This window comes from Winogradskyella algicola (genome assembly GCF_005869935.1).
Lineage (GTDB): Bacteria > Bacteroidota > Bacteroidia > Flavobacteriales > Flavobacteriaceae > Winogradskyella > Winogradskyella algicola.
Window position 1 is genome coordinate 173,015 of record NZ_SZQF01000004.1, and the last position, 104,776, is coordinate 277,790.

Below are 104,776 nucleotides of genomic sequence, written 5' to 3' on the forward strand. Positions count from 1 at the left end.
TTCCAGTTGGCTAATTCTATATCACCAACTCTAATACCATTTCTACCGGTTTTGTCCATGTAAGTTGGACCAATACCTTTGAGTGTAGAACCTATTTTTGCTTTTCCTTTTGAAGCTTCGCTCGCAGCATCCAGTAAGCGATGCGTAGGTAAAATGATATGTGCCTTACGCGAGATGCAGAGGGATTTTTTATAATCAACATTTTGTTCGTCTAATTTGTCTAATTCCTTTTTAAAAATCACAGGATCTATAACTACACCATTACCAACAAGGTTTACAGTGTTGTCATGAAAAATACCAGAAGGTATAGTGTGTAATACGTGCTTTCTGCCATTAAAAACTAAGGTGTGACCAGCGTTTGGTCCACCTTGAAAGCGTGCAATAATATCGTATTTAGAGGTAAATACATCGACAATTTTTCCTTTGCCTTCATCTCCCCATTGTAATCCAAGTAGTAAGTCTACTGCCATTTTAAAAAATTAGTTAGTCGTCTTTTTTACGGTTGCCGTAAAAATATAGTGAGTGATTAGTTATTTCGATATCAAAAACCTCTTCGATGGTTTTTTTAATAGATTGAATACGAGGATCGCAGAATTCTATAACTTCACCTGTATCAGTTAGAATTACATGGTCATGCTGCTTATCAAAATAAGATTTTTCATAATGCGCTTGGTTTTGACCAAATTGATGTTTTCTAACAAGGTTGCATTCTAAAAGTAATTCTATGGTGTTGTAAAGCGTTGCTCTACTCACACGATAGTTTTTATTCTTCATTTTGATGTATAAAGATTCTATATCAAAATGTTCCTCACTATCGTAGATTTCCTGAAGTATAGCATAACGTTCAGGTGTTTTTCTATGACCTTTATCTTCAAGGAATTGTGTAAAAACACGTTTTACAATTTCCTGATTACTTTCTTCTGTTGTTGCATTCATAATTAAGGTGCAAATTTACGTAAAAATATAGGATAAGAATGATTTAATTTATGATTAAAGTTGAAAGAAATGAACAAGTTTTCAATACTTTTTAATCCATTAAAATTAAACCCTTACTACTTTATCAATACCATTGATTTTTTTAAGCTTATCAATAAGGTTTTTAAGCATGGTTTGGTTTTTTACCTCAACGGTTATATCTCCATTGAAAATCCCATCATCACTAGAAAAACTTATACTTTTCATGTTTACATGAAGGTTTTCAGAAATAAGTTTTGTGATATCGTTTACCAAACCAAGATTGTCTATACCAGATAACTTAATATGCGACGTATAGGTTTGCTGAGAGGAATCTATCCACTTGGCAGACATAATTCGGTAAGCATAGTTAGACTGTAAACTCACTGCATTTGGGCAGTTCTTTTTATGAACTTTAATACCATCATTAATAGTCACAAAACCGAACACTTTATCACCAGGAATAGGGTTACAACAATTAGCAAGTGTATAATTGAGACGCTCTTCTTCCTTACCAAAAACGAGCATGTCATACTTAGAGGTAATCTCTTCTTTATCTATATCTTTATTAGGTACGTCTGGCTTACGGATTTTACTCTTTATATAACTCATAAAGGCGTTGCTCCGTGATGAAGCAAAAGCTTTGAGTTTGGTATTATCTATTGTACCAATACCAACACGATAAAATAAATCTAAAGAGGTTTTTAGCTTAAAGTAGTTCACCAACTCATTCACGCTTTTTTCATTGAGTGTAATTTTGAGCTGCTTTAACTTACGTCTAAGAATTTCCTTGCCTTCTTCCGCAATTTCTTTGGTGTGTGCGTTTAATGCCGATTTAATTTTACTGCGTGCTCTGGCAGTGGTTGCGTAATCTAACCAGTTAGCGTTTGGTTTGGCATTGTCTGAGGTTAATATTTCTACACGGTCTCCGCTTTGTAGCTCATGGCTAAGCGGTACCAACTTACCGTTGACTTTAGCACCACGAGTTTTCATGCCAACTTCTGTATGTATGCTAAATGCAAAGTCTAGAGGAGTAGCACCTTTAGGTAACGATTTTAAGTCACCTTTGGGTGAAAACACAAAGATTTCCTTTGAATATAAATTGAGTTTAAACTGCTCTACGAAATCAACAGCATTAGCTTCGTTATTTTCTAAAGCTTCTTGAAGTCTGTTGATCCATAGATCTAAATTATCCTCTTTGTCGTTGGCATTTTTGTATTTGTAATGTGCAGCATAGCCTTTTTCGGCAATCTCGTTCATGCGTTCGCTACGAATTTGTACTTCTACCCAACGGCTTTTAGGTCCTACAACAGTAATATGAAGCGCTTCGTAACCTGTAGATTTTGGAGACGAAATCCAATCACGCAAACGAATTGGGTTTGGTGTAAAGTGGTCTGTTACGATAGAATAAATTTTCCATGCCAGAAACTTTTCGTTTTCAAAGTCTGATTTGTAGATAATTCTAACAGCAAACTTGTCGTACACTTCGTCAAATGAAACACCTTGTTTTACCATTTTTCGGCGTATGCTAAAAATGGATTTTGGTCGTCCTTTAATTTCGTAATTAAGCCCTTCTTTATTTAACGATTTTTCAATGACTTTAGAGAAGGCTTTAATATAAGCATCTTGTTCTTCCTTGCTTTCTTGCATTTTCTCTAAAATGTCATTGTAAACTTCAGGCTCTGTGTATTTTAAACCTAAATCTTCAAGTTCTGTCTTAATATTATAAAGCCCGATTCTATGTGCTAATGGAGCATAAATGTATAAAGTTTCTGATGCTATTTTTACTTGCTTGTCCGCACGCATAGAATCCATAGTTTGCATGTTGTGCAAACGGTCTGCTATTTTTATGATGATAACACGTACATCTTCATTAAGTGTTAACAGCATCTTACGGAAGTTCTCAGCTTGTAGCGACACATCCATTTCCCTATTAAGAACCGATATTTTGGTGAGACCGTCCACAATACGCGCAACAGTTTCACCAAAAAGGCGCTCCATGTCTGCAATGGTATAATTAGGATTGTCTTCAACAACATCATGAAGTAATGCAGCAGCAATAGAAGTGGCGTCTAAACCGATCTCTTGAGCCACAATTTTTGCCACGGCAATCGGGTGAAAAATGTAAGCCTCACCAGATTTGCGTCGTTGGTCTTTGTGCGCATCTAAGGCTACCTCAAAAGCATGGCGAATTAATTTTTTATCGTCTTTGCTTAAGGTTTGGTAGCTTACTCTTAGTAACTCTTTGTAAGCTTGTGCAATGGCTGCATTTTCTTGTTCGATGTCTACTTCCGTCATAACAACTAAAGTAAACAAAGTCTATGAGATAGGCAATGGGATTTTTGAAGGAAATTTTTGTTGGTTTTGTTTATATTGAAAAAGCAGTGTAAATTTTATTTAGCGTGTTTTGACTCATTTTATTTAAACAATTCTTATTTATAATAAACTGAAAATCCTCACAGTAATTATTGCATGTTTTTTTTCTTCCATATATATGTTTTTTGTAGCTATTAATAACAGTTTCAGTTCTTCTTCCTATCCGACTATAAATATAGATACCCAATACATTATAAAATTCTGACTGATTTAATTTCTTTTCAATTTTTTGTATTGAAGTTTTAGAATTATCAACATAAAAGAACAAAGAATCTATGGCAATACAAATTATGCCATAATTTTTACTTGGTATTTGTTTTGCTTTATCAACTAATTTATTATTGATGATCCTATCAATTTCATTAAAATCAATCGCTATTGGTTGTATATCAAACAAAGGATAATTTCTTTCTGTTGACCACTCTCTAAGTGTATCTTCTTTAGATATGTGTGAAATAGCAATATCTACCTCTTTATTTGAGTAGTATTCAATTAACTCATTTCTAGAAACTTTTTCTTTTATAGATTTTAAATCTTCTATTATTTCATTTAATCGTTTTTCATTAAATGGATTTAAGATTTTTCCTGAAAAATATGTCTTTATAGGCGCTTTAGAAAGCTCTCTGAATATACTGTGGTAGTTCTTAGAATGGGATAATCTTAATTGGCTATTGTTTAGTTTTGTTATTTCTATATAGAACTTTTGATGATTTTCAATATCAATTACTCTAATATCTGGATTCTTTTTGCCATTTTTATTATAAGGTTCAAAAAGAAAATCAAAGTTATTTGGTATAAATTTACTAGCTATTTCAATGAAAGGTAGACCTTCAGTTTCAAAACTATTTACACCTAAAACTTTATTTTTAAGTTCACCATAGTTACAATCTTTATCTTTGAAATGCTTTAAAGTTTTAGAGAACCAAATTATCCATAAGAATGATTCTTTTATTCGATTCGCCAAATAGTTTTTGAAAGGATGGATTTTCTTAGTTTCGTGTCTTAAGAAACTTTTACCTAATTCATGTTTTAAAAAATTAAAAGCATTATACAATTCGATTTTAAAGTCTTCATCATATTCATCAGTTCTGATAGAGAATTCAATGTGCTTATTCCAATTTTGGTAATCATCAGGCGTTTTAAATATTTCAAATTGTATTTTTGACATCATTTTCTCAAATTCCTAACTCTTTGTAACAACGTCGGATGCGAATAATGCGCAAACACATACGCTTTGTGAGGTGTGAGGTTGCTCAAACTGTTTTTTGACAGTTTTTTTAATGATGTAATTAATGGCTCAGCCTTGTATGTGTTTTTGGCATAATCATCAGCTTGGTATTCAAAAACTCTTGAGACGTAATTCATTATTAAACCTGTAAGTTCTGAAATAGGTGAGTAAAGCAACCCAAAAGCAATTAGTCCGACATGAAAACTAGGTGTTTCGACTCCTATCGCATTAGACAATAATGGATTTGAAATAAAAACCGATAAAATAAAGAGTGTTAATCCCGTTAATGCTATAGAAGTAACCAGATTAAAAATAATGTGCTTGCATTTGTAATGCCCAACTTCATGCGCTAAAACCGCAACGATTTCTTCATCCTCTAAATCATTAACCAAAGTATCGTAAAGCGTAACGCGTTTTTCGCTTCCAAAACCTGAGAAATAGGCATTCGCTTTAGTGCTACGTTTAGAACCGTCAATGATGAAAATTTTATTAAGGTTAAAGCCTACAGAAGCTGCATAATCCGAAATCTTATTGCGTAATTCCCCTTCTTCTAAAGGTGTTTGTTTGTTGAACATGGGCACGATTAATCGTGAGTAAAACATATTCATAAATACAGTAAATACCGTTACAATTCCCCAAGCATATAACCAAAACTGACTTCCAGTAATCTGATAAAACCAAATAATTAAAGCTATAATAACACCACCTAATATGGCCATCATGAGCAAACCTTTTAGCTTATCTAGAATAAAAGTCTTTTTTGAGGTTTTGTTAAAGCCAAATTTTTCTTCAATCACAAAGGTTTTATAGTATGCAAATGGTGTGGTAATAATATCACTGGCAATCATAATAATACCGAAGAAAATTAAACCAATAATTATTGGATTGTCAGAATAACTCCTTGCTATATTATCTACATATTCAAAACCATCCAAAAACAGAAAACCTAAAGTCAATACAAGTGAAAATAAGGAAGACCAAATGCCAAATCTGTAATTAGTGGCTTTGTAGGCTTGCGATTTTTTGTACTCGTCTTCATCGTAAACATCATTTAATTCTATTGGAATAGCGTCATTAAAATGTTTGGCATTTAATGCGTCTAGAATTTTATCCTTTATAAAATTGATAAGGATAATGGCTATGATGATGTAGAAAAGGGTTTGTGCTGTCATATTACTCAATTAGTGATTAATAATGAATAATTAATAATTTGGCTATTCTTTTGAAGATTGAATAATCTTAAATAATATTTTAAGAATGCTTGAGAGTTCATTTTCGAGAGAATTAAACTACATCAGTAGTTATATAGTTTGTGTCTCTAAGTATTCTTAGCCAATAATGTGTTTCTCTTGCTTCTTTGTATGAAATAGACATTTTTGCTCTAAAGTCTTTTTTAGATATTCCTCCAATAGCTTCTTCAACATTGGCACCAATTGAAGTTCCAGATTTTAAGATTTGTCTTGATAAAACATATTCGTTTTTTGATACAAGAGCCTTGCTGAGATTTACGATTGATATGGCAAAATTATAGGTCTTCGTAGCGATTATGTTCTCTTTCATTATTCATTGCAAATTATTCATTACTCATTAATTCGCCTTTGGCGAACTGCTTCAAAAATAAGAATTCCTGCGGCAACAGATACATTCATAGAATCGATAACACCTTGCATTGGTATACTAATGTTTTGTGTTGCGGCATCTCGCCATTCTTGGGTTAGTCCTGTGGCTTCTGTACCAACCACAATAGCTGTTGGTAATGTGTAATTTTGTGTATGATAAGGCTTTGATTCTTGTAGAATAGCAGAAAAAATATTGAAATTATAATGCTTTAAAAAATCTATAGCTTCGGTAGTGCTTGTCATGGCAATTTGGGTTGTAAAAACACAGCCAACACTAGAGCGAATTATGTTAGGATTGTACAAGTCTGACTTTGGATTGGCAATAATCACAGCGTCTACATTAGCAGCATCAGCGGTTCTTAACAATGCGCCAACATTGCCTGGTTTTTCTGGTGCTTCAGCAACTAAAATCAGAGGGTTTTTATTGGTTAGTTTTAAGTCATCAAGCAAATGTGTTTTGCTATTTACTACTGCAATAACACCTTCTGTTGTGTCTCGATGTGCCAATTTTTGAAAAACTTCTTTCGAAATTTCAATGATTTCAATACCATAACGACTCATTGATTCGGCTTCACTTTCTGAAAATAAATCAGGAAAAAATAAAAGTGTTTCAATCTTATAACCGCCTTTAATAGCAAGTGATAGTTCTCGTTTACCTTCAATTAAAAACTGACCTGTTTTTTTTCGTTGTCTAGACTTGTCTTTTAATTGAACCAAGTCTTTAATTAATGGGTTTTGTGTGCTTGAAATTTGTTTAATCATAATAAAAACAAAGGTACTGTAATTTTAGTGTTATTTTTTCGTCAAAGCTTGAAACAAATAAATCTAACCATGAAAAAAACAATTTACCTTTTACTTTTAACTGTCTTATTTTTAGCTTGTAAAAACGAAAAACAAACAGAATCTACAGTTGTCAATGAAGTGTCAAAAGAAGATATTACCACTAGTATTTATCCAGAATCAATTACCAAAGTGTTTAATGCCCATGGTGGAATAGATACTTGGAATACCATGAAGTCGCTTTCCTTTACAATGGAAAAACCAAACGGAAAAGAAGTGACCACCTTAAATTTAAAAACCAGAGCTGAAGTTATTGAAACACCAGATTATAAACTGGGTTACGATGGTACAACGCAATGGGTTTTAGAAAAAGATAATAAACCGTACAAGGGCAATGCTAAGTTTTACAAAGGTCTAATGTTTTATTTTTACGCCATGCCTTTTGTTTTAGGTGACGATGGCATCATGTATGAAGACATTGAACCTTTAACTTTTGAGGGCAAAACCTATCCAGGAATTTTAATTTCTTACGAATCTGGAGTTGGTGAGTCTCCAGACGACCAATACAAAATTTACTACGATGAAGCTACAGGAGAAATGGCATGGTTAGGATATACAGTAACTTTTGGTAAGGATGAAAAGAGTAAAGATTTTCACTTTATTCGCTACAACAATTGGCAAACCATTAATGGTTTAAAATTGCCTAAGTCAGTAGATTGGTATAAGTATGAAAACAGTCTGCCAACAGAAAAAAGAAATACAGTAGAATTTATTGATGTTTTGCTATCTGAAGAAGCACCAGATAGCACAATGTTTAAAATGCCAGAAGGAGCAACTGTCGTAAAATGATAAAAATTTGTCAATCTGAACTTGTTTCAGATTCTCATTTTTGTTCTTGATTCTGAAACCATTTCAGAATGACAGCAAATAAAAAAAGCGAGCTATTGAGCTCGCTTTTTATGTTTTTAGTTTTCCTGATTCTTATACTTTTCAGAATAACGCTTCCAAAGCTTTGTTTGATGCGTTTCTAAACTAACGTTTCTACCATCAATAAAGGCATGAGTCAATTTGTTAGTTCTCATATCTAATGCATCTCCTTCGCTAATAAATAGTGTTGCGCTTTTGCCAACTTCTAAACTACCATACATATCGTCTATACCCATAATTTTTGCAGGATTCAATGTTATTAATTGAAGCGCTTGCTCTTTCGTTAATTCGTGAGCTACTGTAGTGCCTGCATAAAACGGTAAATTTCTAGAGTTCATACGTTCCATTTGTCCGCTAGTTTCTAGAGAGACCAATACACCTGCATCCACTAATGCTTTAGCTTGTTTAAAGGTGTAATCATAATCATGGTCTTCTAATTCTGGTAATGAATGTACACGTTGCAACATCACAGATACATTATTTTGTTTTAACAGATTGGCAACATCGCTAGCTTGGTAGCCACCAACAATAGTTAGCTTTTCTATACCTTGATTTTTTGCAAAGTTTACAGCGTCCGTAATACTTTTAGCATCATCTGCATTAATATATAAATGTTTAGAACCATCAAACAGACCAGACATCGCCTCGTATGGCAAGTGTTTGTCTTTTTTACTGCCTGTATTGTAAGCTTTAGCTTCAGCAAAATAGTCTGATAATTCTTTTACCTGAGTACTATAGTTTTTGTTTGGTTTTAATCCAGGATCTTCACCTAGCCACCAACGACCACGACTAAAACTACTAGGCCAATTAATGTGTATACCATCGTCAGTCTTAATAGATGCATCTTCCCAGTTCCAAGCATCATATTGTACAATAGATGATGTTCCTGTAATACGTCCTCCACGAGGTACTACTTGTCCAAGTAAAACGCCATTAGGTCGCATGGATTCAACAACTTTAGACTCTGCGTTATAAGCAATAATACTACGAACATTAGGGTTAAAAGTACCCATTTCCGAAAGATCGTTAGAGGCTTTTACGGCATCAACTTCAACCAAACCTAAGGTTCCGTTAGAAACTATAAATCCAGGATATACGTGTTTGCCTTTGGCGTCAATGATATCCATAGCTTGTCTTGTAAGTGGAGTAGAAGCTTCAGGACCAATTGTTGTTATTTTACCATTGCTCACTACAATGATACTGTTTTCAATAACATCTCCGTTGCCAATATGAGCTGTTGCACCAACAATAGCAAAATCCTTGGTTTGCTTTGGTGCAGGTGTTTGCTGTGCAAAATTGAAAGTAACATACAGCATTAAAAGAATAATATTTATAGATTTTAATGTTTTCATTTTAATAAGTTTTAATGGTGATGTGTTGTATGCTCTCCATCCATAGAATCGCAATGCAATAATTCCTTTTCTTTCTTTTGGATAGGCTGTGTTTTCAACCCTTTATTTTTCTCTTGAAGCATGATGTTAATCAGCTCGCTTTTTTCTTTTTTAATGGCTGCTCGCATTTGTTTGTCGCGCTCCAAATCAAAGTAAGTGACACCTTCAATGATTGTTTTTTCAGCTTTTGCATACACTGAAAGTGGATGGTCAGACCATAAAACAACATCAGCATCTTTACCAACTTTAAGACTACCAACTCTGTCATCTAAATGAAGCAATTTCGCCGGATTTAAAGTCACAAATTTTAATGCATCTTCTTCACTAACATTACCATATTTTACAGATTTTGCAGCTTCCTGGTTTAATCGACGTGCCATCTCTGCATCATCACTATTAATTGCAGTAATAACACCTGCATTGTGCATTATGGATGCGTTGTAAGGTATGGCGTCATTTACTTCGTATTTATAAGCCCACCAATCGCTAAAGGTTGAGCCACCAACACCATGATCTTTCATTTTATCAGCAACTTTGTAACCTTCAAGTATGTGTGTAAAGGTGTTAATGTTGAAGTTGAATTGCTCTGCAACTTTCATCAACATATTTATTTCACTTTGCACATAAGAGTGGCAAGAAATGAAACGTTCTTTATTTAAAATTTCAGCTAAAACTTCCATCTCATAATCCTTACGATAAGGTTTACCGCTTTTTTTGGCATCGTCATAAGCTTTTGCTCTTGTAAAATAATCTACAAACACTTGCTCAACTCCCATACGCGATTGCGGGAAACGCTCATTTCTACTTGATCTTGATTGTTTTACGTTTTCACCCAAAGCGAATTTTATAAATTTTGGAGAGTTGTCATAAATCAGGTCTTCTGCAGATTCTCCCCATTTTAATTTAATAATTGCCGAACGACCACCAATTGGATTTGCAGATCCATGTAAAATCTGAATCGATGTGACTCCACCAGCAAGGTTTCGATAAATGTTGATGTCTTCGTCGTCTATAACATCTTCTATAGTAACTTCGGCAGAAGAATTTTGTCCTCCTTCGTTAATAGAAGCAGCTGCAATATGTGAATGCTCGTCAATGATTCCAGCAGTGATGTGTTTTCCTGTAGCATCAATTTCGGTAGCATTTTTGTCTGAAAGGTTTTTACCGATTTTTGAAATCTTACCGTTTTTAATAAGTAAATCGGTATTTTCTAAAACACCATCTTTTTCGTTGGTCCAAACCGTAGCATTTTTAAATAATAAGGTTTCAGATTTTGGTTGTTCTGTAAATCCGAATGCCAGATTAGGATAGGTGATAGGACTCATGCTTTCGTTTGAAGCTTCTGAGTCTTTCTTATCCTTTTTCTTAGAGTCGTCTTGCTCGTTTGAACTTGCTTTACTCGCAAAGAATGACAATTCATTACCATTTGGTAAAATGGCTTTACCATTAAGACTGTTGCTATTTGCAGCATTGGCTACTACTCTAATAAATTCACTTTTTGTACTATCTGCAGTTTTAAAGGTTAGGTTAACCCAATCATTTGCGTAGTTTAATTTAGAGCCTAATTGATGGTCTCCACTTTCAAGTTTTGCACTAGGTTTTGATGTACTCTCAGAAATGGATAGTTTGTAATCTTCGCCTGCTAATTTAAATGTGTAATCACCATCAATATCTTTGGTATTCATATCTTCAATTACATGCGCTTCACCTTGAACCCAGTTTTCGAAAAGTTTTGTGTTCTTTTCAAAAATATCTCCAGAAGTAATTAAAAAGTTGGCATAGCTACCAGCTTTTAAAGTACCTAAAACATCTGATTTTCCTAATAACGAAGCAGGAACTGTAGTTAACGCTTCAAGTGCTTTTTGTTTAGAAAGTCCGCTTTCAATGGCTTTTAGTAAATTAGTTTTAAATGATTTTTTAGACTTTAAACCATGTGTTGTTAAGGCGAAATTAATACCATTTTCAGCTAATAATCTTGGGTTATGTGGCTCTTGATTCCATGCACGCATATCGCTTAATGATAATGTTGAAGCTAAATGCGCGTTTTCTACATCGTAAGCCAATTTAAAGTCAATCGGTAGAATAATTGTAGCATTAGTTTGCTTTACTTCGTTAATGCGTTCGTATTCGTCACCACCACCAACAATGGTATATTGCACGTTAGATTCATCACCAACTTTATCAGCTCTTAAAAGGTTAGCTCTACTGCCAGCTTCAAAAATTTGTAAAAGCGATGTGTTTTTGTTTAAGGCTTCTAATGATAAATCTTTAGTATCTACATTGCCACTTGCATACCATTTGGCATCGTTGTACATCTGCCTCAATAATGCCATACTTCCCATAATTGATGAAGGGTAAGATTGACGTGATTTTACACTTTTACGAAACGAAAAATGCTGTGTGGTTTCGCCATCGACAACACGTAGTGAGTTATCTGCATCATTATTTAAGGCAATAAGCGCACCAGTTCCTCTTACAATACCATCTGGCATATGCGTATTAACCACACCAAAACCAAGTTGGTGCAGTTCTGATGCTGATTTAGAATCGTACTTAAAACTTGACATAACGTCTTGTTCAGGCATCACGTGGTCATTCCAATAAAAGCCACTTCTACTGGCACCATATCTTGGGCCATTGCCACCACGTTCTGGGGTTTTTACACCAAACGTTGTATAGACATCTATAAAAGAAGGGTAAATTGTTTTTCCTGAAACATCAATGGTTGTAGTGTTTTTCGGAATGTTTACTGAAGTGCCTACGTTTACAACTTTACCGTCTTTAATTAATAAAGTGGCATTGTTTAAGACCTCTGTAGGCGAAACGTAGATTGTAGCGTTTGTAAGTGCGGTGTAATTAGTGTTTTTAGATTTTACACCAGTATTACTTGGAAAGTAATCTTGCGCAAATAGCGAAAAACTGCACATAAGGATGAGCAGCCGTAAAAAAACTTTTGTCATAAAATGGTTAGTTAATTAGATTTTGAAAGATACTAATTAAAGACAATTTTGAAATTGAATTTAGTTTTTTTAACGTTTATAGTGACTGGTTTTCGAAGTAGTTAACCAGTAAAGCCACAACGTAACTGTAGCTTTTCATGCCGTCGGCTTGATTATTTGCTTTTAAGAAATTGTCGAAGGTTTTTTCAAAAACAGGTTCAATTGGGTTTTCGTAAGATCTCCAAAAGTCTTGAACTTCTTGGTAATTCATTAAAATGCCTTTATTTACTGTAGCAAGAATCTCGTAGTATAAATCTTTATCGCGTTTAAAAATTTCTACCAAACAGTAACGCAATCCAAAGGTGTAACCAGAATATTTAAAATGAAGATCTTTGTTATGGATAGCGGCCAAACAACCAATAAAATTAGCTTCATTTTCTGCCGCATAGCCCAATTGATGTGCAACTTCATGGCACGATGTGGTTGGAAATTTGTAGGTTGGAATTAATCCATCAACTTGTGCTTCATTAGTAAAAGGATTCAAATACCCTGAAAATCCCATGTAAGTTAATGGTGTGCTGTAAATTGATTTTTTAATACTTACAGGATTATAATCTAAATGCGGATAGGTTTCAGACAATGTTTTGTAACTGTCTTTTACCATATCAAAAACCTCAGATTTGGTAAAAGGCATGTCCACTTTTGTTGAATCGTTTAGGGCTAATTGATTATGAATTTCATTTGATTTTTCAATCAATCGTTTTGTGAAATTGACTAATTGATCTGTGGTGTATTCAGCTTCAAGGTGTAATGACTTATAGAGAGGAAGTCTATAGTAATTAAAAGCCCATAACATATGAAACGCAAAATAAGCCAAGGATAAGGTTGCTAAAATGTCTAATAACCAGTTTTTGGTGTCCTTATAAATGCGTTTTCGGTTAATGATAATCCAGCGAATTATATAAATACAAGCTAAAGTATAAAACACATCACCTACTGAAAATGGCAACCAACCAAAAGCATAACGCATTAATTTAGAGATAAAAACATAAACACCATTACTATAAAATTGCTCAACAAATTCGGGGAATTGCTTTAAGATTTGAATAGCAACTATCTGAACAATCAAGAAAAGTGCAATGATGAGTTTTTTGTTTTTCAGCATGAATCAAAAGTAAGAAATAGTTTTAGTTTGGTTACTTTTGTAAACAGTAAAAATAATGAATATGAGTCAAGATATAAGAAGCCTTGAACCAAAGGCACTATGGAACAAATTTGCAGATCTTAATGCAGTACCTCGTCCTTCAAAAAAGGAAGAACGTGTTATAAAGTTCATGAAGGATTTTGGTGAAAACTTAGGGTTAGAAACTATAGAAGATGAGGTTGGTAACGTCATCATCAGAAAGCCTGCAACAGCAGGAATGGAAGACCGAAAAGCTATAGTTATGCAATCGCATTTAGATATGGTGCATCAAAAAAATAACGATACGGTTTTTGATTTTGATACACAAGGTATCGATATGTACATAGATGGAGATTGGGTAAAGGCAAAAGGGACAACGCTTGGTGCAGATAACGGTCTTGGTGTTGCTACAATTATGGCCATTTTAGAAAGTGATAGTATTGCGCATCCTGCTTTAGAGGCTTTGTTTACCATAGATGAAGAAACTGGTATGACTGGAGCCATGGGACTTAAAGGCGGTTTGCTTAATGGTGAAATACTATTGAATTTAGATACCGAAGAAGATGATGAAATTGGTGTTGGTTGTGCAGGTGGAGTAGATGTTACTGCTACTCGAACATACAATGAAGAGGAAACACCAGAGTTTAAAATTGGTTACACCATTGAAGTGAAAGGTTTGCAAGGAGGTCACTCAGGTATGCAAATCCATGAAGGTTTAGGTAATGCAAACAAGTTAATGAACCGATTATTATTTGATAGTTTTGAAAACTATGGTTTACGTATTTCTGAAATTGATGGAGGTAGTTTACGTAATGCTATCCCAAGAGAAAGTAAAGCAGTTGTTGCTATTGATGCTGTTAACGAAGCAACTTTTGAAACTGAAATGAAAACTTTGGCAGGTACCATTAAGCATGAATATAAAACCATGGAACCAGACTTAGAAATAAAAATTTCTAAATCTGAAACACCAGAAAAAATCATGGATTTAGGTGTGCAAGAAGGATTAACAAGAGCTTTATATGCTGCTTTAAATGGTGTTTATAGAATGAGTCCGGACATTAAAGATTTGGTAGAAACTTCTAATAATATTGCCAGAGTTATTGTAAAAGATGGAGCAGTGAAAATTGGATGTTTGACGCGTAGTTCTGTAGAAAGTTCTAAATGGGATTTAGCTAATACACTTCGCGCAACTTTTGAGTTAACAGGTTGTGAGGTTGAATTCTCAGGAAGTTATCCAGGTTGGGCACCAAATATGGATTCTGCTATTTTAAAAGTAATGGTGCCAATTTACGAACGTCTTAATAATGGTGAAAAACCTCATGTAGCAGCTTGTCATGCAGGTTTGGAATGTGGTATTCTTGGACAAAATTATCCAGAAATGGACATGATTAGTTTTGGGCCAAATATTAAAGGTGCTCACTCACCAGATGAACGTGCTCAGATTTCATCAGCACAGAAGTACTGGGAATTTGTTTTAGAGATTTTGAAAAATATTCCTAAGAAAGATTAAAATGTATTTGTCATGCTGAACTGTCACACTGAGCTTGTCGAAGTGTTGTTTCAGCATCTCATCATGGCTTATAAAAACAAAAAGGCAACTACACTTCGACTACGCTCAGTGACCAGTTGCCTTTTTTTATCTCTTATTATGGTTTACTTATTCAGCAATACTTGCAATCTCTATATCAAAAACTAAGTTTGTTTTTGGTGGAATTAAAGGCGCTCTACCAGTATCTCCATAACCTAAATAGTAAGGTATAAATACTCTTGCTTTATCACCAACTTTCATGTTTAGCATGGCTTCCCTAAAACCAGCAACTAAACTTGCAGTTTCATTATAAGGCATTGTAAAAGGTTTATACTGTCCTGCTTGCGCTTGTCTCTCGTCTAACTTACCATTTTTCTTAGCAACTTCTTCCCAAGTGGTCCAGAATAACTCTCCGTTTTCAAAATAACCAGCACAATCAATATTTACACGATCTGTAGACTTTGGTTGCACACCATCACTTTCGTGTGTGAAAATCATAGCCATTCCAGTAGGAGAATCTATACGACGACCATCCATAGATTCATTTTTCTTAAGCCATTCTTCTTTAGCTTTTTGAGCTAGTTCTTCAGCTTTTTTCTTGGCTTCAGCTTCTTGTTGTTTTCTTTTTTCTAACATTTTTGGCATTTCTTCTTCAAACACTTTTGGAGCATCAAAAAATTTAGCCTCTTTTCCTTTTCTTATGATGTTAAGCTTAGTAATAACAACATCTTCAACAGGCTTGTGATTTCTAGCTTGAGGATTAATCACCTTTACATTAGAAATGGAGTCATGTACATCCATGCCTTCAATAACCTGTCCGAAAACAGCATGTCTGTTATCTAAACTTGGCCATTCTTTTTCCATAATAAAGAACTGACTTCCGTTGGCATCTCTACCAGGATTTGCCATTGATAAAACACCAGGCTTATCGTGCTTTAAATCTGGATGAAATTCATCCGGAAATTTATAACCAGGATCTCCCATTCCTGAAGCAGTAGGATCTCCACCTTGAATCATAAAATTGTTTACCACTCTGTGAAAAGTAATACTATCATAATAGCGTTTTCCTTTATATTCTTCTTTTACCATGGGATGATTACCTTCGGCTAAAGCGACAAAATTTGCTACTGTCACAGGTACTTTATCATAATGTAGTTTGGCAATCATTGTACCTTTATTGGTAACAAATTCAGCATAAAGTCCATCTTCTAAATTTGGATATTTCTCTTGGCAAGAGATATTTGCCAATACAACTAATATTATAAACGTTGTAAGTGCTTTTTTAATCATTTTCTTGGGTTATAGTTTTTAAAGTTACTTCGCAAATTAATGGAACATTTGTTCCTATTCTATTTTCATCACCATAGTAGCCGTATGCTTTTTGTGATGGAAAGATAAACGTTATTTCATCTCCTGCAGTCATAAGTTTTAAACCTTCACGCAAACCAGTAAAAAGCTCTTGCTTATCCATTACATACGTTCTTTCTGCAGTTGTGTAGATTTCATTTCCGCTAAGGTCAGACACATTGTATTCAAAATTAATAATGTCGCCAAAATCTGGTTGAATAGTATCTTTTTCAGCTTTGGTATTGTAGTAGTACCAAAACCCACTTTCTGAGGCGATATAGTCTTTATCTGGATTATTTTTTATAATTGTTTGAATAATCTCTTGCTCTTTTTCGTTTAGTTTTTTGTTGCGCTCTGCCGATTCTTTAAGGAAAGAACCAGACTGTACCGTTTCTGGCATTCTGGCTTCGGGCGATTTACAACCCACCAAAATAAAAGCCGCAATTAGTATGTAGAGTAGGTGTTTCATTACTGGGACAATTCATTTTTATATTGTGGTAATATACTAATAAATTTCTCAATCGTAGTTTCTAAGCTGTCTTCACTGCGTCCTCCAGCAGCATTAGTATGGCCTCCGCCATTAAAATGTGCTCTCGAAAATTCATTTACAGAAAACGTTCCTTTACTGCGTAAAGATATTTTTACGATACCTTCTTGCTGATTTTCAATGAAGATTGCTGCAAATATGATATCCTTTAAAGATAATCCATAGTTAACAAAACCTTCGGTGTCGCCTTTTTTAAAGTTGAATTCATCCAATTCAGCTTGAGATAAAGTGATATACGCTGTGCGTAATTCTGGTATGACCTTTAAATTTTGTAAGGCTCTACCTAAAAGTTGCAAACGACTATAACTATTAGTATCGTAGATGTTATTGTGAATATCTGAATTCTTAGCACCACGCTTCATTAAGTCGCCGATAACTTCATGTGTTCTACTTGTGGTTGACGGAAAACGAAATGAGCCAGTATCTGTCATAATGCCTGTGTATAAACAGGTTGCAATGGCACTATTTATTTTGTCTAAATCGCCTAACATTTCAATAAAGTTGTAAACCATTTCGCAGGTAGAAGACATACTCACATCGGAGTAGGTGTACTTTGCATAGTCATCGGGTTGCTGATGGTGATCTATCATAATTTTGGTAGCCGATGACTGTTCTAAAGGTAATGCCATATCACCAGCACGATGAAAAGCATTAAAGTCTAAAGTGAAAATAAGCTGCGCTTTGTTGATTAATGCTTCGCATTGTTCTTGCTGAGACTCAAAGATTAAAATGCTGTCATTTTCTGGTAACCACTTTAAAAAATCTGGATAATCGTTAGGAGCAACAACGGTTACTTGATGATTATAGGCTTTTAAGTAATGATACAAGCCTAAGGTAGAACCCATAGCATCACCATCTGGATTTTTATGTGGCACAATCACAATGTCTTGTGGTGTACTAAGTAGTGTTTTTAGTTCTGCAATTTGTGTTTTAATCATAGGAAGCGAATTTACAATTTTTAGTGTTTTTGAAAACGTTTTTAATATGAAATTAAGAATCGTTCTTATTCCGCACTGTCCGACCGAGTGCATTCGAAGTGTGATGCAGAATCTAATAATAGTTTGTAGAATAGATTCCTGCCTACGCAGGAATGATTGGCTACGTCAGCTCGAGTGATTTTATGGTTAATTGGTTCTCGATACTATTTGCTCGCTCACTCACAAATCACTCGAACTGACGATTGAGGTTTGATTCTAAAGCGTTGCGTCACTTCGAGTGATTCTGAGGTACGAAGAATTTTATCGAGAAGTATTATGAGCTAGAACTTTATCGAGAAGTTTTGTTATCTAAAAGGTTCTCGATACAAATTTTATTCCTATCGTCATAAAATTCACTCGAACTGACAAAAGACTTTGTTAATTAATCATTAAACATTAGCCATTAATTATTGGCAAGGCTTGATAAATTAAAGAAATGCATTACTTTTGCACCCAATTAAAAAATTACAAATGGCAACTAACAGAACATTTACAATGTTAAAGCCAGATGCTGTTGAAAAAGGACACATTGGCGCAATATTAGAAAAAATTACAGCTTCAGGATTTAGAATCGTAGCAATGAAGTTAACTCAAATGACAAAGGCAGATGCCGAGGAATTCTACGGAATCCATAAGGAGCGTCCATTTTTTGGTGAATTGGTTGAGTACATGACGCGTGGCCCAATCGTAGCAGCTATTTTAGAAAAAGACAACGCTGTTGAAGATTTTAGAACTTTAATTGGTGCTACAAATCCTGCGGATGCTGCAGAAGGTACTATCCGTAAAATGTATGCTGATTCTATAAGTGAAAACGCGGTACATGGTAGTGATAGTGATGATAACGCTGCTATTGAAGGTGCGTTTCACTTCTCTGGTAGAGAGATGTTTTAAGACAAAACACTTTATATAAAATTGAAAAGACCGTCTGTAAGGATGGTCTTTTTTTTGGATTATAAAGAGAACAGTCTTGATGTAAGTTTCCCCATTTTCCCTATGATTCTGTCATAGTCGTAAGAGCTGTATCCCAGAACTTGGTTTGCGATGAGGAGTAACATTTTTTTATCGCTGAAAGTTTAATGACTATGACATAAATTAAACATATACTATTTATTCATCTATAATGGAATGGTAACCATAATTTTCTTATTGGGCTATGAATATTTATTTGTGTGCAAGTAAATTATTAATTCTTAACAGTTATTTTTTGACAAATTTTTTCTATCATCATAAGTAAAACTTTATGACTAATCATTCACTTAAAAAAAAGATGTTTATAAAACTACAATTCATCATCAAAAACATACAATTCGGTAATTCGTATTTTTAAAAACAAGTGTTATTAAGGATATTTGTTTCAACATTTTGGCATTACATCAAGTTCTGCTATAGATATTTAAAACATTATGAATACAATAGTAAAATTCGCAGTTATTATCATCATCAGCATCATATCTGCTCATATAAATGCACAAGAGGTTTTTAGCTTAACAGTACAAGTTGAAGACGTAGCCAATAATGACGGAAAAATGTTTATTGCAGTCTATGATTCAGAAACTGATTTTTTAGACAAATCCTACAAAGGTGTAATAAGTAGCATTACTAATAAAAGCTGTACTGTAACCTTTAAGGAGATACCAGAAGGCACTTATGCGGTTTCTATTTTTCATGATGAAAACGATAACGGAAAGTTAGATAGTAATTTTGTAGGTATTCCTAAAGAAGATTATGGTTGCTCTAACAATGCTAAGGGCTTTATGGGTCCACCGAAATGGAAAGATGCTAAATTTGATTTAAAAACAAATAAAACAATAACCATAAGACTTTAATTATGAGAAAGGTAGTATTTATTGCAATAGTAGTCTTTACTGGGCTAACGCAAGCACAAACCAATTTTGAAAAAGGAATGACTAAAGCCTTTGAACTTTGGGAGTCTGATAAATTGGATGAAGCCGAAAATATGTTTGAAAGAATAGCCAAAGCTGAAGAAGACGAGTGGTTGCCCAACTATTATATCGCCCAGATAAACAGCTTAAAAAGTTGGGACGAAAAGGACGAAACCATACTAAAAGCACAATTAGGAAAAGCACAAGATCATTTAGACATTGCAATGTCCAAGACGGAGAGCAATGCAGAATTGTTGGTAATGCAAGCTCAGGTATATACAAATTGGGTCGCCTACGACGGTGCAACTTACGGAATGAAGTATGCTGGTAAGGTTGCCGAACTATATGCCAAAGCTGTAAAATTAGACCCAACAAATCCTAGAGCTGCCTTTTGTAAAGCAGATTGGGGAATGGGAAGCGCTAAATACTTTGGCCAGGATACAGAACCATTCTGCGGCGAAATTGAAGCGTCAATAAAACTATTTGATACCTTTAAGCCAGAGAGCGATTTTCATCCTAATTGGGGAAAAGAACGAGCTAAAGAAGTATTAACAGTGTGTAAAGAATAAATTATTTCAGATTTTATGTCAAAGTCAGTAAAAAGTTTTTTAACCACCTTTATTATAGGATGTGTAGTATTCCTTATAGGCACTTACATGTCCAATGGTTTTGATTTTAAAAGTGTTAATCAGTTTTTAATCTACTTTGGCATATATCAGCTCTATACTTTTGTCATTACTTATGTCAATACTGTGGTTTTCGTATACCTTAAGAAGCGTAGTTATAAAACCTATGATATTGTTAAACGTTTTTTGGTTGGTATATTTTGTAGTACAGTGGTAACACTCATAACCATTTTTATTCTTAGAGTATTTGTTGAGGTTGTAATATTTGGAGATTCTTTAGATCATTTTATAGAAACTGAAACTTGGTATGGGTATTCATTTGGGTTGTGGATTACACTATCTATCGTAACGGTGTTTTACATTATATACTTCTACAACCGTTTTCAAAAGAATAAAATAAAAGAGCAAAAAGTAATCGCTGGTGCTGCCAGTGCCAAGTTCGACGCTTTAAAGAATCAGTTAGATCCGCATTTTCTGTTTAACAGTCTCAATGTATTGACCAGTTTAATTGAAGAAAATCCGGATAGCGCACAGAAGTTTACAACAGCATTATCTAAAGTATATCGTTATGTTCTTGAGCAAAAAAATAAAGAGCTAGTCACAGTTGACGAAGAATTGAATTTTGCCAGAACGTACATGTCGCTTTTAAAAATGCGATTTGAAGACAGCATTATTTTTGAAATACCAGACAAGGCTTCAAACCCTGAAAGTAAGGTAGTGCCTTTGTCCTTGCAACTGTTATTAGAAAATGCGGTAAAACATAATATGGTAACCTCGAGTAAACCATTGCATATTAAAATATACGAAGATGGGAATCATTTAGTAGTGATGAATAATCTTCAACCAAAGCAAATTGTAAAGAAGAGTAGTGGAGTTGGTTTAGAAAACATAAAGCAGCGCTATCAGCTTCTTACAGAACGAAAAGTTTACATCAATCAAAGAGAGAAGGATTTTGTAGTTGCAATTCCAATGCTCACAAAACAAGTATCAATCATGAGAACAGCACAAAAATCAAAAGAGCGTCTTAACGAGGATTATGTTAGGGCTCGCAAGCGTGTAGATGAGTTAAAAGCTTTCTATTATAGCTTAATATCGTATGTATTTATTATACCGTTTTTAATCTTTATATGGTATAGATATTCGCAACACACCATACAGTGGTTTTGGTTTCCAATATTTGGATGGGGAATTAGTTTAGTGTTCCAAGCCTATCGCGTATATGTAGATAATGGCGCATTAGGTGCTAAGTGGGAACAGCGCAAAATCGAGAAATACATGCGTGAGGAGGACGATAAAAATCGTTGGAATTAAAAAATAAAAAGTCATGAAAGATCAGAATTTAAATTACATAAAAGCAAAGCGCAGAGTTGAGAAAGAGAAAGGGTTTTACACACACCTTGTTATATACTTTTTGGTAAATACAGTACTTACTGTAGTCAAAGTTTGGGGAGATTTTAATAGCTGGGACAGCTTTGTTAATGAGTTTTTAACCATTAACGTTTTGAGTTCCTGGACTATTTGGGGAGTATTTCTAATTCTACATTTTCTGTCAATTAAGTTTGGTGCTAAATGGGAAGAACGAAAGATAGAAGAATACATGAAAAAAGAATTGTCTGATGACTCATATTAATAAACTAAGAACATGGAAAAATATAGTTTAGAACCTTATAAAGATAAAGACGAAATTTCAGATTTCAGAAAGGAAGAAGCTTATTTAAGAGCTAAAAAAAAGGTAGATGCCTTAATTGGGTTTTACTGGCATTTGGCAGTTTACATTGTCGTTAATCTATTTTTAATATTGCTCATAGGACTTTATTCAGACCAAGGTTTCAGAGGTTTTGGTCCATATGCCACTGCAGTTTTTTGGGGAATAGGATTAATATTTCATTTTATAGGAGTTTTTGGACCCGATTTCTTTTTTGGTAAGGACTGGGAAAAGCGTAAGCTTAAAGAGTTTATGGACAAGGAAGAACGCAATTGGGAGTGATTTTTAGTTAGCTGTTGTATCAGTAGCAGTAAACAGTCTATAGCTAATTGTACTAAAAACTAATTTAGAAGAAAAAATACAAGATGAAGGTAATTATTATAGAAGACGAAAAACCATCAGCAAGACGACTACAGCGTATGCTAAAATCCTTGGATATTGAAGCAGAAACGATGCTGCATTCGGTTGAAGAATCTTTAGAATGGTTTCAAAACAACGAGCATCCAGACTTAATCTTTTTAGATATACAATTGAGCGACGGTTTGTCTTTTGAGATTTTTGAAACCTTGGATATTAATTCTGTTGTAATTTTTACCACGGCTTATGATGAATATGCGCTGCAGGCTTTTAAACTTAATAGTATAGATTACCTTTTAAAACCAATTGATGATGATGATTTAAGAGTTGCGGTAAATAAATTTAAAGGAAGAACACCTCAAAAGCAATCTGTTACGTTAGACTTTAACGATATTAAAAAATTATTAGTAAATCCTATTGAACGTGAGTATAAGAAGCGTTTTTCGGTAAAAGTTGGGCAACATTTAAAGCTTATTAATATTGAAGATATAGAATGCATCTATAGTGAAAATAAAGGGACTTATGCTTATACGAATGAAGGCAGGAATTACCTTTTAGACTTAACTTTAGATCAACTTGAAGATGAGTTGGAGCCACATGTGTTCTTTAGGGTAAGCCGAAAATTTTATGTGAACATTAATGCCATAAAAGATATCATTAGCTATACCAACTCTAGATTGCAAATTAAGCTCAGTCACTTCAATGAGCAAGAAATTATTGTAGCAAGAGAGCGCGTAAAGGATTTTAAAAATTGGCTAGAGTAGAGGTTAGTTTTCCTCTTCAATTCTATTATCATCAAAAGCAGAAGGCAATAATTTTGGAATAATTTTCACAAAAAGCGGTAATAAAATAGCACCACCAGGTAGCATAAAAATAGCCAAACTTGGTATAGATTTAAAAATATCTAGCAGCTGTTGTTGTATCTTTTTTTGCTCTTCGTCATTGAGTGTTCTGTAAGTTGAAGCGGTTAGTAGTTTCATTGCCTCTTTACTCTCAGACAATTCTTTTAAAAGACGCTTTTTGTTGCGGTTTACGAGCTTAGATACCAGTTTGCTACTGTTATCATAAAAACTTTGAGCCAAGTTTTTTGAGCTTAAAAATGCAACTTCTTCTTTATGCTTATCATAAAATGAATTTATAGATTCAATAGATTTATCAATGACCTTTTGTTCCAAGTTGAGATCATCTTTCATTTTATTAAGAAAATCCTGTTCAGCAGAATCTATAACCTTATCACTCCACGAAGCCATACAGACAAGATCGACAAGGTATTGCTTTTCTAAAGGGTGATTTATTAATTTAATTACATCATCATAGGTGTTAATGTCTGTGTCTTTTTGTCGCATAGAGCTTTCAAAAAGCTTCATTAAATTTTCATCGTAATCAGACTTGTTAGATTTAGTGTCCATTACAGAGATGACTACAGACTCCAATGCCGATTCTAAATTGTTAACGTAATTTTCAATGTCTTTTCCCTTTTTACCGTTTAAAAACTGAATGTAGCCTAATACATCTATAAATAGCAAGGCATTTACTAAAAAGTAATTGAAACTTTTAGAAATAAAATTATCATCGATGTGAATACGCTTATGAATCATTTTTTCTAGCAATCTATCGCTAGACGATTCACCAAATAGCTCTTCAAAGAAAGAACGTTCGTTTTCACCTACAGTTTTATAATAGTTAACAAGCTTATCTATAAATGTATCGTTAGAATACCCTTCACTTAAATGAATATGATAAAAACATAGAAGCAGATTTATTTTACTTCGCTCTTCTTCGGTAAAATCAAAAGACTGATCTATAAATTTTAAAGTAGAAATATTACTGCCATAAATAAAACCAGTTTGTCTCAGCTTATTATAAAAATCTAAGGTATCAATATCAGCCAGATTATTATCTGATAGGTCCTTAAGTAGTTTTTTTATCCAGCCTTTTGCTGATGGGTTCATGGCAATATTATTAGGATATAAAGATACTTTTTATCTCCAAAAAACAACCACATTTCAAACTTTTTGAAAAAAATATAAAACCGCCTTGTTCATTTTTCCGTAGGTAGAATAGAGACACAATAATTAACAAAATCTCAAATTATGAAAAACACAAAATTTTTAATGGCAGCAGCAATTGTAGCAATTGCAACTTTTGTTGCTATTGCAGCGGATCATATAGATGCTCCTGCTGTACAAGGTGGTACTAGTGATATCACAGATTTTTACGCCTTTCAAGGCGAGAACACATCAAATATTGCATTTGTCGCAAATGTGCAAGGGCTTTTAGGTTCTGGTAGCGATACTCAAAATGCAGCTTTTGATGAAAATGTATTAATTGAATTTAATATCGATAATACAGGAGACAATGTAGAAGATTTGGTAATCCAGGCTATTGCCAGAGATGGTAAAATGTACGTTTTTGGACCAACTGCACCTTCTCAAACTGGATTGAACAGTACAATTGCAACTAATGCAACCAATCAGCTTGTTGTAGACATTACACCTTACGGACAATCGGCTAATGTAGAAAGCTCTGGTGGTATGATGGCCTTTGCAGGCCCAAGAGATGATCCATTTTTTATGGACTTTGCCCAGTACGGACAAATCATAGCAGGTAACGCTACAAGTTTTAATAATCCTGGTGCAGACACCTTTGCAGGTACTAATGTGCTTTCTGTAGTGGTTGAGGTACCTAAATCTATGATAGGTGGTACAGGTACTATCAATACTTGGGTAGAATCTAAAAGAAGACAATAACAAATTTAAAATTTAAGATGATGAAAAATAATATAAAACTATATGCTATTGCAATGCTAATGTCTTTAGTGGCATTTAATTGTAATAATGATGATGACAGTATTTCTCAGCCAATGGGACCTGATTTCTCAGGAACATACGCGCAGCAAGACCAAATGGGAAGACCTGCTGTAAACACAGTATTTGTGTCTTCTGGTATGAAAGACGCTTTTAACACAACAGTACCTTCAAATCAAAACGCATCGTTTCAGGCTATGTTTCAAAATAATTTAGAAGCATTGAGTCCGGCTTATGCAAATCCTGGCGACACTAATGCTCTAGGTTTAGATGCAGGAGCCTTCACAGGCTTATTGGCAACAGATGTACTTAATGTTTCTTTAGATGGTACAACAACATTTTTTGATGGTACAAATGTCTTAACAGGAAGAGCCTTGGCAGATGATGTTATAACTGTTGAATTACTTCTAATTTTTGGGGGAGAGGACTTCTCTGAAAACCCAGGATTATCTAATGACAATGTAGATGCCAATGATAAAGCGTTTTTAACGTCTTTCCCTTACTTGGCCTCACCTTGGTAAGATACTGAACCTAATTCCTGAAGTAGGTCTACGGATCTGTTTCAGGAATATTTTTAACAACAAAAACTCGCAAACCATGATACTCAAAAAAACCTTTCCCTTTATTATAATATTACTGATGTTTAGCTGTAATAACACAGTAACCAATAGTAACGATTACTCAGAATACCTTTCTAAAAAAGCAGATAAATCATTGCTTGTTGCAAACGCTCAGCAATGGACAGATAAGCTTGAAGAAAACCCAAATCAATATCCATATTTAGGAAAACGCGCTTCAGCTTACACGGCAATTTTTGACGCTACTGGAGATGTAGGTTATCTAATTAAAGCAGAAGAAGACCTAAAGCAAGCTGTTGAAATTACTAAAGGAAAAACCACATCATACTTAAAAAGTTTAGCCTCAAACTATATTTCTCAGCATCGGTTTAAAGAAGCATTAAGCCTACTTAAACAAGCTGAAGAAAATGGTGATAAATTAAAAGGGACACAAAAAATGCTCTTTGATGTTCATTTAGAATTAGGAAATTATTTAACTGCTGAATCTTACCTGAAGGAAATTAAAAATACCTCAGATTTTGATTATCTCATTCGCTTGGCAAAATGGGAAGACCATAGAGGAAATCTAGAAGGCGCTATAGTTAATATGGAAAAAGCAAAAGCTATAGCTGAGGCATCTAACTTAAAAGGTCTTAAGCAGTGGTCTTATACCAATCTTGCAGACTTTTACGGTCATGCAGGCGAAATAGAAAAGTCGTATAATCTTTATTTAAAAACTTTGGCGTTAGACCCTACAGATGCTTATGCAAAAAAAGGCATTGCATGGATTACTTTTTCCTATGAAAGTAACCCTATAATGGCACAAAATATAATCGACTCAGTAAAGACCTATTATACTTCCCCTGATTATGAGTTGTTAATTGCAGAAATAGCCGATTATAATGAAGACGAATCGACCAAATATGCTGCTATTAGTCGCTATAATGATATGGTTAGAAACAAAAATTATGGTGACATGTATAATACCTACAATGTAATAGTGTATACAGATGAGATGTTACTGCCAGAAAAAGCCATAGAAATAGCAGAACTTGAGGTAGAAAACAGACCTACACCACAATCTTATGACTTATTGGCCTGGAGTTATTTTAAAAAAGGAAATATAGAAAAGGCAAATGCAATCATAGAAAAGCATGTAGAAGGACATACTTTTGAGCCAGCAGTTTTGTACCACATAGCCGAGATCTATAAAGCAATGGGCAAAACAGATCAAGTTTCAGAATTAAAAAATGAGTTGGTCGCTAGTCTCTATGAACTCGGGCCTACAATGGAATCTAAAATCAATCAACTATAATCATGAGAAACATAAGACTATTACTTATCCTATTAATTTGTGTTGCATACAACATGCATGCGCAAAATATTAAAGGAGTCGTTCTTAATGAATTAAATCAACCACTTGAAGCAGCTTATGTCTATAACTTAAATTCAGAATCTCATGCACATACCTCAGAAAATGGTGTGTTTTTTATAAGCCAAACTAAAGTAGGAGATTCATTAAAGATTGGACTTTTGGGTTATAAAACAGCTATTGTGCAAGTATCAAATACAAACGGTTTAAATATTGTTTTAGAAGAAAAAGTATTTCAATTGGACGAAATGGTAATTAGAGAAGAACTTAACCCTGTGAGTACCATTTCTAGATTAGATTTAAATGTCACACCAGTAAATTCTTCACAAGAAGTACTAAGGAAAGTGCCAGGTTTGTTTATTGGTCAGCATGCTGGTGGAGGTAAAGCAGAGCAAATTTTTCTTAGAGGGTTTGATGTAGACCACGGCACAGATGTAACGATTGGTGTAGATGGAATGCCAGTAAATATGGTGTCTCACGCACATGGTCAAGGCTATAGTGATTTGCACTTTGTAATACCTGAAACTGTAAATAAAATAGATTTTGGTAAAGGCGCTTACTACGCTTCAGAAGGTGATTTTAACACTGCTGGTTATGTAAACTTTAAAACCAAAGATTACATAGACGAAAGCAGTGTGTCGTTATCTCTTGGACAATTTAATACACTAAGGACAGTAGGTTTATTTGATTTGTTAGAGAATACTAAAAATCAAAATGCCTATTTGGCAATGGAGTATATAGCCACAGATGGACCTTTCGATTCTCCTCAAAATTTTAATCGATTGAACTTATTTGGAAAATATGTCATGTACTCTCCAGAGAATGATAAGTTAACACTTACTGCGTCACATTTTACAAGTCGTTGGGATGCCTCTGGGCAAATACCACAGCGCGAAGTTGATAACGGAAACATTACAAGATTTGGCGCAATTGACGATACTGAAGGAGGTGAAACCTCTCGAACCAATTTAAATGTTACGTATGATAAATACATTACAGACAAAACAACATTAAAGGCTAACGCTTACTACTCTCAATATGCTTTTGAATTGTATTCTAACTTTACATTCTTTTTAGAAGATCCTGTAAATGGTGACCAAATAAAGCAGAAAGAAGATAGACAGATTTTTGGTGCAAATGCAGCGATAAATTATTCAACCTTTTTAGGAAGTACGGAGTTAAATCTAACATCTGGTTTTGGCTTACGACATGATATTATTGATGATGTAGAATTATCGAGAACGTTAAACCGAACCACAACTCTAGAAAATATACAATTAGGCGATATTAATCAAACTAATATTGATGCCTTTGTAAAAGCAGATTTTGAGTTTGGTAAATTCAGAGTAGCACCAGCTTTGCGTTTAGATTATTTCAAGTTTATGTATAACGATGCATTACAGACCAATTATGAAACACAATCTGAAACGAAGACCATTTTAAGTCCAAAGTTAAATTTCTATTACAATGCTAAAGATAATCTGCAATTATATTTAAAGTCTGGTTTAGGGTTTCATTCTAATGATGCGAGAGTTGTTGTAGCTAATGAAGGAAGAGATATTTTACCACGTTCTTACGGAACGGATTTGGGTACTATTTGGAAACCGTTTCCAAAACTTGTAGTTAACTCGGCATTATGGTATTTATTCTTAGAACAAGAATTTGTTTATGTAGGTGATGCAGGTATTGTAGAGCCAAGCGGTAAAACAAGACGTTACGGAATAGATTTAGGATTGAGATATCAGATTAACGATTGGTTGTTTTTAGATTCTGATGCAACGTATACACATGCTAGAAGCATAGATGAGCCAGAAGGCGAGGATTATATACCATTAGCACCAGATTTTACATTCACAGGTGGTTTATCCATAGATAATTTAGATGGGTTTTCTGGCGGATTGCGATTTAGATATTTAAATGACAGGCCAGCTAATGAAGACAACTCAATTATAGCAGAGGGCTATTCTGTTTTTGATTTTAATCTGAACTATAGAATGAAGAATGTGACACTGGGTGTCATGGTAGAAAACTTATTTGACGTAGACTGGAATGAAACTCAGTTTGCTACAGAATCTCGTTTACAAAACGAAGCAGAGTCTGTTGAAGAAATTCATTTTACACCAGGAACACCATTTTTTATTAGAGGAATTGTAACCTACAATTTTTAGGGGTCAACACTTAGTTTGTGGGGAAGCAAATTAAGGTTGATTGATTGGTTGCTAGCAAGAAAGATTAACTGCTGATTACAGTTAATCGGTATCATAAGAAATTTTGATACTTTTTGAGTTTTTTTGTTAGTTGGAACACCTGCACGAAAGTGTGGGTGTTTTTTTATAATAATTTAAATTTTGTTTTTATTTAACGGCTAAAGCAGCAAATTGTTTTCCAAATACGGCTGTGATTCCAGCAGCTAATCCACCAACAATTCCTGTCACTAGCATTAAAACATAAGGATTACCACCAAGAGGTAATAACACAGCGATACGTTTTGCTAAAGTGTAATCATTACTGCTACTTAGAATAAAGCTGTAAACTGCCCAAAACACAAGAATTGCTAAAAAGGGTACAAAAAATACAGAAGCTTTTTTTAATGGAATAAATAAAGAAGTTATCAAAGCGGCTGTCATTACGGACCACCACGGTAAAACAAACGATAGTATAAATGCTAAGAATATTGTTGCGAAAAAGTTAATGATATTGTTCTTCATTAGTTTTCAGGTGTTAAGGTTTGTGTACTCATTATAGCATCTGTAGCCTGGTTAGATTGCAAAAAGTTAAGTTGATGGTATTTTCCTGCAGCCCAATCGTCTATAAAATTATCGTAGTATTTGCTACCAGGATTACCAGATTGTCCACCAGGATATATGCCTATGGCATTAGGTGGTGAACTCATCTCAACAATCATTCGCCATGAAGGCCCATGATTTTCTGAAGTGGCATTAACTATATTGCGATCTCCACCAATAGGAATATCAAATCTTGAAAATGCAGGTAAGGCTTGTAGTAAGTGACCTGCATAAGTAGCTTTATATTTTAACCAAGTGTAATCACCTTTCTCTTTTTTAATTTCAATTAAACGCTCAGAAGCTTCTTTAAAGGCAATTAAAAATAAATCTTTAGCAGTTTCAACTTTATCTTCAGTTTCAACAATATCCATAAATTTGTGGTCGCTATGATTCTTCAATAGATATATGGTTTGATAGGTAAACGGTGAATCTAATTCTAACTCCTCAGAGTCAAGTTCATCCCAAACCAAATTATAGAGTTTTCCATACCATTGTCTAAAAATACTAGGGCCAACTTCGTTTATATCGTTGTTAAATTTCCATGTCTTTATTTCGTTGTAAATTACTTTTTCTTCCTTGGAAAGAGTGGAAGCGTCCATGTGTTCTAACATGTATGGTACAATTTCGGCAGCTTTAAGATTGTAGTTGTTGTTATGTAAATTTTTAAAATCTTCAACACTGAATTTCTCTTTTGAATTGAAGTAATCATTAATAACTCTGTTTCTATACGTTTCGTAGCCATCATTAAAAACATAATAAGGGTAGTTTTCATCTACAGGATGCTGATTGGCAGAACTCACAAAACCACGCTCAGGATTTTTAGTATGCGCATTAAATTGTTGAGGTATATAGCTTTGCCAATCATTTTCAGGATTACTACCATCCATTAAAAATTTTCCTTGACCTTCCCATTTATTCGGGAATTTTCCTTGTATCCATAAGGCAATATCTCCTTCGGTGGAAGCAAAAACAAAGTTTTGAGCAGGAGCATTCCAGTATTGTAAAGCCTGCACATAGTCATCATAGTTCTTTGCTTTATTGAGCTCTAAGAATGTTTTTTGGTTGTTTCCTCCTCCGTGTCCAATCCACTTCATGGCATAGCCAGCCAATTCCATATCAGACTTAAAGTTTTTGTCATATACCACAGGACCATGGTGCGTATAGAGTACCGTGTCTTTGTAGTTTTCTTTTCCTCTTATTTTAATGTCTTCAACACGTATGGAAACATCTTTCCATTGGCCATCATACTTATATTTCGTACGGTCTTCATTAAATTCAACTTTGTACCAATCAATAACATCTCTGGTTGCATTGGTTTCTCCCCAAGCTATGTGTTGATTGAACCCAGAAATAACACTCAGTGCACCTGGAATAGTAGCTCCAAACGCATTATGATTTGGTGTGCTTAGCTGCATAACAAACCATATAGAAGGTAGGTTAAGACCTAAATGCGGATCATTTGCCAGTATAGGATTTCCGGTTGCTGATTTAGCTCCTGATACAGCCCAGTTATTACTACCATTATCTGGATTTGGTTTTGAGATTGTTTCTGTGATAGTATCTAATACAGCCTTACTATTTGGCAAAGGTGTTTGCGGTACATTTATAAAACTCCAATCGGTTTCTTTTGGTATTACAGGATCTGTAATGTCGAAGAAATCAGGAAACAATAAATCAAAATTATCTTTACCGAGTAATCGTAATGCATTGGTGTATTCTAAATCATCATCATTACCGGCTAGCATTTTGGTCATGTACATTAATAATAATGCTGTTTTTTTTGGTGTCCAAGCTTCGGGCTTATAGTCTAGTAGTTTGTATTCAACAGGATAATCTTCAGGTTTTAATTGACTGATATAGGCATTAACTCCATCTGCATAATCTCTAATATATCCCAAGGTTTCTTTATCATATTTTTCCATGTAAGCTATAGCTTGGTCTGCTCCATAGCCCATGCCTCTGCGACGTTCTGTACGGTCATAATCTAGTGCTTTTTCTCCAATAATTTCAGATAAACGTCCAGAGGCAGCAAAGGTCTGAAACTCGAGTTGCCATAAACGATGTTTGGCGGTTAAGTACCCTTGCGCTTTGTAGAGATCACTTTCATTTTGAGCAAAAACATGTGGAATGAGTTGTTCATCATAGTGAACGGTAACTTTGTCTTTTAATCCAGGAATTCTAACATTTCCAGAAATAGATTCGGTTGATTCATTTTGCCAAATACCAGAATATGGATTTAAAAATTTACCAATTGGTGGAATGGAGCCTAGTTTGGTGTTTAGGGTAAAAAAAAGTCCTATCGTTAATACGAAAGAGACAATGAGCTTAGCATATTTCATTAGGTAGCACTATTTGAGGCCTAAAAATACCAAATATTATTCTAAGCTTATAAAATCTACAAGAAGTTTAAAACTCTCCTTTTTCTTATTTCCGATTAAAAAGGCTATTTCTTCCATTTTATTTCCTTCAAAATTAGGAATGTCTAATCGATAACCTCTAAAAGAGGCATACATGTCTTTAAATGGAATTTTTATAGTTTGCCAATCACCCGATGTTGCGAATTTATAAATGTATGAGTGACGATTATTACGGCTATTTTTTACTCTAAACTGATAGGTTTTGCCGTCACCTTTTAGACGTATACTAAATGTTGAAAAGTTTGATGAGTCTAGTGTTTCAAAATAATGGCGGACAGACGAAAAACCACCATTGTTCTCTAAGGAGATTTGTCCGTAAAATTCTCCGTGGCCGTCTTCATTAATTTTTAGGTGACCATCAGACTGGCCTCCCATAACAACATCATCCAAAATTTCCCAACTATCTAGTTTGCTTTCAAAATTAAATTGATATAAAGTCATAGATTGTTGTAATGAGATAAATAATAACAAGGCATATAGTCTTAACATCTTTTTTAAATAAAGTTACAAAATGCTAGACGGATCTTTTCTGGTTTTCTAAAAATCTTAACGCTTTTGCTTAGCGTAACACTAATTTTTTTACAATCTCTTTACCGATTGACTCGTTTAACATTTTTACGATTTTTTCATTGCCATAACTCAGTTCTTCACGCAATACGCTAGAGCTCAGTTGTACATAAAGCGTTTCGTGTTTAAGTTCTATTGCTGTTGTATAATTGTTAACGCCATTTCCCATGAGATTAGCCCAAGCTTCTCGAACATTTACTTTGTCTAAACCGGCTTCTAGATTATTGGTTTGTACAAATTCTTTTAAAATTTCTTCTATTGGACGGTTATCATTGTTTCGTTTTGCCATTTTCTATCACCACTATTAATCAATATCCAATTGTATTGGAATGTAACGCTTGTATAAATATACATCCTTATTTTCATTCCTTACTTTTAAATGCTTTTCTGAGGCTTCTAAAACGGTTTCCTTCCACTCAGCATAAGAGGTTTTATAGTACATGATGAGTTTGTTGTTTTCAATTTTTAAGGTAATCGCTTCAGCATCGTCAGAGGTAAAATAGGTGTCGTTGATACCAGGTTTTAATTTTTTTCTGAATCCTTGCAGACTATCATTAATACTAATATAATCTATAGTTTCGTTGAATTGATATTGCTTAACGGAACCATCAGCTAAAGTGACTTCTTCAATCTCCCAATAACCATTAAGGTGTGTTATGAGTGTTTCAGGGTTTTTAGAACAGCTAAATATTAGAATTAGCAGGATAATGCCACACTTTTTCATAATTTAAAAATTTTGTAAGATTGATGAATCTGCTTGACTACATTTTCTGTTCGCTCGGCATGGGTATCACTAATAAAAATCTGACCAAAATGATCGTTATCTACTAAACTAATGATTTGTGCTACTCTGTTTTCATCTAACTTATCAAAAATGTCATCGAGTAGTAAAATAGGCGAGACACCACTTTGTTGCTTTATAAAATCGAATTGCGCTAATTTTAAAGCAATTAAAAAGGATTTTTGCTGTCCTTGACTGCCAAATTTCTTTATGGGAAAATCATCAATTGTAAACACTAAATCATCCTTGTGCGTCCCTACGCTTGTGTATTGTAAAGCCTTATCTTTGTTAATGTTGGTTTTTAAAAGTTCTATTAATTCACCATCAAACAAATCGCTTTTGTATTTTAAATTTATAGCTTCTTTGCTTTGGCTTATGGCTTCGTAACGATCCTTAAAAATTGGGATAAATACATTTAAGAATTCTTCTCGTTTTTTGAAAATTTCTGCACTGTAGGTGTTTAGTTGTTCGTTATATATAGCAAGTGTGTCTGCATTAAAGGTGTTGTTGAGCGCAAAATATTTTAAAAGTGCATTACGTTGCGAAAGTACTTTGTTGTAAGCTATAAGTGCAGATAAATATACTTTATCACTTTGCGAAATCACACTATCTATAAACTTACGTCTTGTGTCACTGCCTTCAATGATTAGGTCTCTATCAGCTGGAGATATAATCACCAGTGGAATAAAACCGATGTGGTCACTAAATTTTTCATAAGCTTTACCATTGCGTTTTATGATTTTTTTTTGACCTCTTTTAAGCGAAACAATAATTTTTTCACTGCGCTCATTTTTGGTGAAATTACCATCAACCACAAAAAATTCGGTGCCATGTTTTATGTTTTGCACAGCAACAGGATTAAAATAGCTTTTACCAAAAGCCAAATGATAAATAGCGTCTAAAGCGTTTGTTTTACCAATGCCATTAGCACCAACAAAGCAATTTATTTTACCGTCAAAATCAAAAATCTGACTTTCAAAATTTTTGTAATTAACTAAAGATAATGCGTTTAGAACCATAAAAAACAGATGTTCTTTGCTTGAATTTAGAGGTGTTTTATGTAATTAATAGTCTTGCAAATTATTGAAAAATAACGAATAATTAGGCTTTTAAATCCCAATAAAAATTATATTTTTGCGCACGCAATAATAGACAAGATATGGCAACGTATAAGAAAAGAGGCTATAAACCAAAAACTAAAAAAGAAAAGGAAGTAGTAGTTGAAGAAAATTCAACAACAGCAGAAGTATTTAATACTTTAGATGAAGGAGCTTCAAAAACAGAAGAATGGTTTGTTAAAAACCAAAATTACATCGTTGGTGTAATTGCAGCTGTAGCACTTATAGTTTTAGGTTATTTAGGATACAACAAATTCATTGCAGAACCTCAGGAAAAAGAGGCAATGAATGAAATGTACACTGCAAAAAAATACTTTGAAGATGCGGCTAATGGTATTTCTTCAGATTCACTTTACCTTATGGCTATCGAAGGAGGCGAAGGTAAGTTTGGTATGAAGGATATTGCCAAAGAATACAGCAGCACACCAGCAGGAAACCTAGCTAACTATTACGCTGGTATGGCGTATTTAAACCTGAAGGATTATCAAAATGCAATTACTTATCTAAGTGATTTTTCTAGTGAAGATAAGATGTTAGGACCAATCTCTAAAGGTGGAATTGGTGATGCCTTTGTTCAGTTAGAGCAATTACCAGAAGCTTTAGAATATTACGAAAAAGCATTTAAGGCTAATGTTAATGATTTTACAACACCTATGTACCTTCTAAAAGCAGCAAGAGTTGCAATGGATTTAGGTGAAAACCAAAAAGCATTAGATTATCTAAAGCGTATTAAAACTGAATTTGACAGTTCTACAGAAGCAGGTCAAGTTGATGTATTGATAGGAAAAGTAGAAGCAAGCTTATAAAACATGGCTACTGCAAATCATAATTTATCGAATTACGATAAAGCAACAATCCCAAACGCGAAAGACTTTCGGTTTGGGATTGTTGTTTCAGAATGGAACGATACTATTACAGAAGGCCTCTGGCAAGGTGCTTTTGATGCATTACTAGATTGTGGTGCACAAAAAGAAAACATTGTACGCTGGAATGTGCCAGGAACTTTTGAACTTACCTATGGAGCTGCCAGAATGTCTAAAAGCATTTATGCCGAATCTGGCATGTTAGACGCTATTATTGTTATAGGTTGTGTTATACAGGGCGAAACTAAACATTTCGATTTTGTATGTGAAGGCGTTACACAAGGTATTAAGGATCTCAATCTAAAAGGCGATATACCTGTTATTTTCTGTGTGTTAACAGATAATAACATGCAACAATCTATTGATCGTTCTGGTGGAAAACATGGTAACAAAGGCACCGAAGCTGCGATTACTGCAATTAAAATGGCACAGCTCAGAAAAGAGACCAAGTAGTGTTAAGTAGGCAGTAAGTAATACCTAGGAAATAGTACCTATTCTTATTTTATCACTTATTGCTTTACACTTAGTACTAGTTAACTAAATAATGGCATCCTTTTTGTTGATAATTTTAAGGAATCCTTAGGCATTTTTTCCTAGTATTTTAAGTACTTTTGAGACAATCAAGGTTTTAATTTATAAGACAACTTGTTTAATCAAAGAAAAAATAAACGGTTTAATTATAAGCCACGTTTTCAGGATTCTGAAGCCGATAGCCATCGGAAAGAGTCGAAAGACGACTTGGAGCGTAAGTGGCATGAAATAAAAGGCAATACTAAGCGAAAATCAAATAAATTATTTTCCTTACCGTCTTTAATTATAATGCTTATAGCGCTTTTTGTTTTAATGTATGTCTTAGAAGGATATATTAAGTAAGGATATCATGGGATTAATGAAATTGAAGAAAAACCGAAAGTACAGTTATAAACCACGTTACTATAAAGGTGATGGAAATCCCTATGAATTAAAGCACAAGTTTGATGAGTATCGTAAAACGGTAAATCCACCAAAAGGTATCAAAGGAAAATGGAATGCTGCAATAGACGAATATCAGAATGACAGAGACGAAAGCGTAAATAAACGTGTCTTTATTATTGCAGGTATCTTAATCCTTTTATTCTTATTAATAATTGGTTTCGATTTGTCTATTTTCTTCCCTCAAAGCTAATGACAGATATCATTCAACTTTTACCAGACCATGTTGCCAACCAAATTGCAGCTGGTGAAGTGGTGCAACGACCTGCTTCTGTAGTTAAGGAACTTTTAGAGAACGCCATAGATGCTGGTGCAGATGAAATAAAACTCATTATCAAAGATGCTGGTAAAACACTTGTACAAGTAATAGATAACGGCAAAGGTATGAGTGTTACAGATGCACGTTTAAGTTTTGAGCGTCATGCCACTTCAAAAATAAAATCTGCTGAAGATTTATTTCAGCTTAATACCAAAGGATTTAGAGGTGAAGCTCTAGCTAGTATTGCGGCTATTGCGCATGTAGAGTTAAAAACCAAACGTCCAAAGGATGAGTTGGGTACTGCTATAGAAATCGAAGGTAGTCTTGTGAAATCTCAAGAGGTTGCTGTAACACCTACAGGTACATCTGTTGCTGTTAAGAATCTATTTTTTAATATACCAGCTAGACGCAATTTTTTAAAGTCCGATACTGTAGAATTACGACACATTACAGATGAGTTTCATCGTGTGGCATTAGCACATCCAAATATTGCTTTTGCATTTTATCATAATGGAAGTGAACTTTTTAATCTTCCTAATGAAAACTACAGACAACGTGTTGTTCATATTTTTGGTACTAAAACCAATGAAAAATTAGTGCCTGTTGAAGAAGAAACTGAAGTTTTAAAAATTTCAGGATTTGTAGGCAAGCCAGAATATTCAAAAAAAACACGCTCAGAGCAATTCTTTTTTGTAAACCAGAGATTTATCAAAAGTCCGTATCTAAATCATGCCATAAGCGCAGCATTTGAAGGTTTATTAAAAGATGGATATCATGCCAGTTATTTTTTAAACCTTACGGTAGATCCAAAAACAATAGACATTAATATTCATCCGACAAAAACAGAAATTAAGTTTGATGATGAGCATACACTTTACGCCATTTTAAGATCAGCAGTAAAGCACAGTTTAGGACAATTTAATATAGCTCCAGTTCTAGATTTTGAACAGCAAAGTAATTTTGATACACCTTACAGTTACAAAGATAAAGCTGGTAAAGCACCAACAATAGAGGTAGACCGAAGTTTTAATCCTTTTGCTGATGAGGGAAGTACTTCTGGTAGCTCTTCTTCTAAATCTACTTCAACGAGAACAAGTTTTAAATCAGCTCCAACGGCTAATTGGGAAAGTTTATATGTCGGTTTGGAGTCTAAGGGTAATAGAAGACAAGGCGATGATGTGGAAGTAAGTTTTGAAAAAGACTTTAAAACCGAAACATTTTTTAGTGATGCTTCTGTAGAAACGAGTAAAACTACATTTCAGCTTCAGCAAAAATATATCGTAAGTACATTAAAGTCTGGTATGTTGATTATAGACCAGAGTAGGGCTCACCAACGTATTTTGTATGAAGGGTTTCTTAAACACATTACTATTAAAGAAGCTACGAGTCAACAATTGTTGTTTCCTCTACAACTAAGTTTTACACCTAATGAAATTAATATCATAGTAGGTTTAAAAGAAGATTTGGAACACACAGGTTTTGTGTTTTCTGACGTTAAAGACGAAACAATAACTATAACTGGTGTTCCTGTTGGAGTGCCAGAAAGTGAAGTGTCTATAATATTAGAGCAACTTATTAGTGACGTTGAGAATGATGTGCCAGATGCGAGTTTTAGCGCTGCAGATTTATTGGCAAAATCTATGGCAAAAAGCCTTGCCATTAAGAATGGACAAGCCCTAAATAATACAGAGCAAGAGCATCTTGTAAATTCTCTTTTTGCATGTAAGGAACCTAATGTATCACCAACCAACAGACCAACGTTTATAACAATGTCTACAGAAGACATTGAAAAGAAATTTATGTAGTATGAGACAAGGAATAACAGATGCTGTAAAGCATTTATTGATTATTAATGTATTAATGTTTATTGGCACATTAGCTATTGGTAATGGTCAATCTTTTTATCAATGGTTTGCTCTATACTTTCCTAAAAACCCAATGTTTCAACCGTGGCAGGTTTTAACGCATATGTTTATGCATGGTAATGTAACACATATCCTATTTAACATGTTTGCCCTTTGGATGTTTGGTACTACTGTAGAACAAGTATTCGGTATGCGAAAGTTTGTTGTTTTTTATTTATTATGCGGCTTTGGTGCAGCAATTATTCAGGTTGCATTCTTGTACTTTCAATTTAATACTGGTTTAGAGACATTAATAGAATCTGGTTTCTCCCAAACAGATATTGTAAGTGTGTTGAGTGATGGTCAGTACGATAAAAGATGGGTTCCGGTGCTAGGTGATAAATTTGACGGATTTGCAAGTGCATTTAATGCAACAATGGTGGGAGCCTCAGGTGCAATTATGGGTATTCTTGTTGCCTTTGGGATGTTATTCCCAGAGTCTAAATTGATGTTGATTTTCTTACCAATACCGATTAAGGCTAAATATTTTATACCTGCTATCATTGCTTTAGATTTATTTTCAGGATTAACAGGTCAATCTATTTTCAGTCCAAGTAATACAGCATATATGGCTCATGTTGGTGGTGCACTAACTGGTTTTTTGCTTATGTATTTCTGGAAAAAAAATGAACGTGATAAATACCGTTGGAATTAAAAATGACTACGTTAGAAAATTTAAAATATCGCTACAATAATCTTGATGTTTTTGGTAAAATCATTACCATAAATGTCTTGGTATTTATTGTAGATATTGTGCTTACAAGTCTTTTTAGGCTCAATATCATAAAATATTTTGTATTACCCTCTGGTTTTGGTGATTTCGTTTTGCAACCATGGTCTATCATTTCATATGGGTTTTTGCATAGTGGCTTTTTCCACTTGCTCTTTAATATGTTGTTTTTATTCTACTTATCAAGAGCAGCATCAAACTTGTTTAGAACTAAAATGGTTTTAAATATCTATCTGCTCGGAATCATATCAGGCGGTTTAGCTTACCTGGCTGTTGCTAATATCATTCCAACCAATTTCTTTGGTGCTAAAAATGGTATTATGGTTGGTGCATCCGCAGGTGTAAGTGCTTTGCTAATGTTCATAGCTATCTATATGCCAAATTCGCAGATTAGGTTATTTAATGCTTTTAATGTCAAATGGATGCATATTGCACTCTTTTTTGTTGCGATGGACGTTTTTAGATTACTGTTAGGTATTAACCAAGGTGGTTATGTAGCTCACATAGGTGGCTATATTTTAGGGTATTATTATGCTACGCAATTGGTGAAAGGAAAAGATATAGGTCAAGGCTTTGAGCGCATGATGGATGCTGTTGCTGGCTGGTTTAAGCCTAAGTCTAACTTAAAAACTGTACACAGAAGAACGTCTAAGGCTTCGTCCAAGAAATCATCAAAATCAAAGGCATCAGATAAAAGCAATAAACAAAAAAAGATAGATGCCATTTTAGATAAAATAAGTAAGAGTGGTTACGATAGCTTATCGTCTGATGAAAAAGCGTTTTTGTTTGATGCTAGTAAAGAAGATTGATAAATATGAAAAAGTTAAGCTTTTTTAATAAGATCATATTTTTCGTCAATTCATTGGCTGCTTTTCTATTACTTATTTCTTATTTATTGCCTTATGTACCACCGAAGAGTTTTGCTACTTTATCGGTTTTAAGCTTGGGAGTTCCTTTATTAATTCTACTGAATATCTTATTCTTTATTTATTGGTTACTTCAAGTTAAGAAGCAAATGTTGCTATCGCTCGTTGTACTTCTTTTGGGATGGAGCTACTTGAGTTCTTTATATAAATTTTCATCTTCAAAAAAGATTGATGAAACTGGTAATATTTCTGTGATGTCTTTTAATGTAAGGTTGTTTAACAAGTATAATTGGAAACCTAATGTTACTACAAGAGAAGATATTGTGAATTTCTTTTATAACGAGTCACCAGACATCATTTGTATACAAGAATATACTAGAGGCACACCAATAAACTTAAAAGGTTACAATAATTATAATGCACGTTATACCAAAGATGCTAAAGGAGGTCACACCATTTTTTCTAAATTCCCAATAATTAATTCAGGATCTTTAGAATTTACTAATACTGGTAACAACGCTGTTTTTGCAGATATTGTAAAGGAAAAAGACACAATTAGAGTTTATAATATCCACCTTCAATCTGCAAAAATTAATACTGAGATTGATTATATTAACAGTCAGTATTCAAGAGATGTGTTTGTAGAACGTGTTAAATCAGCATTTATAGAACAACAGTCTCAGGTTGAACTATTTTTAGAGCACAAGTCTAAGTGTCCTTACAAGATTATTGTTGCAGGAGATTTTAATAATACAGCATATTCGTATAGTTATAAAGAAATATTGGGTGATGATTTAAAGGACGCTTTCGAAAAGGCTGGAAATGGTTTTGGGAAATCGTTTCAGTTCAAGTTTTTCCCGCTGAGAATAGACTTCATACTCGCAGATAAGCGTTTTAAGGTTAATGGTTTTAAGACTTATAATGATATCAATCTCTCGGACCATTATCCTATAAAAGCTACTCTCAACTTAAATAAGTAAACAATCTACGCTATCTGAGGTGATATGTGCCAAGAGACCAATGGCAAAAACACGAGTTGTTTTTGGTAGAAGTAACAAGAAGTATACAACAATAGCATAATAACTATGAAGCGGATGATAGTTGATGCTACATCTATTTGAATCGAAAATTGGATTGGCGAGCAAATGATCTAAATCTATCACAAAAGCAGCAAGCATAATTAAGTATATTTTTAGCCATTGCTTTCTGTAGAATATTAATGCAATTGCTAGAGGTAGAGCAAAATGCAAACCATAATGAATGGTAAATTTTAGCATAAGTCTATATTTTGGCGAGTAAGATATAACTCTGTGTTAGGACCTTCATTAAAGAGTAAATCTAAAATACTTAGATTAGGAATAAACCCATGCTTTTCTGTAAAAACCTGAGTATAGTGTTCCAGGTTATTGGCTTTGTAATTGCGTTTTACCAGAGGTCTGAAGTCATTTTTATTTATAGAATCTTTTTCAAAAACTACACTTTTAGCTACGCTTAATTCTAACTGAAGACTACCTGTGAGAATTTCAAAACATTTTAGGTTTAAATCCAATATGTAATCGTATTTAGTTTCAAAAAGCGGTATTAAATCATCAATATAAAATTCGAAAAAAGGCGACATGCTATAAGCAGACTGTAAAGATTTAAGATGTAATGATTGCCAATTATCTTCATTAGCAATTTTTACGTCTCTATAAAGTTGCCTGTTTTTTTGGGAATACTTAACAGGAACCGTAAGTGCCAGTTTGCCATTAGCAGCATAGATTTCTGTGCGATTTCTATAAGATTGTTTTTGGTAATTATCCCACAACTCCAAACAAACCGATTTAGAAGTTACCATAGCTGCAAAGTGAGCTATATTGGGAAAATAGGTTGGATGTATAAGACAATCCATTTGTGTACGGATTTAAGATGATGACGCCTTCTTTTTCTTACGCCATTTATTAAAACCATAAATACCTAAAACAACAACTAAAAATGGAATGAAATAAGAGGTGCGCTCACCAGAGCCACTAACTGTTGTAAATATTCTGTCCCAACGGAATTTCCAGTTTTTAATACCGCCATTCATTAGTCCATCTATACTCATCCAGATAAATACTGGCTTACCAAAAATATGATCATAAGGCACAAATCCCCAATATCTACTATCAATAGAATTATTTCGGTTGTCACCCATCATCCAGTAATAATCTTGTTTAAAAGTATAGGAAGTTGCTGGTTCATCATTAATATAAATCTCGTCACCTCGAGTAACCACTTTATTACCTTCATACTCTCCAATAGCACGCTTGTATAGAGCTATGTTTGTCTTATCTAATTGTACAGTTGCGCCAGCTTTAGGAATCCATAGTGGTCCAAAATGATCCGTGTTCCAGTCGTTGTGATAAGCATCCCTAGGAAAAACATCTCCAGATATCCCTTTTTCTTGGACCTCACGTTCTACGCTAGCAACATTAGGTTGTACTCTAAGCTTGTTGGCTGCTTCATCTGAAACTGCTGCTAAATAAAATGAGCCATCAGGATTGATTCTAAACCCATCATCAATATTAGCTTTATCGAGCATATTGTAAAACATACGCTCCTCACCAGCTGAACTAATTGGTTTTTTCAATGTTAACTTATACGAAAACTGTAAATGAGATCTTGGAGGTAGTACATTTTGTTTGCCATTTATAAACACATAACCATCTTTTATCTCTAGTGTATCTCCTGGAGTACCAACACAACGTTTTACCAGATTAGTCTTCTTATCGATAGGTTTGTAGTAATTACGATCTGGTGTAAATATGTTCATATTTAGTAATGTATCTGCAGGTTGGTTAAAAACTACAATATCATTACGCTCTACATTTTCAAAACCAGGAAGTCTAAAATAAGGTAGTTGTAATTTGTTTTTCCAAGACGTATTACGTTCTTCATAATTATCATCATACAGATATGATTTTACTCCCAACTTAGGAATGGTGTCGTGTACCATAGGCGCTGCAACAGTAGTCATAGGACCTCTGGCACCATAATGTATTTTACTAACGATTAAGAAATCACCAACTAATAACGATTTTTCTAACGATGAAGACGGAATAACAAACGGTTGAAAAAAGTAAGTATGTACAATGGTCGCAGCAACAATAGCAAATAGAATAGAAGTAATCCATTCACCAGTTGAGGTTTTTGGTTTGAGTGTTCTGTTTTCAATATACTTAACATCCTCAACATAATTAAGATAGTATAAATAAAATCCTAGAGTTACAATGCAAATTAAAGCATCTAATTTACTGTCTTTACCAAATGCTCTTGCAGTTTCAACCCAAGCTGCTGGAATCATAATGAGATTTACAATTGGTAAAAACATAAGAATTACCCACCACCAAGGACGCGAAATAATCTTCATTAAGATTACTGCGTTATAAACAGGCACAAATGCTTCCCAAGCTTGTCTACCAGCTTTAACATAAAGTTTCCATGTGCCTAAGCCATGAATAATTTGCAATATCAGTAAAAAAATAAACCACTCTGTCCAGGTCATGATGTTATGTTTAGTCTAGTAGGTTGAAAAATATTTTAATTTGTTTCAAATGATAGGCAAATTAACCAATGTTTAACACATCTCGCATAGTGAATATGCCTTTTTTATCTTTAATCCATTCGGCTGCAATAACTGCGCCTAAAGCAAAGCCTTGTCTACTATGCGCTGTGTGCTTAATGCTTATAGAGTCTATTTCAGAATTATAAGTTATTTCGTGTGTACCAGGAACTTCAGGAATACGTTTAGCTTTTATAGCTATTTCATTGGAAGTTGGCTTTTCTAATGTCCATTTATCATAATGTGTATTTTCAATAATCTGTTCTGCTAGGGTTATTGCAGTTCCACTTGGCGCATCTAATTTTTTAGTATGGTGAATTTCTTCAATTTCCGTTTTGTAGCCCTCAACTGTAGCCATCAGTTTGCTTAATCGTTTATTCACTTCAAAGAAGATATTTACGCCAAGACTAAAATTTGAAGCGTATAGAAATGTACCATTTTTAGATTGGCAATATTCCATAACCTCTTGATAATGCTCTAACCAACCTGTAGTGCCAGAAATAACAGGCACATTAGCATCTAAAGCCATTTTAATGTTGTTTACAGCTGCACTAGGAATACTAAAATCTATGGCGACATCTGCATTATAAAAATTGAAATTTTCAGAAGGTTTAGAGACCTTTAAAACGATAGTATGGTTACGCTCTAGAGCAATAGCTTCAATACTTTTTCCCATTCTACCATAACCGAGTAAAGCTATATTCATTTAGAATTTAAAATTAAGTGTTAAGCCTAAATCTCCTGAGTTTTCCATTTGGTTGTATTGATAGTGTGGACTAAAACTCAAGTTTTCATCTACATTAAACTGAAGCAAATGGGCATCTACATTGGCATCTATAATATTAAGTGCATACAAACCAATGGTAACTAAAAGCGAAACTTCTTTGTTTCTCCTAAATTGCTGCTGTGCTCTTATCAATCCATCGTTAGAAATAAGTGGATTGCCATTTGCATCCGAAAATTCATCATCAGTAAAACCTGCTAATCGTCTTTTGTAAGCATCACGATAGCGGTCGTACTGTTTGTCGTTTCTTAAATAAAAATAAACTCCTGTGCCTATAGCTCCCCAAACGATAGGGATTTTCCAATATTTTTTGTTATAAAACTGTCCTGCACCTGGTAAAACAGCAGAATAAAAGGCGGCTTTAGATGGCCTCAAAGGGTCTATTTCCTGTTTTTCTATAAATGCATCGTTAATAAGAACAGGCTCCTTTTCTATAGTGCTAACAATACTATCACTTTCGTTTTGGGAAAATGAAAATGATGAAGAAATTATGCATAGGATGCCAAAGAAAAGATGGTTATTTAGCACGCTGTACTAGTTTTTTAATTCTATTGAAATCTTCTTCGGAATGAAAAGGGATTGTAATCTTGCCACTACCGTTTTTTCCGAGCTTTACATCAATTTTGTGACCAAAGTAATCTGAAAAATCTTTTATGCCTTTCTTTATGTGCTTAGGAACTTCAGTAGATATTTTTTCTGGTTTAGAGGTTTCTTCTTGGTTGTTCAAATTCTTAACAAGTTGCTCGGTAGCTCTCACAGAAAGTTTATTACTGATAATTTTTTCATAAACTTCGAGCTGGTCTACAGGACTTTCAATATTTACCATAGCTCTACCGTGACCCATAGAAATAAATCCATCTCGCATTCCGGTTTGGATAATTGGGTCTAGTTTTAGCAATCGAAGATAATTGGCAATAGTTGAGCGCTTTTTACCTACGCGCTCACTCATTTGCTCTTGAGTGAGATTAATTTCATCAATTAAACGTTGGTATGATAATGCAATCTCTATTGGGTCTAAATCTTGTCTTTGGATATTTTCAACCAGAGCCATCTCTAGCGACTCTTGGTCGTTAGCAATTCTTATGTAAGCAGGTATTGTTTCTAAACCAATAAGCTTCGAGGCTCTAAAACGACGTTCACCAGAAACTAACTGATAGTTGTTAAAGGCTAATTTTCTAACTGTAATTGGTTGAATAACACCTAACTCTCTAATTGATGATGCTAATTCTCTCAGCGATTCTTCATTAAAGTTGGTTCTTGGTTGAAAAGGATTAACCTCAATACTTTCAATATCAAGTTCAACAATATTACCAACAACTTTATCTGCATTTTTATCTTCTGCAGAGTTTATATCATTTTCAGGATCTTTTAGTAAAGCAGATAGTCCACGTCCTAAAGCCTGTTTTTTCGTTGCTTTCGCCATTATAATTCATTTTTCTTTATGAGCTCTTTTGCCAAATTTAAATAATTGGCAGCGCCTCTACTGCTTACATCGTAGTTAATAATACTTTCACCATAACTAGGTGCTTCACCAAGTTTAACATTACGTTGTATGATTGTTTCAAACACCATGTCACTGAAGTGTTTTTGAACTTCTTCTACAACCTGATTTGATAGACGCAAACGCGAATCGAACATAGTTAGAAGCATACCTTCAATGTCTAACGCTTGGTTGTGTATTTTTTGTACACTTTTAATAGTATTTAACAGTTTTCCTAAACCTTCAAGTGCAAAATACTCACATTGGATTGGGATAATAACAGAATCTGAAGCTGTTAATGCATTCAAAGTTAGTAACCCTAAGGATGGTGCACAATCAATTAAAATATAGTCGTATTCAGATTTTAAATCTCTAATTGCTTGTTTAAGCATATACTCGCGCTCATCTTTGTCAACAAGTTCTATCTCAATAGCAACAAGATCTATGTGCGCAGGAATAACATCGACATTAGGCGCATTAGAAGCCATAATAGCTTCTTTAGCTGTTTTAGTGTGTTCTAAAACCTGATAAGATCCAATCTCTACGGCATCAACATCGATGCCTAAACCAGAACTGGCATTAGCTTGTGGATCTGCGTCTATAAGTAGGACTTTCTTCTCAAGTGCACCTAAAGAAGCTGCTAAATTTACAGAGGTGGTTGTTTTTCCGACACCACCTTTTTGATTAGCAATAGCAATGATTTTACCCATTAAATGATTTGGTTTGTTAAGGGCTTAAAAATACAATTTATTATGGGTTTTGAAAATTGAAGTTGTTAACAGTTTGCTTTTTATTTAAAGGTAATATTTGAAAGCTTTTTTACGTTCTACATAATATAAGCTAACATAAGGTTAAATATTCGTGAAGCTTTAATTGTCAGTTTTTTAACATGATTTTAAAATCTTAATATTTAACTTTAGCGTAACCAATAAATTAATCAAAAACATGAAAACTAATTTTCGCACTACATTAGTGCTGGCTATTGCTTTACTCTTTTCTATTGTTGTAGAAGCACAGCCTAGGCAGACAGCCTCAGTAGAAGGTATTACTGAGTACAAATTGGATAATGGACTTAAAGTCTTGTTATTTCCGGACAATTCTTCGCAAACTATTACAGTTAATATCACCTATAAAGTTGGGTCGAGACATGAAGGTTATGGAGAAAAAGGTATGGCTCATTTATTAGAGCATTTAGTATTTAAGGGTACGCCTAACCATCCTGATATTCCAAAGGAATTAACAGCTAGGGGAGCAAGACCCAATGGTACCACTTGGTACGATCGCACCAATTATTTTGAAACATTTAATGCCACAGAAGACAATTTAGACTGGGCTTTAGATCTGGAGGCTGATCGTATGGTAAACTCTTATATCGCCAAAAAAGACTTAGACTCTGAGTTTTCGGTAGTTAGAAATGAGTTTGAATCTGGGGAAAACTCACCAACAAGTGTATTGATGCAAAAGGTAATTAGCTCTGCGTTTTTATGGCATAATTACGGTCAGTCAACCATTGGTAATAAGTCTGATATTGAGCGTGTGCCAATTGAAAACCTAAAAGCATTCTATAAAAAGTATTACCGACCAGATAATGCTGTGTTAATGGTAACAGGTAAATTTGATAAGGATAAAACACTTGCTTTAATTGAAAAGAAGTTTGGTGGAATAAAAAATCCCGATATTCCTTTAAGAGACGTTCCAACCATAGAACCTCCGCAAGATGGTGAAAAGCGCGTAGAATTAAGTAGAGTAGGAGACTTGCAGTTGGTTTCTGCGTTGTATCATACACCAGCAGGTTCACATGTAGATTATGCACCATTAGCGCTTGTAGAAAATATTCTAACCGATCAACCTTCTGGACGTTTATACAAAGCGTTGGTAGAGAGTAATAAGGCATCTTCAATATGGAGTTTTTCGCCATTTACCAAGGAACCTGGTTTTATGTACTTTAATGTTGATGTGCCTTCTGATAAGTCTTTAGCTGAGGCTGAGTCTACATTATTAGAGATTTTTGATGGACTACGCGAGAATCCAATTACAGAGGAAGAATTAAAGCGTGCTAAAGCCAACTTAGGTAAGCAAATGGACCAAATGATGCGTAACTCTTCATTTTTAGGAACCTATACAAGCGAATTTATTGGTGCAGGAGACTGGAGGTTAATGTTTATTCATAGAGATCGTGTAGAGGCTGCAACACTAGAGCAAGTCAACGAAGTGTTAAGTAATTATTTTATAAAAACAAATAGAACAGTCGGCAATTTTGTGCCAACAAAACAACCAATGCGTATCGAAGTCCCTCACACAGAAGGTCTGGAGGAATTGGTGTCTAGTTATAAAGGTAAGGAGGCCATGAGTGTCGGTGAGGCTTTTGATGTGTCTTACGCAAACATTCAAGACCGCTTAGAAACGGGTACCATTGGAAAAACTGGTATTGAATACGGCTTCATTAAAAAGGATAATAGAGGTGAAACTGTGAATGTCAATTTTACCTTTAGAAATGGTAGCGTTAATGATTTAATGAACAAAGGAAGCGTTGCAAATTATACAGCAAGAATGCTCAATAAAGGGACTAAAACAAAATCTAGACAAGATATTGAAGATAAGCTAAGTGAGCTTAAATCTAGCGTATATTTTAGTGGAAGTAACGGCAGAACTTACGCTTATGTAACCTCTACAAAAGAGCATTTAATGGAAACTCTAGATTTAATGACTGAGATGTTAAAATCGCCATCATTTAGTCAAGAGGAATTAGATAAACTTAAGACTCAGGATATCGCTAACATTGAACGTAACAAAACCGAACCACAATATTTGGTGCAAAAACGTTTGGGTGAAATTAATCAGACGTATCCTAAAGGACATCCGTTGTACAACATGTCTATGGAAGAAGAACTAGCAGCGATCAATGACGTGACGGTTGAAGCAATGCAAGCGTATTATGATGATTTCTACGGAATTTCGAACAACGCGACATTAGTAGCTATTGGTAATATTGATGAAGAAGCTCTAAAAGGATATTTTGAAACTGCGTACGCTGATTTTAAATCAGATTTGCCGTATTCTGAAATTAAAGATCCTTACAGAGCCAATAATCCAGCAAACGAACAAATAAAAACTCCAGACAAAAAGAATGCCTTCACGTTAGGGTTCTTAAACTTTGAGTGTAGCCAGTATGATGACGATTATGCAGCTTTACAAGTGGCTGGATCTGTGTTTGGTGGTGGTTTCTTAAACTCTCGTATAGCAACGAGATTACGTCAGCAAGATGGTGTAAGCTATGGTGCAGGAGGTGGAGTTAATGTAGATGGAGATAAAGATGATAAAAATTCTGGAATGTACATTTATGCGATTTATGCTCCAGAAAATGAAGCTAAAGTTCAAAAAGGATTTGAAGAAGAAATAGCGCGTTTTATTAAAGACGGAATTACCCAACAAGAACTTGACGATGCGGTTGCAGGTTGGGTACAAGCGCAAAGTGTCTCTAGAGCAAAAGATAATGAATTAGCAAGTACAATTAATAACAACTTGTACTATGAAAGAGATATGATGTTTCAGAAAAACGTTGAGGAAAAGGTGAAAAGTTTAACCGTTGAAGATGTTAATAAGGCGATTAAAACCTATTTTAAAGACATGAAAGACTGGACTGTTGTAAATGGAGGTGATTTTAAAGAATATGAAATTAAGAAAGATGATAAAGTTGATGATTAATCTATAAAATCATAATAAAAGAAAAGCCCTTCATTTGAAGGGCTTTTTATTAAGAAATACGAATTATTTTGTTATGGTAATAAAACAATTTGTTCTTTATCACTGGCAATTAGGATTGTCGTCACAATCAGGATCATCACAATCAACTAATCCATCACCATCATTATCAACACCGTCAATGCAACGCTCTATCAAACAGTCAGGAAAATCTTCACAGTCAAGGTCAGAACAATCTATAAAGCCGTCACCATCGTTGTCTATTCCATCATTGCAGATCTCTTCACAGTTAGCGTTATCATTACAATCAGGATCTTCACAATCAGTTAAACCATCTCCATCATTATCAGTGCTATCATTACAAATTTCTACTTCTTGTAAATCGTTAGATTCGTTAGCATTATCGTTGTTACAAGAGAGTAATACAGTGATGAAAATGAATATGTGAAATCTTTTGAGTGTAAACTTTAACATGGCAATTTTTTGTCTAAGTTAGTGACTGAAACCTTTCATATATGTTAATAATTCTGTAAAAGAAATAATTAATCAATCAAAATTTCCAAAATCTGAATCGCAGCATCACTAATTTTAGTACCAGGCCCAAAGACAGCAACTGCACCAGCATCAAATAAATATTGGTAATCTTGTTTTGGGATAACACCACCTACAATAACCATAATATCTTCTCTGCCATAGTTTTTAAGCTCTTCAATAACTTGTGGTACAAGAGTTTTGTGTCCAGCAGCTAATGAGGACACACCTAAAATATGCACATCATTTTCTACAGCTTGCTTAGCAGCTTCTTTTGGTGTTTGAAATAAGGGGCCAATATCCACATCAAAACCAACATCGGCATAACCTGTAGCTACAACTTTGGCACCTCTATCATGACCATCTTGTCCCATTTTTGCAATCATTATTCGTGGTCTACGACCATCCTGTTCTGCAAATTGGTCTGCTAGTTCTCTGGCTTTTTTAAAGCTTTCGTCGTCTTTTATTTCTTTGCTATACACTCCGCTAAATGATTTTATTTGTGCTTTGTAACGTCCAAATTCAGCCTCTAATGCGTCACTAATTTCACCTAGAGTGGCGCGCTCTCTTGCAGCATCTACTGCTAAAGCTAATAAATTTTCTTCACCAGATTTAGCAGCAGCTGTTAACTTAGATAAAGCATTAGTAACTGCTTTGGTATCTCTGGTGCTTTTTATATGATTAAGGCGCTCTATTTGTTGGGTTCTAACCGTTTGGTTGTCTACTTCTAAAATATGAAGCGGATCTTCTTCTTTCAGTTGGTATTTGTTCACACCAACAATAATATCTTGTCCAGAGTCGATACGTGCTTGCTTGCGAGCGGCAGCTTCTTCAATACGTAGTTTCGGAATTCCGGCTTCGATGGCTTTTGTCATGCCGCCTAATTCTTCAACTTCTTCAATAAGTTGCCAGGCTTTTTCAGCAATCTCGTTGGTTAAACTTTCAACATAATAGCTACCAGCCCAAGGATCTACTGTTTTGGTAATATGTGTTTCTTCTTGAAGGTATATTTGTGTATTACGTGCAATACGTGCCGAAAAATCTGTTGGTAAGGCAATAGCTTCATCTAGTGCATTGGTATGTAAGCTTTGCGTGCCACCAAAGGCAGCAGCAGCAGCTTCTATACAAGTTCTTGCAACATTGTTAAAAGGATCTTGTTCAGTTAAACTCCAACCAGAGGTTTGGCTATGCGTTCTTAAAGCCAAAGATTTTGGATTTTTAGGGTTGAATTGCTTTACAAGTTTAGCCCAAAGCATACGTGCAGCTCTCATTTTGGCAATCTCCATAAAGTGATTCATGCCAATTGCCCAAAAGAACGATAAACGTGGAGCAAACGTATCAATATCCATACCTGCACCTAAGCCTTTTCTTATGTATTCTAAACCATCTGCTAAAGTATACGCTAACTCAATATCGCAGGTTGCACCGGCTTCTTGCATGTGGTAACCCGAAATACTAATACTGTTAAAACGTGGCATATTCTGACTAGTGTATTCAAAAATATCTGAAATGATTTTCATCGATGGAGTAGGTGGATAAATGTATGTGTTACGCACCATAAACTCTTTTAGAATATCATTTTGAATGGTTCCTGCCAGTTGTTCTGGTTTTACACCTTGCTCTTCTGCCGCCACAATATAAAATGCCATAATTGGTAAAACAGCACCATTCATGGTCATAGAAACCGACATTTTATCTAACGGAATTTGATCGAAGAGAATTTTCATGTCTTCAACCGAATCTATGGCAACACCAGCTTTACCAACGTCACCAACAACTCGCTCGTGGTCTGAGTCGTAACCTCTATGCGTAGCTAAATCAAACGCTACTGAAAGTCCTTTTTGTCCTGCAGCCAAATTACGTCTGTAGAAGGCGTTACTTTCTTCTGCTGTAGAAAAACCTGCATACTGTCTAATCGTCCAAGGTCTACGTACATACATGGTAGAGTATGGACCACGAAGGTTAGGAGCAATACCTGCTACGAAATCTAAATGCTCCAAATCTTTTAGATCTTCTTTTGAATAGTTAGATTTAACTTTAATGTCTTCAGCTGTTGTGAAACGGCCTTTGGCTTTTGGCTCTTGGCTCTCGGTTTTTAGCTTTATATGTTGAAGGTTTTTGCGAGTCATCTTAAGTTGATTTTATTTGAGTATCGTTTGAAATCTTAATCTTTCAATTCTTACTCAGCTTTTAATCGTTTTAATTCTAAGGTTTCAGACAATCTTTTTTCAATTATTGGTTCGATGAGAGTTTTTCGTTTTTCAATCTTTAAAAAAGGACTTACTTCTAAATCATTTTTCATTTTATCAGCAGGATTTGGATGCTTATTTGTTCCTAAAAGAATTAGTTTTTCTGCATCAAAATCGGCTTGCTCTTTGCCAGCACTTTCTTTTATTTTTCGTTGGATTGTGCCTTCTTTTAATTGACTTAAGAATCCTCCGTTAGCTTCAATATCTTTAAAAAGAGCTAAAGCTTTTTCTGCTAATTGTTGGGTTAAACTTTCAATATAGTAAGCGCCATCAGCAGGATTATTTACCTTATCAAAATAGCTTTCATTTTTAAGTACTAAAAGTTGGTTACGCGCTATGCGATCACCGAATTCATTTGGGTGATGATACAAACTATCGTATGGTAAATTGGCAACAACATTTGCGCCTCCTAATACAGCACTCATACACTCTGTAGTTGTGCGAAGCATGTTTACATTGTAATCGTAAATGGTTTTGTTGCGTTTGCTCGGTGTTGCAATTATTTTACAGTTGGTGTTAAAACCGTATTCTGTTGCAAGTGTAGCCCACAATTGTCTAAGCGCTCTAAGTTTGGCAATCTCAAAGAAGTAATTTGAGCCAACTGCTGTGTTGAAAGTTACCTCTATTGATGCTTTTATTTCATCTAATAAATTATCGAAATGATTTAAATATTCGTTGGCATGTGCCAAGCTATAAGCCAATTGCTGCACAATATTGGCGCCTGCATTTTGGTAAAGACTAGCATCTACAGAAAATTGATAAGATGACTTTACAATAGCATCAAATTTTTCGTGATCGTCTTTTAAGTTTGTATACCAATTACCAGTTTTCGCCAAATGACCTATTATGTCCGTATCAAAATGTAATCTTAAGCCAGTAGATGATACGGCAGCATTTTGTTCTATAAATTCTGAAGAAAGAAACTGCATTTTAAAACGTATGCTTGTTTCTTCCAAATCTATTTGATTAAGAAGTTCATCAAGATTAAGCGCTTCATTTTTAATAACAAATGTTATATGTTCAGCGCCTCTGGAAATAGCATCTGTAGCTTTTGTATTAGCTTCTTTAGCATCTTCTACCTCAATAACTTGTGAAATTTTCCATTGCGTGGCTTTACTTGCTGAGGTTTTTGGTAAATTTTCAAATTCATCAGAATGATAAAAAGGTTTAACGTCTATGCCTTCATTGGTATGCCAAATTAAGGTGTCGTTGTAATCTGCTCCTTTAAGGTCTACTTGTATTTTTTGTTTCCAGGCTTTTGAGGAAACAGCTTCAAAATCTTTAAATAAGGATTTACTCATTGTTATCTTGTTTAGCTATGCTGTCTTGGTACTCAATAATAAAAATATCTTCATTATCTTTTTTCATGTAATAATTTTCGCGTGCAGCACGTTCAATTCCTTCTTCGGTACTCAGCTCTTTAATAGCTTTATTGTCTTTCGCAATTTCGTTTTTATAGTGCTCTTTTTGGTACTCTAGTTCTTCAATTTCAGAATTTAATTCATGATGAAAAAACCATGAGTGGGCATCAAAAAACAACATCCAAACAATAAATACAACCAATACTAGAACATAAATATTCTTGAATGGTTTTAGATATTTATTATTTAAGAATTTCATTATAATCTTTCGTTTATAATTGTTTTAACGATATCTACAGCTACTGTGTTGTATTTATTGTTTGGGATTATAATATCCGCATACTCCTTCATTGGCTCTATGAACTGTTGATGCATTGGTTTTAAAGTGTTTTGATAACGATTTAAAACTTCATCTATGTCTCTTCCACGTTCTGTAATATCTCTTTTTAAACGTCGGATTAGTCTTTCGTCAGAGTCTGCATGTACAAATATTTTGATATCAAATAATTCTCTTATTTCTGGATGAGACAGAATGAGAATCCCTTCAACAATCATTACCTTTCTTGGTTGTGTCACAATAATATCTCCTGTTCGATTGTGCTTAACGAATGAGTATACAGGTTGATTTACGGATTTACCTTCTTTAAGTTCTTTAAGGTGCTTTTCTAGTAGTTCAAAATCAATAGAACGAGGATGATCAAAATTGATTTTTACACGTTCTTCAAAACTTAAATGAGATGTGTCTTTATAGTAAGAATCTTGGGATATTACGCCAACTTCTCCTTCAGGTAGTTCTTTTAGAATTGTATTAACAACAGTGGTTTTTCCACATCCTGTTCCACCGCCAATTCCGATTATAAGCATTGTAAATGATTAGATTTAGTTAGTTCTGCAAAGTTAGCTAATTAGCACTAGTTTTTGATGACTTTTGTCACATCTTCTGCGGTAATTATTTTACCATAATTATTTCCCCAACTATTGTTTATGTAATTCATAACATCCGCAACTTCTTCATTGCTTAAGCCTAAAGGTGCCATTACGCTGTTGTAGGTAATACCATTTACAACAATTTCACCAGACATACCTTTTTTTATCCCTTTTATGCTTGCTTCTTGGTTTTCTTTTAAATAATCGGATTCTGCCAATGGTGGAAAAGCTTTAGGTGCACCTTCACCGTTACTCATGTGGCAGGTTATACACAAATCGTTATAAACTAATTTGCCGCGCTCATAACTATCTTTTAATTGTGGGTCTAAGGCTGTGTTTTCTTTATTTATTGAATAATCTGCATGATTATTTTTCTTGTTATCAGAATTACAAGAAGTAACCAACAGTGCTAAAATCAACATTCTGAAATATTTTATCATTTTCTTAATAACTTTACAATTCCTAAATTTTCTACTCCAACATATATATAACCATCAGGTCCTTGTTCTATAGATCTAACTCTCCCTATACCATCTAATAAACGTTCTTCTTTAATGACTTTGCCATCTTTTAAAGTACACATATCTAAATACTGAAATTTTAATGACCCTACCAGTAAATTCTCTTTCCAATCACCATATTTGTCACTATTAATAAAAGCCATTCCACTTGGTGCTATTGAAGGATCCCAATAGTGAAGTGGTTGTTCCATGCCTTCTTTCTCGGTAATGTCTGTAAATTTTGTGCCACTGTAATTGACGCCATAACTAATTACTGGCCAACCGTAGTTTTTCCCGGCTTTTATAATATTTATTTCGTCACCACCTTTTGGGCCGTGCTCATGTGTCCATATTTTGCCTGTTTTGGGATGTATGGTCATGCCTTGTGGATTTCTGTGCCCAAATGAATAGATGGCTTTTTTAGCATTAGAATCCTCGTAAAATGGATTGCTATTTGGGATACTACCGTCAGCATTAATACGATAAATTTTACCACAATCTTTGGTTATGTCTTGTGGATTTTCGTCTCGGTTTCCTCTGTCACCAATAGAGAAATATAGATAACCATCCTTATCAAACTGAAGTCTTGAGCCAAAATGCTGCCCTCTTCTAGAATTAGGTTCAGCCTTGTATAGTACTTTCCAGTCTGTAAGTGTTTGATTTTTGAATTTTGCAGATGCTATTGTAGTGTTGCCACCATCACCTTCACCATCGGAAGAAGCATAAGAAAAATAAACTAGGCTATTATTTTTATAATCAGGATGAAGCGTCACATCCATTAATCCTCCTTGTCCTCGCACATAAATTTTAGGTAACCCAGAAATTTCAGTTTTCTTTCCATCTTTAAATTGAATTAATTGTCCGGCCTTTTCAGTAATAAGCATAGATCCATCAGGTAAAAACGTAAAACCCCAAGGGATGTTTAAATCTGAAACAACAACTTCGTGAGTGTTTTTGGTATTGGTTGGGTTTTTGTCTTGTGCGCAAGTAAGTATGCTTATTAGAATTAAACCTATTATTGGAAATCTTAATTTCATAACTCAAAAGGAATTTAATATCAATTTTTAAAGTTAGAAAAATGTTGTTGGATAATAAAGAATAAAGGCTATATTTGCAGTCCTAAAATCGATAACTAATATTCGGGGTGTAGCGTAGCCCGGTTATCGCGCCGCGTTTGGGACGCGGAGGTCGCAGGTTCGAATCCTGCCACCCCGACTTTTATAGAAAAAGCTCAGCATCTGCTGAGCTTTTTTTTCCTTGTATTAAAAGGTTATCAGTTATAAAATAGTTCCTGAAATAATTACCACACCAATTAAAACTATTAGTACAATACCAATAATTCTTGCACTAATAATTGTTTTTTTATCTTTTTGGAAAAGATAGTCTTTTCTTTCTTCATCCTCTTCTTTTATAAACTTCATTTCTAATATTTTTATGGGTTCACTAGAATATAGAGGTTTTAAGGAATTTTCGCAAGTTAAAAAAGGTTAAACCTTTATACTCTTGGTCTTCAAAAGGTAGATTTTTAATAAGATTTTGTTAAAGTATAAATAAGAAGCAGATTCAGCGCTTGTGTAAGTTTATTCGACCCGTACGTAGTTTTCTGAATAAATTCTATTGCCCTCTTCATCCAATTCAATTTGTTGAAATTTATTTGGATACAAGTCCAATTCAAAAATAAATTGCTTCTTTTCTGCTATGACTTCATCCATAACTGCAGAACCAAAGTCTAATACTTCGGTAAGTTGATTTCCATCATACTTGTATGTGCCATAACCAAACCACTCAGATGAATCAGCAGGTCTGTGTTTACACCACATTACTTTGGTATCTGTATACATTTTTAGTTGTCTAAAATCAGGGTTCATTTTAAAAGAATCAACAACGACATTATCTTTGTAATTATAAAATCCTGTAAGTTCCCATGTACCTTTTAGGTCATTAAGCTTATTGGTTTGGTTACTATTAGATGAAGTATTGGTTTCTTCTGTACTTTTAGTTTCATTTTTACACGAAAAAACTAGTAACAATAGCATACTTAGAAATAGAATTTTTGTTTTCATGACAGGTTGATTTAGCTATTAAACACTTAAAAATTAGTAAATTAATCTGAGAAATTAAAGCAATTTGAAAACTTTATGATGCTATAGTTAGTGTTAATAACTTCTATGTAAGGATTTATACAAAAATCCTACTTTTGCTTTGTAATAAAACACAAGATATGTCTGATACAATTGAAAAATTAAAATGCTTAATAATAGGTTCTGGACCTGCAGGTTATACAGCTGCTATCTATGCATCTAGAGCAAATATGGAACCAGTTTTATACCAAGGTGAGCAGCCAGGAGGTCAATTAACAACTACTAATGATGTTGAAAACTTCCCTGGATATCCTGATGGAATCACAGGACCAGAAATGATGATACAATTACAAAAACAAGCTGAACGTTTTGGTACAGATGTGCGTCATGGATGGGTGACTAAAGTAGATTTTTCTGGTGATATTCATAAAGTATGGGTTAATGATGAAAAGGAAATTCATGCAAAGACTGTGATAATATCAACTGGTGCTTCAGCAAAATATTTGGGCTTGCCTTCTGAGCAAAAATATCTTCAATTAGGTGGTGGAGTTTCGGCTTGTGCAGTTTGTGATGGTTTCTTTTATAGAAATCAAGAAGTTGTAATCGTTGGTGCAGGAGATTCTGCTTGTGAAGAAGCACACTACTTATCAAAACTTTGTAAAAAAGTAACTATGCTAGTGCGTCGTGATGAGTTTAGAGCATCTAAGATTATGGCAGAACGTGTAAAGAAAACTGAAAACATCGAAATTTTATACAATACTGAAACTGAAGAAGTATTAGGAGATGGACAAGTTGTAACTGGTGTAAGAGTTTTTAACAACCAAACTAATGAAAAGCACGATATACCAGCAACAGGATTTTTTGTAGCCATTGGTCATAAACCAAATACAGATATTTTTAAAGGTCAGATAGACTTAGATGAAACAGGTTATATTATCAATGCACAACCAGGAACAAGCAAAACTAATGTTGAAGGTGTGTTTGTAAGTGGTGATGCAGCAGACCATGTATATAGACAAGCTATTACGGCAGCTGGTACAGGTTGTATGGCAGCCTTGGATGCTGAACGTTATTTAGCAGCCAAAGAAGCTGATTTTGAAGTTGCAACTTCTACATATAATTAACCTTAGTAATATAAACATAAAAAGCCGAAGTTTTACTTCGGCTTTTTTATTAATGCTTTTTAAAACTATCGTTTTTTCTTCTGAAGTTTTGCGGTGTCTTCAAACTTTGTAATAGTAATTGCAGGACTACCAAAAAGATAAATTTCAGTATCACCAGATGCTGCAATAGTAATATTATCTATTGTGCTTATTGTTAAATCGCTGTTTCCTTCTAATGTGGTATCTACTGTTTTAACATCAAACTTTGGGCTGTTAAAATTAGTAGAATTGTCTAGTCTAATTACAGAACTATTCGCAGCACCTTCAATAACAGCATCAGATCGTTGGTACAAATCAAAATCTGCTACTTTGCTATTAATTAGGGCGTCTAGTTTGCTGTTGTCACTTAACTCAATTTTTGTTGAGTCTGCTGTAAGGTTTAAACGTGTTTTAGATTTTCCTGAACTTTTGTATGTGAAATTATTGGCATTTATGTTGAGATAAGCCCTCGAATCATCACTCGTTATTAAGCTTGCATCGCCAAGCTCCATTGAGGTTAGTGATCGTATTTCTCCATCACCTCTAATTTCAATATTTTGAAGGGCGTCACCATAATTTACAGTAATATTCAATCTTTTTTTTGATGTAATTCGCATTGTTTGTGCAAAAGACAGAACACCATCTACAACTTCAAACTGAATAACATCATGCAAGTTGTCATCTGTTTCTACATTTACTGATGGTTTGCTGTTGTATACAACTTCTATAGAAAAATCACCATTAACCACTATGGTATGAAAGTCATCAATGTACGTTTGTTTGATGGTAACATTTCTATCACCTTTAATTTTTTCTTGTGCATTAATCAGTGGTGCTGCCACCACTATTAAAACTAAAATGAGTAAAAATTTTTTCATCTATAATCTTTGTTTCGCTATTAATGAGACACAATTCAATAATAATGTCACTTTTTTAGCTGTTAAACAAAGATATACAAAAACCGCCCCAAACTCTATAAAGAATTTGAAGCGGTTTGCAATCGATTGGTTTTTAGTGATTTATGTTGGTTAAGTTAACTGAATATTGGTGTATAAATGCTAATTAATTAGCTCTTACGCTTCCAGAGGAGCTATCAGATTTTTCAATCCTTTCCGGATTGCCAGAATATCTAATGTCTCCACCGCTAGTAGCTCTCGCAGTAAGTTCTTTGGATGTGTTTACTGAAATATCAGCACCACTAGTGGCTTTTACTTTAGATGTTTCAGCCTTTAGGTTAGATGCTTTAATGTCGCTTCCGCTGGTTGCCTCTGCTATTAACAGTGTGGTTGAGCCACTTAGTTTTATGTCGCTTCCGCTTGTTGAGTGGCAATTTAAGGTCTCTGTTTTTACATCTAAGGTCATATCAGCACCACTTGTACAATTAAGTTCTAAATCTTTGGTCATAATTGTATTTGTTGAATATACATCGCTTCCACTTGTGGCTTTAATTGCTGAAATATTAGCGACGTTTAGGTTGATTTTTCTTGAAGCTGCGTTTCTGATATTTTCGGTAGTGTAAATGCGAAGCGTCCCGTTTTCAACTTCAGTCATTATTAATTCGTGAAGGTTTTCATCGGCTTCAACACTAAGTGCTACATCATTACTTTGGGTAATGTAAAGGTCTAGACCTTGGCTCACTTTAATGGACTCAAAGTCATTAGAAATAGAACGTTCTTGCGAAACAACGTTTCTGTTACCATCTACACCAGGTCCTAAATTCATTGAAAAATTACAGGATAGCATTATGATGCTTAAAATACTGGTGACTACTACTCTTACTAATGTGCTCATGATTTTTTTGATTTATTTGATTGATGTTTTTTTTTAAGATTTAATCTTCTCTATTGTCTATAGATGTATGATTATAGCTTATGACACGTTTTAGTTTCCAATTATTCTCTTCAAGAATCCATAAATGTGAAAACAATGCATAATTATCAGTATTTTCAAAATACATGTTCTCGTCTGTAGAGAAAAAGTGTTTTCCGTTTTGTAGAGCGCCATAGAGTTTACCATTGTTATACATAGGGAAAACTTCTAAACTTTCTTCTACAAGAAATCGATATACTTTTTCAGGATTATTGTCTCTACAAATTCCGTTTTTCATGGTTGATATAAACTCTTCTTTAGAATGCGTTATACCACCTTTATCGTGGTAAAACTCTAAGTCGTCATACATTAACTCTGCACTTTTTTCGAGGTCACATTTGTTAAAACCTATTTTGAAAAGAATACTGTCTTTAGCTTTTAATGTTTTAAAAAGTTCAGAGTTTGAGTCCACTTGCGCTAATGCAATACCAGACATTAATAGTCCGATACTGCATAGCAAAAGTGATTTGATTGATTGGTTCATTTTTTGATTGATGATTACAGAACAAAAGTCTGTGTTATTTTGATTGATTTAAACTTATTATTACCGAACTGTCGTTTTCTCGGTATCAATTGTCATTGACCTCTAGATCAACACCATCTTCGTCTATTTTTAGACTAACTTCAGGCTTATCTTGTTTAGACGATAATACTTCTTCTGAGGTTACATTTTCTTCGATATCCTCATCATTGATACAGTCTAAACATTCTGCATTGTCTTTGGTGATTCTGTAATACTGACCAAATTCAATATCTCTTAGAATATTTGTGCCGTATCTTGAGTAACTGTATCTCCATGATCTTGAAAAATGCTTATCAGTATAAAGAATTGTGCCTTCTGGTAAATAAATAATAACTCTAACTTCTTGTTCGCTGAACTTATTCTCAATATCTGTTTTTAAGTAGTTGTCTAAAACAAGAGTATTTCCATTTAACCTGTAGCCATAATCAATATTTTCTGCACGTTTCTTAGCTCGGTTATAATTTCTTCCTGTGGCCTCTTTTTCAATTATTATAGAAGCTACAGAGTCTGTTGTAGACTTAACAATGTATCTTATGTTAGAAGATACCAAACTACGACCATTATCATCTTCAATAATATTAAATTCGCCATTACGGTTGTATCTGTAACTGTTATAATCATCTAAACTTGAGTTGTTTAAACTGATAGTGTCTCCGGTTTTTATATTTAACTCATTTTTAGTGGTAACTTTTGCATCAAAGGCGTGCTCTGTTGCCTGTTTTACACCTGTAATAACAAGACCTATAATAGACATTAGCCACAAACCGAGTAGTGTAAATTTGGCTACATTACCAATAGACTTTAAGTTATTTACTAAAATCTTTAATCCTAAATAGAAGACAAAAAAGAATGGTATACCAATGGCAAAGAATAGAAGCATAGACATTAGCCATATTGGAATGTTAGCTGCATTTGCAACGTACAATAAATCTAAACCAGGAAGATGAACAGCATCAGTAATACCAACTGTAAATAAGGCTACAATTAACGCGATTAATGTGCTAACACCAACAATGATTAAGATAATACCAATAAACTTAGCTACAATCTTTAGGAAGAACATTAAAATACTTCCAATGGAATCAAAGAATGTTTGCGAACTCGACTTTAACCGATTGCCTTGCTTCTGAAAATCTACACTTTTTACAGTTTCTGAAATATTATCCGTAAGATCATCTAATCCTTCCTTAAATTTTTCACCTTTTTTTTTAAAATCAACATTTTTTACGGTTTCAGAGACCGAATCAATGCTGTCTTTAATTTTTTTTTCAATGTTACTGATGTTCACAGGGTCGCCGGTCATCATCAGTTTTTCCGCTGTTGTCCTGGCTTCTGGTACTAATGCCCAGAAGATAAGATAGATGAAGATGAATGTACCACCAGAACCTATAGCTAATAACAACCATATAAGTCGCATCCAGATAGATTCTATACCAAAGTAATGTCCTAGACCTGCAGCGACACCACCAATGTATGAGTTATCTGTATCTCTAAATAGTTTTTTGGTAGGACCAGAGGTATAAGATTTTTTTTGTTGAGGTTCGTCTTCAAAGATTTCATCATCAACCAAATAATCTTCTGGTTGTCCCATTATGGTTATAACTTCATCTACAAGCTTAATACCTACAACTTGTTTTTCATTTTGTATGCGCTCAGAGAAGAGCTCTGCAATACGTGCTTCGATATCTGCTATAATTTCTGAACGACCTTGAGAGTCTGTAAATGAACGTTTTATAGCCTCAAGATAGCGCGATAACTTAAGATATGCATCTTCGTCTATGTGGAAGAATATACCTGCTAAATTTATATTGACTGTTTTATTCATTTTTTTGTTGTTTTTGTACTGGTTACTAGGTTTACTGCATTTTGTAATTCACTCCAAGTCGTGTTTAATTCGTTTAGAAACAACTTACCTGTTTCTGTAAGACCATAATATTTTCTTGGTGGTCCAGATGTGGATTCTTCCCAACGGTAGTTGAGCAATCCAGCATTTTTTAATCTTGTTAATAGTGGATATATGGTTCCTTCTACAACAAGCATTTTTGCGTCTTTTAGTGTTGCCAGAATCTCTGCAACATAGGCATCTTCATCTTTTAAGATGGATAAGATGCAATACTCCAGAACACCCTTACGCATTTGTGCTTTTGTATTTTCGATCTTCATAGTAATAAGGTCTTAAATGTGATTAAACTGTTCATTTTTTGATTGATTATTGATGACCCTTCGACACTTCGACTACGCTCAATGCAGGCAAGCTCAGGGCAAGTGATTTTATTTTAAAAAATTGATTGTTAACGGATATTTATAAACCTCTCCATCTCTGGCAGATAGGCTTGCTTTAACAATAAGTGCTAATTCTATTATAAATCCAATAACAGCCAACGCTCCAAGTCCTCCACCTATATAGAGTAGTGGAGAAGGTTCTCCAACATTAATGTGAAAATCATGAAAACCATGAAAATCTATAACATCCAACCCTCTAAAAAGTTTAAAGATGAAAAACGGAACACTGATAGTACCTATAATTATGGCGTAGAGTAACACACTAATCTGAAAGTTAATGGCTTGCTTTCCGTGCTGATCTACAAACTCAGATTTATCTTTATTAGCAGCCCATAATACTATTGGACCGATAAAATTACCAAACGGAATTATAAATCTAGAAAAGGTTGAAAGATGTATAAATGTTGCTAAATTTTTATGATGATTGTCTACCATTTTTAAAAGTATATAATAGTTTCTTATACAAATATATGTCTAAAAGAAGGTATTATGTTACGCATAGTACTTAAAATTAACATTTTTTTAACATTAGTAGTGTTGAATTATTTGGGTTATTTTAGTGCAAAATCTAAATTATTTTAAATGAACATATCGCCTTCTAAGCTCAATACTTTCTTAATGTTTAAGCTACCTGCAGCGTATTTTACTGGTGTAAGAACAAAGTCTTTAGATAATACAACTTGTGTAGTTACTGTAAAGCATCGTTGGATAAATCAAAATCCTTTTAACTCTATGTTTTGGGCTGTACAAGGTATGGCTGCAGAGTTAACAACTGGTGCTTTGGTAATGAAAAAAATTAAAGAAAGTGGTAAAAAAATATCCATGTTAGTGGCTAATAATAACGCGACGTTTACAAAAAAAGCAACTGGGAGAATAACTTTTACCTGTAAGGAAGGTCATAAAATAGACGAAGCGATACGTAAAGCTATTGAAACCGGAGAAGGACAAACGGTTTGGCTAAGTGCCAATGGAGTCAATACAGATGGAGTAGAAGTGTCTTCTTTTAACTTTGAGTGGACGCTTAAAGTAAAATCTACGATTTTACTTTAAAGTAGACAATAAATAGTATAAAGTGTTTAGTAATTTTATTTTGACATAATAATTGTAACAAATCTTTTTACAAATCAACTTATAGATACATCAACCTTAAAACGAAAATATAATATGGAACAATTACCAGATTTTACAGATAGAAATGCACACGAAATAGATTATCGCATCTATGGCGAAGAAATGCAATATGTGGAAATAGAACTCGATCCACAGGAAGCGGTTATTGCAGAGTCAGGAAGTTTTATGATGATGGACGATGGTATTAAAATGGATACCATTTTTGGTGACGGCTCACAAAAAGATAAAGGATTTTTGGGTAAAATACTAGGTGCAGGAAAACGCATCCTTACAGGCGAAAGCTTGTTTATGACTGCTTTTTATAACAACCTTACAGGAAAGCGCAATGTGTCATTTGCATCACCATATCCAGGAAAAATTATACCTATAGACTTAACACAATATCGAGGGAAGTTTATTTGCCAAAAAGATGCTTTTCTATGTGCCGCTAAAGGAGTAAGTGTTGGTATTGAGTTTTCTAAAAAGCTTGGTAGAGGTTTATTTGGAGGTGAAGGTTTTATAATGCAAAAGCTTGAAGGAGATGGTTTGGCATTTGTGCATGCTGGTGGTACTATGGCAGAAAAGACTTTACAACCAGGTGAAACTTTACGCGTAGATACAGGCTGCATTGTTGGCTTTACACAAGATGTCGATTACGATATTGAGTTTGTAGGTGGTATAAAGAATTCAATTTTTGGAGGTGAAGGTTTATTCTTTGCTAAATTAACAGGACCAGGAAAAGTATACATACAATCATTACCATTTAGTAGATTAGCAGATAGAGTTATAGCATCAGCACCAAAAGCAGGTGGTAAAAGCAGAGGCGAAGGAAGCATCCTTGGTGGATTAGGTGATTTATTGGATGGTGATAATAGGTTTTAAAAACTTTAATTCTCATAAAATCAAAACTTTACAGCGTAAGAATTCCCTTTTAACAAATTAAACGTTCAACGAGTAATTTCAACTTTTAACATAATAAGCTGTTAAACTTTGGGAATATTGTTTCGGCAAATATGATTTTTTTCTATCTTAGAAATTGAATTGAAACAATAGCCTATAGAGAAAATTACTCTTTTTGTTGAACCTAAAACTTAAAATTACCCATGGCGAGAGCAATGTTTGAGTACACAAAAACTGTACTTAAAAAGGTTAGTTTTGATGCGACATTATTCTGTAAGGAAGTGGAAAAAGCAGTAAGACGTTTACTGCCTCACGAACTAGAAGAATTGCGAATATTTATTCAGTCCCTAATCAATCAAAACCCAGAATTAAATCAATGTTTAATTTATTTAAAAGCATAAAAAAAAGCGACTTACGAGTCGCTTTTTTTATTTAGACAAAGGACTTACAATTTCTACATCACTAAAGGCAATCGCTCCACGTATAATTCCTGAGATCACACTATGCATGGCATCAATGATCTGCATTTTTAGCTCGCTTTTGTGATAAATAATACTAACTTCTCTTGCTGGTGAGGGTTTTGCAAAATGTCTTAGATTGGGACTTAATTTTTCTTTTAAATCTAAGGTATGCAAATAAGGTAAAAGCGTCATTCCCATACCTTCGTTAGATAATTTTATGAGCGTTTCTATACTACCGCTTTCTAACTGAAAGTTATCATCTATTTGATCTTTAAATGTTTTACATAAATTTATAACTCCTTCTCTAAAGCAGTGGCCATCCTCTAGCAATAGCATGTCTTCAATATCTAAATCCGATACTTCTACGGTCTTTTTATCGCTTAATCTGTGATTGTCTGGTATGTAAGCTACAAAAGGCTCGTAATATAAAACACGCTCTTTTATATTGTCGCTTTCTAAAGGTGTTGCAGCAATAGCAGCATCTAAGTGGCCATCGTTAATACGCGTAAGGATTTCTTCAGTGGTAAGTTCTTCTATTTTTAATTTTACCTTAGGATATTTCTTAATGAAATTTTTAAGAAACATTGGTAAAAGTGTAGGCATTATGGTTGGTATAATACCAAGTCTAAATTCGCCACCAATAAAGCCTTTTTGCTGATCTACAATATCTTGAATACGCTCTGCTTCATTAACAATATTTCTGGCTTGAAACACTATTTTTCTACCAACTTCGGTTAGTTCGATAGGTTTTTTACCTCTATCAAAAATAACGACGTCTAATTCGTCTTCAAGTTTCTGAATTTGAGTGCTTAACGTGGGTTGCGTAACAAAGCATTTTTCTGCTGCTTTGGTAAAGTTCTTGTGCTCTGCTATAGCTAGAGCGTATTTAAGTTGTGTAATGGTCATAACTATTTGTTTAGGCTATAAAAATATAAAAACTATTTATAAAATCTATAGTAATTGTGCTTTTGTTTAGTAGTAAATTTGAATAAACATTAAAACCGTAGTAAAAATGACGTTAAATAGTATAGGTTTAGATACCGAAAAAACAAAATCATTAGCTAAAGATTTAAATCATTTGTTAGCTAATTTTCAGCTGTATTACCAAAATTTAAGAGGCATACATTGGAACATTCAAGGTAGAGCATTTTTTAATCTTCACGAAAAGTTTGAAGAGCTTTATACTGATGCAAACACTAAGGTAGATGAAATTGCGGAACGTATTTTAACCTTAGGAGAAACACCATTACATACGTTTGAAGATTACACAAAAGCAGCCAAGGTGCCAGTTGGTAAAAATGTGTCTATAGATGAGAAAGCTGTAAATCTTATCGTAGATTCTCTTACGGAATTACTAAAAATAGAACGTAGCATTCTTGATGCTGCAGGTGATGCTAATGATGAAGGAACGGTTGCTATGATGAGCGATTTCATCACAGAACAAGAGAAAACCGTTTGGATGATGAAAGCTTGGTTGGGAGAGACTGTATAGAGAACAATATGTTTATTAAAAATAGAGGCTGTCTGAAGAGTGTGAGAATCTGTCATTCTGAATTGTCCCACTGAGCGCAGTCGAAGTATATTTCAGAATCTCAATGAACTGATTTTCGAATTGTTTTAGAATCTGAAACAAGTTCAGATTTACAAAACATTAACTTTTCAGACAGCCTTTTTGTTTGATTGTTTTTGATTGATGATAAAATAGTATTCTAAAATCTAATATTTAATTCTAAATCTTCATCAGCAACAGTAAATTTAGCATCCTCGTATTGAGGAGGTCCCATTGCCATAACATTGTTAGACATTCCGAAAGATTCTTTTGGCATTCCGTTTTCGTGAAAGTCCATACGTTTGCTATTATTTTCATCATGAAAAGCAAGTATAGCATAATCACCTGGTAAAACATTTTCAAATTTTAAGGTGACTTTACCATCCTCTATAGTAGATTCACCATTTTTGATGCCTTTACCTTTCATAAAAGTTTCTGATGTGTGTAGAGCCATTAGTACTTTACCTTCGTTACTGGTAACGTTGTCAATAGTTACTGTAATTGTAATACCTTCATCTTGCGCAAAACTGAATAAAGTGCTGAAGACTAATGCGAGTGTTAAAATTAAATTTTTCATTTTAAAATAGATTTATGGTTAATGTTTTAATTGATGACTCAAATATCTAACATTACCTAAAGATAGAATAATTGTTATTACCGAACTGTAATTTTATGATGATGAATTGTTTTTATTGATTGTTTATGCGTTTAATTGTTGAGATGCTTGTTGGTTTACTCAATTTTTTAGTTTCACTAATCACTACAAAAGTCCTCTTGCTTTAATTTCTAGATACTTATTAATCGTATCAATAGTTAAATGCTCAGGTTCGGTTAAAATAGACTGAATACCATATTTCTGAAGTTCATTAACAATCAATCGCTTTTCGAAAGCAAATTTTTCTGCAATAACTTTATCGTAGGCTTGCTGTACGGTTTCGGCTGGCTCTGATATTAATGAATTTAACTCTGTGTTTTTAAAGAATATCACTACCAAAAGATGATTTTTTGCAATACCTTTTAAATAGGGTAGTTGTCTGTGTAAACTGTCTAAAGTTTCAAAATTAGTGTAGAGCAGCATTAAGCTTCGATGTGTGATGTTTCGCTTTACATCTGCGTATAATCTGCTGTAATCACTTTCAAAAAAATCAGTGCTAACGTTGTAAAGTGTCTCTAAAATAAGATTCATTTGAGACGTTCTTCGCTCTGCAACTACTATGTTTTCAACCTTTTTAGAAAAAGCTAAAATACCTGCCTTATCATGTTTTTTTAAAGCAACATTAGATATTACCAAAGCGGCATTTATGGCATAATCTAAAAGTGATAGACCTTCAAAAGGCATTTTCATCACTCTACCTTTATCGATAATAGAGTAGATTGGTTGGGATTTTTCATCCTGAAATTGATTAACCATTAATTGGTTTCGCTTTGCGGTAGCTTTCCAGTTAATCGTTCTTAAATCATCGCCAAGCACATAGTCTTTAATTTGCTCAAATTCCATGGTATGCCCAATCTTTCTAATTTTCTTTATACCATATTGGTGCAGATTGTTGCTTATAGCCAGCAAATCATACTTGCGCAATTGTATAAAGCTAGGATAAGTTGGTGCCATTGCAGCTTCGTTGTACCAAAAACGTCTGGCTATGAGGCCAAAAACCGAAGTAACATAGATATTGAGTTTACCAAAATGATATTCGCCTCGTTCAGTTGGTCTTAGTTTATATTCTAGTTCTGACGAACTAGAGGCGTTCAATTTTCTGCTAATGCTAAAGTCTCTAGCCTGAAACTGTTCGGGTATTTCATCTATTATATTGATAAAAACACTAAACGTGTAGAAATTCTGAATGATTAATCTCACAGGATTTTCATCTCCATTCGAAAATTTTTCAGGTACTATACGTTCGCCTTTTACACCATTTTTTGCAGTAAATAGTATTATGATATCCAATACTGTAAGCGTTACAAGAAGTAACAAAACAATCTTAACAATATTAAATAGTCTAGGAAAAATAAAACTAAATACAAATAGAATAATAACGCCAATACAGGCATAAAAAAATCTGTTTTGTAAGTAAAATGGTTTGAGTCGTTTTAGCACCTGGTTTTTATTTTGTTGTTTATCTTGGAATTTCTACAGCCTCAATAATCTGCTTAATAATCTGCTTTGTGGTAATGCCTTCCATCTCGCGCTCTGGTGTAACAATAACACGGTGTTGCAAAACAGGAATTGCAGCACGCTTTATGTCTTCTGGTGTTACAAAATCTCTACCATTCATTGCAGCAAAAGCTTTACTGGCTCTTAAGATGGCGATAGAAGCTCTTGGCGAGGCACCTAAGTATAAGAATTGGTTACTACGTGTGCTAACAATAATATCTGCAATGTACTTTAGTAAGTGCGATTCAATACGAATTTGTTCTACAAGGTTTTGAAATTTATTAATCTGTGCTTTAGACAAATGCGCTGTGATCTGATCTGTTTTTACGCCACCTTTTAGGTTTTGTTCTCTGGTTAAAATTTCAATTTCCTCATCTAGGTTTGGATAATCGATATCTATTTTAAACAAAAAACGGTCTAACTGTGCTTCTGGCAAACGGTACGTACCTTCTTGTTCCACAGGGTTTTGGGTAGCAAGAACAATAAACGGTAAATCCATTTTAAACTTATTGCCATCTATGGTTATTTGACGTTCTTCCATTACCTCAAACAAAGCTGCTTGTGTTTTTGCTGGTGCTCTATTAATCTCATCAATAAGAATCATGTTAGAGAAAATAGGACCTTCTTTAAACTCAAATTCCGAAGATTTCATGTTAAACACAGAAGTACCCAAAATATCACTTGGCATTAAATCTGGTGTAAATTGAATTCGACTAAAATCTATATCTAAGGACTTTGCCAATAGTTTAGCAGAAATGGTTTTAGCAACACCTGGAACACCTTCTATAAGCGAATGACCATTTGCTAAAATTGAAGCAATGAGCATATCAATCATTTCCTTCTGACCAACAATAACTTTCTCTATTTCGGTCTTAATTAAGGCAATGCCATCTTTAAGTTCGGAAAGGTCGATTCTGTTGCTAAAGCTAATGTCTTCAGTAATGTTTTCTGTTGAATTTGTTTGCGCTTCAGAAGTATTCTCTCCCGTATTTTCGCTTAGTTCGTTATTTGAATGTTCTTCCATGGTCATTTATTTATAAAAATCTTCTATTGCTTTGTTTAGTTGTAATAAATCGTCTTCTGTACAGTTAGATTTAGACTTTAAATAAGCAATTTTGTCTACTAGTTGTTTGATGTCTTTTTGATCTTTTCCAGATTTTAATGACAGATTTTTTACAAACTTATCATCTAATATTTGGGTGTCTAAATAATAGACACGTCTTATATATTCTAGAAAATAGGTAATCTTCTTTTCTATAAGATTGTTATGGTCTTTGGTTTCGTAATACAGGTTACCAATGGTTTTGGTAAAGTCTACGGTTGTATTTTTTAGAGGTTTTATCACATTAACAATGCGTTGCTTTCGTTTTGCATTAAATATTATAAAAATAAGTATTGTTATTAATACAATATACCAAGCCCAGCGCAATGCTGGTTGACTGAGGATAAAGCGCAATGGTGAGCTGCTTTCTGTAGCGTTTAATTTGTTTCGTGAGTCAAAAAATATGGTATCATCACCTAGATAAGACATTGCAGCAGCTGCATATTTTTTGTTGTCTTTTTTTAGAAGTTGGTAGTTAGTAAAAACTGCTGGTTGCAAGTGAATATAAAAATAACCCTTTCCCCAAGATGTTTTGATGAAATTAGTGTAAGACGAATCACCAAATTTTTGATAGCCTAAAACAGTTGTGTAAGCGGTATCTATTTTAGAAAAATAGATGTTACTTAATCCTTTTTCTATGGCAATACTATCGTTTGCAAATGAAGGGTTGGTGTAGGTTAAATTAGCTTTACCAGAAAAGGTATATTTATTATCGGTTTTAAATCCTAGGGTGTCTTTTAATCGATCTGGAAAATAATTAGCAGAAATGAAGATGTCATTTCCAAAAGACGCAAAATCCAGCAACTCTTGTGCTGAAGTGTTATCAAGCTCAGGACGTTCATCTATGAGCATATACGTTCCTGAGGCATAATATGTAGAGTCTTCCCAATCGTAATAATCATTAAAATATTCGTAAGGAGTTCGTTTAATGTCTTTTATTTCGCTCTTCGGAAATAATCCTTCTAATTCCTCATAAAAAATATAAGTTCCGAAAGGAATTTTATGCTTTTCGTTATAAGTTTTTTGCCAGTTAACAGGTTGTGGAGTTGAGAATTCTATGACAACAATGCCTATAAAAAGTAATACTAAAATGGCGATATATATTTTTAGAGTTCTGTTCATTAGTTTATGGCATCTAAAAATTGATTAAACGCTGTTTTTGCTTTTTTAAACTGAACCTGATCGATATCAAACTCACCATACCAAATGTAATTGTACAAATACGATGTATACGAAAACTCTTTTTTTAGTTGTTCTGAAGCAATTTCGTAATGATAATCGCTATTGGTCTTTTCTACATCATATTCTATAATGCCAGACTGAGAAAGGTTTTTCAAAAGATACAAATAGTAGTATCTTATAGCTAAACGATAATTGTTTTCGCTTTCGGCTGAAGCTATAAGTGCCTTAAAATCGGCTTCGTAGATATTACTTTCAACATCTGTAATAGGTATAATACTTTTATCTGAAGATTTACCAAAAACCCATTTCCCTTCTTTGTTTATAATGGCTTTTACAATGAAGAATACCACCAAAACAAAAATAACGACGTAGAATATTTTTAAAACAATGTCTGTAACATCTGCTGCTTTTGCATCGGTATTAATATCGAATAGATTCTTGAAAAAATCAGATAACCATTGCTTAAAACGTGTCCACCAGCCATCATTATTAGACGCGCGTTCGTAGATAAAATCGTTTCCAGAATATTTGTCTTTTAAATCTTCGTAGCTACGCTTTTCAATAGGTTCTTTATCTTCATATACACTATCTTGTACTATAGTATTCAGTATTTTGGTAGGTGGCAAAACGTATGCGCTCGATGTAATCCCGAAGCATAAAAAAATAATATATAGATACTTTAGCTTACTCACCAGATCCTATAAGGTCTATATCACTTTTAGTATTAATGTTTTCTATATCTTCTTTAAGGCTATAGAATACAATACCTTGATTAACTTGCACAATGAGATTTAAAACCAAACCCACTAAATACGATAGGACGAAAATAATTATCATCATAACAGAAGCAGATTTACTTATCTCTTGAGAAGTTGCAGCTGTACCAGAATTAATGTCGGTCATCATATCTACAATAAATACAAAATACGGTATCATTACTACAATGTTTTGTACAATGTATACCATTAGAAAAAATAAACCAACAGAGCCAATTGCAGCCCAAAATTTAGAGCTCATGACCGTCCAGGAATACCCAAAACTTTCCCAAACGCTCTTTTCGTTTTCTATGTATTCCATTAGTGTACCTTGGTAATACAAACTTATAGCACCAATTACTATAGGAAGTAGAATAATACCAATTATAGTAATTGCCAAAATAAAACTAATGACACCTGCTAAAATCAATAAAGGTATAGCTATTACAATAGCACAGATGAGATAGATAAATATATTACCAATGTTAGCTTTATACTCATTAATGATATCTGAGGCCGTAAAATTTTTACCGTCATTTTTGGCATAAAGTTTTAAATAAATAGGGACAAATGCATACGAAATTATTGCAGAAACTAAACCAATGGTTACAAAGAGTAAAACGAAGACTACAACTATACTTGCATTTTGGTTCAGATAATCTTCTATTGCATTAGGATTATTATTAGTAAGCCCACCAAAAACAACTTCTGTATAGAAGTTGCTGAAGAAATATCCCAATACCATAAGAATGAGGATAAATATGCCGTTGATGATGAAAAAATTCTTGTAGAGATGCCCTCCATTTTGTCTTAAAAATGAAAAAGTATCTTGAAAAAATTCTCCAAAACTTCTCGATTTATAAAGTTGCATGTGCCTTTTTTAATTTGTTGTTAACGATAAAAGGATAAATTAAATAGTAAAATGATATAAGACTTAATGTGCTCAATATGATACCAATACTCAACCAATTTGGAATTGTGTTAGAATAACGCGTTACGTAACCTTCTAAAAACCCAGCAGCAATTGTAAAAGGGAATGTGCTTATTAAAATCTTCACTCCGTTTTTAACTCCCATTTTAAAAGAGATTATTCTTGAGTATGTTTTAGGAAACAATATACTAGCACCAAGAATTAGACCCGCAGCACCTTCTATAACAATAGCGAAAATTTCCATAGAACCGTGAATCCAAATACCTCTAACACTTTCCCATAGCACACCTTCCTTATGAAAGAAATACTGAAACGACCCTACCATAATAAAGTTTTGAAGCATCACATATACTGTGCCCAAGCCAGCAAAAACACCATATAAAAATGCCTGTATGCCTACATAGAGGTTGTTTAGCGTAATACCTATAAAACTGCCCCAATTGCTTCCGCTTTTGTAGATAGCCACAGGATCACCAGCTTCAATATTTTCTAGGGTTTGGTTAACATAAGCATCACCTAAGATTAAACGTACAAAGGCATCGTCATAAGCCGCAGAAAGTACACCAATAGCTATAAAGCTAAAAGCAATTATAAAGGCGTATAAAATATAACGTCTGTACCCATAGACAATCAGTGGTACTTCTGTTTTCCAGAAATGCACAAATCTGTTGGTCTCTTCGCGCTTTGTTTTATATATTTTTTGAAATGCTCGTGCTGTAAGATTATTTAAATATAGAATTGTCTTACTTTTGGGATAATAGGTTTGAGCATAAGACAAATCGTTTACAAGCTGAATGTAGAGCGACGCAAGTTCATCAGGATTTTTTAGTTGCTTTCCAAAAATAGCCTTTTCGAAATTGAGCCATTTTTGTTTATTTTGCTTGATAAATGCGACTTCTCTCATAGAGAACCAAATTAACATAATTAATGGTAGAGTTACAAATAAATACTACACAAAACGTTAATATAAATTTTGTTGCCGCAAGTGTGGGAGAACGCATCTTGGCATACCTTATAGATCTTATAATTAAGCTTGCTTATGTCGTAGTGACCTACCAGATCCTCTTTAAGGCATTTGAAATAAATGAAATTCTTGTGGATATGGATATGTGGTCTATTATTGCCATTATTCTAACATTTTATTTGCCAGTAATTTTTTACTCATTAATTTTTGAAACGTTTTTAGATGGGCAAACCATTGGCAAGCGCATCATGAAGATTAAAGTGGTGAAAATTGACGGTTATCAGGCTTCTATTTATGATTATTTAGTGCGATGGTTTTTTAGAATCATAGATTTGAACATGGCTTCTGGAATCGTAGCACTAGTTACTATTGCTACTAGCAAAAAAAGTCAACGTTTGGGTGATATGACAGCTGGTACTTCGGTGATTACGCTAAAGAATAATGTAAACATTAGCCATACCATTTTAGAAGAGCTAGAAGAAGATTATGTGCCAACGTATCCTAATGTTATTAAACTTTCTGATAATGATGCACGTATCATTAAAGAGACCTATACGAGAGCTAAAGCAGCACGAGATTATGAGACTCTAATTAAGTTACGACAAAAGATTATTGAGGTAATTGAGCTCAAAGAGTACAACCAAAATGATATGCAATTTATTGATACCATTTTAAAGGATTATAACTACTACACTCAAAATATGTAAGCAGAGAACCAAGTTTGAAGAACAAACTTGTGTGAATCGCTTATACTGAGCGTAGTCGAAGTGTCGAATTATTGAAGGGTCTCGTTTGTAGGGATTTAATGTTGACAGGTGTTTTAAATAATAAGTTGAACCAATTTTAAAAAGATTCCTGTTTTCACAGGAATATGTATGTTTTTTCAAACCTTAGACATATTAGGAACCATAGCTTTTGCCATTTCCGGTGTACTGGTGGCCATGCATAAACGTATGGATCCATTTGGTGTGTTAATCATTGCCTTTGTCACTGCTGTTGGTGGCGGAACCTTGCGTGACATTATGGTAGGAGTAGAGCCAGTGTCTTGGATGCGAAACATGACCTTTGTTTACGTTATTATTGCCTCAACCGTTTTTGCCATAGTGTTTAGAAATTACCTTAAACATCTGCGACGTTCTCTCTTTTTGTTTGATACTATTGGCATTGGGCTTTACACTGTTGTTGGTATAGAAACAGGTTTAGTAGCAGGATTACACCCAATAATTTGTATTGCACTTGGTACAATGACCGCTTGTTTTGGTGGTGTTACCAGAGATATTTTGTGTAACGAAATTCCGGTGATATTTAGAAAAGAAATCTATGCCACAGCTTGTATTGTTGGTGGATTCAGTTATTTTATAATGCGCTTATTTTTAAATGACGAAAACTACCTTTTTATTATTGCAGGTTTGGTTGTAATACTCATTAGACTCATAGCAGTACGTTTTAAAGTGAGTTTGCCGAGTTTGTATAAGCCTGAAGATGTAGAGGAATAATTTCAATATCAAAGAGTAAATTTCTAGTGTTTTATTGTCTTGAGTATATATCTAATCCACCATATTTCATAGAAAGTTCAAAAGCCAATAGAACAAAATTAAAGTTTAACAAGTATTAGGTCTGAAACCTTTAAGTGTACGTGACCTATTCTGGTTTGGGATTTTATAGTCTTGCATTGGTTGATGATTATTGATAGTATTTATAAGTAGGCGAGAACGAGTAATGAGCTATACACGTTTTTGCCAACAGTTTTTATTTATTTTTTTCTCTCCGTAATTTTAAATTTTCAGATAACTTCTCTTTCAATTCATCATATTCCATTGAATTTGATGTTTTCCATTCTTCCAATACAATTTTGTCTTCTTCTGGTAATGTTGCTATTTCTATTCCTAAAACGATATATGAACCATTCTCAATTGGCAATGAGGATTTTATGAAATTATCAACTTCCTTAATAAGTTTTAAACAGTTTTGCATATTTTCAGAGTCAAATTTCAGTTGCTCGTCAGACATATGATAAGAATGAATATATGTGCTTACTTTATACTGTAAATCTTTAGATTTTTTGTAATCGTAATATTCATTTCCAAATTCAAATAATTCACAGACTGCTTGGAAAAACAACTGATATTTATGTTTTAAACTTCCTATTCGTCTATTAACTCGGTCAATTCCGTTTTTTGGTTTAGAATCTTCCACAATTTGTTCTCTTTCCTCTCTTTTTACAGAATGCAAAATCAAGTTCAAATCCAATAATTCAAGTGCGATTCTGCATTCAAGGCAAGCATAAATTAAGGAAGAAGAATTTTTATATTCTTTCGCAATTTTTAATAATTCTGTTACTTGTCGTAAGAGATAAATAGGGTTGTTAATTCTAATATCTGGTTTGTATTCCATTAGGTTAGTTCAAAATGTTTGAAACGTGTTTGTGTATGATTTCGTTGCGTGTTTCAGCAACTAATTTAGCAAATACAAACCGAATAGAAAATCCGCAAGAATTTTCGTAAGTAGGCGAGTATTAACAATGAATTATACTGTTGTTGGCTGTAGTTTTTATATTTAAAAATATTCAATATCAGTTGTTTCTTGAACCCTTTTTGCTCCATTTAAACTTTTGTCTCTTGTCACCCAATTTTGGTGTTTATCGTAGCTGTATAGGTAATTTGTAATAGATTTTATATTATTAAATTTCACATACAGTTCTGTTTGAATAGGATTTTTATGTAAATCAAGAATACACTTTTTAGATGAGAGAAGTTCATTATCTTCCGAAAAATACTTTTCTATAGTCAAAAGCTCTTTGTATTTATACTTAAACCTACCGATAAAATTCCGTGAAGATTTGTCAAAAATATAATGGTCTGTTTTTTGACATTTTGAATTGTATTTAAGTGTTTCAACATCATCATTATAATTAGCATATTGCCTAATTATGGCAGTTGTGTTACCTCTTTTATCATATTCATAGTATTCATCATAATTTTGTTTTAGATTATTGTGAAATCCAACTATTTTTTCTTCTAATATTCCTAAAGTATTATAATGATAATATTCTGTACATAAGTTTTTATCATTAGTGTCAAAAACTCTTTTTTCTTTGATTAAACCGTTATCGTAAAATTCATTCATATAATATTCTCTGGGATTGAATTCTAAAACTATAAAGCCTAATTCATTGAATTCATATTCTTGAATTATTGTGTTGTCACGTATAATTTTATAATTTTTAATTTTCCCATTTAAGTTTAATCTTTTCACATCATTTTGTTCTTTTCGTTTTGAACCAGGTTTGTATTTATTGAATAGATATTCAAGTGTTTTCTTTTGATATAAAGAGTAATACATTCTAATCAAGTTTTGTCATAAGGTTTGAGTGTCAAATTACAGCCAACAATTGGATACACATATTACATATATCCAACTTATATGTTTATAGTCAACAATTTAATAAAATAATAGTACTTTTTCTAAATAGCTATAAATAAAAAGCCATCACAATTTGTGATGGCTTTTAAACCTATATTTAAAACATCCTAATTCTTAGGAACAGGAAAGCCTCTATCGCGCATTAAGGCTTCAATTTTAGCATCGCGTCCTCTAAATAGTCGGTACGCTTCTGTAGGATCCATAGCATTGCGTGGCGCAAACAAATACTTTACTAATTTGTCAGCAACGGCTTTGTCGTAAAACCCATCTGGTGCTTCTTTAAACGCTTCAGAGGCATCACTCGTTAAAACATCTGCCCACATATAACCATAGTATGCTGTGGCATAGCCTTCGCCAGAAAATACGTGTCCAAAATGTGGAGTTCTATGACGCATTGGCAATTCTTTTGGCATACCTAACTCGTCTAAGGCTTCGCGCTCAAATTTATCTATATCTATATTAGTTGGATCTGCTAAGTGTAATTTCATATCAACTAAAGCAGAGGCTAAATATTCTGTTGTAGCAAAGCCTTGGTTAAAGGTTGCTGCTTTTTTAATTTTTTCAACCAATTCGGCTGGAATCGGTTTTCCTGTTTCGTGGTGTACCAAAAACTGATTGATAACTTTATCTGTAGATAACCAGCGCTCTAACAATTGTGATTGAAACTCGGTATAATCTCTAACACCTCCTTGTAGTGTTGGATACTTCACATCTGCCGCAAAGAAGTGTAACGCGTGCCCAAACTCATGGAAAAACGTAGTGGCATCATCCCAAGACACCAAAACCGCTTCACCAGGTGCTGGTTTTACAAAGTTAGAGTTGTTAGAGGCTAATACATTAGTTTGTCCTTCAAAAGTGGTAGAACTTCTGTAAGTTGTAGCCCAAGCACCAGAACGTTTACCTTCGCGAGCATAAGGGTCTAAGTACCAAAGCCCAATGTGTTTGCCAGAGTCTTTATCTGTGACTTCCCAAACCTTTACATCCTCATGAAACACAGGAACTGAGCCTTCTTCAACAGGTGTAAATTTATAATTAAAAATTTCTCCAGCCACAAAGAACATAGCTTCGGTTAATTTGTCTAACTGAAGGTATTGTTTTACTTCATCGCTATCTAAATCGTATTTCTTTTTACGAACTTTTTCGGCATAGTAACGGTAATCCCAAGGTTCTATCGTTATGTTATCTCCAAGCTCGTTTGCTACAGTTTGCATATCTGCAACTTCTTCTTTTACTCTTGCAGTTGCTGCAGGCCAAACTTTTAGCATTAAATCCATGGCATTTTCAGGATTTTTTGCCATTCGGTCTTGTAATCTCCACTCAGCATAATTATCGTATCCCAAAAGGCCTACACGCTCTTTACGTAGTTTTAAAATTTCTGCAATAATTTGGTTGTTGTCGTATTCATCTCCATTATCTCCTCTAGAGTAGTAGTTTTCCCAAACTTGTTTGCGCAATTCGCGCTCAGTAGAGTAGGTAAGAAATGGATCCATAGAAGAGCGTGTGTTGGTAATGGCATACATGCCTTCTTTGCCTTTGTCTGCAGCTATTTTAGCAGCCGATTTTATAAAACCATCAGACAAACCACCAAGTTGATCTTTGGTTAAATACGTGACATAGTTTTCTTCATCGTGCAGTACATTGTTAGAAAACTTAGTGTATAATGTTGAAAGTTCTTTGTTGATTTCAGCATAGCGCTTTTTCTTTTCCGCATCAAGGTTGGCACCATTCATTTCAAATTGTTTGTAGGTCAAATCTACAACACGTTGTTCTTGTGGTTCTAGAGGATTTTTTTGTGAAACTTCATAAACGGTTTTGATGCGTTGAAATAATTTTTCATTCTGAGAAATCTTAGAACGAAATTCTGAAAGTTTAGGTGCTAATTCTGCTTGTACTTCTCTAAATTCTGGTGATGACATATTGCTAGACAAAATACCATAATAGGTAAACACACGATCTAAAGTTTTGCCTGCACTTTCCATGGCGACGATGGTGTTTTCAAAAGTTGGTGCTTCTGTATTATTGGCAATGGCATCAATTTCTTCTAATTGTAATTCCATGCCTTTTTCAACAGCTTCTTTTACATCAGCTACATTCATTTTGTCAAAAGCAGGAACACCTTGGTAAGGTCCTGTCCACTCTCGTAGTAGGATATTTTCTGTCATTGATTTGTCTTCGGTTTTTTGTTCTTCTTTACAACTTGCAAATAAGATAATGCTACTTAAAACAGTAGCTTTAATTACTTTGGAAATCATTGTTTTAGTTCGTTTTTAAAATCTTTAATTTGTCATGCTGAACTTGTTTCAGCATCTAAGAGTTAGTTAAATTATTTGGCTTGATGAGATTCTGAAGCAACACTTCGACTTAGTTCAGTACAAGGTTCAGAATGACACAGTTTAAGTATACAAGATATTAATTTTAGTACAGTGGACTTCTTAATTATTCTATAATTTCTACCTTTTTAATGTAAACATTATCAACTGGCCAGTCACCATCATCAGTCTTTACAGCATTAATTCTATCCACCACATCCATACCTTTTATAACTTCTCCAAAAACCGTGTAATCACCATCGAGATGTTTGGCTTTTTCTCTGTTTACCACAATAAAAAACTGAAATGGCGAGGCGAGTTTGTATGCGTTTTCAATTTCGCTACTTGGCATTGAGATTGAACCTCGTTGATGTGTATAGCCACGTTTAGTATCTGGTGGTAAGAGGTATTTACCAATTTTGCGTCGTTTTTTGTATAAATCTAATCCGTCGCTACTTCCTCCTTGTATTATAAAATCTTTTACAACTCTGTAAAATTGTGTGCCGTCAAAGTATTTGCGTTTAGTGAGATAAATGAAGTTAGAACGATGGAACTTGGTTTTATCATAGAGCAATATGTCTATGTTTCCAAAATCAGTAGTAAGTCGTACTTTATTTTCCTTGTGTTCTTTGTCGTATTCTAAAAAGAACTCCATGGCATTGTCATCCGTAAGAATTGGAAATTCTGATGTCTTTTTTGCCTTCTTTTTTGGTGTTGGCTTCGCTTTGGTAGTTGTGGTATCTTTTACAGTGGTAGTGTTAGAATTTTTTGAAGTTTGCTTATCTTCACAGTTCGATAAAAAAAGAATAGTAAAAAACAATAATAGAAATCTCATAAATGCACTTTAATACGTTTTCTGAATCCGTAGTAAAAATAAAACATCTAGAGCTTTTTGGCGAAGAATCGCATGCTAAAATGTCTCCACCTTACCGATTAGATTTTGCTAAGCGCATGAAAGAAAAGGCTAAAACAGCTAAGACTGCTGGTGTAATGGCGTTGTTTTATCCAGACCAAAAAGCAGAGACCAATTTGGTGTTAATTCTCAGAAAAACATACAAAGGTGTACACTCTAACCAAGTTGGTTTTCCTGGTGGTAAATATGAGGAAGGAGATGATAATTTAATGGTAACAGCGCTTCGTGAAACAGAAGAAGAGGTTGGTGTACCAATGGATAAGGTAAATGTGATTAAGACTATTTCTCCATTGTACATTCCACCTAGTAATTTTATGGTACACCCATATTTGGGACTTTTAGATTCTACTCCTCAGTTTATAAAACAAGATGACGAGGTTGAGGATATTCTTGAGATTCACATACAAGAATTTTTAGACGAGCGTAACGTAATTACTACTAAAGTGCCTACATCTTTTAATGCTAAGGTGGCTGTGCCAGCCTTTAAATTAAATGGTCACATTGTTTGGGGAGCAACAGCAATGATGCTCGGTGAAATCAAAGACTTGTTAAAACAAGTTTTATAAGTTGTCTTATTTCTTACTTTTGCATAAACGAACATAACAATAGAATGCTTTAACCAAATATTTTTATTGTCAGTTCGAGTGGTTTTGTTTCCAAAATAGATTGGAAACAAATTAGTATCAAAAACTTGTTAGATAAAATTCTTTCTCTCGATACATATTTTGCTCATGTTCAATCGCAAAATACACTCGAAATGACGAATTTCATTAAAGCCTCGTTCAAAAATAAAAATTTATAATGGGATTATTCAAAAAAAATCCTTTTGGTCATATACTTTGGGTAAAAAAATGGTTAATCAGAATCCTAGGACTTCTAACACACAGACGTTTTAGAGGTTTTAACGAACTGCAGATTGAAGGTTCTGAAATCATTAAAAACTTACCAGATACTAACGTGCTATTTATTTCTAATCACCAAACATACTTTGCAGATGTTATAGCCATGTTTCATGTGTTTAATGCCAGTCTTAGTGGACGATTAGATAGCATTAAAAATGTAGGTTATTTATGGAATCCTAAGCTAAATATGTATTATGTTGCTGCTAAGGAAACTATGAAATCGGGTCTCATACCTAAGATTTTTGCATACACTGGTTCTATAAGCATTGAAAGAACATGGAGATCTAAAGGGCAAGATGTAAATCGCCAAGTAAAGATGAGCGATATCACCAATATTAAAAAAGCGCTTGATGATGGTTGGGTGGTTACGTTTCCGCAAGGGACTACAACACCTTTTAAACCCATTAGAAAGGGCACAGCTCATATTATAAAAACATACAAACCTTTAGTTGTGCCCATAGTTATTGATGGGTTTAGACGTTCTTTTGATAAAAAAGGATTACGCATTAAGAAGAAAAATATCTATCAATCTTTTGAAATAAAACAACCTCTAGAAATAGATTATGACAACGAATCTATTGCTGATATCGTAGAAAAAATTGAATATGCAATTGAGCAGCATCCTTCGTTTTTAAAGGTAATTCCGCAAGAAGAACTTGAGGAAAAAGAGCGTTTAAACAAAGAGCTTAGGGATTGGTAGATTTCTAACGCGTCTAAAACTCTAATAATCTAAACTTAAACTTCCAGCTTTTTTAACTCATTGTAGTTTCTGTTAAGGCGTTTTAATAGAATACCATAGATAAGCTTATAAAACAGCCATATAATAACTAAGAAAACGGCTGTTATCAATATTGTTATTCCTACTAAAATCGTCATTTGAGTTGTGTCGAAAGCCGCTACCTGATCATGAAAATCTGAGTTTTGATTGAATTCAAAATAAAGCGAAAGCGGTATAGAAATAAAGATCATGACAAGATTATACAATACGTAGTACTTAATAACTTTTCTTGTTCTAAGAATACTTTCCATTAATTTTTTAGCATTATCTGTAGAAGATATGGACTTATGCGATTTGTAAAGTAGATATACAAATAATGCAACCACCGCAAAACCAAAAATTGTTAGTCCTGTAAAAAGAGGGTTTTCATAGCTGGCTTCTAATTTTGCTCGCATTTTGTCTGAAAAGAAATACGGAACGTAACTAACAAGGATCCAAAAAATAAGCTCAGCAACACTAATGTAAAACAGGGTTTTTACAATAGATGATGATTTTTTGTGCAACATTGGATAAATGTCAGAATCTGAATAGTTTTTAAACTCATCACTTCCTTTGTTCCAATCCTTCTTTAATAATTCTAATTCATCCATAAGTTTACGGATTTAATATTGTTTTTAATTTCTTTTTTACACGGTTCATTTTCACTCGTGCATTTACTTCTGTGATACCTAGAGTTTGACTTATCTCTCTATAATCTTTATCTTCTAAGTATAGAAAAACTAAGGCTTTTTCAATATCATTTAGTTGTTGTACCGCATTATAAAGCAACTTTAACTGTTGCTCTTCTGTATCATCGTATTCCTCAGCTTTTATTTTAAATTGAACACTATCAAACTCTTGTGTATTAATTCTTCGTTTCGATTTTCTGTACAGTGTAATGGCTGTATTTAATCCAACACGGTACATCCAGGTACTAAATTTTGAGTCACCTCTAAACTTAGGATAGGCTTTCCAGAGTTGTATAGTTATTTCCTGAAACAAATCGTTGTGTGCATCTTGATTGTTGGTATACAAACGGCATACCTTATGTACAATGTTTTGATGCTTTTGCAACTGCTCTACAAAACTATGTTCTAGTTCTTTGTTCAATTATTTATTTGGTTAGTTAACTATATGTAGCTTTACTTTAATTAATGTTACACAAATATTAAAAAAGTATCTTTTACGCACCATTACTCGTATCTTTGTTAGTGTAATTCAACCTCTATTTTCCATGAATATTCCTGAGTCTAATTTACCAAGAGTTGTTATTGTTGGTGGTGGTTTTGCTGGCATAAATTTAGCAAAAACCTTAGCGAATAAAAATCTCCAAGTAGTACTTATAGATAAACATAACTATCATACATTTCAACCACTTTTATATCAAGTGTCTAGTTCAGGATTGGAACCAGATTCTATAGCTTATCCTTTGAGGAAAATTATAAAAAAACACAAGACCTCATTTTTTCGATTGGCCGAGGTAAGTGAAATACAACCAGAACAAAAAAGTATTAAAACAAGTATTGGCGATTTAACTTACGATTACTTAGTGTTGGCAACGGGAACAAAAACCAATTTTTTTGGTAATGCAGATATTGAGAAGAATAGTATGCCAATGAAAACAGTGCCTCAGGCATTAAATATTAGAAGCTTAATTCTTCAAAATTTTGAAAAAGCTGTTATTGCAAATACTAAAGAAGAGCGTGAAGCTTATCTCAATTTTGTAATTGTAGGTGGCGGACCAACAGGTGTAGAATTAGCTGGTGCCATTGCAGAATTAAAGAATAATGTTTTACCAAGAGACTACCAAGATCTTAATGCTAATGATATGCATATTCATTTGCTTGAAGGCTCAACAAGAGTATTACCTCCAATGAGTGAGCACGCTTCTAAGAAAGCAGAAAAGTTCTTAAAATCTTTAGGTGTAAACGTGCATTGCAATACTCAAGTTACAGATTATGATGGGTTAGAGGTATCGACAAACACAGATTTACAATTAAAATCTGAAACTTTGATATGGGCAGCTGGTGTAACTGGTGCGCCTGTAGATGGTTTAAATGCTTCTGCTTTGGTAGAACGTGCCAACAGATACAAGGTTAACGAATTTAATCAAGTTGAAGGTTATGACAATATTTTTGCTATTGGTGATATAGCACAAATGACTTCTGAAGATTACCCTAAAGGTCATCCGCAAGTAGCGCAACCAGCTATACAGCAAGGCAATTTGTTAGGAAAAAATCTATTGAGATTAATCAATAAGAAGCCAATGAAAGCCTTTGTGTACAATGATAAAGGGTCCATGGCCACAATTGGTAGAAATAAAGCTGTTGTAGATTTAAAGGCCTTTAAATTTGGTGGCTTTTTTGCATGGTTTATTTGGATGTTTGTTCATCTTATGTCTTTAGTAGGTTTTAGAAATAGAGTAATTGTATTCTTCAACTGGACGTATAACTACATTAATTTTGATAAGGCAGCAAGACTCATCATTAGACCTTTTAAGAGGTAATTTAGCGTTATTTAGCTGTAGATTAAAGTTGTCGTGCTGAATTTATTTCAGCATCTAAAACAGTCGGATTTATAATTAAATTAGAATCTGAAACAAGTTCAGATTGACAAAGTTTTAATTTTAGGTAGTTTTTTCAACTTTAAAATTCCTATCACAATAAAAAACTGAGCCAATGCATAAGTTAGCATAATACTTATGTTAGAAAAGGGTAGTGGCTCATAGAATTTGTTCAATGCTAAAATGCTATCAGAAATCATAAAGAAAATAGCACCAACAAAAACCAGGTTATAACTCATATAGTTTACAATCCCCTTTCTCATAAATGCTGTGGTTGCCATGCTCAAAATTACAACCATATAGACAATTACAGGAATAAGCATAGCTCCTAAACCATCTTTTAGTAAATAGAATAATCCTGAAGCATAGGCTAATAGCAGTATCACAAAGCCTATGATTGGCTTTTGTTTATTTCTGTGTTTTAAAAATACAAGGATATACATTACATGTGCTAATAAGAAAGCAACGAGCCCAATGGTAAAAAAGTGTGGTGACTGATCTATAAACATTAATAGAATATCACCCAAAACCGAAAATCCCAATGCCAAAAGCGTAATCCGTTTTATAGATTTTGAAATGCTTCCAGACGTTTTGATAAATAGGAACATTAAGCTGACGACTATAGCAGGTTTGGCTATATAATGTGCTATTTCTAAGGTTTCTGTACTTCCTGTTATAATTTCAAATATTACAATTACAAAGTATAGAATACTGAATTGTTTCTCAGTGTTGGTTAGTTTCATGATTTGAAATTAATTAAAAATATTCAATTCGTCCTTTAAATATTACAACTCGGTAACATAGAATTTAGTAATAGATCATAATGATTGAAGTTTGTTACATCAAAACAAGATAAATCAAATCAGTCATACTGAACTAAATTAAGCAAAAGAAAAATGAACAAGTTAATTACATTGATAGTTTTATGTCTCATTAACCTAAGCTATGCTCAAACCACAATCTCTGGAAAGGTATTGGATAACAAAAAACGACCTATTGAGGGGGCTAATATTTATCTCGATGGAACTTATGATGGAGCAACATCTAATGCAGATGGACAATTTTCATTCATAACCGAAGAAACAGGAACCCAAGCTTTGGTGATTTCTTTTTTATCGTATGAAACAAAAACCATTGTGAATGATGTTTCAAATTTTAATAATTTATCTATTGTTTTAAGAGAAGATGTAGAATCGTTAGATACGGTAGTTTTGAGTGCAGGTACTTTTGAAGCTAATGACAATAGTAAAGTCTCGGTATTAAAACCACTAGATGTGGTAACTACAGCTAGTGCTCTTGGTGATTTTGTCGGTGCATTACAAACGCTTCCTGGTACTTCTAACAATGCAGAAGATGGTCGTTTGTTTGTGCGAGGAGGTGATGCCAACGAAACCCAGATTTTTATCGATGGTATACGTGTGTTTACACCGTTTACACCTACTACCAACAATCTACCTGCTCGCGGACGCTACTCGCCATTTTTATTTGATGGCATAACCTTCTCAACGGGTGGCTATTCTGCTGAGTACGGCCAAGCTTTATCTAGTGTATTGTTATTAAATACAATAGACGAACCAGACCAAGAAAAAACAGATATTGGCATTATGAGTGTTGGAGCCACGCTAGGAAATACACAAAAATGGGAAAAGTCTTCTTTAAGCTTTAATGCATCATACATTAATCTTGCACCATATTTTGAAATCTTTGATAACAGAAACACATTTCAAAAGCCATTCCAGGCAGCTCAAGGTGAAATGGTATTTAGAAGAAAATTAAAAAATGGTCTTTTTAAATTTTATTCCGCCTTTGATACAACCGATTTTGAATTGACACAACAAGATATCAATTTTGAAGACGGCTTAAACTTTAGCTTGAACAACAGAAATTTTTACCTTAATTCCTCCTACAAAGGTGTTCTAGGAAATAGTTGGTCCATACAAACTGGATTGAGTTTTACGCATGATGATTCTAAGAATGGTATCGAAACCATTGCTATCAATAGTATTGAGAATTCAGCACATTTAAAGCTAAAATTAAAGAAGCGTTTTAGCAGTCGTTTTAAAGTGAGTTTTGGTGCCGAACAGTTCATAACAGGATATAACGAAAATTTTAAAGACGATTCCTTTAATGTGTCTTATGGTTTTGAAAATAATATAACTGCAGGCTTTGCCGAGGCTGATGTAATTTTTTCTAAAAAATTAGCATTAAAAGCTGGTATACGAGCAGATTACAGCTCAGTTTTTAATGACACTGAAGTAGGTCCGAGAGCAGCTTTGGCTTACAAAAGTTCTAAGAATGGGCAGTTTTCTTTAGCCTATGGAAATTTTTTTCAAAACCCTAACAACAACATTTTAAGATTTGAACAAGATTTAGAGGCTCAAAAAACAACACAGTATATTCTTAATTATCAATATGTAAATAATGGTAAGATTTTTAGAGCTGAAGCTTATAGAAAGGATTATGACAATTTGGTAAAGTTTGATAGTAATTTCACTAATTTAAATAATGACTTAAACAATACTATAAATACCAATTTCAACACAAGCGGTAATGGTTATGCACAAGGTGTTGATTTATTTTGGCGAGACAATACAAGCGTTAAAAATCTAGATTATTGGTTAAGTTATTCATACTTAGATACAGAACGTAACCATCAGAATTTTCCATTAGCAGCACAGCCAAATTTTGCATCAAACCATAATTTTTCAGTAGTTGGTAAGTATTGGATAGACAGTTGGAAAAGTCAACTTGGTATAGACTATACTTTTGCCTCAGGTAGACCGTACAATAACCCAAATACAGATGAGTTTCTCGCAGAGCGAACTAAGCCATTTAATAGTATAAGTTTAAATTGGGCCTATTTAATTGATCAACAAAAAATCTTGTATTTTTCGGTGAACAATGTTCTTGGCTTTAGAAATATTAACGGTTATCAATACTCTAACACACCAGATGCCAATGGTCAATTCGATAGAATGGCTTTTAGACCAGCAACCGACCAGTTCTTTTTTATAGGCTTCTTTTGGACCATTAGTGAAGATGGTACGGACAATCAATTAGATAACCTTTAAATGTTAAAATATTTAACAATTTTTTAAACATGACTTTTGTCATGAGTTTTGCGCCGAATGATGGTTAACTTTAAAGTATAAAATTAAACGTCATGGAATTAAAGAAGAACCCAAGAGCCAATGTAGGTCGAAACAGCAGTTTATATTTTGCTGTTGGCTTAAACGTAATGTTACTCCTTACATACTTAGGATTAGAACATAAGACTTACGAAACAGAGACGGTTAAGGCAGATATCTTAATGCTAACAGAACAATTGGAAGAAGATATTCCTATTACAACTATTAATATTCCACCACCACCTCCACCACCAAAAACGATAGTTTCTGAAGCTATAACTGTAGTAGAAGACGTTGTAGAAATAGAGGAAACAGTTGTTGAAAGTAGTGAGATTGGGCAAGATGATATTATCGAAGAACGTGTTGTAAGTGTAGATGAAGTAGAAGTAGAAGAAGTTGAGGAAGATATAGAAGTGCCATTTGCAGTTATAGAAAAAGTACCTCAATTCCCAGGATGTACAGGTAACAACGATGAATTAAAGGCTTGTTTCCAAGAAAAAATGCAAGAACACCTACAAAAGCATTTTAGATATCCTGATGCAGCAGCTGAGCTTGATATTCAAGGTAAAGTATTTGTATTCTTCTTAATAGACAAGCATGGTAAAGTAGCTAAGATTCAAACACGTGGACCTGATAAATTGTTAGAAACTGAAGCAGAGCGTATTATAAGCTTATTGCCAAAAATGGAACCAGGTAAACAACGTAATAAGCCAGTAGGTGTTCCTTATAGCATACCTATTAACTTTAAATTACAGAACAACTAATTATAACAAGTTGGTTTAGATAAATTTTTGATTGATTGCAGAACCTCTTCGAAAGAAGGGGTTTTGTTATTTATAGATTTGGATTTTGCAAAGAATACCAATTACAAAGTTCATTGTCATAAGTAAAAGTACCAGAAGGCTTTAAACCTATTTTCTTAAGAATAATATTAGAAACAGTATGCCTCACATAAGCAGCTGCACAAATTTCTTTGAGGTTTAGATCATTAAAACCATAATGTAAAGACGCAATTGAAGCTTCAGTTGCGTAACCATGTCCCCAAAATGCTTCTTTAAGTCTGTAGCCTAAATCATAATAATCAAATTCTTTGCGTATTTCACGTTCAAATTTTAGTCCACACCAACCTATAAATTCACCAGTATCTTTTTTTATAATCGCTAAACGACCAATTCCATAATCTTTGTACTGCTGTAAAATGCTTTTAATATAGCCACGAGACTCTTCAATTGATGTTACTGGATTGTTTCCTAAAAACTCGTGTACTTTAGGGTTAGAGTCTAACTCAAAGAAGTCTTTATCGTCATATTCTTTGATAGGTCTTAGGTAGAGACGTTCTGATTCTATTTTGATGTTCATTTCCACTTAATATTACAGCCCATACTTGGTTTTTGGTTAGGGTTTATGGTATCTTTGCTTAAAAGCGCATCCATAGCAGCTCTTAAATCTTCACCAGTAACAGGAATATCATTTCCTGGTCTAGATCCATCCAATAGCCCAGTATATACCAATTTTAAATCTTCATTAAAAAGAAAAAAATCTGGTGTGCATGCCGCATCATAAGTCTTTGCTACTTCTTGTGTTTCGTCATACAAATACGGAAAAGGATAGTGGTTTTCTTCGGCATGTGTTTTCATTTTATCAGGACCATCTTGTGGATAGTTTTCCACATCATTACTTGAGATAGCAATACAGTTAATACCTTTAGTCTTATAATCATTTGCCAATTTAACTAATTGTTCATTAACATGAATTACAAAAGGGCAGTGGTTGCAAATAAACATAACCAAAGTACCGTTTTTACCTTTAAGTTCGGTTAGTGATTTTGTTTGATTGTCTTTAGTATCTACTAAATTAAAATCTGGCGCCTTAGTGCCTAAAGGCAGCATATTTGATGGTGTTAAAGCCATTATATTTTTGTATTTTAGAAGTTTATTTAAAGTATTAAAAAAAATACTGAAATCAAAGATACGGCGTAGCCAAACAAGTTCAGCATGACAACAGATAATATAATAATATTTGAAGACTTTACAAAGGTAGATTTAAGGGTAGGAACTATTGTTGAAGTTAATGATTTTCCTAATGCTAAAAAATCAGCCTATCAACTCACTATAAATTTTGGTGACTTAGGAGTTAAAAAATCTTCTGCTCAGATTACGACACAGTACAAAAAAGAAGATTTAAAAAATCGTCAAATTGTCGCTGTCGTTAATTTCCCTAAAAAACAAATAGCCAATTTTATGAGTGAATGCCTTGTTGTTGGTGCAGTGAAAGAAAATGATGTGTTCTTATTGCATCCTGAAAATAAAGTTAAAAACGGCTCGCAGGTATCGTGATGTTTGTTTTGTTGTTTAACCGTTTAACTGTTAAATTGTTAAGATGTTTATTTGTTTAGTAAATTGTTAGGTTTTTAGTTTCACTACTCACTACATCTCATTTCTAAAGAAAATAGCGTTCATCAATAATTTATTAGTTCCATACCAAAACGCTCTAAAATTAGTGTTATCTGTAAAGGCCATGATTTTTCCTCTTCCAACTCTACCTGTTTTAAAGGGAATGGTTTGTTTTATGCTGTCTAAATTTTCTTCAGAAATATAACCGCTCATTAGTGGATTTGCGGTGTATTGAATGGGATTGTCATAACTATTCTTATTCGGTTTTATAAACAATGTTGTGTTTCTAAATAGCGCTAATTTATCATTTTTGTATCCAAAATTGACTGGGTGAGAACGGTCTAATGTTGTTTCAAAAATAGCACCACCAATAACTTGTGCTCCTCTAAAATTGCTTCGTTCTTCAAAAGATATAGTTTTTGCTTTTAGTGATTTTCTTTTCTTAAAATTAATCTTCATTAATTCTTTAGAATTTAGCCAACGCAAAGTACTTCTGTATGCTATAAGAGAACCACCATCTTGTAACCATTGCTTTAGCTTTTTAGTGTCACCATCGTCTAATGCCGAATAAGAATTTACCATAATAATGGTATTGTATCTGCTTAAATCAGCTCTGCCAAAGTTCTTTGTGTCTAGTTTTGTAGGAATGATATCGTATCTGGTATCCAACAAATGCCAAATCTCGCCAGCATCATAAGATGTGACTCCATCGCCAACTAACAACGCTATTTTAGGAAGCTCTAAAGCTCTAAAATTTCGGCTTCCGAGATCTATACCTTCATTTAGTCCTGTGGATACTGCGTCGATTATAATATGACTTTCTTGAGCAGCAGTATTTAAGAATGCATACAATGCAGAAGAATCCATATCTTGATTTTGTACAGGAATCATAATTGTACCATAATCGTAAGCCTTTCCATTAGCTTTAAAGTTTTTCATGCTTACCTTGGCACGAATTCTTTTTTTAAGAATTGAATTTAGAAGTTTTGGAGCATAATATTCATTCCAAGGAAATAGATAAGCATATTCGCTTTTTGAATTTACTCCACCTTGTAAATGTTTTAAATCATTTACAATATTGCCGGCCTTTTCCATGCTGGTTTCTGCATAATCGAGGTTAAATGCAAGAGGAAATGTCCATGCAGAAATATCATAAAACAAACTATCTTGAAACGTTGTGCGCTTTTCAAACATGGCATTTATGAGTCTTGTGTTCTTTTGGTTTTTAGGAATCACATAACTATACCCTTTTTTATAGGTTTTACCATCTAAGCCAACATCAGATTTTAAATGATGAAATTTTATTTTGTGACGTTTAAGGATTTCTGCTAAATGATAGGTTTTGGCTGCATCCTTTTCATCACCAAAGATTATGGCTTTGTTTCCTTCTTTTGAAGCTTCTCTACGTGCGTTTTTATAAAAATTATGTTGATATTCTAATAGTTCTTTTCGCATTCCATTTGCCGCTTCAAGCGTTGATAGTGCAGCTGTAAACTGGTTTTTAATAGTAAAAGGAAATGAAAGAATTCCGTTTTCACTTTCTTGAAGATGGCCCCGAGAGCTGGCTTGCTCAAATAAAATACCAATACCACCATTTATATCGGGAAACGTAGAACCTTTACCGTAATAGAAATCATCAAAACTTTCTTCAGAATAATATAAAGAGCCTATTTTATCTAACGCTTTAGCATGAAATTTGGCAATATCTTTTGTTAATTCCTGATTCATTTTTGGAGTTAAAGGATGTGTGCGTGATGGGATACCAGGTTGAAAAAAGAAACTCGCATTAGTGCCCATTTCGTGATGATCGGTTAAGATATTAGGTAACCACTCGTGAAATGTTTGTATACGTGCTCTAGACTCTGGTAACTGTACAGGTAGCCAATCTCTATTCATGTCAAACCAGTAGTGATTGGTGCGTCCACCAGGCCAGACTTCACTAAACTCTCTATCGTTAGGGTCTGCATTAAGATTTTTTCCACGATTAGTATTAGCCCAGTAGGCAAAGCGCTGTAAACCATCCGGATTTAATGAAGGGTCGAAGAGTATTACAGTGTTTTTTAGTAAATTTTCAATTTCAGAACCTTCTGCGGCTGCTAAATAATACGCTAACGCTAATGCAGCATTAGAGCCACTGGGTTCGTTACCATGTATAGAAAATCCCTGATACACTACTATGGGCATATCTTTAAAATTAGCCTTGTCTGTATCTGTAGCTTCTATATGTTGTGTTTTTATATGGTCTAACTTAGAATGATTACTTGGTGAGGTTATGGTTAGTAGAATTAATGGCCTGCCTTCAAAAGTTTGCCCTCTATCTTCTATACTTACACGATTTGAAACTTCAGCAAGTTCTCGCATATACTGCACAAGTTTATCGTGTGTAATGTGCCACTCGCCAACTTCATGTCCTACGATACTCTTGGGAGTTGGTATATTAGGATTATATATAACACCGTCTGGTAAATAATATGATAGATCTGTTTGTGGCTGTGAGAAAAGAGTAGCGGTAAATAAAAAGAAAACTAAAGCAATACGTTGCATGTACTTATTCGGTGTTGGTTAAGTTCTAAAAATAAAAAACCCTGACAAATTTTTGTCAGGGTTTTTATAATTTAACAGAAGTTGATTTTAGATGTCATCAAAACTTATGTCTGTAAAACTATCTGTACCACTTAAATCTTTTGAGGTTTTAGCTTCTTGAGCTACAAAATCGTCTTCTCGTTTAAAGTCTTTTTGGTGGCGCTCGCTTATCACTTCTTCACCTTTTTCAGAAATGATATAGTCCGTCATTTCAGCTAAAATTTCTTTAAACTCAGAAAAATCTTCCTTATAAAGGTAAATTTTATGCTTTTTATAATGATAAGAGCCGTCGTCGTTTGTAAATTTTTTACTTTCTGTAATGGTTAGGTAGTAATCTTCTGCTTTTGTTGCTCTAACGTCAAAGAAATAGGTTCGTCTTCCTGCGCGTAGTACTTTAGAATAAATTTCTTCTTTATCCGTCATTTCATAATCGCTCATAAATCAATCTTTTTTTAATTTATTCTCAAAAATCTAAAAAAAAAGTAAACTGACAAATAATTTATTGTATTTCTTTTTCGGATAGTTGTTTCAAGTAAAGTTCCTTATAATACCCTTCTACATTAATGAGGTTTTCATGGTTTCCCGTTTGCGTAATAATGCCATCTTCTAACACAATAATTTTGTCTGCGTTTTTTGCAGACGACACTCGATGACTAACTATAATAGTAGTTTTGTCTTTAGTTAGCCTAACTAAATTTTTTAGAATTTTTTCTTCAGTTTCTGTATCTACCGCGGATAAACAGTCATCAAACAGAAGTATTTCAGGCTTTTTAATAATAGCTCTTGCAATTGATACACGTTGCTTTTGCCCACCAGAAAGTGTGATGCCACGTTCGCCTAAAACTGTGTCGTAACCTTTACTAAAACCAATAATGTTTTTATGAACTTTGGCATCTTTGGCTGCTTCAATAACTTCATTATCTGTAGCATCTTCTTTACCAAACTTAATATTGTTTTTTATAGTATCTGAAAACAAAAATGCATCCTGTGGTACATATCCAATACTTTCCCTTAAACTGAATAGATTAAGCTCTGATATTTTTTTACTATCTATGAGAATGTTGCCATTATCTATGTCGTAAAGTCTACCAATAAGGTCTAAAATTGTTGATTTACCTGAGCCGGTTTTGCCTAATATTGCTAAAGTTTCTCCAGATTTTAAAGTGAAACTAACGTCTTTAAGCGCTTCAATATTAGTATCTGGATAAACGAAGGAAACATTCTTAAATTCAATATCACCTTTTATGGGTGTAAGTTTATTAACCGTATTCTGAATTTCTGGCTCGGTTTTTAGAAACTCATTAATACGTTCTTGTGAGGCTTCTGCTTGCTGCACTAAAGATGTAACCCAGCCCACAGTGGCTACAGGCCAGGTGAGCATATTTACATAAATGATGAACTCAGCAATGGTTCCGATATTTTCAATTTCACCATTCATATATTGCATTCCTCCGACATAAATAACAATGAGATTGCTAATGCCAATTAATAAAATCATTAATGGGAAGAAAAGAGCTTGTACCTTAGTTAGGTTAATTTGTTTTTGGCGGTTTTCTGCTGAAAGCCCTTCAAATTCATCGTTAGTTTTAGGTTCTATACCATAAGACTTTATTACCGAAATTCCACTAAAGGTTTCCTGCGCATAGGTAGACAATGTTGATAATGATTGTTGTACAATCGTACTGCGTTTATTGATTAATCTGCTCAATTTATAAATTGAAACAGATAAAATTGGTAATGGTAATAATGTGTATAGTGTAAGTGTTGGTGCTGTATTTACCATGTAGATAATTGCTACTGTAAATAAGGTAATTGTGTTTATGGTATACATTAGAGCAGGACCAACGTACATACGTACTTTACCAACATCTTCACTTATACGATTCATTAAATCTCCTGTACGGTTAGATTTATAAAAGTTTAAAGAAAGAATTTGATAATGCTTGTAGATCTCATTTTTTAAATCATACTCAATATATCTCGATACGTTTATTATAGTCTGACGCATTAAAAATGTAAACAAACCAGCTAAAACAGCAGCGCCAATGATTAACAAGACATTAGTAATAAGGCCTGTTTTAAAGACTTCGTAAGTAATTTTACCATTAAGTTTATCCGAGATAATATTTATGGAATCCCCTATGAAACGAGGTGTGAATAAGACAAATATCTTGGATACTATGGTAATAATCACACCTATGATTAATCGGTATCTGTATTTAAAGAAGTATTTATTTAGATGCTTTAGTGCCTTCATGTTGTATTTGGTCAGTCAAAAGTATTATGATAATCTGATTTTGACGTTAATATTTTGCTAATCCTCTAATTATAATTTATTTTTGCACGCTGTTTTTAAATTATTTTCAAACAGCCTTAAATCTTAATCAATAATGACTTCAGAATTAATAAGTTCTAAGGAACTTTCAAAAGCAGATCCTGTATTTGGTCAGGTTTCATTTGATGATCACGAGCAAATCGTTTTCTGCAACGACAAAGATACTGGTTTAAAAGCTATAATTGGCATCCATAACACTGTTTTAGGACCTGCACTAGGTGGTACCAGAATGTGGAATTATAATAATGAGTGGGAGGCACTAAATGATGTATTGCGTTTGTCTCGTGGTATGACATTTAAGTCTGCGATAACAGGATTAAATCTTGGTGGTGGTAAGGCTGTAATTATAGGTGATGCCAAAACTCAAAAAACTCCTGAGTTAATGAGACGTTTTGGTGAATTTGTACACTCTCTAAGCGGTAAATATATTACAGCAGAAGATGTAGGAATGGCTACCGAAGATATGGATACTGTAAGAGAAGTAACTCCATACGTAACAGGTATTTCTGAGAGCAAAGGTGGTGCTGGTAATCCTTCGCCAATTACAGCTTATGGTGTATTTATGGGTATGAAAGCTGCAGCAAAGTTTAAATACGGTTCAGATGTATTAGAAGATAAATCGGTTTACGTACAAGGTATTGGGCATGTTGGAGAAGCACTTGTTGAACATTTGGTGAATGAAGGTGCTAAAGTAACAATTGCTGATATTAACCAAGAACGACTTGAAGAAGTGCGTTCTAAGTACGGAGCTACAATATATGGAGGTAATGATATTTATAGTGAGCCTATGGATATTTATGCACCTTGTGCTTTGGGAGCAACTATTAATGATGATACCATAAATAGAATACAAGCAGATATTATCGCAGGTGCGGCTAACAATCAGTTAGCGGAAGAAGATAAGCATGGTAGAATTTTGCAAGAACGAGGTATTGTGTATGCTCCCGATTTCTTAATTAATGCTGGTGGGATAATAAATGTTTATGCGGAGTTAGAGAATTACGATAGACAAGAGATTATGCGTAAAACTGAAAATATTTATAATACAACGCTTGAAATTTTAGATAATGCTAAAGTAAATAATCTTACTACTAATACTGCTGCATTAAATATAGCAAGGGAACGTATAGAAACTCGTAAAAGAGAAAATTCTAAATAATTTTTTTCAGAGTTAAATAATAGTATTTTTGCAAGGTGAATCGAGAGCGATTCACCTTTTTTAATAACCTATAAAAAGCAGTTCTGTATACATGCTTAACAGAAGACATATTAGAATAAAAGTAATGCAATCATTGTACGCTTTTAAAGGTCATGAAAGTGATGACTTGGCAAAAGACGAGAAGTTTTTAATGCACAGTTTAGATAGCATGTTAGACTTGTACCTTTCTATCTTGGCTTTACTCACAGAATTGCACAAAAAGAGTAAGGATTACAATAGTAAGCTTCAGAAAAAACTATTAAGATCAGACTCAGATAGAAATCCAAACACTAAATTTCAAGACAACTTACTGTTAGGTATTATCAGTGATAATAAAATGTTGCAGGAGGTTATAACAAAACGAAAACTGAATTTTTGGGATTTAGATTTTGAGTACGTAGATATTTTATTCAAAGAGATAAAAAACAGTAAACTTTACGAAGATTATGTAAATAATTCGGAAACAGATTTAAAAACAGATAAGCAATTTATTTTAGATATCTACACAGAAATCATAGCGCCAAATGATAAGCTTTATGATTATTTTGAGGATAAAAAATTAACGTGGGTAGATGATTTTCCTGTGGTAAATACTGTACTTTTAAAAGTATTGGGCAAAATAAAGCTTACATCTCCAGAAACTAAATTATTGCCAGATTTATATAAGGACGAAGACGATAAAGAATTTGCCAAAGAATTATTCAAAAAGACAATATTGAATAACTCTAAATTTTCTGATGAAATATCTAAAAAGACTACCAATTGGGACACAGAGCGATTAGCAAGTTTAGATGGTTTATTGTTAAAAATGGCCTTGTGCGAATTTCAGAAATTTCCATCAATTCCTTATAAAGTAACTATTAATGAATATTTAGAGATAGCCAAAGAGTACTCCACACCAAAAAGTAGTTTGTTTATTAATGGCATACTAGATAAAATCGTGAAAGAATATCAGTCAAATAACTTACACGCAAAAACAGGGAGAGGACTAATGTAGTCGATTACGCTGTGTGTTTCTTTGGTACTTCTGTTAAGGACATTCTAAAAAATTTTAATTGCAGCGAATTATTGTTACCTTTGGCAACTTAGAAAATCAATAGTATTAATTAAAATATAAGTAATGAAAAAGATTATCTTAGGATTTAGTGCGTTATGCATGGTTGCTTTTACTTCTTGTAAAGACGATGCAGCTAGTAAAGTAAATTCAGAAAATGTAGCTGTTGCGGCAGAGAGAGATGCCAATGCTGGTGATTTCCCAGTGATCGAATTAGATAAAACTGTACACGATTTTGGTACAATTGAAAACGGTACTCCTGTAGAAACAATTTTTAAGTACACAAATAAAGGTAACTCTATGCTTGTAGTAAGTAATATTAAGAGTACTTGTGGTTGTACTGTACCATCTAACTATACAAAGGAAGTTGCACCAGGTGAAACAGGTCAGTTTACTGTAAAGTTTAATGGTAAAGGAAATGGTAAAGTATCTAAGTCTTTAACTATGACAACTAATACAGAAAAAGGAACTGAGGTAGTTAAAATTACAGCAATGGTTAACAATCCAGAAGCCGCTAAGAGAGCAGCGGAAAAAAAGGCAGCAGCAGCGAATGCAACACCAAAGAATCCGATGCTAAACACAAAAACATCAACAAAACCTGGCCACGAAGGTCATAACCACGACTAATTTATAATGGAAGGATTAGGTTCAGTTTTACCATTTGTAGCCATTTTCGCTGTGATGTATTTCTTTATGATTGCACCACAATTGAAGCGTCAAAAACAAGAAAAAAAGTTCGCTAGCGAAATGAAGCGTGGTGACCGTATAATTACAAAAAGCGGAATGCACGGTAAAATTGTAGAGTTAAACGATAAAGATAACAGCTGTGTTATAGAAACCTTAGCAGGTAAGATTAAGTTTGACCGTTCTGCAATTTCTATGGAAATGAGTAAAAAATTAAATACTCCAGCTAAAGCAAAGTAAGTTTGGATTATAATCATATGAATAAAGCCACTCAATTTTGAGTGGCTTTTTTAATGTATAGTTCTAACAGTTTTTGTATTTATCATACAGACCAACACCTTTAAGAATCATAGGTGTTATTTTTTTTATTCTAGATTGTTTTGTAGCTTCTCGTTTAGCCTCAATAATATGCTCACAATATTCTCTTTGTTTCCCTGGTGCTAATGATTTGAAAGCGTCTTTTAATTCTTGGTTAGTAGAGAGTATATTCTTTAATTCTATAGGGATAACAACAGCTTTAGTATTACGTTGAGGTTTTATCTCTTTACCTAAACGTTGATTTTCTATAGCCTCTTTCACATACTTTAGAACAGCACTTTTATTGATATCTGCTTTAGATTCAAAACGCATTTGCCTTAAGGCTTTCGTTTTGTTCTCTTGAGCGTTGATGAGTAACTTAGCTTCATCTTTTAAAAAGACACCTTGAAAAAACCAAATACCAAAATGGTTTTTAAAAGCACCAAGACCAACAACATTTTTTCCATCTAGAGTATAAGTAGGCGCGCTCCATTTTAGAGTTTCTTCTAATTCGGTAGAATTAATAATATCTCTAAGTATAGAGAGCTCTTCTCCAAAGTGTGCATTTACTTCTATATATTCTTCAACTGATGAGACTTTTTTCATTTTAACAAGGTTTTAAGGTTCAAATTTACATTTTTCTACAATTTGAGTTTTGTTTCATAAGTCTTTTATGAGTTACATTGCTTTTGTTGATGTGTAAATTTTGATTAAGTTTACAATAATTAGTTTGCTCTATCTACTATGTCTACTTCTTCATTATAATGTTGGTTATGGTACATTTTTAAATCAACCTATATTCTAAATTCGGTAAAATGAAGACGTCTTATTATCTCCTCTATACATTTATATTTCTGTTTGTTCATTTCAAAAAACATATAAATGTTCCAGAGTACCATCAAAGCACAGATTTTGAAATTACATCAGTTTCTAAAGCAAGTGAGTTAACAAGTTTAGGGCAATTGCGCTTATCTCTATATGAAAGTAATGCATTAGCAAATAATGAAACTGCAGCAGATGGAGTATTAATTTTTTTTGATACAGATGGAAGCAATGATGTTGATATAAATGATGCACCAGATATCACTAATCTAGATGAAAATTTTTCGATTAACAACAATGGTGTTTTGTTGAGTATAGAAACTAGAGCAGCACCAGTAGATCAAGAAGAAATTCAATTAGAGGTTAATACATACAGAAATACCAACTACACAATTGTAGCCGAAGGTATTTCTATGCAAAATGCTATAGCAACCTTATATGATAATTACGAGGATGTTTCTACTGAAATTCCACAAAACGGAATAATAAATTATGCGTATACTATAGATTTAGGTATTCCTCAATCAATTGCAGGAGATCGTTTCAAAATTATTTTTGAGGTAGAAACGTTATCAGGTTATAATATTAGTTTAGAGGATGTTTTTATGCATCCTAACCCAACTGATCTTGGCAAATTTTATGTAAATGTTCCATCGGGAGTAAACAATTTGGATATTTCAATTTATAACATATTAGGTTCCAAATTGTATTCAGGCTATGGATTTAAAGGTGGTAGAACAATAATGATTAATACTGATATATTGAGCGCAGGAACTTACTTCGTGGAGTTTAAATCTCAGGGTAAAACTATGATTAGGAAATTGATTGTCATTTGATAGAGAATTTGTCTGAATTACTAATTGCAAACTTTTATTCAAAGTTAGATTAGAATAGTCTTCTTCAGTATAGATCTTTATGAACGAGGTGAAAAAATCAGCTAATCTCTTTTGAGATATTCTAGAAATAATAATTGTATTTCTTTATTTTTATCAAATTATGCAATGCTGTTAAAAGAAAATATTAACATTTTAACGATTTATTTAACATTCCTTTAATATTGAAAACAATTTTTTACTACATTGAAGTGCTATTAATCATTAACTATCTAAACTTGTTTTCAATAATTACATTTACTCATTAGTTTAATTTCTTGTTTATAATACATTTTTGATTCTACAATACACTTGGTAATTAAAAATGTAAATCAGCATGCTTTTAACTAATAATCTCTACACAAGTTTACTTTTTTTGATTTAGGCATAGCATAAGTGATGCCCACTTTCTACAACTAACATACTACTGTCCTTATTATTAGGATGTTTTTGGTGTATATCAACTATTACTAACGTTAATTAACCATTCACTATGAGCAGTCATATTTTCAAATTCAATTCATCATAGATGGGCCAAAGGTCCCAATTTAAGATTCTAACCTAAATAGTAACTTAAAGTAAACTTTATGAAAAAAATTATTTATTTATGCGTTATCATGCTGATGTGTTGTTGGCAAAGTAATGCGCAATGTACTACAGCTGGATTTGGATTTTATGCCAATTTCACTGTAGATAATTCAGGTAACCAGCAAGAATGGGCAACTGATTTATGGACAGACGAAGCATCGACCGCATCCGGTTTTATCATCGGAGATGAGTACACGGTTGATGTTATTGCTGATGATGGCACTCCAAAATTTATTACCATTGCAGATAGTGCTGGTAATGTTGTGGCAAATGGATTATCTCCAATAACTTTTACGGCAACCGATGGTATTCACGATATTTTTCGTCATGATGATGATGGCTCCAGCGGTTGTACAGGTGCACAAGAAGCTCACACAGGCACAATTTCTAACCTCGATGGAGAACCTGAACCAGTACCAGATAACGATCTCTGTGTGGATGCTACTCCTATAACTTGTGGCAGTAGCGTCACAGGCTCAACAGCTGCTGCAACTGATACAGCAGGAAACCCTTCAAATGATGTGTTTTATTCTTTAGCTGGTACGGCAACTGGTGAGGAAATTACAGTTAGTTTGTGTGGATCTGGTTTTGATACCTTCCTTAGAGTATTAGATGCTTGTAATAGTACTGAGGTTGCAAATAATGATGATAGTGCCGCATGCGGTACATCTTCTTCTCAATTAACATTCGTCTCGGATGGGGTGTCAACATATATCATAATAGTGGAAGGTTACGTCAATCCATTTGGTGGTACTGGCGCATTTGGTGATTATTCATTAGAAGTGACTTGTGCGGCACCACCAGCATGTCCAGCACCAACAGATTTGACAGCTATACCAATAACTGATTCAAATGGTGTCTTGCTTGAATGGACACCTGGAGGTAATGAGTTTATTTTTGATGTTAGTGTTTCGCAACCTGGTGAAAATGAGCCCGATGGGTCTTTTCCTACAATCAATACCTCGGAAACAAATACAACATTTTCATCTCCTGCTCCAGGAGAAACCTTACTGTATTGGGTACGTGGTCGTTGTTCTGATGTGCCTTCTTTGGTCAGTGATTGGGTATCTGTGGAATATACGGCACCATTGCCACCACCAGCCAACGATGATTGTTCAGGAGCATTGCCATTGGATTGCGGCGTAACGGTAACGGGCAGCACAGAAGGAGCCACAGCATCAGGATTGGATGCTGAGTGTGACGGCTTTACATCTTCTGACGCTCAAGACCTGTTCTATACGTTTATAGCCGACGGAACGAGCAGCTATACGCTAAGCTTGGACGACGCTACAGGAGGCTTCACCTTCGATGGAGTCATGTTCGTTTATTCAGGCCCATGCGACGATCTTACGAGCCTAGCATGTAGCGATAGCGGCAGTCCAGAGGAAATCACCTTGGACGCCCCATCAGCAGGAACCTATACGGTAAGAATATTTGATTATTTCGGAACGGCCGACTTTACTTTAGACCTAACCTGTGTGGCACCACCAGAGTGTGTAGAGCCAACGATAGACAGTGTATCGGTAGTGGAGACCTGTAATGAGGTAGATGGCACAGGCACCTTCAACGTGGAGGTTGTGGTATCTGACGCAGGAGATGCAGGAACAGTGATCAGTGACGGCACAAATACATATCCAGTAATGGTAGGAACCATAGTAGCGGGACCATATAACAGTGGTGATACCGTGACCTTAACAGTAGACGCTACGGATGATGCCTGTGATGCGGACTTGGGAGAGTTTACCTTTACCTGTCCATTACCAGCACCAGCCAACGATCTATGTGCAGATGCGGAGATGGTAGCATGTGGTGATACCGTAATGGGAGATACCACAGCAGCCACTTCAGATTCAGAGCAGACATATTGTGGAACTCCAGCACCAAGTGCAACAAACGGAGGTGTTTGGTACACCTTTATGGGAGATGGAGGAGAAGCAACTTTCGATCTTACAGGATCGTCTTTCGACACTAAGATCTTTGTGTACACAGGAGTATGTGATGACCTAACCTGTTTAGATGGAGATGATGATGGTGGTGATAGTACAACATCGTCAATTACGGTAGAGACTATGGCAGGTACTACATATTATGTTTATGTAAGCGGCTTTGGTACAAATAGAGGCGCCTATACCATGAACGTATCATGTGTGGCACCGCCAGAGTGTGTAGAACCAACGATAGACAGCGTATCGGTAGAAGAGACCTGTAATGAGGTGGACGGTACAGGTACCTTCAACGTGGAGGTTGTTGTATCGGATGCAGGATCTTCAGGAACGGTGATCAGCGACGGTACAAACACATATCCAGTAATGGCAGGAACCGTAGTAGCGGGACCATACAACAGTGGTGATACCGTGACCTTAACAGTAGACGCTACGGATGATGCCTGTGATGCGGACCTGGGAGAGTTTACCTTTACCTGTCCAGAGCCGGCACCAGTTAACGACGACTGTTCAGGCGCATTGCCGTTGGATTGTGGCGTAACGGTAACGGGCAGTACGGAAGGAGCCACGGCATCTGGATTGGATGCTGAGTGTGACGGCTTTGCCTCTTCGGACGCCTTCGATCTGTTCTATACGTTTGTAGCGGACGGAACGAGCAGCTATACGCTAAGCTTGGACGATGCTACAGGAGGCTTTGCCTTTGATGGTGTGATGTTCGTTTATTCAGGCCCATGCGACGATCTTACGAGCCTAGCATGTAGCGATAGCGGCAGTCCAGAGGAAATCACCTTGGACGCCCCATCGGCAGGAACCTATACGGTAAGAATATTTGATTATTTCGGAACGGCCGACTTTACGTTAGACCTAACCTGTGTGGCACCACCAGAGTGTGTAGAGCCAACGATAGACAGCGTATCGGTAGTAGAGACCTGTAGTGAGGTGGACGGTACCGGGACCTTCAACGTGGAGGTTGTTGTATCGGATGCAGGATCTGCAGGAACGGTGATCAGCGACGGCACAAACACGTATCCAGTAATGGCAGGAACCGTAGTAGCGGGACCATACAACAGTGGTGATACCGTAACGTTAACAGTAGACGCTACGGATGATGCCTGTGATGCGGACCTGGGAGAGTTTACCTTTACCTGTCCAGAGCCGGCACCAGTTAACGACGACTGTTCAGGCGCATTGCCGTTGGATTGTGGCGTAACGGTAACGGGCAGTACGGAAGGAGCCACGGCATCCGGATTGGATGCTGAGTGTGACGGCTTTGCCTCTTCGGACGCCTTCGACCTGTTCTATACGTTTGTAGCGGACGGAACAAGCAGCTATACGCTAAGCTTGGACGACGCTACAGGAGGCTTTGCCTTTGATGGTGTGATGTTCGTTTATTCGGGCCCATGCGACGATCTTACGAGCCTAGCATGTAGCGATAGCGGCAGTCCAGAGGAAATCACCTTGGACGCCCCATCGGCAGGAACCTATACGGTAAGAATATTTGATTATTTCGGAACGGCCGACTTTA

103 protein-coding genes and 1 tRNA gene (1 of these 104 only partly in view) are annotated in these 104,776 nt (G+C 34.2%); 41 read left to right on the forward strand and 63 right to left on the reverse strand.

What is annotated here, in order from left to right; genetic code table 11:
• The 7 genes from FC091_RS08275 to FC091_RS08305 all read right to left on the reverse strand — a co-directional run.
• Positions 1–470, reverse strand: the start of a protein-coding gene (locus FC091_RS08275; RefSeq protein WP_138433808.1) for an adenylosuccinate synthase. 811 nt of this gene lie to the left of the window's left edge; only the first 470 of its 1,281 coding nucleotides appear in the window; it begins with the start codon at positions 468–470; its stop codon lies beyond the left edge, outside the window.
• A gap of 13 nt (positions 471–483) precedes the next feature.
• Positions 484–936: a Fur family transcriptional regulator gene (locus tag FC091_RS08280; RefSeq protein WP_138433809.1), complete on the reverse strand. Its 453-nt coding sequence runs from the start codon at positions 934–936 to the stop codon at positions 484–486.
• A 105-nt stretch (positions 937–1,041) separates the two neighbouring features.
• A complete protein-coding gene (locus tag FC091_RS08285; RefSeq protein ID WP_138433810.1) occupies positions 1,042–3,252 on the reverse strand; it encodes a RelA/SpoT family protein in 2,211 nt (736 codons plus the stop codon).
• Between the two features lie 70 nt (positions 3,253–3,322).
• Positions 3,323–4,498, reverse strand: a complete 1,176-nt coding sequence (locus tag FC091_RS08290) for a hypothetical protein (RefSeq protein ID WP_138433811.1) — start codon at positions 4,496–4,498, stop codon at positions 3,323–3,325.
• On the reverse strand, positions 4,498–5,730 hold the full coding sequence (locus tag FC091_RS08295; protein WP_138433812.1) for a M48 family metallopeptidase: 1,233 nt from the start codon (positions 5,728–5,730) through the stop codon (positions 4,498–4,500). The genes FC091_RS08290 and FC091_RS08295 overlap by 1 nt, the downstream gene beginning before the upstream one ends.
• A gap of 112 nt (positions 5,731–5,842) precedes the next feature.
• Entirely contained in the window at positions 5,843–6,118 is a 276-nt protein-coding gene (locus FC091_RS08300) for a four helix bundle protein (protein WP_246035832.1), read from the reverse strand.
• 20 nt (positions 6,119–6,138) lie between these two features.
• Positions 6,139–6,939, reverse strand: a complete 801-nt coding sequence (locus FC091_RS08305) for a TrmH family RNA methyltransferase (RefSeq protein ID WP_138433813.1) — start codon at positions 6,937–6,939, stop codon at positions 6,139–6,141.
• Between the two features lie 69 nt (positions 6,940–7,008).
• On the opposite strand from FC091_RS08305, the gene FC091_RS08310 reads away from it, so the two are divergent.
• Positions 7,009–7,806, forward strand: a complete 798-nt coding sequence (locus FC091_RS08310) for a DUF6503 family protein (RefSeq protein WP_138433814.1) — start codon at positions 7,009–7,011, stop codon at positions 7,804–7,806.
• 116 nt (positions 7,807–7,922) lie between these two features.
• Here FC091_RS08310 and FC091_RS08315 read toward each other — a convergent pair whose 3' ends face one another.
• The 3 genes from FC091_RS08315 to FC091_RS08325 form a co-directional block, all read right to left on the reverse strand.
• Positions 7,923–9,236 carry an amidohydrolase family protein gene (locus FC091_RS08315; protein WP_138433815.1) on the reverse strand — a complete coding sequence of 438 codons (1,314 nt, stop codon included), beginning with the start codon at positions 9,234–9,236 and terminating at the stop codon, positions 7,923–7,925.
• A gap of 11 nt (positions 9,237–9,247) precedes the next feature.
• Positions 9,248–12,235: an amidohydrolase family protein gene (locus FC091_RS08320; protein ID WP_246035833.1), complete on the reverse strand. Its 2,988-nt coding sequence runs from the start codon at positions 12,233–12,235 to the stop codon at positions 9,248–9,250.
• 76 nt (positions 12,236–12,311) lie between these two features.
• On the reverse strand, positions 12,312–13,379 hold the full coding sequence (locus FC091_RS08325) for a DUF3810 domain-containing protein (protein WP_138433816.1): 1,068 nt from the start codon (positions 13,377–13,379) through the stop codon (positions 12,312–12,314).
• 61 nt (positions 13,380–13,440) lie between these two features.
• Between FC091_RS08325 and FC091_RS08330 the strand changes: the two genes are divergently transcribed.
• Entirely contained in the window at positions 13,441–14,907 is a 1,467-nt protein-coding gene (locus FC091_RS08330) for an aminoacyl-histidine dipeptidase (protein WP_138433817.1), read from the forward strand.
• Between the two features lie 147 nt (positions 14,908–15,054).
• Here the strand turns inward: FC091_RS08330 and FC091_RS08335 are convergent, their stop codons facing one another.
• Genes FC091_RS08335 through FC091_RS08345 form a run of 3 tightly spaced genes read right to left on the reverse strand, consistent with a single transcriptional unit; the run spans position 15,055 to position 17,757 of the window.
• On the reverse strand, positions 15,055–16,215 hold the full coding sequence (locus FC091_RS08335; protein WP_138433818.1) for a peptidylprolyl isomerase: 1,161 nt from the start codon (positions 16,213–16,215) through the stop codon (positions 15,055–15,057).
• Entirely contained in the window at positions 16,208–16,741 is a 534-nt protein-coding gene (gldI, locus tag FC091_RS08340; RefSeq protein WP_138433819.1) for a gliding motility-associated peptidyl-prolyl isomerase GldI, read from the reverse strand. The genes FC091_RS08335 and gldI overlap by 8 nt, the downstream gene beginning before the upstream one ends.
• The gene (locus FC091_RS08345) at positions 16,741–17,757 is read right to left on the reverse strand and encodes a DHH family phosphoesterase (RefSeq protein WP_138433820.1); all 1,017 of its coding nucleotides are present in this window, start codon (positions 17,755–17,757) and stop codon (positions 16,741–16,743) included. Before FC091_RS08345 ends, gldI begins: the two co-directional genes overlap by 1 nt.
• A 510-nt stretch (positions 17,758–18,267) precedes the next feature.
• On the opposite strand from FC091_RS08345, the gene FC091_RS08350 reads away from it, so the two are divergent.
• From FC091_RS08350 to FC091_RS08380, 7 genes are all read left to right on the forward strand, one after another.
• Positions 18,268–18,687, forward strand: coding sequence for a nucleoside-diphosphate kinase (locus FC091_RS08350; protein ID WP_138433821.1), 420 nt, complete (start codon positions 18,268–18,270; stop codon positions 18,685–18,687).
• Positions 18,688–19,199: 512 nt separating this feature from the next.
• Positions 19,200–19,622 carry a DUF2141 domain-containing protein gene (locus FC091_RS08355; protein WP_138433822.1) on the forward strand — a complete coding sequence of 141 codons (423 nt, stop codon included), beginning with the start codon at positions 19,200–19,202 and terminating at the stop codon, positions 19,620–19,622.
• A gap of 2 nt (positions 19,623–19,624) precedes the next feature.
• The gene (locus tag FC091_RS08360; protein ID WP_138433823.1) at positions 19,625–20,248 is read left to right on the forward strand and encodes a hypothetical protein; all 624 of its coding nucleotides are present in this window, start codon (positions 19,625–19,627) and stop codon (positions 20,246–20,248) included.
• A gap of 15 nt (positions 20,249–20,263) precedes the next feature.
• Complete coding sequence (locus tag FC091_RS08365) at positions 20,264–21,616, forward strand: histidine kinase (protein ID WP_138433824.1); 1,353 nt, start codon at positions 20,264–20,266, stop codon at positions 21,614–21,616.
• A gap of 13 nt (positions 21,617–21,629) precedes the next feature.
• Entirely contained in the window at positions 21,630–21,935 is a 306-nt protein-coding gene (locus tag FC091_RS08370; protein WP_138433825.1) for a 2TM domain-containing protein, read from the forward strand.
• A 12-nt stretch (positions 21,936–21,947) separates the two neighbouring features.
• Positions 21,948–22,292, forward strand: coding sequence for a 2TM domain-containing protein (locus FC091_RS08375; RefSeq protein ID WP_138433826.1), 345 nt, complete (start codon positions 21,948–21,950; stop codon positions 22,290–22,292).
• A gap of 83 nt (positions 22,293–22,375) precedes the next feature.
• Complete coding sequence (locus tag FC091_RS08380; protein ID WP_138433827.1) at positions 22,376–23,131, forward strand: LytR/AlgR family response regulator transcription factor; 756 nt, start codon at positions 22,376–22,378, stop codon at positions 23,129–23,131.
• A gap of 3 nt (positions 23,132–23,134) precedes the next feature.
• Here FC091_RS08380 and FC091_RS08385 read toward each other — a convergent pair whose 3' ends face one another.
• A complete protein-coding gene (locus FC091_RS08385) occupies positions 23,135–24,319 on the reverse strand; it encodes an LETM1-related biofilm-associated protein (RefSeq protein ID WP_138433828.1) in 1,185 nt (394 codons plus the stop codon).
• Between the two features lie 141 nt (positions 24,320–24,460).
• On the opposite strand from FC091_RS08385, the gene FC091_RS08390 reads away from it, so the two are divergent.
• From FC091_RS08390 to FC091_RS08405, 4 genes are all read left to right on the forward strand, one after another.
• Positions 24,461–25,117 (forward strand): DUF4331 family protein, encoded by a 657-nt coding sequence (locus FC091_RS08390; protein ID WP_138433829.1) that lies wholly within the window; start codon positions 24,461–24,463, stop codon positions 25,115–25,117.
• Between the two features lie 17 nt (positions 25,118–25,134).
• Positions 25,135–25,695 carry a DUF4331 family protein gene (locus FC091_RS15375; RefSeq protein WP_171032493.1) on the forward strand — a complete coding sequence of 187 codons (561 nt, stop codon included), beginning with the start codon at positions 25,135–25,137 and terminating at the stop codon, positions 25,693–25,695.
• A gap of 76 nt (positions 25,696–25,771) precedes the next feature.
• The gene (locus FC091_RS08400; RefSeq protein ID WP_138433831.1) at positions 25,772–27,046 is read left to right on the forward strand and encodes a tetratricopeptide repeat protein; all 1,275 of its coding nucleotides are present in this window, start codon (positions 25,772–25,774) and stop codon (positions 27,044–27,046) included.
• Between the two features lie 2 nt (positions 27,047–27,048).
• Entirely contained in the window at positions 27,049–29,271 is a 2,223-nt protein-coding gene (locus FC091_RS08405) for a TonB-dependent receptor (RefSeq protein ID WP_171032494.1), read from the forward strand.
• 186 nt (positions 29,272–29,457) lie between these two features.
• Here FC091_RS08405 and FC091_RS08410 read toward each other — a convergent pair whose 3' ends face one another.
• The 6 genes from FC091_RS08410 to recF form a co-directional block, all read right to left on the reverse strand.
• Positions 29,458–29,811, reverse strand: coding sequence for a hypothetical protein (locus FC091_RS08410; RefSeq protein ID WP_138433832.1), 354 nt, complete (start codon positions 29,809–29,811; stop codon positions 29,458–29,460).
• Entirely contained in the window at positions 29,811–32,228 is a 2,418-nt protein-coding gene (locus FC091_RS08415) for a penicillin acylase family protein (protein WP_138433833.1), read from the reverse strand. The genes FC091_RS08410 and FC091_RS08415 overlap by 1 nt, the downstream gene beginning before the upstream one ends.
• A gap of 36 nt (positions 32,229–32,264) precedes the next feature.
• The gene (locus FC091_RS08420) at positions 32,265–32,795 is read right to left on the reverse strand and encodes a CIA30 family protein (RefSeq protein ID WP_246035834.1); all 531 of its coding nucleotides are present in this window, start codon (positions 32,793–32,795) and stop codon (positions 32,265–32,267) included.
• Between the two features lie 70 nt (positions 32,796–32,865).
• On the reverse strand, positions 32,866–33,162 hold the full coding sequence (locus tag FC091_RS08425; RefSeq protein WP_076620676.1) for a DUF721 domain-containing protein: 297 nt from the start codon (positions 33,160–33,162) through the stop codon (positions 32,866–32,868).
• A 15-nt stretch (positions 33,163–33,177) separates the two neighbouring features.
• Positions 33,178–33,597 carry a lipocalin-like domain-containing protein gene (locus FC091_RS08430; protein ID WP_138433834.1) on the reverse strand — a complete coding sequence of 140 codons (420 nt, stop codon included), beginning with the start codon at positions 33,595–33,597 and terminating at the stop codon, positions 33,178–33,180.
• The gene (gene recF / locus FC091_RS08435) at positions 33,594–34,673 is read right to left on the reverse strand and encodes a DNA replication/repair protein RecF (RefSeq protein WP_138433835.1); all 1,080 of its coding nucleotides are present in this window, start codon (positions 34,671–34,673) and stop codon (positions 33,594–33,596) included. Before recF ends, FC091_RS08430 begins: the two co-directional genes overlap by 4 nt.
• A 140-nt stretch (positions 34,674–34,813) precedes the next feature.
• On the opposite strand from recF, the gene FC091_RS08440 reads away from it, so the two are divergent.
• The 7 genes from FC091_RS08440 to FC091_RS08470 all read left to right on the forward strand — a co-directional run bounded on the left by FC091_RS08440 (position 34,814) and on the right by FC091_RS08470 (position 41,346).
• A complete protein-coding gene (locus FC091_RS08440) occupies positions 34,814–35,578 on the forward strand; it encodes a tetratricopeptide repeat protein (protein ID WP_138433836.1) in 765 nt (254 codons plus the stop codon).
• A 3-nt stretch (positions 35,579–35,581) separates the two neighbouring features.
• The gene (gene ribH / locus FC091_RS08445; protein WP_138433837.1) at positions 35,582–36,088 is read left to right on the forward strand and encodes a 6,7-dimethyl-8-ribityllumazine synthase; all 507 of its coding nucleotides are present in this window, start codon (positions 35,582–35,584) and stop codon (positions 36,086–36,088) included.
• Between the two features lie 427 nt (positions 36,089–36,515).
• Positions 36,516–36,800: a riboflavin synthase subunit beta gene (locus FC091_RS08450; RefSeq protein ID WP_138433838.1), complete on the forward strand. Its 285-nt coding sequence runs from the start codon at positions 36,516–36,518 to the stop codon at positions 36,798–36,800.
• Positions 36,800–38,671, forward strand: coding sequence for a DNA mismatch repair endonuclease MutL (gene mutL, locus FC091_RS08455; RefSeq protein ID WP_138433839.1), 1,872 nt, complete (start codon positions 36,800–36,802; stop codon positions 38,669–38,671). The genes FC091_RS08450 and mutL overlap by 1 nt, the downstream gene beginning before the upstream one ends.
• Before the next feature lies 1 nt (position 38,672).
• Positions 38,673–39,425, forward strand: a complete 753-nt coding sequence (locus tag FC091_RS08460; RefSeq protein ID WP_138433840.1) for a rhomboid family intramembrane serine protease — start codon at positions 38,673–38,675, stop codon at positions 39,423–39,425.
• Between the two features lie 2 nt (positions 39,426–39,427).
• Positions 39,428–40,309: a rhomboid family intramembrane serine protease gene (locus tag FC091_RS08465; RefSeq protein ID WP_138433841.1), complete on the forward strand. Its 882-nt coding sequence runs from the start codon at positions 39,428–39,430 to the stop codon at positions 40,307–40,309.
• 5 nt (positions 40,310–40,314) lie between these two features.
• Positions 40,315–41,346, forward strand: a complete 1,032-nt coding sequence (locus FC091_RS08470; protein WP_138433842.1) for an endonuclease/exonuclease/phosphatase family protein — start codon at positions 40,315–40,317, stop codon at positions 41,344–41,346.
• Here the strand turns inward: FC091_RS08470 and FC091_RS08475 are convergent.
• From FC091_RS08475 to FC091_RS08505, 7 genes are all read right to left on the reverse strand, one after another.
• The gene (locus FC091_RS08475) at positions 41,335–41,643 is read right to left on the reverse strand and encodes a DUF6122 family protein (protein WP_138433843.1); all 309 of its coding nucleotides are present in this window, start codon (positions 41,641–41,643) and stop codon (positions 41,335–41,337) included. The two genes, FC091_RS08470 and FC091_RS08475, sit on opposite strands and share 12 nt — an antisense overlap.
• Positions 41,637–42,257 (reverse strand): WbqC family protein, encoded by a 621-nt coding sequence (locus FC091_RS08480; protein ID WP_138433844.1) that lies wholly within the window; start codon positions 42,255–42,257, stop codon positions 41,637–41,639. Before FC091_RS08480 ends, FC091_RS08475 begins: the two co-directional genes overlap by 7 nt.
• 12 nt (positions 42,258–42,269) lie before the next feature.
• Entirely contained in the window at positions 42,270–43,892 is a 1,623-nt protein-coding gene (lepB, locus tag FC091_RS08485) for a signal peptidase I (RefSeq protein WP_138433845.1), read from the reverse strand.
• 61 nt (positions 43,893–43,953) lie between these two features.
• Positions 43,954–44,655: a 4-hydroxy-tetrahydrodipicolinate reductase gene (dapB, locus tag FC091_RS08490; RefSeq protein ID WP_138433846.1), complete on the reverse strand. Its 702-nt coding sequence runs from the start codon at positions 44,653–44,655 to the stop codon at positions 43,954–43,956.
• On the reverse strand, positions 44,656–45,261 hold the full coding sequence (locus tag FC091_RS08495) for a DUF5683 domain-containing protein (protein WP_076620702.1): 606 nt from the start codon (positions 45,259–45,261) through the stop codon (positions 44,656–44,658).
• Complete coding sequence (locus FC091_RS08500; RefSeq protein ID WP_138433847.1) at positions 45,251–46,156, reverse strand: ParB/RepB/Spo0J family partition protein; 906 nt, start codon at positions 46,154–46,156, stop codon at positions 45,251–45,253. The genes FC091_RS08495 and FC091_RS08500 overlap by 11 nt, the downstream gene beginning before the upstream one ends.
• Positions 46,156–46,923: a ParA family protein gene (locus FC091_RS08505; protein WP_138433848.1), complete on the reverse strand. Its 768-nt coding sequence runs from the start codon at positions 46,921–46,923 to the stop codon at positions 46,156–46,158. The genes FC091_RS08500 and FC091_RS08505 overlap by 1 nt, the downstream gene beginning before the upstream one ends.
• A gap of 235 nt (positions 46,924–47,158) precedes the next feature.
• Between FC091_RS08505 and FC091_RS08510 the strand changes: the two genes are divergently transcribed.
• Entirely contained in the window at positions 47,159–49,918 is a 2,760-nt protein-coding gene (locus FC091_RS08510; RefSeq protein ID WP_138433849.1) for a M16 family metallopeptidase, read from the forward strand.
• A gap of 99 nt (positions 49,919–50,017) precedes the next feature.
• On the opposite strand, the gene FC091_RS08515 is transcribed toward FC091_RS08510, so the two are convergent.
• The 7 genes from FC091_RS08515 to FC091_RS08545 all read right to left on the reverse strand — a co-directional run bounded on the left by FC091_RS08515 (position 50,018) and on the right by FC091_RS08545 (position 56,520).
• The gene (locus tag FC091_RS08515; protein ID WP_138433850.1) at positions 50,018–50,389 is read right to left on the reverse strand and encodes a S8/S53 family peptidase; all 372 of its coding nucleotides are present in this window, start codon (positions 50,387–50,389) and stop codon (positions 50,018–50,020) included.
• Positions 50,390–50,457: 68 nt separating this feature from the next.
• On the reverse strand, positions 50,458–52,575 hold the full coding sequence (gene scpA / locus FC091_RS08520; protein WP_138433851.1) for a methylmalonyl-CoA mutase: 2,118 nt from the start codon (positions 52,573–52,575) through the stop codon (positions 50,458–50,460).
• A gap of 50 nt (positions 52,576–52,625) precedes the next feature.
• The gene (locus tag FC091_RS08525) at positions 52,626–53,996 is read right to left on the reverse strand and encodes a methylmalonyl-CoA mutase subunit beta (RefSeq protein WP_138433852.1); all 1,371 of its coding nucleotides are present in this window, start codon (positions 53,994–53,996) and stop codon (positions 52,626–52,628) included.
• Complete coding sequence (locus tag FC091_RS08530; RefSeq protein WP_138433853.1) at positions 53,989–54,315, reverse strand: FtsB family cell division protein; 327 nt, start codon at positions 54,313–54,315, stop codon at positions 53,989–53,991. Before FC091_RS08530 ends, FC091_RS08525 begins: the two co-directional genes overlap by 8 nt.
• Positions 54,315–54,920, reverse strand: coding sequence for a uridine kinase (gene udk, locus FC091_RS08535; protein ID WP_138433854.1), 606 nt, complete (start codon positions 54,918–54,920; stop codon positions 54,315–54,317). Before udk ends, FC091_RS08530 begins: the two co-directional genes overlap by 1 nt.
• A gap of 47 nt (positions 54,921–54,967) precedes the next feature.
• Positions 54,968–55,405, reverse strand: coding sequence for a c-type cytochrome (locus FC091_RS08540; protein WP_138433855.1), 438 nt, complete (start codon positions 55,403–55,405; stop codon positions 54,968–54,970).
• Positions 55,406–55,419: 14 nt separating this feature from the next.
• The gene (locus FC091_RS08545) at positions 55,420–56,520 is read right to left on the reverse strand and encodes a PQQ-dependent sugar dehydrogenase (protein WP_138433856.1); all 1,101 of its coding nucleotides are present in this window, start codon (positions 56,518–56,520) and stop codon (positions 55,420–55,422) included.
• Between the two features lie 103 nt (positions 56,521–56,623).
• Between FC091_RS08545 and FC091_RS08550 the strand changes: the two genes are divergently transcribed.
• Positions 56,624–56,698: transfer RNA gene (locus FC091_RS08550), tRNA-Pro, on the forward strand.
• 62 nt (positions 56,699–56,760) lie between these two features.
• Here the strand turns inward: FC091_RS08550 and FC091_RS15215 are convergent.
• Complete coding sequence (locus FC091_RS15215; RefSeq protein WP_171032495.1) at positions 56,761–56,904, reverse strand: hypothetical protein; 144 nt, start codon at positions 56,902–56,904, stop codon at positions 56,761–56,763.
• Positions 56,905–57,063: 159 nt separating this feature from the next.
• The gene (locus tag FC091_RS08555) at positions 57,064–57,546 is read right to left on the reverse strand and encodes a hypothetical protein (RefSeq protein ID WP_138433857.1); all 483 of its coding nucleotides are present in this window, start codon (positions 57,544–57,546) and stop codon (positions 57,064–57,066) included.
• A 158-nt stretch (positions 57,547–57,704) separates the two neighbouring features.
• Between FC091_RS08555 and trxB the strand changes: the two genes are divergently transcribed.
• A complete protein-coding gene (gene trxB, locus FC091_RS08560) occupies positions 57,705–58,688 on the forward strand; it encodes a thioredoxin-disulfide reductase (protein WP_138433858.1) in 984 nt (327 codons plus the stop codon).
• A 65-nt stretch (positions 58,689–58,753) separates the two neighbouring features.
• Here trxB and FC091_RS08565 read toward each other — a convergent pair whose 3' ends face one another.
• The 6 genes from FC091_RS08565 to FC091_RS08590 form a co-directional block, all read right to left on the reverse strand.
• Positions 58,754–59,584 (reverse strand): GIN domain-containing protein, encoded by an 831-nt coding sequence (locus FC091_RS08565; RefSeq protein WP_246035835.1) that lies wholly within the window; start codon positions 59,582–59,584, stop codon positions 58,754–58,756.
• Between the two features lie 184 nt (positions 59,585–59,768).
• Positions 59,769–60,497, reverse strand: a complete 729-nt coding sequence (locus FC091_RS08570; RefSeq protein ID WP_138433859.1) for a head GIN domain-containing protein — start codon at positions 60,495–60,497, stop codon at positions 59,769–59,771.
• Between the two features lie 40 nt (positions 60,498–60,537).
• Entirely contained in the window at positions 60,538–61,059 is a 522-nt protein-coding gene (locus FC091_RS08575; RefSeq protein ID WP_138433860.1) for a nuclear transport factor 2 family protein, read from the reverse strand.
• An 85-nt stretch (positions 61,060–61,144) separates the two neighbouring features.
• Positions 61,145–62,923 (reverse strand): PspC domain-containing protein, encoded by a 1,779-nt coding sequence (locus FC091_RS08580; protein ID WP_138433861.1) that lies wholly within the window; start codon positions 62,921–62,923, stop codon positions 61,145–61,147.
• Positions 62,920–63,261: a PadR family transcriptional regulator gene (locus tag FC091_RS08585; RefSeq protein ID WP_076620721.1), complete on the reverse strand. Its 342-nt coding sequence runs from the start codon at positions 63,259–63,261 to the stop codon at positions 62,920–62,922. The genes FC091_RS08580 and FC091_RS08585 overlap by 4 nt, the downstream gene beginning before the upstream one ends.
• Positions 63,262–63,369: 108 nt before the next feature.
• Complete coding sequence (locus FC091_RS08590) at positions 63,370–63,816, reverse strand: DUF4870 domain-containing protein (RefSeq protein ID WP_076620722.1); 447 nt, start codon at positions 63,814–63,816, stop codon at positions 63,370–63,372.
• 147 nt (positions 63,817–63,963) lie between these two features.
• Here FC091_RS08590 and FC091_RS08595 point away from each other — a divergent pair, with 147 nt between their 5' ends.
• The 3 genes from FC091_RS08595 (at position 63,964) to FC091_RS08605 (ending at position 65,792) form a co-directional block, all read left to right on the forward strand.
• Positions 63,964–64,431 carry a DUF4442 domain-containing protein gene (locus FC091_RS08595; protein WP_138433862.1) on the forward strand — a complete coding sequence of 156 codons (468 nt, stop codon included), beginning with the start codon at positions 63,964–63,966 and terminating at the stop codon, positions 64,429–64,431.
• Between the two features lie 114 nt (positions 64,432–64,545).
• On the forward strand, positions 64,546–65,373 hold the full coding sequence (locus FC091_RS08600; protein ID WP_076620724.1) for a TIGR00266 family protein: 828 nt from the start codon (positions 64,546–64,548) through the stop codon (positions 65,371–65,373).
• A gap of 221 nt (positions 65,374–65,594) precedes the next feature.
• Positions 65,595–65,792: a hypothetical protein gene (locus FC091_RS08605; RefSeq protein WP_076620725.1), complete on the forward strand. Its 198-nt coding sequence runs from the start codon at positions 65,595–65,597 to the stop codon at positions 65,790–65,792.
• Between the two features lie 27 nt (positions 65,793–65,819).
• Here FC091_RS08605 and FC091_RS08610 read toward each other — a convergent pair whose 3' ends face one another.
• The gene (locus FC091_RS08610; RefSeq protein ID WP_076620726.1) at positions 65,820–66,758 is read right to left on the reverse strand and encodes a LysR substrate-binding domain-containing protein; all 939 of its coding nucleotides are present in this window, start codon (positions 66,756–66,758) and stop codon (positions 65,820–65,822) included.
• Positions 66,759–66,864: 106 nt separating this feature from the next.
• Between FC091_RS08610 and FC091_RS08615 the strand changes: the two genes are divergently transcribed.
• Positions 66,865–67,344 (forward strand): Dps family protein, encoded by a 480-nt coding sequence (locus tag FC091_RS08615; protein ID WP_138433863.1) that lies wholly within the window; start codon positions 66,865–66,867, stop codon positions 67,342–67,344.
• Between the two features lie 217 nt (positions 67,345–67,561).
• On the opposite strand, the gene FC091_RS08620 is transcribed toward FC091_RS08615, so the two are convergent.
• The 7 genes from FC091_RS08620 to FC091_RS08650 all read right to left on the reverse strand — a co-directional run bounded on the left by FC091_RS08620 (position 67,562) and on the right by FC091_RS08650 (position 74,427).
• Positions 67,562–67,978, reverse strand: coding sequence for a DUF2141 domain-containing protein (locus FC091_RS08620; protein WP_138433864.1), 417 nt, complete (start codon positions 67,976–67,978; stop codon positions 67,562–67,564).
• Between the two features lie 183 nt (positions 67,979–68,161).
• Positions 68,162–69,496, reverse strand: coding sequence for a DUF58 domain-containing protein (locus tag FC091_RS08625; protein WP_394344066.1), 1,335 nt, complete (start codon positions 69,494–69,496; stop codon positions 68,162–68,164).
• A 19-nt stretch (positions 69,497–69,515) separates the two neighbouring features.
• The gene (locus FC091_RS08630; RefSeq protein WP_171032496.1) at positions 69,516–70,577 is read right to left on the reverse strand and encodes an AAA family ATPase; all 1,062 of its coding nucleotides are present in this window, start codon (positions 70,575–70,577) and stop codon (positions 69,516–69,518) included.
• 6 nt (positions 70,578–70,583) lie between these two features.
• Positions 70,584–71,777, reverse strand: coding sequence for a DUF4350 domain-containing protein (locus tag FC091_RS08635; protein WP_138433865.1), 1,194 nt, complete (start codon positions 71,775–71,777; stop codon positions 70,584–70,586).
• Positions 71,777–72,463 carry a DUF4129 domain-containing protein gene (locus tag FC091_RS08640; RefSeq protein ID WP_138433866.1) on the reverse strand — a complete coding sequence of 229 codons (687 nt, stop codon included), beginning with the start codon at positions 72,461–72,463 and terminating at the stop codon, positions 71,777–71,779. Before FC091_RS08640 ends, FC091_RS08635 begins: the two co-directional genes overlap by 1 nt.
• A 58-nt stretch (positions 72,464–72,521) precedes the next feature.
• Positions 72,522–73,463: a hypothetical protein gene (locus FC091_RS08645; protein WP_138433867.1), complete on the reverse strand. Its 942-nt coding sequence runs from the start codon at positions 73,461–73,463 to the stop codon at positions 72,522–72,524.
• Entirely contained in the window at positions 73,450–74,427 is a 978-nt protein-coding gene (locus FC091_RS08650; RefSeq protein ID WP_138433868.1) for a stage II sporulation protein M, read from the reverse strand. The genes FC091_RS08645 and FC091_RS08650 overlap by 14 nt, the downstream gene beginning before the upstream one ends.
• Positions 74,428–74,450: 23 nt before the next feature.
• On the opposite strand from FC091_RS08650, the gene FC091_RS08655 reads away from it, so the two are divergent.
• Together FC091_RS08655 and FC091_RS08660 are read left to right on the forward strand one after the other, a co-directional pair.
• Positions 74,451–75,194 (forward strand): RDD family protein, encoded by a 744-nt coding sequence (locus tag FC091_RS08655; protein ID WP_138433869.1) that lies wholly within the window; start codon positions 74,451–74,453, stop codon positions 75,192–75,194.
• 168 nt (positions 75,195–75,362) lie between these two features.
• Positions 75,363–75,983: a trimeric intracellular cation channel family protein gene (locus tag FC091_RS08660; RefSeq protein WP_138433870.1), complete on the forward strand. Its 621-nt coding sequence runs from the start codon at positions 75,363–75,365 to the stop codon at positions 75,981–75,983.
• A gap of 253 nt (positions 75,984–76,236) precedes the next feature.
• Here FC091_RS08660 and FC091_RS08665 read toward each other — a convergent pair whose 3' ends face one another.
• From FC091_RS08665 to FC091_RS08680, 4 genes are all read right to left on the reverse strand, one after another.
• Positions 76,237–76,881: a hypothetical protein gene (locus FC091_RS08665; RefSeq protein WP_138433871.1), complete on the reverse strand. Its 645-nt coding sequence runs from the start codon at positions 76,879–76,881 to the stop codon at positions 76,237–76,239.
• A gap of 162 nt (positions 76,882–77,043) precedes the next feature.
• Positions 77,044–77,829, reverse strand: a complete 786-nt coding sequence (locus FC091_RS08670; RefSeq protein WP_138433872.1) for a hypothetical protein — start codon at positions 77,827–77,829, stop codon at positions 77,044–77,046.
• Between the two features lie 188 nt (positions 77,830–78,017).
• Positions 78,018–80,162, reverse strand: a complete 2,145-nt coding sequence (locus FC091_RS08675) for a M3 family metallopeptidase (RefSeq protein ID WP_138433873.1) — start codon at positions 80,160–80,162, stop codon at positions 78,018–78,020.
• A gap of 184 nt (positions 80,163–80,346) precedes the next feature.
• Positions 80,347–81,054, reverse strand: a complete 708-nt coding sequence (locus FC091_RS08680; protein WP_138433874.1) for a peptidylprolyl isomerase — start codon at positions 81,052–81,054, stop codon at positions 80,347–80,349.
• A gap of 2 nt (positions 81,055–81,056) precedes the next feature.
• On the opposite strand from FC091_RS08680, the gene FC091_RS08685 reads away from it, so the two are divergent.
• Positions 81,057–81,698 carry an NUDIX hydrolase gene (locus tag FC091_RS08685; protein ID WP_138433875.1) on the forward strand — a complete coding sequence of 214 codons (642 nt, stop codon included), beginning with the start codon at positions 81,057–81,059 and terminating at the stop codon, positions 81,696–81,698.
• A gap of 235 nt (positions 81,699–81,933) precedes the next feature.
• On the forward strand, positions 81,934–82,734 hold the full coding sequence (locus FC091_RS08690) for a lysophospholipid acyltransferase family protein (RefSeq protein WP_138433876.1): 801 nt from the start codon (positions 81,934–81,936) through the stop codon (positions 82,732–82,734).
• A 35-nt stretch (positions 82,735–82,769) separates the two neighbouring features.
• On the opposite strand, the gene FC091_RS08695 is transcribed toward FC091_RS08690, so the two are convergent.
• Positions 82,770–83,402, reverse strand: a complete 633-nt coding sequence (locus FC091_RS08695; RefSeq protein ID WP_138433877.1) for a hypothetical protein — start codon at positions 83,400–83,402, stop codon at positions 82,770–82,772.
• A gap of 4 nt (positions 83,403–83,406) precedes the next feature.
• Positions 83,407–83,901, reverse strand: a complete 495-nt coding sequence (locus FC091_RS08700; RefSeq protein WP_138433878.1) for an RNA polymerase sigma factor — start codon at positions 83,899–83,901, stop codon at positions 83,407–83,409.
• A gap of 124 nt (positions 83,902–84,025) precedes the next feature.
• On the opposite strand from FC091_RS08700, the gene FC091_RS08705 reads away from it, so the two are divergent.
• Positions 84,026–85,297 (forward strand): NAD(P)/FAD-dependent oxidoreductase, encoded by a 1,272-nt coding sequence (locus tag FC091_RS08705; RefSeq protein ID WP_138433879.1) that lies wholly within the window; start codon positions 84,026–84,028, stop codon positions 85,295–85,297.
• 98 nt (positions 85,298–85,395) lie between these two features.
• Here the strand turns inward: FC091_RS08705 and FC091_RS08710 are convergent, their stop codons facing one another.
• Complete coding sequence (locus FC091_RS08710) at positions 85,396–86,097, reverse strand: lysoplasmalogenase (protein ID WP_138433880.1); 702 nt, start codon at positions 86,095–86,097, stop codon at positions 85,396–85,398.
• A 153-nt stretch (positions 86,098–86,250) separates the two neighbouring features.
• Here FC091_RS08710 and FC091_RS08715 point away from each other — a divergent pair, with 153 nt between their 5' ends.
• On the forward strand, positions 86,251–88,425 hold the full coding sequence (locus tag FC091_RS08715) for a TonB-dependent receptor (protein WP_138433881.1): 2,175 nt from the start codon (positions 86,251–86,253) through the stop codon (positions 88,423–88,425).
• Between the two features lie 92 nt (positions 88,426–88,517).
• Complete coding sequence (locus FC091_RS08720) at positions 88,518–89,246, forward strand: energy transducer TonB (RefSeq protein WP_138433882.1); 729 nt, start codon at positions 88,518–88,520, stop codon at positions 89,244–89,246.
• A 70-nt stretch (positions 89,247–89,316) separates the two neighbouring features.
• On the opposite strand, the gene FC091_RS08725 is transcribed toward FC091_RS08720, so the two are convergent.
• Both FC091_RS08725 and FC091_RS08730 read right to left on the reverse strand, forming a co-directional pair.
• Complete coding sequence (locus tag FC091_RS08725; protein WP_138433883.1) at positions 89,317–89,841, reverse strand: GNAT family N-acetyltransferase; 525 nt, start codon at positions 89,839–89,841, stop codon at positions 89,317–89,319.
• Positions 89,838–90,392, reverse strand: coding sequence for a thioredoxin family protein (locus FC091_RS08730; RefSeq protein ID WP_138433884.1), 555 nt, complete (start codon positions 90,390–90,392; stop codon positions 89,838–89,840). The genes FC091_RS08725 and FC091_RS08730 overlap by 4 nt, the downstream gene beginning before the upstream one ends.
• 84 nt (positions 90,393–90,476) lie before the next feature.
• On the opposite strand from FC091_RS08730, the gene FC091_RS08735 reads away from it, so the two are divergent.
• Positions 90,477–90,818, forward strand: coding sequence for a tRNA-binding protein (locus FC091_RS08735; RefSeq protein ID WP_138433885.1), 342 nt, complete (start codon positions 90,477–90,479; stop codon positions 90,816–90,818).
• 90 nt (positions 90,819–90,908) lie between these two features.
• Here the strand turns inward: FC091_RS08735 and FC091_RS08740 are convergent, their stop codons facing one another.
• From FC091_RS08740 to FC091_RS08750, 3 genes are all read right to left on the reverse strand, one after another.
• Positions 90,909–93,419, reverse strand: a complete 2,511-nt coding sequence (locus FC091_RS08740; protein WP_138433886.1) for a M14 family zinc carboxypeptidase — start codon at positions 93,417–93,419, stop codon at positions 90,909–90,911.
• 87 nt (positions 93,420–93,506) lie between these two features.
• Positions 93,507–93,896: a PUR family DNA/RNA-binding protein gene (locus tag FC091_RS08745; RefSeq protein WP_138433887.1), complete on the reverse strand. Its 390-nt coding sequence runs from the start codon at positions 93,894–93,896 to the stop codon at positions 93,507–93,509.
• 61 nt (positions 93,897–93,957) lie between these two features.
• Complete coding sequence (locus FC091_RS08750; RefSeq protein ID WP_138433888.1) at positions 93,958–95,715, reverse strand: ABC transporter ATP-binding protein; 1,758 nt, start codon at positions 95,713–95,715, stop codon at positions 93,958–93,960.
• A gap of 133 nt (positions 95,716–95,848) precedes the next feature.
• Here FC091_RS08750 and FC091_RS08755 point away from each other — a divergent pair, with 133 nt between their 5' ends.
• The 4 genes from FC091_RS08755 to yajC all read left to right on the forward strand — a co-directional run bounded on the left by FC091_RS08755 (position 95,849) and on the right by yajC (position 98,969).
• A complete protein-coding gene (locus FC091_RS08755; protein ID WP_138433889.1) occupies positions 95,849–96,952 on the forward strand; it encodes a Glu/Leu/Phe/Val family dehydrogenase in 1,104 nt (367 codons plus the stop codon).
• 124 nt (positions 96,953–97,076) lie between these two features.
• Positions 97,077–97,988: a transcription antitermination factor NusB gene (gene nusB / locus FC091_RS08760; protein WP_138433890.1), complete on the forward strand. Its 912-nt coding sequence runs from the start codon at positions 97,077–97,079 to the stop codon at positions 97,986–97,988.
• Between the two features lie 123 nt (positions 97,989–98,111).
• Positions 98,112–98,672 carry a DUF1573 domain-containing protein gene (locus tag FC091_RS08765; protein ID WP_138433891.1) on the forward strand — a complete coding sequence of 187 codons (561 nt, stop codon included), beginning with the start codon at positions 98,112–98,114 and terminating at the stop codon, positions 98,670–98,672.
• 6 nt (positions 98,673–98,678) lie between these two features.
• Positions 98,679–98,969, forward strand: a complete 291-nt coding sequence (gene yajC, locus FC091_RS08770) for a preprotein translocase subunit YajC (RefSeq protein ID WP_138433892.1) — start codon at positions 98,679–98,681, stop codon at positions 98,967–98,969.
• Positions 98,970–99,032: 63 nt separating this feature from the next.
• On the opposite strand, the gene FC091_RS08775 is transcribed toward yajC, so the two are convergent.
• Entirely contained in the window at positions 99,033–99,632 is a 600-nt protein-coding gene (locus FC091_RS08775) for a YdeI/OmpD-associated family protein (protein WP_138433893.1), read from the reverse strand.
• A gap of 209 nt (positions 99,633–99,841) precedes the next feature.
• Here FC091_RS08775 and FC091_RS08780 point away from each other — a divergent pair, with 209 nt between their 5' ends.
• On the forward strand, positions 99,842–100,684 hold the full coding sequence (locus FC091_RS08780) for a T9SS type A sorting domain-containing protein (protein ID WP_138433894.1): 843 nt from the start codon (positions 99,842–99,844) through the stop codon (positions 100,682–100,684).
• Positions 100,685–101,343: 659 nt separating this feature from the next.
• A partial coding sequence (locus FC091_RS08785) for a pre-peptidase C-terminal domain-containing protein (protein ID WP_138433895.1) occupies positions 101,344–104,776 on the forward strand: 3,433 nt, incomplete at its 3' end.

What these genes read in the sequence shown, in the direction of transcription:
- FC091_RS08555 (WP_138433857.1), bottom strand. Translation starts at nt 57,546, where the DNA reads ATGAAAACAAAAATTCTATTTCTAAGTATGCTATTGTTACTAGTTTTT.
- FC091_RS08355 (WP_138433822.1), top strand. Translation starts at nt 19,200, where the DNA reads ATGAATACAATAGTAAAATTCGCAGTTATTATCATCATCAGCATCATA.
- FC091_RS08775 (WP_138433893.1), bottom strand. Translation starts at nt 99,632, where the DNA reads ATGAAAAAAGTCTCATCAGTTGAAGAATATATAGAAGTAAATGCACAC.
- FC091_RS08665 (WP_138433871.1), bottom strand. Translation starts at nt 76,881, where the DNA reads ATGGAATACAAACCAGATATTAGAATTAACAACCCTATTTATCTCTTA.
- FC091_RS08675 (WP_138433873.1), bottom strand. Translation starts at nt 80,162, where the DNA reads ATGATTTCCAAAGTAATTAAAGCTACTGTTTTAAGTAGCATTATCTTA.
- FC091_RS08305 (WP_138433813.1), bottom strand. Translation starts at nt 6,939, where the DNA reads ATGATTAAACAAATTTCAAGCACACAAAACCCATTAATTAAAGACTTG.
- FC091_RS08280 (WP_138433809.1), bottom strand. Translation starts at nt 936, where the DNA reads ATGAATGCAACAACAGAAGAAAGTAATCAGGAAATTGTAAAACGTGTT.
- FC091_RS08385 (WP_138433828.1), bottom strand. Translation starts at nt 24,319, where the DNA reads ATGAACCCATCAGCAAAAGGCTGGATAAAAAAACTACTTAAGGACCTA.
- FC091_RS08745 (WP_138433887.1), bottom strand. Translation starts at nt 93,896, where the DNA reads ATGAGCGATTATGAAATGACGGATAAAGAAGAAATTTATTCTAAAGTA.
- FC091_RS08465 (WP_138433841.1), top strand. Translation starts at nt 39,428, where the DNA reads ATGACTACGTTAGAAAATTTAAAATATCGCTACAATAATCTTGATGTT.
- FC091_RS08540 (WP_138433855.1), bottom strand. Translation starts at nt 55,405, where the DNA reads ATGTTGATTTTAGCACTGTTGGTTACTTCTTGTAATTCTGATAACAAG.
- scpA (WP_138433851.1), bottom strand. Translation starts at nt 52,575, where the DNA reads ATGACTCGCAAAAACCTTCAACATATAAAGCTAAAAACCGAGAGCCAA.
- FC091_RS08590 (WP_076620722.1), bottom strand. Translation starts at nt 63,816, where the DNA reads ATGGTAGACAATCATCATAAAAATTTAGCAACATTTATACATCTTTCA.
- FC091_RS08450 (WP_138433838.1), top strand. Translation starts at nt 36,516, where the DNA reads ATGGGATTAATGAAATTGAAGAAAAACCGAAAGTACAGTTATAAACCA.
- FC091_RS08440 (WP_138433836.1), top strand. Translation starts at nt 34,814, where the DNA reads ATGGCAACGTATAAGAAAAGAGGCTATAAACCAAAAACTAAAAAAGAA.
- FC091_RS08635 (WP_138433865.1), bottom strand. Translation starts at nt 71,777, where the DNA reads ATGAACAGAACTCTAAAAATATATATCGCCATTTTAGTATTACTTTTT.
- FC091_RS15215 (WP_171032495.1), bottom strand. Translation starts at nt 56,904, where the DNA reads ATGAAGTTTATAAAAGAAGAGGATGAAGAAAGAAAAGACTATCTTTTC.
- FC091_RS08515 (WP_138433850.1), bottom strand. Translation starts at nt 50,389, where the DNA reads ATGTTAAAGTTTACACTCAAAAGATTTCACATATTCATTTTCATCACT.
- FC091_RS08670 (WP_138433872.1), bottom strand. Translation starts at nt 77,829, where the DNA reads ATGTATTACTCTTTATATCAAAAGAAAACACTTGAATATCTATTCAAT.
- FC091_RS08475 (WP_138433843.1), bottom strand. Translation starts at nt 41,643, where the DNA reads ATGCTAAAATTTACCATTCATTATGGTTTGCATTTTGCTCTACCTCTA.
- FC091_RS08285 (WP_138433810.1), bottom strand. Translation starts at nt 3,252, where the DNA reads ATGACGGAAGTAGACATCGAACAAGAAAATGCAGCCATTGCACAAGCT.
- FC091_RS08720 (WP_138433882.1), top strand. Translation starts at nt 88,518, where the DNA reads ATGGAATTAAAGAAGAACCCAAGAGCCAATGTAGGTCGAAACAGCAGT.
- FC091_RS08685 (WP_138433875.1), top strand. Translation starts at nt 81,057, where the DNA reads ATGCACTTTAATACGTTTTCTGAATCCGTAGTAAAAATAAAACATCTA.
- trxB (WP_138433858.1), top strand. Translation starts at nt 57,705, where the DNA reads ATGTCTGATACAATTGAAAAATTAAAATGCTTAATAATAGGTTCTGGA.
- FC091_RS08345 (WP_138433820.1), bottom strand. Translation starts at nt 17,757, where the DNA reads ATGATTAAAACACAAATTGCAGAACTAAAAACACTACTTAGTACACCA.
- FC091_RS08320 (WP_246035833.1), bottom strand. Translation starts at nt 12,235, where the DNA reads ATGACAAAAGTTTTTTTACGGCTGCTCATCCTTATGTGCAGTTTTTCG.
- FC091_RS08330 (WP_138433817.1), top strand. Translation starts at nt 13,441, where the DNA reads ATGAGTCAAGATATAAGAAGCCTTGAACCAAAGGCACTATGGAACAAA.
- FC091_RS08460 (WP_138433840.1), top strand. Translation starts at nt 38,673, where the DNA reads ATGAGACAAGGAATAACAGATGCTGTAAAGCATTTATTGATTATTAAT.
- FC091_RS08500 (WP_138433847.1), bottom strand. Translation starts at nt 46,156, where the DNA reads ATGGCGAAAGCAACGAAAAAACAGGCTTTAGGACGTGGACTATCTGCT.
- FC091_RS08420 (WP_246035834.1), bottom strand. Translation starts at nt 32,795, where the DNA reads ATGTTAAGACTATATGCCTTGTTATTATTTATCTCATTACAACAATCT.
- FC091_RS08360 (WP_138433823.1), top strand. Translation starts at nt 19,625, where the DNA reads ATGAGAAAGGTAGTATTTATTGCAATAGTAGTCTTTACTGGGCTAACG.
- ribH (WP_138433837.1), top strand. Translation starts at nt 35,582, where the DNA reads ATGGCTACTGCAAATCATAATTTATCGAATTACGATAAAGCAACAATC.
- FC091_RS08715 (WP_138433881.1), top strand. Translation starts at nt 86,251, where the DNA reads ATGAACAAGTTAATTACATTGATAGTTTTATGTCTCATTAACCTAAGC.
- FC091_RS08290 (WP_138433811.1), bottom strand. Translation starts at nt 4,498, where the DNA reads ATGTCAAAAATACAATTTGAAATATTTAAAACGCCTGATGATTACCAA.
- FC091_RS08695 (WP_138433877.1), bottom strand. Translation starts at nt 83,402, where the DNA reads ATGGATGAATTAGAATTATTAAAGAAGGATTGGAACAAAGGAAGTGAT.
- FC091_RS08510 (WP_138433849.1), top strand. Translation starts at nt 47,159, where the DNA reads ATGAAAACTAATTTTCGCACTACATTAGTGCTGGCTATTGCTTTACTC.
- FC091_RS08375 (WP_138433826.1), top strand. Translation starts at nt 21,948, where the DNA reads ATGGAAAAATATAGTTTAGAACCTTATAAAGATAAAGACGAAATTTCA.
- FC091_RS08310 (WP_138433814.1), top strand. Translation starts at nt 7,009, where the DNA reads ATGAAAAAAACAATTTACCTTTTACTTTTAACTGTCTTATTTTTAGCT.
- FC091_RS08295 (WP_138433812.1), bottom strand. Translation starts at nt 5,730, where the DNA reads ATGACAGCACAAACCCTTTTCTACATCATCATAGCCATTATCCTTATC.
- FC091_RS08525 (WP_138433852.1), bottom strand. Translation starts at nt 53,996, where the DNA reads ATGAGTAAATCCTTATTTAAAGATTTTGAAGCTGTTTCCTCAAAAGCC.
- FC091_RS08570 (WP_138433859.1), bottom strand. Translation starts at nt 60,497, where the DNA reads ATGAGCACATTAGTAAGAGTAGTAGTCACCAGTATTTTAAGCATCATA.
- FC091_RS08755 (WP_138433889.1), top strand. Translation starts at nt 95,849, where the DNA reads ATGACTTCAGAATTAATAAGTTCTAAGGAACTTTCAAAAGCAGATCCT.
- gldI (WP_138433819.1), bottom strand. Translation starts at nt 16,741, where the DNA reads ATGAAACACCTACTCTACATACTAATTGCGGCTTTTATTTTGGTGGGT.
- FC091_RS08575 (WP_138433860.1), bottom strand. Translation starts at nt 61,059, where the DNA reads ATGAACCAATCAATCAAATCACTTTTGCTATGCAGTATCGGACTATTA.
- FC091_RS08325 (WP_138433816.1), bottom strand. Translation starts at nt 13,379, where the DNA reads ATGCTGAAAAACAAAAAACTCATCATTGCACTTTTCTTGATTGTTCAG.
- FC091_RS08680 (WP_138433874.1), bottom strand. Translation starts at nt 81,054, where the DNA reads ATGAGATTTCTATTATTGTTTTTTACTATTCTTTTTTTATCGAACTGT.
- FC091_RS08470 (WP_138433842.1), top strand. Translation starts at nt 40,315, where the DNA reads ATGAAAAAGTTAAGCTTTTTTAATAAGATCATATTTTTCGTCAATTCA.
- FC091_RS08585 (WP_076620721.1), bottom strand. Translation starts at nt 63,261, where the DNA reads ATGAAGATCGAAAATACAAAAGCACAAATGCGTAAGGGTGTTCTGGAG.
- FC091_RS08380 (WP_138433827.1), top strand. Translation starts at nt 22,376, where the DNA reads ATGAAGGTAATTATTATAGAAGACGAAAAACCATCAGCAAGACGACTA.
- FC091_RS08545 (WP_138433856.1), bottom strand. Translation starts at nt 56,520, where the DNA reads ATGAAATTAAGATTTCCAATAATAGGTTTAATTCTAATAAGCATACTT.
- FC091_RS08410 (WP_138433832.1), bottom strand. Translation starts at nt 29,811, where the DNA reads ATGAAGAACAATATCATTAACTTTTTCGCAACAATATTCTTAGCATTT.
- FC091_RS08430 (WP_138433834.1), bottom strand. Translation starts at nt 33,597, where the DNA reads ATGAAAAAGTGTGGCATTATCCTGCTAATTCTAATATTTAGCTGTTCT.
- FC091_RS08735 (WP_138433885.1), top strand. Translation starts at nt 90,477, where the DNA reads ATGACAACAGATAATATAATAATATTTGAAGACTTTACAAAGGTAGAT.
- yajC (WP_138433892.1), top strand. Translation starts at nt 98,679, where the DNA reads ATGGAAGGATTAGGTTCAGTTTTACCATTTGTAGCCATTTTCGCTGTG.
- FC091_RS08705 (WP_138433879.1), top strand. Translation starts at nt 84,026, where the DNA reads ATGAATATTCCTGAGTCTAATTTACCAAGAGTTGTTATTGTTGGTGGT.
- FC091_RS08405 (WP_171032494.1), top strand. Translation starts at nt 27,049, where the DNA reads ATGAGAAACATAAGACTATTACTTATCCTATTAATTTGTGTTGCATAC.
- udk (WP_138433854.1), bottom strand. Translation starts at nt 54,920, where the DNA reads ATGCTTATAATCGGAATTGGCGGTGGAACAGGATGTGGAAAAACCACT.
- dapB (WP_138433846.1), bottom strand. Translation starts at nt 44,655, where the DNA reads ATGAATATAGCTTTACTCGGTTATGGTAGAATGGGAAAAAGTATTGAA.
- FC091_RS08615 (WP_138433863.1), top strand. Translation starts at nt 66,865, where the DNA reads ATGACGTTAAATAGTATAGGTTTAGATACCGAAAAAACAAAATCATTA.
- FC091_RS08390 (WP_138433829.1), top strand. Translation starts at nt 24,461, where the DNA reads ATGAAAAACACAAAATTTTTAATGGCAGCAGCAATTGTAGCAATTGCA.
- mutL (WP_138433839.1), top strand. Translation starts at nt 36,800, where the DNA reads ATGACAGATATCATTCAACTTTTACCAGACCATGTTGCCAACCAAATT.
- FC091_RS15375 (WP_171032493.1), top strand. Translation starts at nt 25,135, where the DNA reads ATGATGAAAAATAATATAAAACTATATGCTATTGCAATGCTAATGTCT.
- FC091_RS08415 (WP_138433833.1), bottom strand. Translation starts at nt 32,228, where the DNA reads ATGAAATATGCTAAGCTCATTGTCTCTTTCGTATTAACGATAGGACTT.
- FC091_RS08630 (WP_171032496.1), bottom strand. Translation starts at nt 70,577, where the DNA reads ATGGAAGAACATTCAAATAACGAACTAAGCGAAAATACGGGAGAGAAT.
- FC091_RS08730 (WP_138433884.1), bottom strand. Translation starts at nt 90,392, where the DNA reads ATGGCTTTAACACCATCAAATATGCTGCCTTTAGGCACTAAGGCGCCA.
- FC091_RS08580 (WP_138433861.1), bottom strand. Translation starts at nt 62,923, where the DNA reads ATGAATAAAACAGTCAATATAAATTTAGCAGGTATATTCTTCCACATA.
- FC091_RS08335 (WP_138433818.1), bottom strand. Translation starts at nt 16,215, where the DNA reads ATGATTAAAAAAGCACTTACAACGTTTATAATATTAGTTGTATTGGCA.
- FC091_RS08605 (WP_076620725.1), top strand. Translation starts at nt 65,595, where the DNA reads ATGGCGAGAGCAATGTTTGAGTACACAAAAACTGTACTTAAAAAGGTT.
- FC091_RS08740 (WP_138433886.1), bottom strand. Translation starts at nt 93,419, where the DNA reads ATGCAACGTATTGCTTTAGTTTTCTTTTTATTTACCGCTACTCTTTTC.
- FC091_RS08530 (WP_138433853.1), bottom strand. Translation starts at nt 54,315, where the DNA reads ATGAAATTCTTAAATAATAAATATCTAAAACCATTCAAGAATATTTAT.
- FC091_RS08400 (WP_138433831.1), top strand. Translation starts at nt 25,772, where the DNA reads ATGATACTCAAAAAAACCTTTCCCTTTATTATAATATTACTGATGTTT.
- FC091_RS08690 (WP_138433876.1), top strand. Translation starts at nt 81,934, where the DNA reads ATGGGATTATTCAAAAAAAATCCTTTTGGTCATATACTTTGGGTAAAA.
- recF (WP_138433835.1), bottom strand. Translation starts at nt 34,673, where the DNA reads ATGGTTCTAAACGCATTATCTTTAGTTAATTACAAAAATTTTGAAAGT.
- FC091_RS08480 (WP_138433844.1), bottom strand. Translation starts at nt 42,257, where the DNA reads ATGGATTGTCTTATACATCCAACCTATTTTCCCAATATAGCTCACTTT.
- FC091_RS08565 (WP_246035835.1), bottom strand. Translation starts at nt 59,584, where the DNA reads ATGAAAAAATTTTTACTCATTTTAGTTTTAATAGTGGTGGCAGCACCA.
- FC091_RS08620 (WP_138433864.1), bottom strand. Translation starts at nt 67,978, where the DNA reads ATGAAAAATTTAATTTTAACACTCGCATTAGTCTTCAGCACTTTATTC.
- FC091_RS08610 (WP_076620726.1), bottom strand. Translation starts at nt 66,758, where the DNA reads ATGACCATTACACAACTTAAATACGCTCTAGCTATAGCAGAGCACAAG.
- FC091_RS08660 (WP_138433870.1), top strand. Translation starts at nt 75,363, where the DNA reads ATGTTTTTTCAAACCTTAGACATATTAGGAACCATAGCTTTTGCCATT.
- FC091_RS08655 (WP_138433869.1), top strand. Translation starts at nt 74,451, where the DNA reads ATGGTAGAGTTACAAATAAATACTACACAAAACGTTAATATAAATTTT.
- FC091_RS08780 (WP_138433894.1), top strand. Translation starts at nt 99,842, where the DNA reads ATGAAGACGTCTTATTATCTCCTCTATACATTTATATTTCTGTTTGTT.
- FC091_RS08350 (WP_138433821.1), top strand. Translation starts at nt 18,268, where the DNA reads ATGGCAACTAACAGAACATTTACAATGTTAAAGCCAGATGCTGTTGAA.
- FC091_RS08645 (WP_138433867.1), bottom strand. Translation starts at nt 73,463, where the DNA reads ATGCAACTTTATAAATCGAGAAGTTTTGGAGAATTTTTTCAAGATACT.
- FC091_RS08650 (WP_138433868.1), bottom strand. Translation starts at nt 74,427, where the DNA reads ATGAGAGAAGTCGCATTTATCAAGCAAAATAAACAAAAATGGCTCAAT.
- FC091_RS08425 (WP_076620676.1), bottom strand. Translation starts at nt 33,162, where the DNA reads ATGGCAAAACGAAACAATGATAACCGTCCAATAGAAGAAATTTTAAAA.
- FC091_RS08725 (WP_138433883.1), bottom strand. Translation starts at nt 89,841, where the DNA reads ATGAACATCAAAATAGAATCAGAACGTCTCTACCTAAGACCTATCAAA.
- nusB (WP_138433890.1), top strand. Translation starts at nt 97,077, where the DNA reads ATGCAATCATTGTACGCTTTTAAAGGTCATGAAAGTGATGACTTGGCA.
- FC091_RS08300 (WP_246035832.1), bottom strand. Translation starts at nt 6,118, where the DNA reads ATGAAAGAGAACATAATCGCTACGAAGACCTATAATTTTGCCATATCA.
- FC091_RS08595 (WP_138433862.1), top strand. Translation starts at nt 63,964, where the DNA reads ATGAACATATCGCCTTCTAAGCTCAATACTTTCTTAATGTTTAAGCTA.
- FC091_RS08370 (WP_138433825.1), top strand. Translation starts at nt 21,630, where the DNA reads ATGAAAGATCAGAATTTAAATTACATAAAAGCAAAGCGCAGAGTTGAG.
- FC091_RS08750 (WP_138433888.1), bottom strand. Translation starts at nt 95,715, where the DNA reads ATGAAGGCACTAAAGCATCTAAATAAATACTTCTTTAAATACAGATAC.
- FC091_RS08315 (WP_138433815.1), bottom strand. Translation starts at nt 9,236, where the DNA reads ATGAAAACATTAAAATCTATAAATATTATTCTTTTAATGCTGTATGTT.
- FC091_RS08365 (WP_138433824.1), top strand. Translation starts at nt 20,264, where the DNA reads ATGTCAAAGTCAGTAAAAAGTTTTTTAACCACCTTTATTATAGGATGT.
- FC091_RS08765 (WP_138433891.1), top strand. Translation starts at nt 98,112, where the DNA reads ATGAAAAAGATTATCTTAGGATTTAGTGCGTTATGCATGGTTGCTTTT.
- FC091_RS08710 (WP_138433880.1), bottom strand. Translation starts at nt 86,097, where the DNA reads ATGAAACTAACCAACACTGAGAAACAATTCAGTATTCTATACTTTGTA.
- lepB (WP_138433845.1), bottom strand. Translation starts at nt 43,892, where the DNA reads ATGACCTGGACAGAGTGGTTTATTTTTTTACTGATATTGCAAATTATT.
- FC091_RS08505 (WP_138433848.1), bottom strand. Translation starts at nt 46,923, where the DNA reads ATGGGTAAAATCATTGCTATTGCTAATCAAAAAGGTGGTGTCGGAAAA.
- FC091_RS08600 (WP_076620724.1), top strand. Translation starts at nt 64,546, where the DNA reads ATGGAACAATTACCAGATTTTACAGATAGAAATGCACACGAAATAGAT.